Consider the following 113,967-nt stretch of genomic DNA (forward strand, 5'->3'; position numbering starts at 1 on the left):
ACGGCGCGGGGCGGGCTCGCGGTGAACATCATCGAGTGCTAGACCGCGTCCATGTGTGAATCCCCCCGGCGCGGACAGGCGGACGGTGCCGGGCTCCCCACGGACGCCGACTCGTCCCTTGACTGGCCGGTTGTCCATGTTTGCCTACATTGGTAGAGGGTTACCAGTGCAGGCGCAGGGGACAGACGAAGGGGAACGACGCACATGACCGACACCTCGCACAAGCCGACCACCTCCGACTCGGGCGCCCCGGTGGAGAGCGATGAGCATTCGCTCACCGTCGGCCCGGGCGGGCCGATCCTGCTCCAGGACTCCTACCTGATCGAGCAGATGGCTCAGTTCAACCGTGAACGGATCCCCGAGCGCCAGCCGCACGCCAAGGGCAGCGGCGCGTTCGGGCGGTTCGAAGTGACCGCGGACGTCTCCGCGTACACGAAGGCCGCACTGTTCCAGCCCGGCGCCAAGACCGACCTCGTCATCAGGTTCTCCACCGTCGCCGGGGAGCGGGGCAGCCCGGACACCTGGCGGGACCCCCGCGGCTTCGCGGTGAAGTTCTACACCAGCGAAGGCAACTACGACATGGTGGGCAACAACACCCCCGTGTTCTTCGTGAAGGACCCGATGAAGTTCCAGCACTTCATCCGGTCCCAGAAACGCCGGGCGGACAACAACCTCCGCGACCACGACATGCAGTGGGACTTCTGGACCCTCTCGCCGGAGTCGGCGCACCAGGTCACCTGGCTGATGGGTGACCGCGGCATCCCGCGCACCTGGCGCCACATGAACGGCTACACCTCGCACACGTACATGTGGATCAACGCGCAGGGCCAGCGGTTCTGGGTGAAGTACCACTTCAAGACGGACCAGGGCATCGAGACGTTCACCCAGGACGAGGCCGACCAGATGGCCTCCGCGGACACGGACTACCACACGCGTGATCTCTTCGAGCACATCCGCGACGGGGAGTTCCCGAGCTGGACGCTGAAGGTCCAGATCATGCCGTACGAGGACGCCAAGGACTACCGGTTCAACCCGTTCGACCTGACCAAGGTGTGGCCGCACGGCGACTACCCCCTGATCGAGGTGGGGCGGATGACGCTCGACCGCAATCCCACCGACAACCACGCCGAGATCGAGCAGGCGGCCTTCCAGCCGAACAACTTCGTGCCGGGCATCGGCCCGAGCCCGGACCGCATGCTCCTGGCGCGGCTGTTCTCCTACGCGGACGCGCATCGCTACCGCATCGGCGCCAACTACCAGCAGCTGCCCGTCAACGCCCCGGTCGTCCCGGTGAACACGTACTCCAAGGACGGGGCGATGGCGTACCGGAAGACCACCGACCCGGTCTACGCGCCGAACTCCAAGGGCGGCCCCGCGGCCGACACCGAGCGCTACGGGGCCCCGCCGAGCTGGTACGCGGACGGTGACATCACCCGGGCGGCCTATGTCGACCACGCCGAGGACGACGACTGGGGGCAGCCCGGCACCATGGTGCGGGAGGTCCTCGACGACGCGGCGCGGGACCGGCTGGTGGACAACGTCGTCGGCCACCTGCTCAACGGCGTGACCGAGCCGGTGCTGCAGCGGGCGTTCACCTACTGGTCGAACATCGACAGCGCCATCGGCAAGCGCATCGAGCAGGGTGTGCGCGCGAAGGCCGGTGAGAAGGACCCCAAGGCGGAGAAGCAGGGCAACCCCGCCCGCCGGGACATGCAGCGCAAGGCCTGAGAGCCGGCCGCCACGGGCCTCCACCCCGGATCCACGGGGTGGAGGCCCGTCGCACGGGCTAGGGGCCCGCCGGCGCCTCGGGGCGGACCGCGACGACGTCGATCTCGACCAGGATGTCCATGAGGTCGGAGCCCACGGTGGTGCGGACCGGGTGGGGCGCGGTGAAGAAGGCGCGGTACGCCGCGTCGTAGGCGGCGAAGTCACGGCGCAGGTGCTGGAGGTGCGCCGTCACCTTGACGACGTCCTGCGGCCCGAGCCCCTCGGCCTCCAGCACTGCGCGGACGTTCCGCAGGACCTGGGCGGTCTGTTCCCCGACGGTGTCCGCGACGGCGCCGGTGTCCGGGTCCTGGGGGCCGAAGCCCGAGGTGAACAGGTAGGGGCCCGCGGCCATCCCCTGGCTGTAGGCGCCGGCGGGCGCGGGTGCCCGGTCGGTGACGACCGCGCGGCGGGCGGGGCCGGGGCCATGGGTGGGTCCGGTCATCGGGTCAGGTCTCCTTCACGGGCGTTGACCTCCGCGTAGTGGCGGAGCTTGTCCTCGTCGACGGTGACGCCGAGGCCGGGGCCGGTCGGGACGCGCAGGCTGCCGTTCTCCAGCGGGATCGGCTCGATGATGTCGTCGGCGTGCAGGTAGTACATGGAGTCGATGGCGCGGGACAGCACGGGGGTGCTGCCGACCACCGCGAGATGGGCGGCCGTCGCGATGCCGAGCTCACCGCCGCTGTGCAGGTTCATGCCGAGCCCGAAGGTCTCGCAGTGCGCCGCGAGGGCCTTGGTCGGCGCGATGCCGCCCCACTTGTAGACGTCCCCGTGGATGACGTCCACGGCGCCCAGGCGGACGGCCGGGGCGAAGTCCTCGAAGCGTACGACGCACATGTTGGTGCAGAGCGGTATGCGGACCTTGGCGCGGACCTGGCTCATGCCCTCGATGCCGACGCAGGGGTCCTCCAGGTATTCGAGGTCCAGCTCCTCCAGGGCGATGCCCGCGCGCACCGAGTCGGGCACCGACCAGGCGGCGTTGGGGTCGACGCGCAGGCTGACCTCGGGCAGGGCGGAGCGCAGGGCGCGCAGGATCGCGACGTCGCCCTGGACGTCCTTGGTGCCCTTGAGCTTGACGGCCTGGAAGCCGCCCTCGGCGACGACGCGGCCGGTGTGCTCGGCGAGGGCGGCCGGCAGGTCCGCGGGGCCGGCTCCGGGGGCGTCGGCCCGGGTGATCAGCGCGGTGAGCGGGACCTCCTCGCGTACGGACCCGCCCAGGAGGTCGGTGAGGGACTGGCCGGTGGCCTTGCCCATGGCGTCCCAGCACGCGACGTCGAGGGCGGCGATCGCGGCGTAACCGAGGTAGCCGTAGAAGAAGGGCACCATGTGCTGCTTGCGGTGGAACGCCTCCAGGGCGAAGGGGCTGGTGCCGATGAGGTCCTCGGCGAGGATCTTGACGATCGCGGCGACGGGCCGGCCCCACATGGTCTCGCCCCAGCCCTCGACCCCGGTGTCGGTGCGGATGCGTACGACGGTGCGGGTCTCACCGGTCTTCGTCTCGAAGGAGCTGGTGAACGGGTTGAGCAGGGGCAGGTTCACGACGTGGACGTCGACATCCGTGATCTTCATGGTGTTCCTCGGTCGGTTCGGTGATGCGGTCGGTGCGGGTGGGGCGGTCGCTGCGGGTGGGGCGGTCGGTGCGGTGCGGGGCCGGTCGGGGCGTCGGTGCCGCTCACGGGTCCGTACGGGTCGCGGCGTCGAAGGCCAGGACGGCGCGTGCGAGACCGCGGGCGCGGTCGTCGAGGAGCCGTCGGCCCCGGCCGGCGTCGGCGGTCGAGGCGTCGTCGGTGGACCCGCCGACGCGCTCCCACTCGCCGTGCCGCTCGACGGTCAGCCCCGGGTACGGCGGCCGGTCGAAGAGCGGCGGCGGCTCGACGGGGGCACGCGCGGGCACGGGGGTGCGCACCAGGCCGGGGTGCGCGGCGAGCATCAGGGAGGTCTCGAACCAGCCCGCGTGACCGGGGGTGACATCGGGGCGCCCGCCGTCGTCCTCCCCGCTGGTCACGGTCCAGTACGAGCAGGCGGCGGCGGTTACCTCGGCGCGCAGGGCGAAGCGCTTGACGGCGAGCTTCATGATCTCGTCGTTGCCGCCGTGGCCGTTGACGACGAGGATGCGCCGGTGTCCGCAGGCCGCGAGGGAGTCGAGGATCTCGCCGAGCACGGCGCCGAGGGTGGGGGCGGACAGGGTCAGCGCGGCGGCGAACAGATGGTGCGGGCTGTGGCCGTAGGGCAGCGTGGGCAGCCGGACGAGAGCCGGCACCTCGGCCGTGGCCTCCTCGTCGAGGAGGGCGAGGGCCCGGTCGAGCACGGCCTCCACGAGGAGGGTGTCCGTGCCCATCGGCAGGTGTTCGGCGTGCTGCTCCTGGGATCCGACGGGGAGCACCGCGATGGCGTCGGGCGCCGACTCCCTCGTCTCCCGCCAGGTGGTTTCGGTCAGGTTCCGGTAACTCATGCGGATGTCTCCCCGTGACCTTCACGTGGCAGAGTCGGCGTATGGCGCATGAACGTTCTCCCTTGCGGTTGGTGCCGGACCCCGTGCCGGGTCCGGTGGTGGCGGCCGTCCCCCGCACGCTGGGGGCCGTGGAGCTGCTGCCCGGCCGGATCCGCGCGGCGCTGCTCGACCGGTCGGGCTCGGTGCTCGAACGGGCCGAGACGGAGTTCGACGTGGCGTCCCCGCGCCGCACCGGCGTCGACGAGGCGCTCGCGCGGGTGGCGGCGGTGTTCGAGGGGCGCCGGCCGTCCGGGATCGGTGTCGCGGCGGCCGGTGTGATCGATCCGGCCGGGGGCCGGGTGATCGAGGTCAACGAGGTGCCGGCGCTGCGCGGCTACCGGGTGGCCGAGCGGCTGGAGGAGCTGACCGGGGCGCCCGTACGGGTCGAGCACCGTGCGCGGGTCCAGGTCCTCGGCGACCGGTGGTTCGGTCCGGGCCGGGGGCGCCGCTCCTTCGCCTCGGTGTCCACCGGCGAGGTGCTGGGGGTGGGCATCCTGTACGAGGGTGAGGTGCTGGCCCCGGAGGGCGGCCGCAGCGGCGCGCACATGACCGTGTCCGCCAGTGGTGAGCCGTGCACCTGCGGGCGCCGGGGGTGCTGGAAGACGGTGGCCACCACACGCTGGCTGCGGCAGCGGGCGGAGACGCTCGGCCTCGGCGCTTCGGGTGTCTCGCTCGGTGCGCTGGTGGCCTCGCCGGACGAGGCGGCCCGGACCCTGGTGGCGGAGTACGCGGAGAATCTGGTGCTGGGTCTGGCGACGGTCCAGCAGCTCTTCGCCTGCGGGCTCTTCGTGCTGCACGGTGAGGCCCGCGAGGGCGGGGAGCCGTTCCGCGCCCTGGTCGAGTCCCGGCTGCGCGCCGACGGCCTGGGCGGCGGAGAGCTTCCCCGGGTGGTGGTGAGCGAGGCGGCGGTGGACGATGTCGCCCTGCTCGGCGGGGCGGGGCTGGTCCTGTCCGGCGGGTAGCCGCGGGACGGTGCTCATCGGGCGCCGTCGTGCGCGGGCCGCGGGGCGGTTCCCCCGTCACCGGGCTTCCCGTCTCCGGTCTTCCCGTCACCGGCCTGCGCGGTTTCCTCGTCCCCGGCCAGGGCGGCGCGCCGGGTCCTGCGGGCCTTCACGGGGTCGGGTATCGGTACGGCGTCGAGCAGCTGCCGCGTGTACGGGTGCGCGGGCGCGGTGAACACCTGGTGGGCGGTTCCCACTTCGACCAGAGCGCCCCTGCGCATCACGGCGACCCGGTCGGCCACCTGCCGGACGACGGCGAGGTTGTGGCTCACGAAGACATAGGTGAGGCCGAGGCGCTGCTGGAGTTCGGCGAGCAGGTCGAGGACGCGGGCCTGGACGGACACGTCGAGGGCGCTGGTGGGTTCGTCGAGGACCACGAGGCGGGGTTCGAGGCCGATCGCGCGGGCGATGGAGATGCGCTGGCGCTGGCCGCCGGAGAACTCATGGGGGTAGCGGTCGAGGATCGTGCCGTCGAGACCGACGGCTTCGAGGAGCTCGCCGACGCGCTGCCGGGTCCAGGCCCGGCCGCGCCGGCCCCGGGCCCGCGGGTCGTGGGTGACGAGGGGTTCGGCGACGATGTCCACGATCCGCAGCCGCGGGTTCATGCTGGAGTACGGGTCCTGGAGGACGACCTGCATCTCGCGGCGGACCCCGCGCAGCGCGGCCGCGTCGAGGGCGAAGAGGTCGGTGCCGTCGAAGCGCACGGTGCCCGAGGTCGGTTCCAGCAGACGGAGCAGCAGCCGGGTCAGCGTGGTCTTGCCGCAGCCGGACTCCCCCACCAGCGCGAGCGTCTCGCCCTCGTGGACGGTGAGGCTGACGTCGTCGACGGCGACGCTGCCGGGGCGGCCTCCGAACTCCTTCCGCAGCGCGTCGAGTTCCAGCAGGGGCGGGGCTGTGGCGGTCATCCTGCGGTCTCCAGTCGGGGCGTCGCGTCGAGCAGTCGGCGGGTGTACGGGTCCTCGGGGCGGGCGAACACGTCGTGGACGTCCCCGGTCTCGACGGCCTCGCCGCGGTGCATGACCACCACACGGTCGGCGGTCTCCGCGACGACACCGAGGTCGTGGGTGATGAGGACGACGGCCATGCCGTGGCGTTGCTGGAGCTGGACGAGGAGGTCGAGGATCTGGCGCTGCACGGTGACGTCGAGGGCCGTGGTGGGTTCGTCGGCGATGAGGACGCGGGGGCGGGCGACGAGCGCGGCGGCGATCATGACGCGCTGGCGCAGTCCGCCGGACAGCTCGTGGGGGTACTGGCGGTAGCGGCGCTCGGGGTCCGGGATGCCCACCTCGTCGAGGGCGGACAGCGCCGCCGCCCTGGCTTCGGCCCTGCTGTGGCCGCCGTGGTGGCGGAGGACCTCGGCGACCTGGCTGCCGATGCGCTGCAACGGGTCGAGGCTGGTCATCGGGTCCTGGAAGATCATGGACAGGTCGGCGCCCCGGATACGGCCGAGTTCGCGTTCGCCGCGGGTCAGCAGGTCCTTCCCGTCGAGCAGGATGTGCCCGCCGGCGTAGACGCAGGGCGGCTCGGGGTTCAGCCGGAGCGCGGACAGAGCGGTCGCGGACTTGCCGCTGCCCGACTCGCCGACGACGGCGAGGGTCTCGCCGGGGGCGACGGAGAAGCTGACTCCGCGGACCGCGTGGACGGTGGTGGCGGCGAGGCGGAAGTCGACGCGCAGGTCGTGGATCTCCAGGACGGGTGATGCGGCGGTGGTGGAGGTCATCGGCGGTAGGCCTTCGGGTCCGCGACGTCGCGCAGGGCGTCGCCGGTGATGTTGACGGCGAGGGAGGTGAGCATGAGGGCGACGCCGGGGAAGACGGCGACCCACCAGGAGGTGCCGAGGTAGAGCTGGCCGTCGGCGAGCATCGCGCCCCAGGTGACGGTCTCCTTGGGGACGCCGAGCCCGAGGTAGCTGAGCGAGGCCTCGGCGACGATGGCGGCGGCGACGTGCAGGGTGCCGATGGTGGCGAGCGGGGCCATCACGTTGGGCAGCAGATGACGGCGCATGATCGTGGTGTCGCCGACGCCGATGGCGCGGGCCTCCGTGATGAAGTCCCGGGAGCGCAAGGACAGCACCTCGGAGCGGACGACACGGGCGTACGAGACCCAGCCGGTCACGCCGAGCACGAGGATGACGTACCAGAGGCCGGAGCCGAGGAAGCCGACGACGGCGAGGGCGAGCAGGATCGCGGGGAACGCGAGCTGGACGTCGGCGATGCGCATGAGGACGCGGTCGGGCAGGCCGCCGAAGTAGCCGGAGGCCAGGCCCGCCGCGGTGCCGATGACCCCGGCGAGCAGGGCCGCGCCCGTACCGACGAGGAGCGAGACCCGGGTGCCGTAGATGACGCGGGAGAGCAGGTCGCGGCCGAGCTGGTCGGTGCCGAGGAGGTGGGCGCCGCTGCCGCCGTGCTGCCAGGCGGGCGGCTGGAGCCGCTCCAGCAGGTTCTGCGCGTTGGGGTCGGCGGGCGCGATGAGCGGGGCGAACAGCGCGCAGATCACGACCAGCGCGAGGAAGGCGAGGGCGGCCAGGGCGAGCCGGTTGCGGAGCAGGGTGCGCAGGGCCGCGGTCCGGTGCGAGGGGGCGGCCGGGGCGTGGGCGGCCGCGGGGGCCGGGTTCGGGGAGATCGTGGTCATCGGGCGGTCCTCACCCTCGGGTCGAGGAGGCTGTAGGAGAGGTCGACCAGAAGGTTCACGACGACGAAGGTCGCGGCGAACAGCAGGACGGTGGCCTGGACGAGGGGGAAGTCGCGGTTGGAGATGGCTTCGATGGTGAGCTGTCCGACGCCCGGCCAGGAGAAGACCTGTTCGGTGAGGATGGCGCCCCCGAGGAGGCTGCCGACCTCCAGGCCGACGACGGTGACGACGGGCAGGGAGGCGTTCCGCAGCCCGTGGGTGAGGACGACCTTGACCGGTCCGAAGCCCTTGGCGCGTGCGGTACGGATGTGATCGGCGCTCAGTACGTCGATGAGGGAGGACCGCAGGAGCCGGGCCACCACGGCGACGGAGTACACGGCCAGGGTCACGGCCGGCAGGACGAGGTGGGCGAAGGTCCCGTAGCCCGAGGCGGGCAGGGCGTGCAGGCCGACCGCGAAGACCAGGATGAGCAGGATGCCGATCCAGAACGGCGGGGTGGACTGGCCGAGCAGCACACCGGTCATGACGGTGCGGTCGGTGGCCCGGCCCCGGCGCATCGCGGCGACGGTCCCGGCGGGCAGGGCGACGACGAGGGTGACGACGAGCGCTCCGGCCGCCAGCAGGAGGGTCGCGGGGATGCGGTCGGCGAGGACCGCGCGGACCGGCTGGTTGTAGAAGAGGGAGTCGCCGAAGTCCAGGCGCGGGATGCCCCAGAGGTAGTCGAGGTACTGGGTGAGCAGGGGGCGGTCGAGCCCCAGGCTGTGGCGCAGGACGCCTTCCTGGTCGGCGGTGGCGTCCGGCGGCAGGAGGACCTTCACCGGGTCACCGGAGAGCCGTACGAGGAAGAACGCGACGGTGGCGGTGCACAGCAGGACGAGCAGCGCGGTGCCGAGGCGGGCCGCGGTCATGCGCAGGATGTGAAGCCCTTCGCGGCGGGGCGCGGCGGGCCGTTCGGTGTCCTCGCCGGGGGCTGGGAGGGTCAGGAGCTCGCTCATCGGGAGACCTCCGCGCTCGCCATGTCGAGGACGCCCGCGAAGCCGGGTGTCCAGCGGGGCCTCGTGTTGCGGGCGTAGATGTTGTCGATCTGGAAGAGGGGGACGAAGGGCGCCTCGGTCTTGATGAGCCGCTGGAGGCCGGAGAAGGCCTTCCGCCGGGTCTCCGGGTCGACGGAGAGTTCCTCGAGGTCGACGAGCCGGTCGGCCTCCTTGTCGTGCCAGCGGCTCTGCCGCCGGTCACTGCGTACGTTGGACTGGATCATGCTCTCGCCGTCGAGGGTCCAGACGGTGGAGGCGGCCAGGTACATCGGGCCCAGGGCTCCGTGGTTGTCCGAGGTGAGCCGCTGCGCGTACGTACCGGGGTCGAGGAGGTCGACGCGGGCGTGCACCCCGGCGCGGTCGAGGAGGCCGGCGATGGCCTCCGCGACGTTGGCGTCCACGTTGGAGGCGGTGAGGGTCGTGCTGATGCCGTCCGGGTGCCCGGCCTCGGCGAGCAGGGCGCGGGCCTTGGCGACGGAACGGGTGAACGGCTCGACGCCGGAGTCGAATCCGAAGGCGCCGCGCGGGATCATCGCGGGGACCTCGGTCGCCTGCCCGCCGAGGACGGCCTTGATGAGCAGGGGCACGTCGACCGCGTGGTTGAGCGCCTGGCGCACCCGGCGGTCCTGGAGCGGCCCCGCGGTGAGGGTGTCCAGGGAGAGGTACGAGGTGCGGATACCGGTGTGGTGGTCGAGGCTCACGCCGGTGTAACCGCCCAGCTGCTGGGCCGCGTCGGGGGTGAGTCCGGCAACGAGGTCCACCCCGCCGCTCTGGAGCGCGGCGAGCGCGGAGGACGCGTTGCGGGCGGGTGTGAAGACGAGTTCGTCGACGGCCGGCCTGCGTTCCCAGTGGTGCTCGTAGGCGCGCATCCGCAGTTCGTGGTCGCGCTTCCAGCTCGCGAAGACGAAGGGCCCGGTGCCGACGGGACGGGCGGCGAAGCCCTCGTCACCGACCTCGGCGAGGTAGCGCGGAGGGACGATCACCCCGCCGAAGAGGGACACCTTGTCGGGCAGGATCGGGTCGTGGACGGTGGTGTGGAGGTCCACGGTGAGCCGGTCGACGACGGTGACGCCCTCGACGTAGCGCAGTTCGACGATGGGCGATCGGGTCGCCGGGTCCAGGAGGCGTTCGATGCTGAACTTCACGGCGGCGGCGTCGCACACCTCGCCGTTGTGGAAGGTGACTCCGGGCCGCAGCCGGAAGCGCCAGACGCGGGGCGACACGGCCTTCCAGGACAGCGCCAGGCGGGGCGTCAGGGTGTTGTCGCGGCCCCGCGCCGTGAGGGTGTCGAACATGTTGATCAGGGCGTTCATCGAGATCATGTCGCCCTGCTTCTGCGGGTCCATCGTCTTGGGGTCGCCCGTCTGGGAGACCCGCAGGACGTTGCCGGCACCGACCGCGGGGTCGGTGCCGCAGCCGGTGAGCAGTGCCGGCGCGGCGATCGCGGGGAGCAGCGCACTGCCGTACCGCAGGATCGCGCGGCGGGAGGGGCGGCTGCGGTCCCCGGCCCACCCTCCACGTATTCGTTCCATTGAACAACACATCCGTTCCGGCAGATGGAATGCAGTGGGGGTAAGCTAAGCGACATGGGGAAACCGGTCAATAGCCGTCCGAAGGAGCAGCCGCCTGCGGGCCGGGCTGTCGAACAGTCCGTCATGGGCCCGGTGGACAAGGCGATGGAGGTCCTGTCCGCGCTGGTGGAGACGGGTGCGCCGCACCGTCTGGCCGATCTGGCACGCCGCACGGGGCTCACCAAACCCACCGTGCACCGGCTGCTGCGCGGCCTCGCGGGCTCCGGCTTCGTCGAGCCCGCCGAAGGGGGCAGCTACCGGGCGGGCCCCCGGCTGCTGGGCCTCGCCGCCGCCGCGCTCGACAGCGGTCCGGCACTGCGCCGGATCAGGCCGGTGCTGGCCGAACTCCGCACCAGTACAGGGCTGCTGGCGCACTACGCCGTACGTGACGGGGACGCCGCGGTCTGCCTGGAGGTGTCGGAGCCGGCCCGGGAGTACGCGCTGGAGCTGCGCCCCGGCTCACGGGCGCCCCTGCTGCTGTCCGCACCGGGCCTCGCCGTGCTGGCCGCGCTGCCGTCCGCCGAGGCCGAGGAGGCCTTCTCCGCAGCCGAGGCGGCCGGCCACCCGCTGCCGGTGCCCGCGGCGGATCTGCGGGACGAGATCGCCGCCGCCGCGGAGCGCGGGTACGCGGTCGACGACCAGTACGAGCAGGAGGACCGCCGCGCACTGGCCTCGGCGGTACGGGACGCCGAGGGACGGGTCGTGGGGGCCGTCGCGCTCACCGGACTCGTCTTCACCCTGGACCGGGCGGGAGTCGAGCTGTACGGCCCGATGGTCCGCGCCGCCGCACGCGCGGTCTCCGCCGGGCTCGCGTCCGACGGGCGCCCCGGGCTCACGGTGGCCCGCGAGGCGGTACGCGACCTGGGTGCGGGCCTGTGAGCGCGGGGACCGCCGTCACGGGCGGGAGCGGACGCGCCGCCGTACTGGCCGGGGGCAGGGAGCGGCGCCTCTACTCGGGCGCCGCCTGGTCCGTGGGCTCCGCGCGGGGCCCCGTGGACCGGGGATGGCTGGGCACCAGGGCCTGGGACGGCGCGGAGCTGGACGGCGAGGATCTCTGGGATCTCGCCTCCGTCACCAAACCCGTGGTGGGCCTGGTCGTCATGGCGCTCGCCGAGCGGGGCGCGCTGTCCCTGGCCGGCACGGTGGGCGCACTCCTCCCGCGCTACCGGGACACCGACACGGCGCGGCTGACCGTCACCGAACTCCTCACCCACACCTCGGGCCTGCCCGGGCGGGTCCCGATGTACCGCAGCCACCCCACCCGGGAATCCCTGCTCACCGGCCTCGGCACCCTGCCGCTGCGGGCGGCGCCGGGCGTCCGGGTCGAATACTCCTCCCAGGGCTTCATGCTGCTCGGCCTCATCGCCGAACAGGCGGGCGGGCAGGGGCTGGACGCACTGGTGGACGAGCTGGTGTGCGCCCCGCTGGGCATGGGGGACACCGGTTTCAATCCCGGCCCCGCGGCCCGGGAGCGGGCCGTCGCGACCGAGCGCTGCCCCTGGCGCGGCAGGACGGTCGTGGGAGAGGTGCACGACGAGAACGCGGTCGTCCTCGGCGGGATCGCGGGCCACGCGGGGCTCTTCTCGACCCTCGCCGACACGGAGCGGCTCGCGGTCTGCCTGGCGGGCGGCGCGCGCGAACTGCTGCGCCCGGAGACGTACTCGCTGATGACGGCCCCGCACACCGACGGACTGAACCTCCGCCGCGCGCTCGCCTGGCAGGGCCAGGACCCGTCCGGCTCCCCCGTCGGCCCGTCCTTCGGCCCGTCGTCGTACGGCCACACCGGTTTCACGGGGACGAGCCTGTGGATCGACCCCGGCACGGGCCGTTACGCCGTACTCCTCACCAACCGGGTCCATCCGGCGCGGGACGGCGACGGGATCGTGGACCTCCGCCGGGAGTTCCACTCGGTGGGCACGGCCCACGCGTCGCCGCGGCCGTGACACGGCGACGGGCCCGGCACCGTGCGGTGCCGGGCCCGTCTGGCCTGCTCGTACGCCGGGCACGCTCCCGCGTCGGGCGTGCTCACGCGTCACGGGCGCTCACGCGTCAGGCGTGGGACCCGGCCTTGCGGCGGCGTACGACGAACACCGCGCCCGCGCCGATCGCCAGCGCCGCGCCGCTCGCGAGGGCGAGCTGCGAGGTGGACGAGCCCGTGGCGGCGAGGCTGCCGCCGACGGGGGTGGCCGACGTGCCGGTCTGCGGCTTGACGTCCGGGGTGTTCGGCTTGCTCGTGCCGGGCTTGGCGTCGTCGACCTTGCCCGGGTCGCTGCCCGCGGCGGCGATCATGAACTCGTAGCCCTCGAGGTCGGGGCTCCCGCCGCAGCTGCCGTCGGCGTTCCAGTAGTCACCGGCGACGAAGGTGACGCCATTGCCCGCGGGGGCCTTGGCGTCGACCGTGAGGCGCAGCTTGACGTCGGCGTGGGCGCCGGCCCTCAGCGGGCTGATCTTCTCGATGTAGTTCTCGTTGTCGACGTTCTTCCACGTCGAGGACGAGGCGGACGACCACTGCAGGTGCACCAGGTCGTCGAGGTCGTTGAGCCCGCTCCGGTCGGTCGCGTGGGCGTAGACGAACGGGAAGACCTCGTCCATGGTCTTCTCGGTGCCGTTGGTCACCCGGAGGCGGAAGTCGACCTTCGTGCCGGCGACGACGGTGGACGGCAGACCCGTGACGACCGTGGTGAGCTTGGCCTCGGGGACGCAGGTGTCGTCCTCCTCGCCGCCCTCGGCCTCCTCCTCCTTCGCCTTGGCCAGCGCGGCGTCCGCGGCGGTCTTGTCGGCGAGCGCCTGCTCGGTGGCCTTCTGCGCCGCGTCGAGCACCCGGACCGCGGCGACCCGCGCGTCGTCGCGCGCGTCCACGGCGGCCTTGACCTTGGCGTCGGCGGCGGCCTTGACCTCGGTGGCGGCCTCGGCGGCGGCCTTCGCCTCGGCGAGAGCGGTCGCCGCAGCGGCCTTCTCCTCGTCGGTGGCCGTCTCCGGAAGGGCTGCGACGGCCGCTTCGGCGTCGACGACCGCCTGGTCGGCATCGGTCTTCGCGGTGGCGGCCTCCGCCGCCGCCGTCTCGGCGGCCTTGACGGCCACGGCCAGGTCGAAGCTGTCGGAAAGGGTCTCCTCCAGGGCGGCCTCGGCGGCGCTCTCGGCCGCGACCGCCTCGTCGTACGCCGCCTGAGCCGCCGCGGCGGCCTTCTCCAGCTCCGCGACGGACGGCTTCTCCTGCGTCTGCGCCGCAGGCTTTCCGTCGGCGAACGCGGGGGTGACCGACAGCAGGACGGCAGGTGTGGTCACTGCGGCGGCGACAGCTGTGGCAAGTATCCGGCGAATCTTCACAAGAGCCCTTCGGGGTCCGAAAAAAGAGAGAAGGGGTCGCAGCGGAATGGGGCACGCTGATGCGACTCGGGGGTGATCGTATGGCCGGGACAGCGACCGGCCGTCACATTTTCTTCACCCGTTCCGACCGGCACCTCGGCACCCGGACAGACAGAAAAGACGAAAGGGTGCAGTTGCGTTCACTCCCTGTGCTTTCGCTGTGAGGAACGCCACACACGCTTCGGCGCTCACTCCACCCCCTCCCCCATCGGGCCTCCCTCCCGGGCGAGTTCGGGGTTTGACAGCCATGCCGCACCATGACCATGATTCCATTAATTGACTCATGGAATTGAGGTGGGGCGCGTGGCGGACACGAGCGACACGGGCGGGAGTCCGGGCACCTGGGCCCTGGAGGCCCGCGGACTGGGGAAGCGCTACCGGCGCGGATGGGCCCTGCGTGACTGCTCCTTCCGGCTGCCGGCCGGACGGATCTGCGGCCTCGTCGGGCCGAACGGCGCGGGGAAGAGCACCCTGCTGGGCCTGGCTTCCCGTCAGATCGCGCCGACGGAGGGCGCACTGCGGGTGTTCGGGGTGCCGGTGGACGACCCCGGCGTGATGCCGAGGTTCGCCTTCCTCGGGCAGGACAAGCCGATGTACAAGCGGTTCACCGTGGCGGAGACGCTGCGGCTGGGCAGCGAGCTCAATCCGGGCTGGGACGCGGCGGCGGCGGAGCGGATCGTGCGCTCCGGCGGTGTGCCGATGGACGCCGCCGTCGGGACGCTCTCCGGCGGGCAGCGCACCCGGGTCGCCCTCGCGCTGGCCTTCGGCAAACGGCCGGACCTGCTGCTGCTCGACGAGCCGATGGCGGACCTCGACCCGCTGGCCCGCGACGAGATGGGCACCCTGCTGATGGCCGAGGCCGTCGAGCGCGGGACCACGGTGGTGATGTCCTCCCACATCCTGGCCGAGCTGGAGGACATGTGCGACTACCTGCTGGTTGTCGCCGACGGCCGGATCCGGATGGCGGGTGACGCGGACGCCTTGGTCCCGGCGCACGCCCTGGTGACCGGGCTCGCCGAGGACGGGGGTCTGCCCGCCGCTCTCGCCCGCCACACGGTCATCGAGCAGCGCGTCCAGGGGCGGCAGTTCCAGGCGATGCTGCGGACCGACGGCCCGCTGACCGGGGACTGGCAGGTCGCCGAGCCCAGCCTGGAGGAGGTGCTGCTCGCGCATCTGCGCTCGCCGGACGCTCCCGCGCTGTACACACCGGGCGCACGCATCGAGACCGAGGGGACCAGGACCGCATGAGCACCACCGTCACCGGCACACCTGCCGCGCGCACCGCCCGCCCGAGGATGCTGCGCGGGCTGACCTGGCTGGTCCTGCGCCAGCACCGCACCACCCTGTTCTGCGTCCTCGGCCTCACGCTGCTCGGCTCGCTCTGGATCGTGTACCAGCGCGGCCAGCTCAACGACGTGCTCGCCGCGGCCGGCTGGCCGGAGAAGAGCGTGCCGCTGCCCGTCGTGGGCGAGGGCTACAGCAGGCTCACCTCCCTGCTGGGCCTGCTGCCCGGCATCCTCGCCGTCTTCCTCGGCGCCCCGCTGATCGCCGCCGACCAGGAGCAGGGCACCGCGCAGCTCGTCACCACCCAGTCCGTGGCCCGGCGCCGCTGGCTCGTCGCGAAGCTCGGCTGGTGCCTCCTGATCACCCTGGTGGCCTGCTCGGTGCTCTCCGCCGTCTTCACCTGGTGGTGGCGGCCCCACCGCTCGGTCCTGCCCAGCCACTGGATGGACAGCTCCGCCTTCGACACCACGGGCCCCGTCCTGCCCGCGCTCGCCCTGTTCCTCACCGCGGCCGGCTTCACCATCGGCATCCTGGTGCGCCGGGTCCTGGCCTCCATGGTCGTCACGTTCGTCTTCTGTGTGGCCGCCCAGACGGCGTGGGGGATGTACCGGCCCCTCCTGGGCACGGCGCGCACCCTCACCTATCCCCTGGACGACCCTCTCCCGTCCCGCCTGGAGGACGCGTACGAACTGGACCGCTGGATCGGCAGCGCGGACGGGCAGCTGTACGGCTGGGGTTCGTGCGCCGAGGCGACCGAGAAGGCGACGAACGCGTGCCTCCAGGAGAAGGGCATCGTCAACAACGTCTTCGAGTACCTCGAGTACGACCAGATGGCGGCCATGCAGTGGGCGGGCGCCGGCATCCTGCTGGCGGGCACCGCCGTACTGACCGCGTTCGCCCTCTGGTGGGCCTCCCGCCGCTCCCTGTAGGACCGGCACCCCGTTCTCTCCGTAAAATGTCGTTCATCGAGCGGAAGGTGATGTCCGTGGTCGTGTTCCGCATCGACCGTCGCAGCGGTGTGGCGACGTATCTCCAGATCGTCCGGCAGGTCGAACAGGCCCTGCGGATGGGCGCGCTGGAGGAGGGCGACCGGCTGCCCACCGCCGCGCAGGTCGCCGCCACCACCAAGGTCAACCCGAACACGACGCTCAAGGCCTACCGGGAGCTGGAGCGCGCGGGGCTGGCGGAGGTGCGTCAGGGGGCGGGGACCTTCATCACCCGCACCCTCGCCGATCCGGACTCCGGCCCCGAGTGGCCGCTGCGCACGGCCCTGACCGAATGGCTGCACCAGGCACGCGCCGAGGGCCTGGACGGCGAGGAGGTCCAGGCCCTGTTCGGGGCGGCGTTCGAGGCCGCGTATCCCGGCGCCCCCGGCGGCTGACCCGCGCCCTTCCTGCCCGGCCGTATCCCAAGGCGTACACAGGTGAAATCCTTTTCACCCGCAGGTAGGGTGACCGGGACGGCGGGCAGAGAGGGTACGGGACGCAGGTGGCGACGATCCATGATGTGGCGCGGGCCGCCGGGGTTTCACCGGCGACCGTCTCGCGCGTCTTCAACGGCGGCAACGTCACCCCGGCGCGGGTCCTCTCCGTGCGGCAGGCCGCCGCGGAGCTGGGGTTCGCTCCCAACAGGGTCGCCCGGTCGCTGCGCAAGCAGCAGTCGAGCGTGATCGCGCTGATCATCCCGGACATCGAGAACCCGTTCTTCACCTCGCTGGCCCGTGGCGTCGAGGACGCCGCGCAGCGCACGAGCCTCTCGGTCGTCCTGTGCAATTCCGACCAGGACACCGAGAAGGAGCGCCGGTATCTGGAGGTCGCGCTCGGTGAGCAGATGGCCGGGGTGATCGTCGCGGCGGCCTCCCAGGACCGTACGGACCTGGGGCCGCTGATCGCGCGCGGGGTGCCCGTGGTGGCCGTCGACCGCCGGCCGCACGACGCCGACGTCGACGCCGTCATGGTGGACAACCACCACGGCGGTGAGGTCGCCACCCGCCATCTGGTGAAGGCCGGCTACCGCAGGATCGCCTGCATCACCGGCCCCGAGGGCGCCTCCACCTCGGAGGAGCGCCTCGGCGGGTACCGCGCCGCGCTGGGCGCTGCCGCGCGCGGGGGGACGCCCGGCGCCCCGCCGGCTCCGGAGCTCGCGCAGGCCTGGGTGCGGTACGCGGACTTCCGGGTCGAGGGCGGCCGGCTCGCGATGCGTGAGCTGCTGGCGCTGCCCGAGCCGCCCGACGCGGTGTTCGTCGCCAACAACCTCATGACGATCGGTGTGCTGGAGGCGCTGCGCGAGGCTCGGCAGGAACCGCCGAGCACCGGCGTCCTCTCCTTCGGCGACGTGCCGTGGGCGTCGCTGGTCCGGCCGTCACTGACGACGGTCGAGCTCCCCAGTTACGAACTGGGGCGTACCGCTGCCGAGTTGCTGCTGCAGCGCATGTCGGGCAGTTCGGCGGCCCTGCAGACCGTGGTGCTGCGCACGACGCTCCAGGCACGCGAGAGCACCGCCGGCCCGGGGTGATCCGGCCCGGCGGTGCGTACGTACGCTCCCGCCCGGGGTTACTTGAGACCCGAGGTCTTGATGGACTCCACGATCTGGCGCTGGAAGGTGAAGAACAGCGCCAGCATCGGCAGGGCCGCCACCGTCGCCGCCGCCAGGATGTAGTTCCAGTTCGAGCTGTACTGCGTCTGGAACGAGGCAATCCCCAACTGGACGACGGTCAGAGCCTCGTCGTTGGTGACGACCAGGGGCCAGACGAAGGCGTTCCAGTTGGCTAGGAAGAAGAAGACCGCCAGCGCGGAGAGGATCGGCCGGGACATCGGCAGGACGATGTTCCAGTAGACGCGCCAGTGGCCGCAGCCGTCGATGATCGCGGCCTCCTCCAGTTCCTTCGGCAGCCCCAGGTAGAACTGGCGCAGCAGGAAGATGCCGAAGGCGTTGAAGATCGCCGGGATGATGAGGCCGGCGTAGCTGTTGAGCAGGTGCAGTTCACGGGCGACCAGGAAGAGCGGGATCAGCACCACGGGCGCGGTGACCAGCAGCGTCGCGAAGATCGCCATGAAGATCTTCTCGCGGCCGGGGAAGCGGAGCCTGGCCAGCGCGTACGCGGCCATCGAGTGGAACAGCAGCGCGGCGACGGTGATCACCGCGGAGGTGAAGAAGCTGTTCCAGAGGTAGCGCGCGAAGGGGACCTCGGTGAAGACGTAGACGAAGTTCTGGACGGTGATCTCGGTGGGGATCAGCTTCCCGTCGGTGACCGTGGACCGCGTCTTGAAGGCGGAGACCACCATCCACAGGACGGGGAAGACACTGACGGCCGACAGGACGACGGCCAGTGCGGTCAGTCCGGCGCGTCCGGTGCGCGGCCGCCGTCCCGTGCGCGACCGGCGTTCCGTGTGCGGACGCCGTTCCGTGTGCGGACGCCGCGCGGTCACCGCGTGCGTGTCACTCGCCATCGTCGAACCTCCCGCCCCTCGTGAGCTTGAAGACCACCGCGGAGCAGATGACCATGATCAGCACCAGGAACGAGCCCATGGCGGCGGCATAGCCGTACTCCCCGAACCCGAAGGCCTGTTGGTAGATGTAGAAGATGGCCAGCGCGGTGCCGTTGGCGGGACCGCCGTTGGTGAGGACGAAGACCAGGTCGAGACCGCCGGTGATGGCGGCGACCGTGGCCATCAGCACGACGAAGAAGCTGGTGGGCCTCAGCAGCGGCCAGGTGATGGTGCGGAACGCGGTCCAGGGGCCGGCCCCGTCGAGCCTGGCCGCCTCGTAGTACTCGTTGGGGATCTCCTGGAGCCCGGCCAGGAAGATGATCATGTAGTAGCCCATCATCACCCAGACCATGACGGCGATGACGCAGCCGAGGGCGAGCGAGGGGCTGCCGAGCCACGACCGTCCGTCGAACCCGGCCGCGCGCATGGCCCTGTTCACCACCCCGACCTGGTCGTCGAGCATGAACTTCCACAGCAGGCCGACGACGACCAGGCTGATGACGTAGGGCAGGAAGAGCATGGTCCGGTAGGCGCCCATGCCGGGCAGCTTCTGCTTGACCAGCAGCCCGAGACCGAGACTCACGCAGAACAGGACCGGGACGAGCACCACGACGTAGAGGCCCGTGATCCTCATCGAGCTCCAGAACAGCGGGTCGTTCATCATGCGCTCGTAGTTGCCGAGCCCGACCCACTCGTAGCTGCCGAAACCGCTCACCTGGAAGAAGCTCATGGCGACGGAGAGCACCATCGGGATGCCCACGAACAGCAGCAGCCCGATGACGTCGGGGGCGAGGAAGAGACCCGCGGCGACCCATTCCCGGTGCTTACGGCTCAGTCCCGGCGGCCGGCTCCTCCGTACGGACTCGGAGGCCGGGGTGGCCGTGCGGTCCGGTGCGGCGACGCTGCTCATATCAGGCTCGCCCCCTTGTAGCTCCTGGTGTAGGCCGCGATGGACTCGGCGGCCCGTTCGGTTTCCACGGCCACACTGCGGCCGGCGAGCATGGTGCCCTGGATGGCGTCGGAGATCGCCTTGTAGACGACCGGGGGGTAGCGCGGTTCGGCGACGCCTCCGGGGAAGATGTCGTCCTTGAACGCCTTCATGGTCGCGGAGTCGTACCCGCCCTTGGCGGCGCCTCGTTCCAGGGCGCTGGCCCGGGGTGCCACGTCGGACTTGGCGACGGTGCACCACTCGACCATGCGGTCGACGGACTCGTCCTTGGTCGAACCCAGCGCCCAGGCGCAGAACTCGGCGGCGGCGTCGGGGTCGCGGCCCTTGGCGTTGGCGCAGAACGACCAGCCGCCCAGCGCGGTGCGGTAGGTGCCGCCCGGTGGCAGGGGGTTCTTGAACACCCCGTACGGGAAGTCCGGCGCGTACGCCTTGAAGCTGGACACCTGCCAGATGCCCTGCTGCCACATGGCCACGTTGCCGGCCTTGAAGCCGCTGATGACGTCGCCGGCGGCGGGCAGGGTGCGGGGCGCGATGCCGTGGCGTACGGCGTCCTGCCAGAACTGGAGGGCCTGGCGGGTGGCGGCGGAGTCGAAGGCCACGTCGCCGCGCTCGTCCAGGACGTCGCCGCCGCCCTGCCACATCCACGGGTACCAGGTGAAGTTCTGGTAGTAGCCGGGGTTGGTCTCGAAGACGAGTCCGGCGCGGGTCCCGCTGCGCAGCTTGTCGCCGATGTCGAGCATCTGGTCCCAGGTGGTGGGGATGTCGGCCTCGGACAGTCCGGCCTTCTCCCAGGCGGGGACGCTGTAGAACATGGCCAGCGGCTCGACCTCCATGGGGAGGGCGTAGACCTTGTCACCGACCCTGCGGCTGTCGAGGGCGGATCCGTAGTCGGCGACCGCCTCCTTGTCCATGTGCGGGGTGAGGTCGGCGAGCACCCCGCCGTTGTAGTAGCGCAGGAAGTCACCGGGGCTGAGCAGGAAGATGTCCGGCCCCTCCCCGGTGGCGAAGGCGGAGGGCAGCTTGAAGCCGTTGAGATAGGTGGGCTGCGGGATGTACACGAGGTCGATCTGGGTCCGGTGGGTGGCGTTCCACTGCTTGACCATGTCGACGAACCAGGCGGACTGGGCGTTGACCGCGGGGTCGGGCGACCTCTGGGGGCCGTAGAAGTTCCAGAACTGCAGGCGGCCGCCCTTCGCCTGGGCCGTGCCGCAGCCGGAGAGCAGGGCGGGGGCCGCCGCGGCCGCCCCCGCACCCGCCATCGCGGTGAGGAGACGGCGGCGCGAAGGGGCCGGTCGCCCGGCGTCGTTGCCGTGCTGGAGCATGCGTGCGCTCCTGTCGGAGTGGGAGGGAGAGCTGGGGGACGAAGATCCTGGGGGCGGGCCTGGTTCTTGCGGATCAGGCCGGATCCGGGGGCCGAACGCGCGAGGGCGCGGTCAGCCGACTTCGAGGTCGAGCAGGCCGGGTGTGGCCGGCCGGGACGCGGAGGCCGGTGCGTCCAGGTAGAAGAGCGACGTGCTGGCGATGTCGTCGCTGGTGTGGCGGTAGCGGTGCGGCAGGCCGTTGCCCTGTCCGGGGCCGATACCGAGGCTCTGCACGGTGACCCGCAGGTCCTCCGAGAAGCGGATGGGGTCCAGGATGTGCCAGCGGTACATCCCGAAGCGCTGCTGGCTGCTGTAGAGGCCGTCGGGGCGCAGGATCTGGTTCAGTCCCAGGTAGGGCGTGGTGTAGGCGGTGTATCCCTGGCCGGGTACGTCGAAGTTCCAGGCGCCGCCGAAGTAGTCCTCGGTGCCGGTGCCGCAGATCGTCGGGTACTCCTCGTCCCCGTCCAGGAAGAACTTGAGCTCGCCCTCGCCCCACCAGCCCGGGCTGTTGACCCCCCAGGCCAGGTAGGTGCCGACGTAACTCCCGGCGCCCGTCACGCCGTCGAGCAGGGTGTGCTCCTCGCCGAGCGGCACCGGGTGGCTGCGCCGCCACTGGGCGTGGAAGTAGGAGGCGTCGTCGGGGACCTCGTCGAGCTCGTAGTCCACCTGGTAGTAGAGGGTGACGGTCTCCGCGGACAGGTTCTCCAGGGTGATGCGCGCCGCGCGGCGGAAGGGCATCGGCCAGTACGCGTTGAAGCCGCCGCTCGGGTTCGCCGCCACCGGCACGGAGGAGACCTGGCTGAACGTGTTCCAGCCGTTGCAGAAGAAGTCGCCCAGCGGCACCTCGACGGCCGGTTCCTCCTCACCCTCCCAGTACATGCGCAGCAGCGTGCCCCGCCAGGCCTCGTGCGGTGCGGTGGTGCACCACAGGTGGCGGAGGGTGCCGGGGCCCTCGATGTCGGCGAGCGTCACGGTCGCGCCCGCGGCGATGTCGACGCTGGGCGAGATCTTCCAGCCGGGACCGAGCCTGCTCGCCGCGACCGCGCCGGTGCCCTCGGTGGCCCTCCCGCCGCCCGACTTGGCACCGTCGAAGTTCTCGGCGCTGATGGAACGGCTGACGGCACGCGTCCTGCGCGAGATGCCGTCGAGTCCAAAGGTCGTCATCGTCTGTGTGCCCTCACGGGTGGAGTACGGGAGTGACGCCCGCCGCGCGGCGCGGGGCCGGCGGTGGGGCGCGGAAGGAATGGCGGGGAAACGACGTTTCGATCACCCGTGAAATCCATTTCACCGAAACGTAGAAGGGGGCTCCGGGAGTGTCAAGAGGTGAGACCGGGCGAGGGTGCGGTGTCCGTTATGCAGCTCTTCTGCCCGGAGAAGGGGCGTGTCGCCAACCTCTTGACCTTGAAATCGATTTCTGCCAGCGTCTCCCTCATGCCTCGCAACGCAGTCATCGGTGTGGACATCGGCACGTCGAGCAGCAAGGGCGTACTCGTCGGTCTCGACGGCGCGCTGCTCCGCACGGCCGTACGGGAGCACACACCCTCCCGGCCGGGCCCCGGCCGCTTCGAGATGGACGCCTCCGTGTGGTGGCGCGAGTTCACCGAGCTGGCACGGGAGTTGACCGCCGCGGACGACACCTCGGTGGTGGCGGTCGGGGTGAGCGGCATGGGTCCCTGCGTCCTGCTCACCGACGAGGCCGACGTCCCGCTCCGTCCCGCCGTGCTCTACGGCGTCGACACCCGGTCGGTCCGGCAGATCGAGCGGATCGAGAAGCAGCTCGGGCACGAGGAGATCGTCCGACGGGGCGGGTCCGCCCTGACCACCCAGGCCGCCGGCCCCAAGATCGCCTGGATCGCCGAGGAGGAGCCCACCCTCTACGCCCGCGCCCGGCGTCTCTACATGCCCAGCTCCTGGCTGACCCGCAAGCTGACCGGCGCGTACGTCCTGGACCACCACTCGGCCAGCCAGTGCTCCCCGCTCTACGACACGGACGCCCACGACTGGTACGCCCCCTGGGCCGCCGAGGTGGCGCCCGGCATCGACCTCCCGCCGCTGCGCTGGTCGGGCGAGGCGGCCGGCACGGTCACCGCCGAGGCCGCGCGGGAGACGGGTCTGCCCGCCGGAATCCCCGTCACCACCGGCACGATCGACGCCTGGGCCGAGGCCCTCAGCGTGGGCGCGCAGAACACCGGCGACCTGATGCTGATGTACGGCACGACCATGTTCCTGATCCACACCGTGCCCGCGCCACTGACCAGCCCGTCGCTGTGGGGCACGGTCGGCGCGCTGCCCGGGACCCGCAACCTGGCCGGCGGCATGGCCACCTCGGGGGCGGTGACCAACTGGCTGCGGGACCTGCTGGGCGCCGGTGACCACACCGAACTGCTGCGGCGTGCCGAGCGGTCCGGGCCCGGGGCGAACGGCCTGCTGATGCTTCCGTACTTCTCGGGCGAACGCACCCCCGTGATGGACCCGGACGCCCGCGGTGTGATCGCCGGACTCACCCTGTCCCACACCGCCGGCGACCTCTACCGGGCGGCGCTGGAGGCCGTCGGGTTCGGGGTGCGCCACAACATCGAGGTCATCGAGGCGGCGGGCGGCGACATCGGCCGGGTGGTGGCCGTCGGCGGCGGGACGCAGGGGCCGCTGTGGACGCAGATCGTCTCCGACATCACGGGCCGGGACCAGGAGCTGCGGACCACGACCATCGGGGCGGGCTACGGCGGCGCCCTGCTGGCCGCGCAGCTGGTCGGCGAGGCCTCCATCGACGACTGGAACCCGGTGCGCGGGACGGTGACGCCCCGTCCGGACCACGCCGGGCGCTACGACGAGCTGTACGCGCTCTACCGGCGGCTCTACGAGGACACCGCGCCCACCGTCCACTCACTGGCGGCGCTGCAGAGCCGCTGAAAACGGGCACGGCGCCCCCGGCACGGCACACCCCTGACCCCGTCGCGCGGCACAGCGGCGCGACGCGGACGACGGCACGGCACACCGCACGACCCACGGCACGACACGGCACACAGCACGACATCTGGAGACCGCATGTCCCACACCCCGTACACCCTGCCCGAACTCCACCGTCCGCCCGTCGCCGAGCCCGGCACCGTCTACACCGTCGCCAGCGGTGACCTGCGCCCCAGCGCCAACACCACCTGCTGGCCGGCCCAGGAGAAGCTGGAGAAGGACCTCACCGCGGCCGTCACCGCCCTCGGCCACCGGGTCAGGCGCGGCCACGAGGTCGACGCGGCCAAGGGCCACGGCTTCATCGACAGCCAGCGCCGGGGCATCGAGGTCTTCAGGGACGTACCGCGTGACGCGCCTCTGATCGTCGTCGAGGGCGTCTGGCAGTACAGCCACCACGTACTCGCGGGACTGCGCGACCACCGCGGGCCCCTGCTGATCGTCGCCAACTGGAACGGTGAGTTCCCGGGCCTGGTCGGTCTGCTGAACCTCGCCGGCAGCCTCACCAAGGCGGGCCGGGAGTACTCCCTGTTGTGGAGCGTCGACTTCACCGACGCATGGGCGCGCGAAGGCCTGCGCACCTGGCTGGAGACCGGCGCCCTCACCCACGACACCAGCCATGTCCGCGACCTGCCCGGTCTGCCCCGGGACGCCGAGACCGAGCTGGGTGCGGCGCTGGCCCGTGAGCTGCGTGAGGAGAAGGCGATCATCGGCGTCTTCGACGAGGGCTGCATGGGCATGTACAACGCGATCATCGACGACGAACTGCTCAACCCCCTCGGCATCTACAAGGAGCGCCTGTCACAGAGCGCCCTGGTCGCCGAGATGGCCCGGGTCCCCGACGAGGAGGCTAGCGCCGTACGGGCCTGGCTCGACGCGGCGGGCATGACCTTCCACACCGGCACGGACGAGGCCACCGAGCTCACGGACGCCCAGCTGCACAGCCAGTTCAAGATGTACATAGCGGCGCTGCGGATCTCCGACGACTTCGGCCTGGACGCCGTGGGCATCCAGTACCAGCAGGGCCTCAAGGACACCGTCCCGGCGAGCGACCTGGCTGAGGGCCTGCTCAACAACGTGCAGCGCCCGCCGGTGCGCAGCCGCGACGGCTCCCGTGAGCTGTACGCGGGCGCGCCGCTGCCGCACTTCAACGAGGTGGACGAGGGCGTGGCGGTCGACTCCCTCGTGACCAACCGCATCTGGACGGCGATGGGTCTCGACCCCGCGACCACCCTGCACGACATCCGCTGGGGCGAGGAGTACGACGGCCGCTTCGTCTGGGTCTTCGAGATCTCGGGCGCGGTCCCCGCCTCGTTCCACGGCGGGTACGACAAGTCGTGGAGCATGCGCCAGCCGCCCATGTTCTTCCCGCTCGGCGGCGGCACGCTCAGCGGCGTGTCACGGCCCGGTGAACTGGTCTGGTCCCGCGTCTTCCTGATGGACGGGGTCCTCCACGTCGACCTCGGGCGGGCGACCGCCCTGGAGCTGCCGCAGGAGGAGACGAGGCGCCGGCTCGACGCGACCAACCCGCAGTGGCCCATCATGCACGCGGAGCTGCACGGGGTCAGCCGCGACCAGTTCATGGCCCGGCACCGTGCCAACCACCTGAACGTGGCCTACGCGCCGGACGCGGCCACCGCGGACAAGGCGCTGCGCGCCAAGGCCGCACTGTTCGCGGAACTCGGTGTCGAGGTCCATCTGTGCGGCGACGTCGCCCTGTAGGCGTCCCTCACGGCGGCGGCGCCCACGTGAACACGAGAGCACGTGACCGATCCACAGGCCCCACCACGGAGGAGTTCACATGTCAGCTTCACCGAGTTCATCGAGTCCGTCCGACCCGTCGGGTTCGCCGGGTTCGTCGGGCGCGCCGGGAGTTTCACGCGGGACGAGCCGCCGCACGGTCCTGGCGGCGGGTCTGGGCCTCGCCGCCGCGACGGCCGGGCCGGCCGTCGGCGCGCCGAGGGCCGTCGCCGCGTCCCCGGCTGTCACGGCGGTCACCGGCAGCAAGGTCAGGAACCTCACCGGCCCGGCCGAGACCGGGGGCTTCGCCGCGCCCTGGACCGATCTGGGCATCCCGGTCCGCTGTCCGGACGGCTCCATGCTCTTCGTCTGCGGGGACACGTTCGACGGGGCGGGCGTGGGCGGGCCCGACTGGCGCGCCCCGGTCGCCCTGCGCGCGTCGTCCCCCTCCCTCGACGCCCTGGTCGTCGACGGCAGTGTGGGCGGCTCGCACGCGGTGGGCCTGGTCCCGGAGGGCCACGAGAACAACACCACCGCCATCCCCTCGGACGTGTTCACCGTCGGCGGCACGATGTACATGCACCTGATGCGGGGCGTGCTGTACCGGACGCACCACTCCGACTTCTGGCGCTCGGACGACAACGGTGAGACCTGGCAGTACCTGTGCCAGTGGCCGGGCGATCTGTACGGCGGCCAGTTCCAGCAGAAGACGTACGCCGTCGCCGACGACGGCTACTGCTACGTCCTGTCCTCGGTCTTCAACCGGGAGATCGCCTCCGACCTCCTGCTGCACCGGGTCCGCCAGGGCCGGCTGGGCGACCCGGCGGCGTACGAGCCGTGGGGTTACGCGAACGGCGCCTGGGCCTGGGGCAACTACCCCACCTCGGTCACCGGGCGCCGCAGGTGGGGCGAGATCTGCTTCCGCGCGATGGGCGGCGGGTACGCCCTCACCTGGCTGAACATGGACGTCCTGTCGATGCGCGCCCAGTTCTTCGCCCTGCCGACCAGCGATCTGTTCGCCACCCCGGAACAGACGATGATCGTCCCGACGACACCGGGCCACGAGACGGGCAACGCCGTCGCCAGTCCCTACGGCGGATTCATCGTCCCGGGCTCGACGTCCGACGACTTCCACATCGCCGTCAGCCAGTGGTACGACAACCAGAACTACCGGGTGATGCAGTACCGCATCGACGGCCTGTCCGCGTAGCGCTCCGCCGTCCTCCGGGGCACCTGGTCGCACAGGTGCCCCGCCCGCGCGTGCACGTGTGTCCGTCAGGCCTTGTTCTGCGAAGCCCAGAACTCGTCGAACGTGAGCTCGCCGTCGCCGTTGCCGTCGTGGGCGTTGATGACGGCCTGGGCGACCGTCTCGGTGACGTACGGGTCGCCGAGCTGCGCCATGGCGCTCTTGTACTCGGCGGCCGTGATGCGGCCGTCGCCGTTCTGGTCGAAGCGCTCGAATGCCGTGCGTGCCGACTCGATGTCCGCCACTGTTCCGCCCCTTCGTTAAGCGTCGTTGACGAAGGTCAGATTATCCGGCTGTCCGGACGGCTGATCTGCCGGGCGACCGCGCCCGGCACGCCCCGGGATCCGTCAGCGGAAGACGCCGGTGTGGCCGAGGGAGTAGCGGCCGGGCTGCGGATAGACCGCGAGGCCGTGCGGACCGCTGCCGACCGGGATCCGGGCGAGCTGCTTGCCGCTGCGGGTGTCGATGGCGTAGACCTCGGCGTCGTAACGCCCGGAGAGCCAGAGCACCTTGCCGTCCGCCGAGACGCCGCCCATGTCCGGGCTGCCGCCGTCGGGGAGGTGCCACTTCCCGGTGAGCTTGTCCTTGCCGAAGTCGAAGACCGACACGGAGCCCTCGCCCCGGTTGGTGACGTACATCTGCCGGGAGTCCCGGCTGACGTAGAGCCCGTGGGCGCCCTTGCCGGTCGGCAGGAGCTTCGGTGTGGTGAACGCCTTGCCGTCGAGCACCCACATGCCGTCGGCCATCATGTCGGCGATGTAGAAGGCCGAACCGTCCGGGGAGAGCTTCACGTCCTGGGGCATCGCGCCCTCCTTCGGCAGCTTCTGCTCCCCGATCACCTCCATCTTCTCCGTGTCGACCTTGAGGAGTTCGCCGGAGAACTCGCAGGAGACGATGAAGTACCGCCCGTCCGCCGAGAAGTCCGCGTGGTTGACGCCCGCGCAGTTCACCGGAACGGTCTTGGCGACCTTCATGGTCTGCGGGTCGCGGAAGACCAGTTCGCGGTCCATGGAGGCCATGACCACGGCGTACTTGCCGTTCGGGGTGAAGTAGAGGTTGTACGGATCGGAGACGTCGAGCGTCCGGCCTGCCTTCCCGGTGGCCGGGTCGATCGCGGTGAGGCTGTCGCCGAGGTCGTTGTTGACCCAGAGCGTCTTCAGGTCCCAGGAGGGCACGACGTGCTGCGGCTGGTTGCCGACGGGGATGGTCTCGACGACCTTGTACGTCGCCGGGTCGATCACCGACACGGTGTTGCTGTTGGTGTTGGGGACGTAGATCCGGGAGGGGAAGTCCTTGACCGCCGGGGCGAGCTTCCCCGCGCGGTCCGCCGCGTAGACGTCCTCGGGGTCCAGGACGGGCGGCATCCCGGGCAGCCCCGCCGGGGCCGCCGGCCGGTCGGCGGCGGCCTCCGTGCGGGAGGCGGCGGGGCGGGCGTGGTCCGCGGGGGCGGCGCAGGCGGCGAGCGCGGCGACGAGCAGGGCTGCGGCGGTGAGGGCGCGCGGGGAGGGAGGCATCAGGTCAACAGCTCCGTGGTGGTCACCGCGCGCAGTTGGCGCCGGTCGATTTCGGTGAGGAGGAGGGGCAGCGCGGCGACGGTGTCGCGGTAGCCGAAGTGCAGGCTCACCACGGAGCCGTTGCGGAGTTCGCCGGCGACCTTGCGGGTGACGGCCGCGACCCCGGGTGAGGTGAAGTCGAGGGAGTCCACGTCGTAGGAGAGCACGTGCGGGTATCCGGCCCGGCGTGCGAGGTCCTGGACGAGCGGGGTGGCGTGCTGGGCGCGCGAGGGTCTGAACCAGGTGCCGATCGAGCCGGTGAGCCGGCGCAGCCGCCGGGCGCAGCCGTCGATCTCCTCGTACGCCCGTGTCTCGTCCATCGTGTTGATGTCGAGGTGGCTCTGGGTGTGGTTGCCGAGGTCGTGGCCGCCGTCGAGGATCCGGCGGGCCATGCCGGGGTTCTGGTCGAGCCAGCTGCCGACGGCCAGGACGGTGAGCCGGGCACCGGCCCGTTCGGCCGCGGCGAGGACGGCCCGGGCCAGGACGGGGTCGCCCTGGCCGTGGAAGGTGAGGGCGACCCGGGGGCGGCTGCGGGGGCCGTGCTCGATCTCGGCCGGCTGCCCGGGGAGGCGCCGCGGGGCGGCGGCCGGGCGTACGGCGCCGTGGGCCTTCCGGGCACTCTGCGGTCCGGGGCTGCCGGGGGTGGCGCCCGGGGTGCCGGAGGTGTCCTCGCCGTTCCGCGCCGTACGGGCCGGGGGCCGCGTGGTTCCGTCCGGTGCGCAGCTCACGGCGGAGGCACCCGCCAGGACCGCTCCGGCCGCCGTACGCAGGGCGCCGCGGCGGGCCACCGGTGTCCTGCGACCGCTCATGGGCGTCCACCTCGGGTCGGTTCGGGTGCTGCTTCGACGGGACCCGAGACACAGTAAGGCGACATGTATGGAAATACCGTGGTGGCGGGATGGAGGAACCACCACGCGGTGTTCGATGAATCACCGAGCGAAGTCGGCCGATACGCAGAGAATGCCAGGTGCGTGACCCATCACACCTGCGATTCATTACCCGAATGAGCAGATTTGTGGCGACATGCCCGTTTTAGGGTTTTGGCTCCGGGGTCGCCCGTCTGCCATAGTCGGGAGCACGACCTCCTCCGACCCGAGCCAGGTCCCCCGTGCGGCCGTGGACACACCCCCCATTCCGCGGCCCCCTCAGGAACCCCCGACGCGCCTCACCCAGGCCGACCGGGGGTTTCTGCGTGTCAGCGGTCGGTGGTGCGCATCTCGAACCAGGTGGTCTTCCCGCGCGGTAAGAGATCCACACCCCACCGGTCGGAGAGCTTGTCGACCAGGAAGAGGCCGCGCCCGCTGACATCCATCTCCCGTACGGGCATGAGGCACGGCAGCCCGCGCGAGGGATCGCGCACCTCGATCCGGACCCAGCCGCGCCGGCGCAGCATCCGCAGGCCGAAAACCCGCGCCCCGGTATGCCGTACCGCGTTGCCCACGAGCTCCGAGACCAGTAGCACACCGTGTTCGGCGGTCTGCGGCGGAAGCTGCCACTGACGCAGCATCACGCACGAAGTGATCCGCCGGGCGGTCGCCGCGGACTCCGGACGGGAGGGCAGCCGGACTTCGCCCTCCGTCGGATTTCCGAACAACTCCAGCGCCTTGAACGCCTGTTCGTCTTCGACGGCAGTCGTCCAGCGCGCCGCTGTCGCACCACTGTGCGGTCGCGGCTGTTCCACACCCTCGAGGCCCGCCATGCTCACCATCATGGCCGTACAGAACGCTCTCTGTGACCGTTCCGGTGAATCCCCTTACCGGAACCAGTCATTCCGGGCCGTTTCAACGGCATATGCCAGAGGCAGAAAAGGCCCCCGTGCAGCCACATCCACCTGCGGCGACGACGGGAGCCCAGGTAATTGCACGAGCGGGGCGGACGCCGGGCCTTAAGGTTCTCTTAAGGTCCAGCTAATCCGCCCGCACGGATGAACGTGCGCGCCTCTGTACGCAACTCACGCTCGGTCAGAGGAATCGGGCCTTGCCCGGCCCCTCCTCCACGAAGCTGCGCATGCCGCGCTCGCGGTCCTCGGTGGCGAACAGGCCCGCGAACCAGTTCCGCTCGATCGTGAGCCCGGTGTCGATGTCCGTCTCCAGCCCCGCGTCCACGGACTCCTTGGCGGCCCGCAGCGCCAGGGCGGGCCCCTGCGCCAGCCGGGCGGCCCAGGCGCGCGCCTGCTCGTACACCTCGGCGGCGGGCACCACACGGTCCACGAGGCCGATCGCCAGGGCCTCCTCGGCCTTCACCTGACGGCCCGTGAAGATCAGGTCCTTGGCCTTCGACGGCCCCACCAGCCGGGCCAGGCGCTGGGTGCCGCCGGCGCCGGGGATCAGCCCCAGCAGGATCTCCGGCTGGCCGAGCTTCGCGTTGTCCGCGGCGATCCTGAAGTCGGCGCAGAGCGCGAGCTCGCAGCCGCCGCCCAGGGCGTAACCGGTGACGGCCGCGACCACGGGCTTGGGGATGCGCGCCACGGCGGTGAAGGACTCCTGGAGGGCCCGGGAGCGTACGACCATCGCCGCGTGGTCCATCGCCTGCATCTCCTTGATGTCCGCGCCCGCCGCGAACACCTTCTCGCCGCCGTAGAGGATCACCGCGCGCACGTCCTCGCGCCGCCCGGCCTCCTCGGCGAGCTCGCGCAGCCGGTCCTGGACGGCGACGTCCAGGGCGTTCATGGGCGGCCGGTCCAGCCGGATGGTGCCGACGTTGTCGTGTACTTCGAGGGTTACGGTCATGGGAGGCAGGTTAACCGCCGCTAACGCGGGCGGGCCCGGTGCCGTTGGTCACAGCACCGGGCCCGCCTCGTGGAGCGGATCTACTTGATCCACTCCGACCAGTCCATGTTCCAGCCGTTGAGGCCGTTGTCCGGCTGGATCACCTTGTCCTTGGAGTTCTTGACGATCACGACGTCGCCGATCAGGGAGTTGTCGAAGAGCCAGGCGGCGGGCGTCTTGCTGTCCCAGGCGCCCCGCACGTCCCGCAGGCCGACACAGCCGTGGCTGGTGTTGGTCGTACCGAAGATGCCGGACCCGCCCCAGTAGTTGCCGTGGATGAAGGTGCCCGAGGTCGACAGGCGCATGGCGTGCGGCACGTCCTTGATGTCGTACTCGCCGCCGAAGCCGACGGTGTCGCCGTTCATCCGGGTCACCTTGAGCTTCTCGCTGATGACCATCTGGCCGTTGTACGTGGTCGTGGCCGGGGCGCCCGCGGAGATCGGGATGTCCTTGATCTGCTTGCCGTCACGGACCACCTTCATCCGGTGGGAGCTCGCGTCGACCGTGGAGACCTGGCTGCGGCCGATGGTGAACTTCACGGTCTTGGCCTGCTTGCCGTAGACCCCCGGCCGCCCCTCGACGCCGTCGAGGTCCAGGCGCAGGGTCACCTTCGTGCCCGCCGCCCAGTACTCCTCGGGGCGGAAGTCGAGGCGGTCGTTGCCGAACCAGTGCGGCTCGATCTGCACGGCGGGCTCCGCCGTCACGCTGATCGCCTTCTCCACGGCGTCCGGGTCGGTGATCCCCCGGGTGAAGTGGATCGACACCGGCATGCCCACGCCGACCGTCGAACCGTCCTCGGGCGTGTACTGCCCGATGAAGGTGTTCTGCGGGACCAGCGTGGTGAAGCTGGTGTCCTTCGCCGACTGGCGGCCCTTGTCGTCCTTGGCGACCGCGTGCACCGTGTACTTGGTGGCGGCGGCCAGATGACGGTCGGGCACCCAGCTGAGGCCGTCCGCGGCGATCTTGCCCGCGACCGCCCCGCCCTTGGGGTCGGCGACCTTCACCGTGGTCAGCTTGCCCTGCGCGGCCGTGACCTTCAGCGCCCCGCTGGTCGCCACGTCGTCCGCGCCGTCCTTGGGCGCGATGGTCACCACCGCCTGCGAGGCGCTGGTGTCGTCGACCTTCCCGCCCGGCTTCCCGCCGTTCTTGTCGGCGGCGTTCCCGTCACCGCCGCACGCGGTCACCAGCAACAGCAGCGCGCCCAGTACCAGTGCGAGAAGTCCGCGGGCTCCGCGCCCGCGCCGTTCCCCGCCCGCGCCGGCCCATGCCCCCGATATCGGCTGCCCGTTCAATGTGGTCGTCTCCCCTCGCACGGCCTGGCCCCGCCATGGCCCGCACCCCCGCGCGCTGTACATACGCGCTCGGCGCTAGATAATCACACCGCGCGTGGGGAGAACTCCCCCGGAATGTCACTGTTCCGTCCCAAGTCGGCCCGGGCCGCCCCCGGGTGGTCCCGGAGAGCGCCCCTCCGGGACCTTCCCTGGTCAAAACGGGGTCAGCGCAGGGCGGAGCCCGCCTTCCACTGCGCCCAGCCGATGTTCCAGCCGCCGAGGCCGTTGTCCGGCGCGACGGTCGCGTCGGTGGAGTTGACCACCTCGACGACGTCGCCCACGAGCGTCCGCTCGAAGAACCAGCCGGCCGGGGTGTCCGAGCTGCCGCCCTTCACGTCACGCAGCCCGATGCAGCCGTGGCTGGTGTTCTCGGAGCCGAAGATGTCCGGGGACTCCCAGTAGTTGCCGTGCAGGAAGGTGCCCGACTTCGTCAGCCGGATGGCGTGGGGCACGTCCTTGATGTCGTACTCACCGCCGAAGCCGACGGTGCTGCCGTCCATGCGGGTCACGTCGTGCAGCTCCGAGACGACCATCTTCCCGTTGTACGTGGTCGTCTTCTCGGCGCCCGCGGTGATCGGCACCGTGCTGACGACCTCACCGTCGCGGCGCACCTCCATGGTGTGTGCCTGGGCGTCCACCACGGACGTCTGGGAGCGGCCCACCCGGAAGGACACCTCCTTCTGCTGGCTGCCGTAGACCCCCGGCGCGCCCTCCACGTCGCGCAGGCCCACGTCGACGGTGACCTCGGTCCCCGGCTCCCAGTAGGTGGCGGGGCGGAAGTCGAGCCGTTCCTTGCCGAACCAGTGGCCGACGACCTCGACCTCGGGTTCCGTGGTGATCCGGATGGCCTTCTCCACCGCGGCACGGTTCTTGACGGGCCGGTTGAAGTCGAAGGAGACGATCATGCCGGTGCCCACGGTGGACCGGTTCTCGGGCTTGAAGTAGCCGATGAAGCGGTCCTTGGGGACGAGCGTGGTGAAGGTGGTGCTGCGGGCCGAGCGGTGGCCGTCGCCGTCGACGGCGACGGCCTCCACGCTGTACTTCCCGGCCAGCCCCAGCCGGTACCCGTCGTCCCTGGGGGCCCAGGACCGGCCGTCCTGCGCGATCCGGCCCGGCACCTCCCGGTGTTCCGCGTCCTCCATCCGGGTCACCTTCACCCGCTCCAGCCGTCCGTCGGGGACGGTGACCTGGAGCCGGCTGTCGGCGCCCACGTTCTCGGCGCCGTCCTTGGGGACGATCCGGATGGCGTCCCCGGGTGACCGGTCGTCCCCGAAGAACGACGTTGCCTCGGTGCAGCCCGTCAGTACGGCCAGCACGGTGAACAGTCCTGCCCATGTCAGCACGGCGGCCGAACCCGCCCGTGCTCTCTTCGCTACGTGGTTCACGCCTCCCCCAACGACGTGGCCGCCCCGGGGAAACGTGAGTGCGGGCCGCCCGGTGGGCAGAACAGAGGGGAGGACACCGCTCGGAAGACCGCGGCCGGGACGCCGCGCACTCCTACGGCGGGTGGCCGCTCCTACGAGCCGCAGGAGGCTAGAGGTGTCGAGCACAGCCGAGCAGGAGGAAACGCCGCGTACGACGGGGAGAGTGATGGCGGCCCCGTCGGCCCCGAAGGACCGACCGGACGAACCACCCGTATGGCCGGGTGCCCCGATGCCGCTGGGCGCGCGCTTCCGGGTCGGGCCCGACGGGGTGGCGGGCACCAACTTCGCCCTCTGGGCCGGTGGCGCCGAGGCAGTCGAGCTCTGCCTCTTCGACGAACGGGGCACCGAGACCCGTCTCCCGCTGACCGAGCTGACCCACGAGATCTGGCACGGCTTCGTCCCCGGCGTCGGCGCGGGACAGCGGTACGGCTACCGGGTGCACGGCCGCTGGGACCCCTGGACCGGTGCCCGGTGGAACGCGGCCAAGCTGCTCCTCGACCCGTACGCCCGCGCGGTGGACGGGTCGTTCACCCTGCCGCCCGAGGTCTACGGCCATGTACGGGACTGGCCCGAGCAGCACGTCGCCGACACCGTGCGCGACGACCGGGACTCCGCGCCGTACGTCCCCAAGGCCGTCGTCGTGCATGACGACGACGACTGGGCGGAGGACCGCAGGCCCAAGACGCCGTGGGCGGACACGGTCATCTACGAACTGCACGTACGCGGCTTCACCCGGCTCCACCCGGACATCCCGCCCGAGCTGCGCGGCACGTACGCCGGACTCGCGCACCCCGCGGCCATCGGGCACCTGCGGCGGCTCGGTGTGACGGCCGTCGAGCTCCTTCCCGTCCACCAGTTCGCCCACGAGGACCATCTGCTGCGGCGCGGGCTGCACAACTACTGGGGCTACAACTCGATCGGCTACTTCGCCCCGCACGCGGACTACGCGGCCAGCGGGACGACGGGCGGCCAGGTCGGCGAGTTCAAGCAGATGGTGCGCGCCCTGCACGACGCCGGGATCGAGGTGATCCTCGACGTGGTCTACAACCACACGGCGGAGGCCGGCGAACTCGGCCCGATGCTCTCGCTGCGCGGCATCGACAACCGCGGCTACTACCGCCTCCAGCAGGACGCCCGCCGCTACGCCGACTACACCGGCTGCGGCAACACCCTCCACGTGGTGCAGCCGCAGGTCCTCCGGCTGATCACGGACTCGCTCCGCTACTGGGTGACGGAGATGGGCGTCGACGGCTTCCGCTTCGACCTGGCGGCGGCGCTCGCCCGCTCGATGCACGACGTGGACATGCTCTCCCCCTTCCTCGCGGTGATCGCCCAGGACCCGGTGCTGCGCCGGGTCAAGCTGATCGCCGAACCGTGGGACGTCGGCAACGGCGGCTACCAGGTGGGCGCGTTCCCGCCGCTGTGGACGGAGTGGAACGACCGCTACCGCGACGCCGTACGCGACTTCTGGCGCGGCGCCCTGCCCGACGTACGCGACATCGGCTACCGGCTCACCGGGTCGAGCGACCTGTACGCGTGGGGCGGCAGGCGGCCGTACGCCTCGGTCAACTTCGTCACCGCGCACGACGGTTTCACCCTGCGCGACCTGGTCAGCTACCAGGACAAGCACAACGAGGCCAACGGCGAGGGCAACCGCGACGGCACCAACGACAACCGCTCCTGGAACGGCGGCGCCGAGGGCGAGACCGACGACCCCGACGTCAACGCGCTGCGCCTGCGGCAGCTGCGCAACCTCCTGACCACGCTGCTCCTGTCGACCGGGGTGCCGATGCTGGTCGCGGGCGACGAGATGGGCCGTACACAGGGCGGCAACAACAACGCCTACTGCCAGGACAACGAGGTCAGCTGGCTGGACTGGTCGCTCCTGGAGGAGCCCCGCTGGCGGGGACTGACGGAGCTGACCGCCCGGGTGCTGGCCCTGCGCCACCGTCACCCGGTGCTGCGCCGCCGGGCCTTCTTCGCCGGGACGCCGCAGGCGCCCGACGGGCTGCGGGACCTGGCCTGGTTCACCCCGCAGGGCGAGGAGATGACGGAGGACGACTGGTACGCGCCGGCCGCGACGCTCGCCCTCTACCTGTCCGGGCGCGACATCCCCGGCCGGGACGCCCGGGGCGGGCAGATCACCGACGACAGCTTCCTGGCGGTCCTGCACGCCGACCACCGGCCCTGCGCGTTCCGGCTCCCCGGACCGCCCTGGGCCCAGGCCTACGAACTGGTCCTGGACACCTCGCGGGAGGACCAGTCCACGGCTCCGGGCACGCTCCACCGGGGCCGTTCGGAGCTCACGGTGGAGGGCAGGTCGGTGCTGCTGCTGCGGGTGGCGGAGTAGGCGGGCGGGGCCGGCTCAGCCGAGGATGCCGCGTTCGTAGGCGAGCGCGACGGCCGCCGCGCGGTCCTTCGCGCCCAGTTTGGCGAAGACATGGGTGAGGTGCGTCTTCACGGTCGCCTCGCTGATGAACAGCTCGGCGGCGATCTCCCGGTTCGAGGTGCCCCGGGCGACGAGCCGGAGCACCTCGCACTCGCGCGCGGACAGCGACTCGTGGCCGGGCGCGGCCGGGGCGCGCACCCGTGAGACGAGCCGGGAGGCGACGGCCGGCGACAGCACGGTACGGCCGTCGGCGGCGGCGCGTACGGCGGTGAAGAGCTCGTCGCGGGGCGCGTCCTTGAGCAGATAGCCGGTCGCGCCCGCCTCGATGGCGGGCAGGGTGTCGGAGTCCGTGTCGTACGTGGTGAGGACGAGCACCCTGGAGCGGGCGCCGAGCCGGGTGAGCTCGGCGATGGCGGCCACTCCCCCGCCGCCCGGCATCCGCAGGTCCATCAGGACGACGTCGGGGTCGAGGCGGGTGGTGAGCTCCACGGCGGCCACGCCGTCCGCCGCCTCGCCGAGCACCTCGAAGCCGGGCGCGGAGCTGAACATCCCGCGCAGACCGTCCCGTACGACGGGGTGGTCGTCGACGAGCACGAGGGTGATGACGCGGGTGGTTCCGGTGGCCTCGTTCATATCGGCTCCAGGTTATCGGCCGCGGCGCGGCGTACGAGCGGTACCCGGGCGGAGACGGCCGTGCCCAGACCGGGTTCCGACTCCACCTCGACGGTGCCGGCGATCCGCTCGGCGCGGGCCCGCATCCCGCCGAGGCCGAAGCCGCCCGCGCCGCTGCGCGGGGGCAGGGCGGCGGGGTCGAAGCCGCAGCCGTCGTCGCGTATGTCCAGGGTGATCTCGTCGCCCATGTAGGAGAGGGTGACGCCCGCCCGTGCCGCCCCCGCATGGCGGGCGGCGTTGGCGAGGGCCTCCTCGGCGATGCGGAGCAGGGTGGCGCCGACCTCGTCGTGGAGCGGTTCGACGGTGCCGGTGACGGTGAGGTCGGCGCGTGCGCCCGTGCGGCCCGCCCAGTCGTCGACGGTCCTGCGGAGCGCGCCCGGCAGGTCGTCGCGCTCCAGCGCGGAGGGCACCAGGTTGTGCACGGAGCGGCGGGCCTCGCCGAGGCTGTGGCGGGCGAGCGCCGAGGCACGGTCGAGGTGTTCACGGGAGCGCGCGGGGTCGTCGGTCGAGGTGACGGCCTGGAGCTGGGCGATGATCCCGGTCAGGCCCTGCGCGAGGGTGTCGTGGATCTCGGCGGCCAGCCGGCGCCGCTCGTCGGCCACCCCGGCCTCCCGTGCCTGGAGCAGCAGTTGGGCGTGCAGGGTGGCGTTCTCGGCGAGGGCCTGTTCCAGCCGGGTGTTGGCGAGTTCCAGCTCGGAGATGGTCTCGGTCTGGCGCCTGGTCCGCTCCGCCTCGCGGGCGCCGATGTTGCCGAAGAACAGGGCGAGGGAGGCGTGCAGGACGAAGAGGGCGCCGAAGGCCGCCCAGTTGGTGAGGGAGGCCGGGGGCATCCCGCTTCCGGACTGGGAGCCCGCCATGGTGACGGCGGTGCACAGCATCCCGGCGCGTGCGTACCGCTTCGGCAGCAGGTCGCCGACGTCGAAGTAGCCGATGATCGCGTAGATGGAGAAGAACGGGTTGCACCAGCAGAGCGCGAACGCCAGCACGGTCCGCAGGACGTAGTACACGACGGCGGCCCGGGGGTGCGGGGCCGCGTCCCGCCGGGTGCGGCCCCACCACAGCTGGAGGGCGCAGGCCGCCGCCGTCAGGGCACCCGCCGCGTACACGTCCCTCCCGGACATCCCGACGAGGCCGGAGGAGAGCGCGGCCATCAGGACGGCGATGCCCAGGAGGGTGTACGGGCCGTACCGGTGGAAGCGCCGCTCCATCGTCGTACCGTCCCGTGCCGTCCCCACGACGACCGTCCTCATCTGTGTCACTCCCAGCGGAAGAGCCTGGTCGACGCCGTGCCCAGCGCCGCGGTCCACACCATCATGACGCCGAGGTGCGCCCAGCCCGGCCAGTGGCCGAGACCCGCCTGGTCCAGTGCCTGGGAGGCGGCGCCGAAGGGTGTGAACTCGACGATCCGGCGGAGCAGGTCGGGCATGGTCTGGACGGGCACCCAGACCCCGGCCGTGAACATCATGACCAGGTACGCCACCGAGCCGACGGCGGCCGAGACCTTGGTCGTCCTGGACAGCGCGCAGATGGTGGCGCCGAGCGCGAGGACGCAGGCGACGGCCAGCAGGAGCGCCAGGGCGTAACCGTCGGTCCGGCGTGGCAGGGGCACCCCGAAGGCGATCCGGCCGACGGCCATGACGAGGACGGCGGAGCCCAGCGAGGCCGCCCCGTGCAGCACGATCTGCGCGGCGAGCAGCGCCGAGGGGCGTACCGGGGTGGCAGACATACGGCGCAGGATGCCGCGTTCGCGGTAGCCGGCGAGGACGGGCGGCATGGCCTGCAGTCCGGCCATGATCAGGGCGAGCAGCACGGCCACGGGGACGTACAGCTCGATGACGCTGCGCCCGCCGAGGTCGTCGGTCTCCTCCCGGAAGGACGGGATGAGGCCGAGGATCGTGAGGAGGGCGGCGGGGAAGACCAGGATCCAGAAGAGGCTGCCGGGTTCCCGGAGGAAGAGCCGGGTCTCCGCCCTCAGTACGGCGGTGAGCGGACGGGGCGCCGGGGTGGCCGGCACCGGGGCGGTGGTGGTCGTGGGCATCAGGCGTCCTGCTCCGTGAGGTCGAGGAAGGCGTCGTCCAGGCTGGTCTCCAGGACACGGAGCCGGCTGGCGGTGATGCGGAGTCCGGCCAGCAGCGAGATCACCGCGTCGGCGGTCGCGTCGGTGCCGTGGACGGTGATCCGGCCGTCGTGGCCGTCGGTGGAGACCGACACCGCGCCGGGGAGCCGGGCGAGTTCGCCGGGGTCGGGGAGCGGCTTCGAGGGGGTGAAGGAGATGACGGTGGAGCCGGCGGAGCGGTCGATCAGTCCGGAGGGGGTGTCGAGGGCGGCGAGGCGGCCCTTGTCGATGACGGCGATCCGGTCGCAGAGCCGCTGGGCCTCCTCCATGAAGTGGGTGACCAGGACGACCGTCACCCCGCCGTCCCGTACCTCCTCGATGAGCTGCCAGGTGTCGCGCCGGGCGCGGGGGTCGAGGCCGGTGGTCAGCTCGTCGAGGACGACCACGCGCGGGTTCCCGATGAGGGCGAGCGCGATGAACAGCCGTTGCTTCTGGCCGCCGGAGAGGGTGGCGAAGCGGCGGTCGAGGTGGCTGTCGAGGCCGAGCCGTTCGGCGAGCGCGTGCCGGTCGGCGGGGCGCGGGTAGAAGGCGCTGTAGAGCTCCAGCGCCTCACGCACGGTCAGCTTGGGCTGGAGTTCGCTCTCCTGGAGCTGGGCGCCCAGCAGCTGGGTGACCTCGTGCCGGTCGGTGGCGGGGTCGAGTCCGGCGACCCGGACGGTTCCCGCGTCGGGGATCCGGAGGCCTTCGACGCATTCGACGGTGGTGGTCTTGCCGGCTCCGTTGGGGCCGAGGATCCCGAAGATCTCCCCCTCGTCGACGGTGAAGTCCACCCCGTCGACCACCGGGCGCCCGCCGTAGGCCTTGTGGAGCCCGTGTACTTCGATGATTGCCATGCCCGCAAGGATTCCGGCGGGCGGGCGGCCCCGGTATCCGCCGTCACGCTCGAACCGGCATCATCCGATCGGTTGACCGGGCACTGCGACCCACGGCGTGTGACCGGAAAACCACGTGAGCGATGTCAGTGGTGAACCATAGGCTCGCTCCTGATGCCCGAAAAACCTGCAGAGCCCACGGACCGGTCCGCCGTGCGCTCCCTCCTGCGACTGTGGCCCTATGTCAGACCGGTGCGCCTGCGCTGGATCAGTGCCGCCCTGGTGGCGGTTCTCGCGTCCTGTCTCGCCCTGGTGATCCCACTGATCCTGAAGTGGATGGTGGACGGCCCCGTCGCGGACCGTGATCCGGGCGGGGTCTGGCTGGGGGCGCTCTACCTGTTGCTGCTGGGGATCGTCGAGGCCGGGCTGTTCGGGCTCCGGCGGTGGCTCGTGGCCCGGCCGCTGGCGGGGGTGGAGGCGGCGATGCGCGCCGATCTCTACCGCCATCTCCAGCGGCTGCCGGTGGCGTTCCACGACCGCTGGCCCTCGGGGCAGTTGCTCTCCCGCGGGACCACTGACCTGATGCTGCTGCGGATGTTCCTGGCGTTCCCGCTGACGTTCCTGCTGGTCAACGGCACGACGATTCTCGTCGGTTTCGTCATCCTGTTCGTCCAGGAGTGGTCGCTGGGGCTGGTGCTGCTCGCGCCGGCCGTTCCTCTGATGGTCCTGTGCTCGCTCTTCGAGACGAAGTACGCGCTGGTGGCACGGAAGGCCCAGGACCAGGTCGGCGATCTGACGACGGTCGTCGAGGAGAGCGTGCTGGGCATCCGGATCGTCAAGGGCTTCGGCCGCAACCGCAGCCAGGCGCTCGCCTTCCGCGCGCTGGCGCAGCGGCTGCGCGCCACGGAGCTGGGCAAGGCCCGGCTGCTCGCGGGCATCTGGGCGCTCATCACCGCCATCCCGGAGCTCGCGATCGGCGCCGCGCTGGTCCTCGGCACGATCGAGGTCGCGAACGGCGGGCTGTCGGCGGGCACGCTCGTCGCGTTCCTCTCGACGGCGCTGGCGCTGCGCTGGCCGGTCGAGTCGATCGGCTTCCTGCTGGCCATGAGCCAGGAGTCGGCGACGGCCGCCGACCGCTACTTCGAGGTCATGGACGTCGCGGAGGAGCCGGAGCCCGAGGCACCGGGAGAAGCGGCCGGAGCGGGCCGGGGCATCGTCTTCGAGGGGGTGGAGTTCCGCTATCCCGACGCGGGTCCCGGCTCACCGCCCGCCCTCGCCAGGATCGATCTGCACATCCGTCCCGGCGAGACGATGGCCCTGGTGGGAGCCACGGGTTCCGGGAAGACGACGCTGACGGCGCTCGTCCCCCGGCTGCACGAGGTCACCGGCGGCCGGATCCTGCTGGACGGCGAGGACATCGCCACCATGCGGCGGTCCCGGCTGCGCGAGCTGGTGTCGGTGGCCTTCGAGGAGCCCACGCTGTTCTCGGCGACCGTCGGGGAGAACGTGCTGATGGGCGCGGAGGGCGCGAGCGAGAAGGAGCTGCGCCGGGCGCTGTCGGTGGCGCAGGCCGGTTTCGTGCACGACCTTCCGCAGGGCGTCGGCACCCAGGTCGGCGAGCAGGGGCTCAGCCTCTCCGGCGGCCAGCGGCAGCGGCTCGCCCTGGCCCGTGCCGTCGTCGGGGCACCGCGCTTCCTGGTGCTGGACGACCCGCTCTCCGCCCTGGACGTGCACACGGAGGCGCTGGTGGAGGCGGCGCTGCGGCGCGTGCTGGAGGGCACGACGGCCCTGGTCGTCGCCCACCGGCCGTCCACGGTGATGCTCGCGGACCGGGTGGCCCTGCTGTCCGGGGGCCGGATCACCGCCGTGGGAACCCATCAGGAACTCCTGCGCACCCACGCCGAGTACGCCTGGCTGATGTCCGGGGCCGGGGACACCGGCGCCCGCGACACCGGAGTTCTCGTTTCCGAGGAGGGCAGCACCCGATGACCAGTACGACTGCCGACGGAGCCGCCCTCGCCGACGAGGACCTGCCGGACGGAGACGCCGGGCCCCGCGAGCCGGGCGGCGCGGACGCGTTCGACGCCGACGCCCTGCCCGCCCCCCGGGGTGCCACCCTGGCGCTGCTCACCTCTCTGCTCGCGCCGCTGCGGGCCCGGGTGGTCGTGGCGTCCCTGCTGCTGCTCGTCCAGCAGGCCGCCGTGCAGGCGGGGCCGCTGCTCGTGGCGTACGCCATCGACAGCGGTGTGCCCGCGTTCCGGGACCACGACTACGGCCCGCTGGCGGCCGTGGGCATCGGGTACGCCGTGTGCTCGGTCGGCGCGGGGCTCCTCCAGTACGCCTTCATCCGGGCGGCCGCGCGGATCAACCAGGACGTGCTGCTCGATCTGCGCGGCCGGATCTTCCGTCACGCGCAGGCGCTGAGCGTCGACTTCCACGAGCGCTACACCTCCGGCCGGCTGATCTCCCGCTCGACCACGGACGTGGAGTCCCTGCGTGAGCTGCTGAGCGAGGGCCTCCAGGAACTCATCGGGGTGGTCCTGTCGTTCGTGTCGATCTCCGTGATGCTGCTCTGGCTCGACCTCGGCATCGGTGCGATCGCCGTGGCCTCCTTCGGCCCCCTGTATCTGCTGGTGCGGGCGTACCAGCGGCGGGCCGCCAAGGCGTACTCGGCGCGTTCCTCGGCGATCGCCGCGGTCATCGTGAAGTTCGCCGAGACGATGAACGGGATCCGTCCGGTGCAGGCCTTCCGCAGGGAGCGCGCCAACGACCAGGACTTCGCGGTGCTCAACCGCGGCCATGAGCTGAGGAACGGCGACGCGCTGCTGGAGATGGCCCGCTATGTCGTCGGCTCCCGGCTCGTCGCCAACACCGCGGTGGCGGCGATGGTGCTGTGGGGCGCCTACCGGGTCGCTTCGGACACGCTGGCGCTCGGTGTCCTGGCCGCCGCGGTGCTGTATCTGCGGCGGCTCTACGACCCGATCGACCGGCTCGCGATGTTCCTCAACTCCTACCAGTCGGCGGCGGCTTCGCTGGAGAAGATCGCGGGCCTGCTGGCACAGACGCCCACCGTGCCCGAGCCCGTGGCACCGAAGGTGCTGCCCGCGCTCGCCGGTGAACACCCGGGCCGCGAGGTGGTGTTCGACGGGGTGCGGTTCGCCTACCGTACGGGCGGCGAGGTCCTGCCGCGCTTCGACCTGACGATCCCGGCGGGCCGGACCGTGGCCGTGGTCGGCTCGACGGGGGCCGGCAAGTCGACGCTGGCCAAGCTGCTGGCCCGCTTCTACGACCCGACGGAGGGCCGGGTGCTGCTCGACGGCACCGATCTGCGCGATCTGGCGACGGCCGAGCTGCGGCGCGGTGTGGTGATGGTGACCCAGGAGGCGTTCCTGTTCTCCGGGACGATCGCCGAGAACATCGCGATCGGCCGTCCGGAGGCGACACCCGAGGAGATCGAGCGCGCGGCGAAGGCCATCGGGGCGCACGACTTCATCAGCTCGCTGCCCGACGGGTACGACACGGACGTCCGCAAGCGGGGCGGCCGGATCTCCGCCGGGCAGCGCCAGCTGGTGGCCTTCGCGCGGGCGCTGCTCGCGGACCCGGCGGTACTGATCCTCGACGAGGCCACGAGTTCGCTGGACATCCCGGGCGAGCGTGCGGTGCAGCGGGCGATGGACACGGTGCTGCACGGGCGCACGGCGGTGGTGATCGCGCACCGTCTGTCGACCGTGGAGATCGCGGACCGGGTCCTGGTGATGGAGCACGGCCGGATCGTGGAGGACGGCACCCCGGCCGAACTCATCGGCGGTACGGGGCGGTTCGCGGGCCTGCACCGCGCGTGGAAGGAGAGCCTGGCCTGAGGCGCCCCGGGCCGGGGCGGCCCGGAGCCCCCGGCCCGGTCAGGCGGCCGGTCCGTAGGCCCGCAGGAAGGTGTCGACGGCGGCCCGGGCCACCGCCCGGGTCTCGGCGGCCGGGACCGTGCGGGTGCCCAGCCGGGTGCGCGCCTCCATGGGCCCGGTGAGCAGGGAGAGGAGCTGCTCCGCCGCCAGGGCCGGGTCGCAGGGGCGCAGCCGGCCGGCCAGCGAGAGCCGGGCCAGCCGGTCCGCCAGCGCCTCGCCGAGCCGCCCCTGGGTGCGGTCCTGGACGGCCGCGATCAGGTCGGGGAAGCCTCCGACCTGGGCGTACGTCAGCCATCGCAGCGCACGGGCGCGTTCGCCGCAGCAGACCTGGAGCATGCGGTACGCCGTGTCCTCCAGGGCGGCGCGAAGATCGTCACCGGGCGCCCGCAGCTGTTCGGCCACGGCGAGGTTCTCCGCCATCGCCGTGTCGGCGGCCGCCTCGATCGCCTGCCGGAACAGATTCTCCTTGTCCCTGAGGTGGTGGTAGACCGTCGGCTTGGCGACGCCCGCCTCCTCCGCGATCTCCCGTACGCAGGCGTTCTCGTAGCCCCGGCGCGCGAAGACGGTGAACGCGGCGTCGAGGATCGCCTGCCGCTTGTCGATACGTCCCCTCGAAGGCGACTTCACCATCCTCCCCCGGCCGGCCAGGCTCTCGGCCGTACGGCTGTCCGACGACCTGGACCCGGGCCTCGGCGAGCGGATCATGGCGATGCACCTGAAGAAGGTGGCGACGTACCCGGAGTGGGGCCGGCTCCTCGACGCCATCCCCGACGTACGCGTCTCCACCGAGGCCTGACGGAGGCCCGACGGGGACGACCGGAGAACGGGACGGCGCGGAACTGGCCACAGTTGCGCGCCGTCTCAGCCCGTGGTCCCCGTCCGCTTCCGCATGCCCGCCCCGCGTGCCGAGGCTACCGACGGAAACCCCTCTCTGCCCTGCGGTGTACGGAGGATGACCGTCCCATCAACCCCGCACGCCACACGGATGACACACGGCGAAACGTCCGCTTAACGAACATGACCATTCCGGCAACGGACGAGATCCGGCCAATGTGTTGACGCGGTCCTGACACACCCCTGTTCCGGCTGACACTCTTCCTCCGTTCCACGCACCGCCTGCTCTGCCGGCCCGCTCACCCAGCGGGTCGTGGCCCCCCTCGCAGAAGGAGTCCGCGTGAGACCCACGCCCAGCCGTCGTGCCACCGCGACCGGCGCTCTGATAGCCGCAACCGCCCTCCTCGCCGTCGGAATGCAGGGCGGTGCCGCAACGGCCGCCCCGGAGGGCGCGAGTGCCGCCCCCGCCGCCGCCGTGAAGGGTGCCGACCCCGGCGCGCTCCCCGCGAAGCTCAGCCCCTCCCAGCGTGCCGAACTGCTGAAGGAGGCCAACTCCACGAAGGCGGCGACCGCCAAGGAGCTCGGCCTCGGGTCCACGGAGAAGCTCGTCGTCCGCGATGTCGTCAAGGATGTCGACGGCACCACGCACACCCGCTACGAGCGCACCCTCGACGGCCTCCCGGTCCTCGGCGGCGACCTGGTCGTGGCCGAGTCGAAGTCCGGGACGACCGAGGGCGTCACCAAGGCGTCCAAGGCGACCGGCGCCCAGCTGAAGGCGGTCGGCACCACCGCGGACGTCGCGCCGGCCACCGCCGAGAAGCAGGCGCTCACCGCGGCCCGCGCCGACGGCTCGAAGAGCACCGAGGCCTCCTCGGCCCCGCGCAAGGTCGTCTGGGCGGCGAGCGGCACCCCGCAGCTCGCCTACGAGACCGTGGTCGGCGGCCTCCAGCACGACGGCACCCCGAACGAGCTGCACGTCATCACGGACGCCTCCTCGGGCGCCAAGCTCTTCGAGTGGCAGGCGATCGAGAACGGCACGGGCAACACGCAGTACAGCGGCACGGTCACGCTGGGCACCTCGGGCTCCGGCAGCTCGTACAACCTCACCGACACCGCCCGCGGCGGCCACAAGACGTACAACCTGAACCGCGGTACGTCCGGCACCGGAACCCTGTTCTCCGGCACCGACGACGTCTGGGGCAACGGCAGCGCCTCCAACACCGAGACGGCCGCCGCCGACGCGCACTACGGTGCCGCCGAGACGTGGGACTTCTACAAGAACGTCATGGGCCGCACCGGCATCAAGGGCGACGGCGTCGGCGCGTACTCCCGCGTCCACTACGGCAACAACTACGTCAACGCCTTCTGGTCGGACAGCTGCTTCTGCATGACGTACGGCGACGGAAGCGGCAACCTCGCGCCGCTGACCTCCCTGGACGTCGCGGCCCACGAGATGACGCACGGCGTCACCTCGAACACCGCAGGCCTCAACTACAGCGGTGAGTCCGGCGGTCTCAACGAGGCCACCTCGGACATCTTCGCGGCGGGCGTGGAGTTCTACTCCAACACCGCCACGGATCCGGGCGACTACCTCGTCGGCGAGAAGATCGACATCAACGGCGACGGCACGCCGCTGCGTTACATGGACAAGCCGAGCAAGGACGGCGCGTCCAAGGACTCCTGGTACTCGGGCCTCGGCTCGGTCGACGTCCACTACTCCTCGGGCCCGGCGAACCACTTCTTCTACCTGCTCTCCGAGGGCAGCGGCGCCAAGACCGTCAACGGCGTCTCGTACAACTCCCCGACGTCCGACGGGCTTCCGGTGACCGGCATCGGCAGGGACAAGGCGCTGCAGATCTGGTTCAAGGCGCTCACCACGAAGTTCACCTCCACCACGAACTACGCCGCGGCCCGCACCGGCACGCTCGCCGTCGCAGGTGAGCTGTACGGCACCACGAGCGCCGAGTACACCGCGGTCGCCAACGCCTGGGCCGCCATCGCCGTGGGCTCCCGGCCCGGCGGCGGCACCGACCCGGGCGGCAAGGTCTTCCAGAACACGACCGTCAAGGCCATCGCCGACCGCAGCACCACCAACTTCCCGGTCGTCGTCAGCGGCGTCTCCGGCAACGCGCCCAGCAACCTGTCGGTCGCGGTGAACATCAGCCACACCTACCGTGGTGACCTCGTCCTCGACCTGGTCGCCCCGGACGGCACGGCGTACCGCCTGAAGAACTCCTCGTCGAGCGACTCCGCGGACAACGTGGTGGCGACCTACACGGTCAACGCCTCCTCCGAGGTGGCCAACGGCACGTGGAACCTGAAGGTCCAGGACGTCTACTCGGGCGACACCGGCACCTTCAACAGCGTCAAGCTCACCTTCTGAGCACCGCCCGACGACGCTGAACGGGCATCACAGGACGATCGGGAAGGCCCCGGGGAGCACGCTCCCCGGGGCCTTCCCCCGTGTCAGTGGGCGGAGTTCGCGCCCCGGCCGGGTATGTTCTGCTCCGCCCAGACGATCTTGCCGGCCGCCGTACGGCACGAACCCCAGCTGCGGCACAGCAGGTTGATGAGCTGGAGCCCCCGGCCGCCCTTGTCGCTGAGGTCGGCGTGCTGGATCTGCGGCAGGTCCGGCCCGGTGTCGGCCAGCTCCACCTGGAGCCGTTCGTCGCACAGCAGCCGGAGCCGGCCGGGGCCGCCGCCGTAGCGCAGGGCGTTGCCGACCAGTTCGCTGACCACCAGCTCGGTCACATCGGCGAGTTCGGTCAGGTCCCACCGCGCCAGCTGCTCGGTGACCAGCTTGCGGGCCACGGAGGCCGGGTTGCCGTCCGTGGGCAGGTCCCACTCCCGCAACCGCACGTCGGGGCCGAGCTCGTGGCCGCCCGCGACGAGCAGCACCGCCTCGTCGAACCGGCCGTCGTCCTGCCGCGGCGAGGTGAGCGGTCCCCCTGCGTCGAGCTGCTCGGGCGTCATCGCGGCCACGGACGCGCGCAGCCCCTCCAGCTGTACGTCGACGTCGTCGGTGCGCGTCTTGATCAGGCCGTCGGTGTAGAAGACGAGCCGGCCGCCGACCGGTCCGCGCAGCCTCAGCGGGTCGTACGGGATGACCCCGGCGCCCAGCGGCGCTCCGACCGGCACGTCCGGGTAGGCGGCGGTCCCGTCCGCCTCCACCAGCAGCGGCGGCGGATGGCCCGCGCTGGCGATCGTGTAGCTGGAGTCCGCCGGGTCGTAGACCGCGCACAGACAGGTGGCGACCTGGTCGTCCTCAAGGTCGCGGGTGGCCAGGTCGAGCCGGGCGAGCAGCCGGTCGGGGGCGATGTCCAGCATCATCAGCGTACGGGCGACGGCCCGCAGCCTGCCCATCGTGGCGGCGGCGGGCAGACCGTGCCCGGTGACGTCGCCGACGACCAGCGCCGTACGCCCGCTGGGCAGCGCCACCACGTCGTACCAGTCGCCGCCCACCCCCTGCGCGTCGACGGCCGGGGCGTAGTGGGCGTGGACCCGCAGGCCCGGGGTGTGCGGTGTGGCGCGCGGGAGCAGGGAGCGCTGGAGCGAGACGACATGCTCGCGCTCACGTCCGTAGAGCCGGGCGTTGTCCATGAACACAGCGGCCATGGACGCGAGTTGGCTCGCCAGGTCCAGGTCGGCACGGCTGAAGGGCGGGCTGTCGCCGGCGCGTACGAAGTCGGCGGAGCCCAGCAGGACCCCGCGGGCGGTCAGGGGCACGGCCATGTAGCTGTGGACGCCCTGCCGGCGCATCGCCTCCGCCGCGCTCGGGGTCGGCGCGACGCGGTCGTAGTCCTCCGGGGTCATCCGGCTGACCAGGACGGGCCGGCCGTTGCGGAGGCACTCGGTGGTCAGCAGGGTCTCGCGGCGCTCCCGGCGGTCCACCACCTCGCCGACCGGGGCGGGTTCGAGTTCGTCCAGCGCGTCGATGGCCCGCACCGCCATGGCCCGGGTGACGGGCACCGCGGCGCCGGTGACCCGCTCCCCCTCCTCGCCGCGCAGCACGGACTCCAGCAGATCCACGGCGGCGGCGTCGGCCAGCCGCGGGACGCTGAACGCGGCCAGCTCCTCGGCCGTCCGCTCCAGATCGAGCGTCGTGCCGATCCGGGTGCTCGCCGCGTTGAGCCAGCGCATCCGGGCCGCGGTGGTGAAGCGGTCGCCGCGCGGCGGTCCGGCGGGTTCCGGCCGGCGGATGTGCAGCTGCCGGGAGGTGCCGGCCTGCGCGGCCAGCCGACGGGTCAGGCGTCTCGCTCGGCCTCGGCCGCCGTTCACCGTGCTGACCTCCACTCGCGCCCGGGGGGACGCCTCGCTGTCATACCGGCGGGCGCGGGGCCGCACCGGCAGGGCTGTCATGTTAGCGAGATCACGGCGAAATCACCCCTGCCGGTACCCGGCGGACCCGGGCGGGCACGGAGGCGGACCCCGGCGGGCGGGAGAGGCGGACCCGGGCGGGCACGGGGAAGGGCCCGGCGCGAAGTGCGCGCCGGGCCCTCCGGGAGCGTGCGGGGTCAGCGCAGGAGCACCCCGCCGCCGTCCCCCGTGGCCGCGTTCGGCACGGCCACCAGGCCCAGCTCCGCGCCCGAGGCGAGCAGCCGGTGCGCGGGCAGGACCCGCACGGTGTAGCCGTAGGGGCCCGTACGGTCGAGGGCGAGCGGGCCCTCGTACAGCCAGCGGTCCTCCAGGTCGTGACCGCCCGCCGGCTTCAGCGGGAAGGTCTGGGCCTCCGCGATCGCGTCGCCCGAGTCGACGCGCCCGGCGACCACCTGCACCTCCACGTCCTCCGGGTCGAGACCGCCCAGCGCGATCCGGACCCGCAGCGCCAGGGTGGACCCCAGCTCGGCGGAGCCGCCGACCACCGTGTCGGCGGAGGCCTCCACATGGTCGACCGCCACCTGCGGCCAGGCCGCGCGGACCTTGGCCTTCCAGGCGGCCAGCTCACCGGCGGCCTTCGGCTCCAGTGCCCGGCGGGACCGCGCCGCGGGGGCGTAGAGCCTCTCGACGTACTCCCGCACCATGCGGCCCGCGAGCACCTTGGGCCCCAGGGTGATCAGGGTGCGGCGGACCATCTCGATCCACCGCTCGGGCAGGTCCTCCGCGTTGCGGTCGTAGAAGCGGGGGGCGACCCGGTCCTCGATCAGCTCGTAGAGGGCGTTGGCCTCCAGCTCGTCGCGCCGCTCCTCGTCGGTGGCGGAGCCGTCGGCGGTGGGGATCGCCCAGCCGAAGTCGGGCTCGTACCACTCGTCCCACCAGCCGTCGCGCACCGAGAGGTTGAGGCAGCCGTTGAGCGCCGCCTTCATCCCGCTGGTGCCGCAGGCCTCCAGGGGGCGCAGCGGGTTGTTGAGCCAGACGTCGCAGCCCGGGTAGAGCTTCTGCGCCATCCCCATGCCGTAGTCGGGCAGGAAGACGATGCGGTGGCGCACCAGCGGGTCGTCCGAGAACCGCACCAGCTCCTGGACCAGCCGCTTGCCGCCGTCGTCGGCGGGGTGGGCCTTGCCGGCGACGACGATCTGGATCGGGTGGGTCGGGTGGAGCAGCAGCTCACGGAGCCGGTCACGGTCGTGCAGCATCAGCGTGAGGCGCTTGTACGAGGGCACCCGGCGGGCGAAGCCGATGGTGAGCACGTCCGGGTCGAGGACGCCGTCGATCCAGCCCAGTTCGGCGGTGCCGGCGCCGCGCCTGCGCCAGGAGGCGTAGAGCCGCTTGCGCACCTCGGTGACGAGCTGCTCGCGCAGCCCGCGGCGCAGGTCCCAGATCTCCCGGTCGGCGACGGCGGTCACGGCGTCCCAGCGTCTGGGGGTGCCGGCCGCGCCGTCGGCGCCGGTCTGCCGGCCGACCTCGGCCCCGGCGAGGGCGTTCTCCGTGCGTTCGGAGCCGAACGTGCCGGCGCCGAGCCGCAGGACCTCGGGTGCGACCCAGGTCGGGGCGTGCACCCCGTTGGTCACCGAGGTGATCGGCACCTCGGAAGGGTCGAATCCCGGCCACAGCCCGGAGAACATCTCCCGGCTGACGGCGCCGTGCAGCGTGGAGACCCCGTTGGCGCGCTGGGCGAGCCGCAGCCCCATGACCGCCATGTTGAAGAGGTCGGGCTCACCGCCCGGGTACGTCTCCATCCCGAGCCGCAGGATCCGCTCCACGCCGACGCCGGGCAGCTCGCCGTCGTCACCGAAATGGCGGGCGACGAGCTGGCGTTCGAAGCGGTCTATCCCGGCGGGCACCGGGGTGTGCGTGGTGAAGACCGTGCCGGCCCGCACGACCTCCAGGGCCGCGTCGAAGTCCAGGCCGGTCTCGGAGAGCTCCCTGATCCGCTCCAGGCCGAGGAACCCGGCGTGCCCCTCGTTGGTGTGGAACACCTCGGGTGCCGCGTGTCCGGTCAGCCGGCAGTAGGTGCGAACGGCACGTACGCCGCCGATGCCGAGCAGCATCTCCTGGAGCAGCCGGTGGTCGCTGCCGCCGCCGTAGAGCCGGTCGGTGACGTCGCGTTCGCCCGGCGCGTTCTCCTCGACGTCGGAGTCGAGGAGCAGCAGGGGGACGCGCCCGACCTGGGCCTGCCAGACGGAGGCGTACAGCGAGCGGCCGCCGGGCAGCGCGAGCACCACCCGGCTGGGGGTGCCGTCGGCCTCCCGCAGGAGGGTGAGCGGCAGCTCGTTGGGGTCGAGGACGGGGTAGTGCTCCTGCTGCCAGCCGTCCCGGGACAGGCTCTGGCGGAAGTAGCCGTGGCGATAGAGCAGGCCGACCCCGATGAGCGGTACGCCGAGGTCGCTGGCGGCCTTCAGATGGTCGCCGGCCAGGATACCGAGCCCGCCCGAGTACTGGGGCAGGGCGGCGGTGACCCCGAATTCCGGGGAGAAGTAGGCGATGGCCGCGGGGAGCTCCGCGCCCTGGGAGAGCTGGTTCTGATACCACCTCGGGCCGCCGAGGTACTCCCGGAGATCCTCGGACACCTCGGTGAGCCGGCGCAGGAACGGCTGGTCCCCGGCCAGCTCGGCGAGGCGCGTCGCGGAGACGGCGCCGAGCAGCCGCACGGGGTCGGCGTCCGCGGGCCGCCAGCCCTCCGGGTCGGCCGCCTGGAAGAGCTCTCGGGTCTCGGTGTGCCAGGACCAGCGCAGGTTGCGGGCGAGGTCGCTGAGCGGTCGCAGGGGTTCGGGGAGGACGGGACGCACGGTGAATCGACGAATGGCCTTCACGTATCCCACCTTTACAGGGGACGTACGGATCCGAGGGGACGCACGACGGTGGGCGCCCTCTCCGTCACCCTCGACGGTAGCGGTGCGCGGTGTCGCGCAACCACGGCGCGCGACCGGCTCAGTGGGTCCGCTCCGGCGCCCTCCGGCCGCCCCTGTCCCGGGCGCTGCACCGTGCGCGCCCTCCCTCCACCGGCTCCTGGGCCACCCCTGTCACCGGGGTCCCGCGGGCATCGGAGACCCCTCACGCCCCATGGGCCAGATGCGCCAGTTACGTACCCTTCTGTCACGGGCGATATGGCTGATTTCCCCTCCTCACGCGGACTTGTGGCACCCCGCACCTCAGGGAAGGCTGCGGAGGTGCCCACTCGTCGGCCGGGGGACCGGCGTGCGGCCCACAGCGCGTGCTCCGGTTGCACCCAGGAGTTAACACACCACCGGGTTGGCCGCCCGAAAACGGTGGGAAGGCTCCCCCGGTAAGCCCGGCGACACCCCCGCGCTGCACATCCCAGGTGCCCCCGGTCGGAGCAGGATTCCCCCGCGCACCTGCCATTCGAGTGCCATTCGAGTGAACGCGGACAGGAGCGGCCATGCCCACAGCCCGCCAGCCGACAACCGAGCAGCTACAAAGGACGCAACCCCACCATCGCGGCGCGCGCGGTCAGCCCTTCACGCCCACGTCGCGCGCCGTGCATGCCGAGCTCCGACCCCCAGGTGATTCCATGATCGGTCGCATTCCCGTCCTGGACGTCCGTCCGCTCGTCGACTGCGGCAGACGGCCCGCCAAAGCCGTCGCGGGCGAGACCTTCGAGGTCAGCGCCACCGTGTTCCGCGAGGGCCATGACGCCGTGGCCGCCAACGTCGTCCTGTGTGACCCGAGCGGACGGCCCGGCCCCTGGACGCCGATGCGCGAGCTCGCCCCGGGCACGGACCGGTGGGGCGCCCACGTCACCCCCGGGTCGGAGGGGCACTGGACGTACACCGTCGAGGCGTGGAGCGACCCGGTCACCACCTGGCGCCACAACGCGGGCATCAAGATCCCGGCAGGCATCGACATCGCACTGGTCTTCGAGGAGGGCGCCGAGCTGTACGCCCGCGCCGCCGAGGGCGTACCCAAGAAGGACGGGCGCGAGGCGGTGCTGGCAGCCGTCGACGCGCTGCGCGACACGAGCCGCCCCGCCGGGTCCCGGCTCGCTGCGGCGCTGACCGCCGAGGTGGACGAGGCGCTCGGCCGCCACCCCCTGCGCGAACTGGTCACCGCGTCCCGTCCGCTGCCGCTGACCGTCGAGCGCCCGCGCGCCCTCTACGGCTCCTGGTACGAGATGTTCCCGCGCTCCGAGGGCGCGCGCCTGGAGCAGGTGGAGCCCCCGAAGCCCGCCCGGAAGCGGGCGGCGAAGACCGCGAAGACCGCCGCCCCCAAGCCCGACAAGGTCACGGCCGCCCGGAAGAAGGCCCCGGCGGCGGTCACCGCTGAGCTCCCGTCGCCCGCGCCCCGGATGATCAGCGGCACCTTCCGGACCGCCGCCGAGCGGCTTCCCGCCGTCGCGGCGATGGGGTTCGACGTCGTCTACCTCCCGCCGGTCCACCCCATCGGCACCACCCACCGCAAGGGCCCGAACAACAGCCTCACCCCCGGTGCCGACGACCCGGGTGTGCCCTGGGCGATCGGTTCGGCCGAGGGCGGCCACGACGCCGTCCACCCCGACCTCGGCACCATCGAGGACTTCGACCACTTCGTCGCGACGGCCCGCACCCTGCGGATGGAGATCGCGCTGGACTTCGCGCTCCAGTGCTCCCCGGACCACCCGTGGGTGACGGAGCATCCGGAGTGGTTCCACCACCGTCCCGACGGGTCCATCGCGTACGCCGAGAACCCGCCCAAGAAGTACCAGGACATCTATCCGATCGCGTTCGACGCGGACCTGCCCGGGATCGTCAGGGAGACGGTGCGCATCCTGCGGTTCTGGATGGAGCACGGCGTACGGATCTTCCGCGTCGACAACCCGCACACCAAGCCGGTGGTCTTCTGGGAGAAGGTGATCGCCGACATCAACCGCACCGACCCGGACGTGATCTTCCTGGCGGAGGCCTTCACCCGGCCCGCGATGATGCGCACGCTGGCCTCGGTCGGCTTCCAGCAGTCCTACACGTACTTCACCTGGCGTAACACGAAGCAGGAACTCACCGAGTACGTCACGGAGCTTTCGGGCGAGAGTTCCTCGTACATGCGGCCCAACTTCTTCGTGAACACGCCCGACATTCTTCCCGGTTACCTCCAGGAGGGCGGCCGCCCCGCCTTCGAGACCCGGGCCGTGCTGGCCGCGACGCTGTCCCCCTCCTGGGGCGTGTACGCGGGCTTCGAGCTGTACGAGAACACCCCGGTGCGTCCCGGGAGCGAGGAGTACCAGAACTCCGAGAAGTACCAACTCAGGCCCAGGGACTGGGAGTCGGCGGAACGTGAGGGCCGCTCGCTCGCACCCCTGATCACCTCCCTCAACCGGATCAGGCGTCGCCATCCGGCGCTCCAGCAACTGCGCGACGTCCACTTCCACTCGGTCGACAACGAAGCGCTGATCGCCTACAGCAAGCGCTCGGGTTCGGACATCGTTCTGGTGGTCGTCAACCTCGACCCTCACCACACCCAGGAGGCCACGGTCTCGTTGGACATGCCGCGTCTCGGCCTCGACTGGCACGAGAGCGTGCCGGTGCGCGACGAGCTCACCGGCGACACCTATCACTGGGGCAGGGCCTTCTATGTGCGTCTGGAGCCGGGTGTGACACCCGCGCACATCACGGTCCTGCGACCGTCCCCGCCGACCGGAGGGTCACCCACACCATGATCGTCAATGAGCCTGTCCACGACCTGTTCGAGGACACTCCCGCCAAGGACCGCGATCCCGACTGGTTCAAGCGCGCCGTCTTCTACGAGGTACTCGTCCGGTCCTTCCAGGACTCGAACGGGGACGGCGTCGGTGACCTCAAAGGCCTCACCGCCAAGCTGGACTACCTGCAGTGGCTGGGCGTCGACTGCCTCTGGCTGCCGCCGTTCTTCAAGTCACCGCTGCGCGACGGTGGTTACGACGTATCCGACTACACGGCCGTGCTGCCGGAGTTCGGCGACCTCGCCGACTTCGTGGAGTTCGTCGATGCCGCGCACCAGCGCGGCATGCGCGTGATCATCGACTTCGTCATGAACCACACGAGCGACCAGCACGACTGGTTCCAGCAGTCCCGCACCGACCCCGACGGGCCGTACGGCGACTACTACGTCTGGGCCGACGACGACAAGCAGTTCCCGGACGCGCGCATCATCTTCGTCGACACGGAGACGTCCAACTGGACCTTCGACCCGGTCCGCAAGCAGTACTACTGGCACCGGTTCTTCTCGCACCAGCCGGATCTCAACTACGAGAACCCGGCGGTGCAGGAGGAGATCATCTCGGCCCTGCGCTTCTGGCTGGACCTCGGCATCGACGGCTTCCGGGTCGACGCCGTGCCGTACCTCTACCAGCGCGAGGGCACCAACTGCGAGAACCTCCCCGAGACCCACGGCTTCCTCAAGCGGGTCCGCAAGGAGATCGACGCCAACTACCCCGACACGGTGCTGCTCGCCGAGGCGAACCAGTGGCCGGAGGACGTCGTCGACTACTTCGGCGACTACCCGGCCGGCGGCGACGAGTGCCACATGGCGTTCCACTTCCCGGTGATGCCCCGGATCTTCATGGCCGTACGGCGCGAGAGCCGCTACCCGGTCTCCGAGATCCTGGCGAAGACCCCGGAGATCCCGTCGGGCTGCCAGTGGGGCATCTTCCTCCGCAACCACGACGAGCTCACGCTCGAGATGGTGACGGACGAGGAACGCGACTACATGTACGCGGAGTACGCCAAGGATCCGCGGATGCGGGCCAACATCGGCATCCGCAGGCGTCTCGCCCCGCTCCTGGACAACGACCGCAACCAGATCGAGCTGTTCACCGCGCTGCTGCTGTCGCTCCCCGGCTCCCCGATCCTCTACTACGGGGACGAGATCGGGATGGGCGACAACATCTGGCTGGGCGACCGCGACGCCGTGCGCACCCCGATGCAGTGGACGCCCGACCGCAACGCCGGTTTCTCCTCCAGCGATCCGGGCCGGCTCTACCTCCCCACGATCATGGACCCGGTCTACGGCTACCAGGTCACCAACGTCGAGGCGTCCATGGCCTCGCCGTCGTCGCTGCTGCACTGGACGCGGCGGATGATCGAGATCCGTAAGCAGAATCCGGCGTTCGGCCTCGGCTCGTACAACGAACTGCCGTCGTCGAACCCGGCGGTGATCGCGTTCACCCGCGAGTACAAGGACGATCTCGTGCTGTGCGTCCACAACTTCTCGCGGTTCGCGCAGCCGACGGAGCTCGATCTGCGGGCGTTCGACGGGCGTCATCCGGTGGAGCTGATCGGCGGGGTGCGCTTCCCCGCCGTCGGTCAGTGGCCCTACCTGCTGACACTCGCCGGGCACGGTTTCTACTGGTTCCGGCTGCGGAAGGATGCTCCGGTCGGCTGACCGCCGGCGACGGTCCGCTGACGGCGCCTCACCTCGTGGGGCGCCACCCGCGGGGCGGTTTCCACCGCCCCGCACGGGGCACTCTCCCCCATATCGAGCTCTTCCGGGCTCCTTCGGGCGCTCCACGGCCCATCGATCGAGTCCGTACGGACCATCCTCACCCGACACGTCCCGCACAGCCGGACAGCCATTGCCGCAATCCGGGACACTCTTCGCATCCTGTGGTGTGCCCGGGGAAAGGACGCGATGCCATGTCGGAGGCTGCATCCACTCGAGTCGCCCTGGCGAAGAGCACAACATCCAGAAAGACGACAAGAAGACATACGCCGAGCGCCACGGGCACCACCGCCCTGCTGCCGTCGCTCGCCCCGCTGCTCCACGAGTGGGTGCCCCGGCAGCGCTGGTTCGCGGGCAAGGGCCAGCCCGTCACCGGGTTCTCCCTCGTCGCGGCCACCGAGATACTGCCTCTGGACGCCGCGGGCACCGGCCCCGGACTGCTGCACCTGCTCGTCCGGGTGCACCAGCCCGACGACCGCCCCGCGCCCGCCCAGGGGGACTGCTACCAGCTGCTGCTCGGCGTGCGCACCACGCTGCCCCCGCGGCTGTCCGACGCACGCATCGGGCAGGTCACGGAGGGTCCGCTGGCGGGCCGCACCCTGTACGAGGGACTGCACGACCCACGCGTCGCCGACCTTCTGCTGGAACGATTCCGTAACCCCGGGTCACTCGGCCCCCTCCGCTTCGACCGGGCCGGGCCCATCCCGCCGGGGCTCACCCCGCGCGTCCTGGACACCGAGCAGTCCAACTCCTCGCTCGTCTTTGGGGACGCCTTCATCCTGAAGATCTTCCGCAGGGTCTTCCCGGGCACCAACCCCGATCTCGAACTGCCGCTCGCGCTCGGCCGCGAGGGCTGCCGCAGGGTGCCCGCCCCGGTGGCCTGGTTCGAGGCGACGACGAGCACGGAGCCGCTCACGCTCGGCGTGCTGCAGCCGTTCCTGCGCGGTGCCGAGGACGGCTGGCAGCTGGCGCTCTCGGCGCTGGCCGCCGGGCGGGACTTCGTACCCGAGGCGCACGCGCTCGGCCGGGCGACCGCCGAGGTCCACACGGCCCTCGCCGCCGCGCTGCCCACCCCGCCCCTGGCGCACGACCGGACCAGGGACCTGGTGGCGGGGATGGTGGAGCGCCTGGAGGCCGCCGCCCGGGCGGTCCCGGCGCTCGTCCCGTACGTACCCGGGCTGCGCACCGCCTTCGACGCGGTCGCGGCGCTCGGGGACACGCAGTGCGGCTGGGCGGCACAGCGGGTCCACGGGGATCTGCACCTCGGCCAGACCCTGCGGGGCGCCGACGGCTTCTGGTCGCTGATCGACTTCGAGGGCGAGCCGGCCAGGCCGCTGCCCGAACGGCGCGCCCCGCAGCCGACGGTGCGCGATGTCGCGGGGATGCTCCGGTCCTTCGACTACGCGGCCCGCTCGCACCACCCGTGGAACGCCGAATGGGCGGCCCGCTGCCGTGCCGCGTACTGCGAGGGCTACGCCCGCGCGGCCGGTGCCGATCCACGCGCCGATCCGGAGCTGCTGCGCGCCCACGAGACCGACAAGGCGGTGTACGAGGTGCTGTACGAGGCCCGGAACCGTCCCGACTGGCTGCCGGTCCCGATGGCCGCCATCCAGCGCCTGGCCGCCGCACCGGCGTGACCTCCCCTTCCCCCACTCATCCGCCGAGCCTTTCGAGCCTTTCGAGGAGGCAGTCTCTGTGACCGCCCGCAAGCCGTCCCGCAAGCCGTCCGATCCCATCGAGGTCCCGCCCACGGCCAAGCCGGTGACCACCGAGGTCACCGCCCCCGCGGCGGCACCGGTCCCCGCCGAGGCGCCCGTGGAAGCACCCGCCGACACGCCCGCGCCGCCGCCGGCCAAGCGCGCCCGGGCCAGGAAGACGGCCGCCGCGGCCACCGGCACCCCGCCCCGTCCACGGCGCGGTGGGGGCAGCAGGAACGTGCTGCCCGCCGTCGTCCTGGACGACGCGGACCGGGGCCGGCTGCTCGCCGGTGAGCACCACGACCCGCACGGCGTCCTGGGCGCGCACCCGACCTCGGGCGGTGTGCTCTTCCGGGCGCTGCGCCCCTTCGCGCAGTCGGTGACCGTGCTGGCCGAGGGCAAGGAGGCCGAGCTGCAGAGCGACGGCGACGGCTTCTTCTCGGGGGTCCTGCCGCTGCCCGCCCTGCCGGACGGGTACCGCCTCCGGATCGTCTACGACGACAACACGATCGAGGTGGAGGACCCGTACCGGTTCCTGCCCGCCATCGGCGAACTCGACCTGCACCTGATCGGCGAGGGCCGGCACGAGGAGCTCTGGAAGGCGCTCGGCGCGCAGCCCATGGAGCACCAGGGCGTGGCGGGCACCCGCTTCACGGTCTGGGCGCCGAACGCGCGCGGGGTCCGGGTCACGGGCGACTTCAACTACTGGGACGGCACGGCCTTCCCCATGCGCTCGCTCGGCGCCACCGGTGTCTGGGAGCTCTTCCTCCCGGGTGTCGGCGAGGGTGCCGTCTACAAGTACGACATCTGCCGGCCCGACGGGTCGCACACCCAGCGGGCCGACCCGATGGCCCGCCACACGGAGGTGCCGCCCGCCACGGCCTCGGTGGTCACGGCCTCGCGCCACGAGTGGCAGGACGCGGACTGGATGGCCCACCGGGGCGACCGCCCGGTCCACGAGGCGCCGTTCTCCGTCTACGAGGTCCACCTGCCGTCCTGGCGGCCGGGCCTCAGCTACCGCCAGCTCGCCTCCCAGCTGCCCGCCTACGTACGGGAACTCGGCTTCACGCACGTGGAGTTGATGCCGGTCTCGGAGCACCCCTTCGGCGGCTCCTGGGGCTACCAGGTCACCGGTTTCTACGCGCCGACGTCCCGCATGGGCAGCCCGGACGACTTCCGCTTCCTGGTCGACGCGTTGCACGCCGCGGGCATCGGCGTCCTCATGGACTGGGTGCCGGCGCACTTCCCCCGGGACGACTGGGCCCTCGCCGAGTTCGACGGCCGGCCGCTGTACGAGCACTCCGACCCGAACCGGGCCGCGCACCCGGACTGGGGCACCCTGGAGTTCGACTACGGCCGCAAGGAGGTCCGTAACTTCCTGGTCTCCAACGCCACTTACTGGTGCGAGGAGTTCCACATCGACGGGCTGCGGGTCGACGCCGTCGCCTCGATGCTCTACCTCGACTACTCGCGCGAGGACGGCCAGTGGTCCCCGAACGAGTTCGGGGGCCGGGAGAACCTGGACGCGGTCGCCTTCCTCCAGGAGATGAACGCGACGGTCTACCGCCGTAACCCCGGTGTCGTCACCATGGCCGAGGAGTCCACCGCCTGGGACGGCGTCACCCGCGCCACGGACCACGGCGGGCTGGGCTTCGGCCTGAAGTGGAACATGGGCTGGATGCACGACTCGCTGGTGTACATCTCCAAGGAGCCCATCCACCGCAAGTACCACCACAACGAGATGACCTTCTCGATGGTGTACGCGTACAGCGAGAACTACGTGCTGCCGATCTCGCACGACGAGGTGGTGCACGGCAAGCAGGCCCTGGTCACCAAGATGCCCGGCGACTGGTGGCAGCGGCGCGCGAACCACCGCGCCTACCTCGGCTTCATGTGGGCCCACCCGGGCAAGCAACTCCTCTTCATGGGACAGGAGTTCGCCCAGGGCGCCGAGTGGTCCGAGGGCCACGGCCCGGACTGGTGGCTGCTCGACGAGACGTACGAGGCCTCCGGCGACCACCGGGGCGTGCGCTCCCTGGTCACGGACCTCAACGCGGTCTACAACGCACTGCCGGCGCTCTGGCAGCGGGACACCTCGCCGGAGGGCTTCAGCTGGATCGACGGCGGCGCGGCCGAGGACAACGCGTTCTCGTTCGTCCGCTACGACGCGGACGGCTCGCCGCTGATCGCGGTCTCGCACTTCTCCCCGGTGGTGCGGCACGACTACCGCATCGGCGTACCGGACGGCCCGGAGGCCTGGGTCGAGGTCCTCAACACGGACGCGGCCCGCTACGGCGGCAGCGACGTCCGCAACGAGGAGCCGCTGAAGCCGGAGGCGGTGCAGGCGCACGGCAGGGACACCAGCATCACGCTGACGCTCCCGCCCCTGGCGACGGTGTGGCTGCGGCCGGCCTGAGCTGACGGGGCACGGAAGAGGGGCGGCGCACCTGGAGGTCCAGGTGCGCCGCCCCTCCTCGGTCCCGGCTGCCGCCCGCCCTGCCTGAGCTCGTACGAGCAGGGCTCGGCGGCCGGACGGCGAGCGGGGTCAGTACACCGTGTCCTGCTGGTCCGGCACGACACTGCCGTCGTCACGCCGCACGGGGCCGAAGCCGCCTCCGGGCCGGGTCCAGGCGGCGGTCGCGCAGGGGTACGCCGTCGTCCTGCGGGGCAGGGGCTCGATGAACATGGGGTTCACGACCCAGCGGCCGTCGGCGTTGTCGTAGGCGCGGCACATCACCTCGTTCTTGTTGCGGTTGAGCACGAGGTGCGCGCCGGTGGCGTCGCCGACGAACGTCACGTCGGTGTCGGCGTCACCGCCGCCGAGCGCGATCCGCCGATGGGGGGCCTGCTTGTTCCAGGCGGCCCGGCCCTTGATCCCGTAGATCTCCTGGTTGATCCAGCACCGCTTGCCGTCGATGTACGGGATGGCCTCCCCCTGGGTGCGGCCGATCCCGCCGCAGCCCTCGTTGCGGGTCGTGATGCGGCCCTCGTCGTCGAGTACGGAGCGGATGGCGACGGTGTGCGCGCGGTCGATGCCGACGCCGCGCGACCAGACCTCGGTGACCGGCTCGGAGCCCGCCGAGACGATCCAGACGTCGAACCCGGCCCTGTGGAGCGTACGGATGAGGTCGCGTTGCTGTTCGTAGTAACGGACGTACGCGGGAAGGACGTGGGTGCCGACGGTGCGGGTCGCGCCGACGGGCGCGGCGAGGGCCTCCGTGCGGGCGGCCTCGGTGTACGCGCGCAGTTCGGGGACGGTGTGCCCGGCGAACAGCTGGGGCACCCACGCGTACTGCGGGACGGTGCGACGGTGGTTCCACTCCCCCGCGAAGGCGGCTTCGCCGCTCATCGTGGTGCCGTCCTCACGGATCTGGAGGATCTCGTCGGCGCAGGGGGCGTTCGTGGAGGTGGGGAGGGGCGCTCCCACCTCGACGTCGGTGCCGCAGGCCTCGGTGAGGGCCTTCTCCGCGGTGTCGGTCAGCCACTTGCTGGTGTCCTTCCAGCGGGCGGGCCGAAGGATCTTGTCGTGCCGCAGGGACCAGCTGATGGTGGCGTCGGTGACGTCGTTCTTGGTGACGGTGTTGTCCCAGTCGAACGCGGCGACCGGACGTGGTCCGCCCTTGCCGTGGCAGGTGCCTCGCTCGTCGATCACGCGCTGCAACTGGGCGCGGTTGTCGCCGTACCAGGTGAGTTCGTCGGAAAGTCGGGGGCAGTGGGCCGTCGGTGTCACGGCCGCGCGGGCGGCCGGGGCGGCGGCCACGGGGCCGGCTGCGGCCGTGAGCGCGAGCGCTGCGGCCAGGGTCGAGGTCCACGCGAGAACAGGTCGGCTACGCATGCGAGTGGACCGTACATCAATGTTTCCGCAATGTTGAGGAGGCGGACGCGTCCGTCTCCGCGGACCCCTCCGGACGCGGACCCCTCCGGCGGGCCGCGCGCCCGCGAGGTCAGACCGCCGCCGGGAGCACGTCCTCCAGCTCCTGGAGGAGGCGGCGCTTCGGGCGGGCGCCCACCATCGACTTCACCGGTTCGCCGTCCTGGAAGACCATCAGGGTCGGCATGGACAGCACCGCGTAACGGCTGGTGACCTCCGGATTGTGGTCCACGTCGATCTGGACGACCTTCAGGCGGCCGGCCTCCTCCCTGGCGATCGCGCCGAGCACCGGGGCGAGCTGGCGGCAGGGTCCGCACCAGTCGGCGGTGAACTCGACGAGGACCGGGAGGCCCGTCCCCCGTACCTCCTCGTCGAATGTGGCGTCGGTGACCTCGGCTACACCCTCTGCGTGGATCATCGGTCCTCGTCCTCCCGGTTGAGTTCGCATCGTGGTTCGGGGCCGCCCGGCACCTCGGCCGACGCCTCCAGTTCGGCGCGGGCCAGCTGGGCGCCCACCTCCGTACGGACCGACTGCAACTGGCCGATGAGCGTGTCCAGTTCGCCGAGCTTGCGCCGGTAGACGGCCAGCGAGGCAGGGCAGGAGTCGCCCGCCGGGTGGCCCGCGCGCAGGCAGTCGACGAAGGGACGGGTCTCCTCCAGGTCGAACCCGAAGTCCTGGAGGGTCCGGATCTGCCGGACCATCCGCAGATCGCCCTCGTCGTACGTGCGGTAGCCGTTCTCCGCGCGGCGCGCCTGCAGCAGGCCCCGTGACTCGTAGTACCGCAGCGTCCGTGTCGTCGTCCCGGCGCGTTCGGCAAGCTCCCCGATTCGCATACCGCGACGGTAGTCCTTGACGTCGGCGTCAAGGCAAGGACCGTACGGCCGGGGGCTGGTCAGGCGGTGCGGAGGTAACAGGTGTAGTCGCCCGTCACGGTCGTCTCCGCGCCGCCTCCGCCCATGCCGAAGCTGCTGCCCACCCGGGACGAGCCGACCAGGCTGTAGCCGTCGGCGTAGGCACCGCCGCGCCGCCAGGCCTCCGGCGCGTCGGCCAGGGCCCGCTCGCACGCCACCCTCGCGTACACGTCACCGTTCGCGATGTCCTGCTTGCCGGGGAGGGTCCGGTCCACCGTCACCTGGGCCAGTACCCGCAGGTCGTGCCTGTCCGCGCAGTCCACGGGCCGTACGACCGCCGTGCCGCCCAGCCCCGTGCCTCCGGTGCCGGCGCACCGGCCTTCCTTGACCGAGCCGAGGGGCGCCAGCACCTTCCGGGCGTCCTCGACGGGGCGGCCTCCCTGGTCCGGGCCCCCGGACTTCACCGGCTTGCCGAAGTCCCCGAGCCGGTAGGAGGCGCGCAGCTGCTTCACCTCGACGAGGACCTTCTGTTCATGGAGCCTGGCCAGGACGGGGCCGAGGTCGGCGGTCGCCGCGGCCAGCCTCCCGTCGGCGTCCAGGCGCACCGTGAGCGGGACGGGGTCCGTCCCCCAGTCGTGCTGGAGGCTCTGCAGGTCCCTGGGGAGCAGTTCCGCCGCGACCTCGGGGAGCGCGGTGAGCCGGTAGACCCGGCTGCCGTCCTCCCGGCGCTCGGGCTTCTCCCGGGGGATCACCCTCGGTACGAGATCGGCGAGGGTCCCGCTGTACGGCGCCACGTCCCCGGCGGCGTGCGCGGCGATCACACCGGTGGCCTCGCCGAGTTCGTTGACGGCCTCGGGGGTGTACTTCAGCCAGGCGGAGTCGCCCTGCCGGACGTAGACGTCGTCCTCGGCGGTGGCCACGGTCTGCTTGCCGTCGGGACCCGAGGCCCGGAGGAACTCCAGCGCCTTTGCCGGGAAGTGGCGTCCGGCGACGAGGCCGAGCTCCGCGAGGGCCGTCCCCCGCCCGTAGTCCTGGCTCCCCTTCGCCTCCTGCACGGCGTCGCCGCCCGCCGCCCCGTAGGTCAGCGTCGACACGAACGCGGCGGTCCCGGCGTCACGGGTGGCGTCCGTCGCCGCCTGGAACTGCTCGGCGAGCGGCTGTCCGTAGACCGCCTTCCCCGTCCCGGTCCTCCCCGCCCCGGTCTTGTCCTGCGCGCCGCATCCGGCCATGCCGATGATGACGGGCAGCAGCAGTGCGACCGCGGCTCCCCGGTGTCGTGCGGTCCTCAGTGTCCCCACCCCTTGTGCCTGGTCAGGACACCTTCTGCGCCTGGTCAGGACAGCGATGATCCCCGGACCGGCCACACCGCACCAGCACGGGATGATCACACTGCCTGCACAACGCGCGGCCGGGCATGCGTGAGCGGCCGGTACGGGGGTCCCGTACCGGCCGCTCGGTCGCTCGTTACGCCTGCTCGTTACGCCTTGACCAGCGAGGGCTGCTCCTCGCCGCCGTCCCTGGCGTCCGGGACGTGCGGCTCGCCGCCGTGGGCGTCGTCCGTCATCGTCTGCTCGTCGAACGGGAGCGCGCCGGAGAGGACCTCGTCCACCCTGGCCCGGTCGATCTCCTTGGTCCAGGTGCCGACGAGGACGGTGGCCACCGCGTTGCCCGCGAAGTTCGTCAGGGCGCGGGCCTCGCTCATGAAGCGGTCGATGCCGACGATCAGGCCGACGCCGTCGACCAGCTCGGGGCGGTGCGACTGGAGGCCGCCCGCGAGGGTGGCGAGGCCGGCGCCGGTGACGCCCGCCGCGCCCTTCGAGGCGATCACCATGAAGACCAGCAGCGAGATCTGCTCGCCGATGCTCAGCGGGTCGCCGGTGGCGTTGGCGATGAAGAGCGAGGCCATCGTGAGGTAGATCGCGGTGCCGTCGAGGTTGAAGGAGTAGCCGGTCGGCACGGTGATGCCGACGACGGGCTTGCTGACGCCCATGTGCTCCATCTTCGCGATCAGCCGCGGCAGGGCCGACTCGGAGGAGGAGGTGGAGAGGATCAGCAGGAACTCACGGCCGAGGTACTTCAGCAGGGAGAAGATGTTGACGCCGGCCACCAGGCGCAGGATGGCGCCCAGGATCAGGAAGACGAAGAGCGCGCAGGTGACGTAGAAGCCGACCATGATGATCGCGAGGGACTTCAGCGCGTCCAGGCCGGTCTCGCCGACCACCGCCGCCATCGCGCCGAACGCGCCGACAGGGGCGGCCCACATGATCATGGCGAGGATGCGGAAGACGAGGCGCTGGATGTGCCCGATGCCCCGCAGGACCGGTTCGCCGGCCGAGCCCATGGCCTGGAGCGCGAAGCCCGCGAGCAGGGCGATGAGCAGGGTCTGCAGGACCTCGCCCTCGGTGAAGGCCGACACCATGGTCGTGGGGATGATGCCGAGCAGGAAGTCCACGGTGGACTCGCTGTCGCCCGCCTGCGCCTCACCCGCGGCGCGGGCCGCCTCGGTGAGGTGGAGGCTGGAGCCCGGCTCCAGGATGTTGCCGACGACCAGGCCGATGGCCAGGGCGACGGTCGACATCACCAGGAAGTAGCCGAGGGCCAGACCGCCGACGGCGCCGACCTTGGCGGCCTTCCGTACGGAGCCGACGCCCAGCACGATCGTGCAGAAGATGATCGGCGAGATCATCATCTTGATGAGGTTGACGAAGCCTGTGCCGATCGGCTTCAGCTCCACGGCGAAGTCCGGAGCGACGAATCCCACCGTGATGCCCAGCACCACGGCGGCGATCACGGCCAGGTAGAGATAGTGGGTGCGGTCCCGTCGTGCGGCTTTCTCTGCCACGGGGGTCTCCTCGGGTGTGCGGCGGCTCCCCGTCCCTGGGGGCCCCGGTGACTATTCACTTCCCTGTGACGGCCGTCACCCTTGCGTTCATATCGTTCACGGACGCTTTCGAGCCACCTTGGGCCCCCGCTCCCCGCCAGGCAGACTGAGAGGCATGCGCCTGTCCCGTACCCTCCCCCGCAGCCTGGCCGGCCAGCTGTTCGCGATGCAGGCCCTGCTCGTGGCGGCGGTCGTGGCCGGGTGCGCCTTCTTCGCTTACGCGTCCGGCCGCTCGCAGGCCGAGGACACCGCGGCCCGCCAGGTGCGGGCCGCCGCCCTCGCCATGGCCGAATCGCCGTCGGTCCGGGAGGCGATCCGTACCCCGGACCCCTCCGCCGTACTCCAGCCGTACGCGGAGCGGGTCCGCGAGGAGACCGGGATCGCGTTCGTCACGATCATGAATCCGGCCGGCGTCCGCTGGACCCACCCCGATCCCACGCAGATCGGCAGGAGCTTCATCGGGCACACCGACCGCGCGCTGCTCGGCGAGACCTTCGAGGAGACGTACGCCGGCACGCTGGGGCCCTCGATACGGGTCGTCACGCCCGTCCGCGACGGCGACCGGATCGTCGGCCTGGTCAGCGCGGGCATCACCGTGGAGCGGGTCTCCACCCAGGTGCGTGAGCAGCTCGGCGCCCTGGGGACGGCGGCCGGCGCCGCCCTGGCGCTGGGAGCGCTCGGGACGTACGTGATCAACGCCAGGCTGCGGCGGCACACGCACGGGATGAACGCCCGGGAGCTGAGCCGGATGCACACCTACCACGAGGCCACGCTGCACGCGGTGCGCGAGGGCCTGCTCATGCTGGACGGGCAGCGCCGGGTCGCCCTGATCAACGACGCGGGCCGGGAGCTGCTGGGGCTGGCACCGGGCTCGGTCGGGCGCCGGGTCGACGAGCTGGCGCTGCCGGCGCCGCTGACCGGCGCGCTGCTGGCGTCCGAGCCGCGGGTGGACGAGGTCCACCTGACGGCGGACCGGGTGATCGTCGTCAACACGAGCCCGGTGGTCGGCGGCGAGCGGCGCGGCACGGTCGTGACGCTGCGGGACCACACGGAGCTCCAGGCGCTCTCGGGCGAGCTCGACTCGGAGCGCGGTTTCACCCAGGCGCTGCGCTCGCAGGCTCACGAGGCGGCGAACCGGCTGCACACCGTGGTGTCGCTGATCGAGCTGGGCCGGGTCGAGGAGGCGGTGGACTTCGCGACGGCGGAGCTGGAGCTGGCGCAGGTCCTCACCGACCGGGTGGTGGGGGCGGTCGCCGAGCCGGTGCTCGCGGCCCTGCTGCTCGGCAAGGCGGCGCAGGCCAACGAGCGGGGTGTGGAGCTGGTGCTCGGCGAGGACAGCCTGATCGACGACGGGGCCCTGCCGCCCTCGACGGCGCCGCGGGACCTGGTGACGATCCTCGGCAATCTCATCGACAACGCGGTGGACGCCGCGTCGGAGGCCGCGACCGGCACGAACACCGCCTCGGTGACGGGCGAAGGCGCCGCCGTCCCCGCGCAGCGCACCGCCACCCGGGCCCTGGTCACCGTGACCGCGCGGACGGAGGACGGTGAGCTGCTGCTGCGGGTGGCGGACACCGGCGCCGGGATCGGCCCCGACGACGCGGACGAGGTGTTCCGGCGCGGCTGGACGACCCATGGCACGGGCCGCGGCCTGGGCCTGGCGCTGGTGCGGCAGGCGGTCCACCGCAACGGCGGGACGGTGACACTGGGCCGGGCGCCGGGCGGCGGCGCGGAGTTCACGGTACGGCTGCCGCTCACCGGCCGTACGGCGGGGACGGAGGTGGCCGCGCCGTGATCAGGGTGCTGGTCGTGGAGGACGATCCGGTGGCCGCGGACGCCCATCAGCTGTACGTGGGCCGGGTGCCGGGCTTCGAGGTCGCCGCGGTCGCCCACTCCCGGGCGGAGGCCGTGCGGGCGCTGGAGCGGACGGAGGTGGACCTGCTGCTGCTCGATCTGTACCTGCCGGACGGGCACGGCCTCCAGCTGCTGCGTTCGCTGCGGGCGGCGGGGCACGGCGCGGACGTCATCGCGGTGACCTCGGCGCGCGATCTGGCGGTGGTGCGCGAAGGCGTGTCGCTGGGTGTCGTGCAGTACGTGCTGAAGCCGTTCACCTATCCGACGCTCCGGGACCGGCTCGTGCGGTACGCGGAGTTCCGGGCGGCGGCGGGCGAGGCGAGCGGCCAGGAGGAGGTGGACCGTGCGCTGGGCGCGCTGCGGGTCTCGGACCCGGCGACGCTGCCCAAGGGGCTGAGCGGTCCGACGCTGGAGGCGGTCACCCGGGCCCTGCGGGAGGCGCCGGACGGGGTGACGGCGGCGGCCGCCGGCGAGGAGCTGGGGATCTCCCGGATCACCGCCCGCCGCTATCTGGAGCATCTGGTGACGGTGGGCCGGGCCGTGCGGCGGCCGAGTTACGGACAGGTGGGCCGGCCCGAGCTGCACTACCACTGGGTGGCTGAAACCCGCTGATGCCTCCGGGCCCCACGGAGGGGGCGGCCTAGGAGGATCATACGAAGGGTGAACTGATAGGAACAGCCTGTAGCCAGGCCGTTCCCGGCCTTCTACGGTGGGGCCGTGCACCCATCCCCGCCCTTCAACGCCCCCGCCGCGCGCCGCCTCCGCGAGGCGCTGGGAATGGCTCCCGGACATGTTGCGTACGGGCTCGGCGCCCAGTACGGACTTCGGATCACCGCCGAGACGGTGATGGCCTGGGAGCGTGGAACGGCCCTGCCGGGCGAACGCGAACTGATGGCGCTGGCCGGTGTCCTGTGGTGCGCGCCGGGTGAACTCCTGGCCGCCGCGAGCACCTTGCGCGAACACCGGCTGGCCCGGGAACTCTCGGTGGACGACCTGGCGCGGACGCTCGGGATGACGGCCTCCGCGTACCAGCGCGTCGAGGAGTCGGGCCGCTGGCGCGGCAACGAGCGTCAGGCCGCGGCGCTCTGCGAGGCGCTGGACATGTCCGCCGCGCAGTTCATGACGGCGACCGGCCGGAACGAGGAGCTGGCGGATCTGCTGACCCGGGCGGTGACGACCCGCTGGCAGGCGTACGTACGCCCGGTGGACAAGCTCGTACCGCTGGACCGGGTCCTGGTCCAGGACGTGCTGGAGCAGCTGCACGCCGACTACCAGTCCCTGATGGTGTCCACGCTGAGCTGGAACACCACCGGCCGGGACCGGGCCGGGACCGCGGGCGAGGAGGGGCGGGAGTTCCTGGACCGCGTGGTCGAGGAGTTCTGGCGTACGGCGGGCATCTGAGCGGGCGTGCACGGCGGACGGCCCCGGCCGCGCCGAGGCGTGGCCGGGGCCGTCCGGAAAGCGCCGGTGCGGGCCGGCTCTAGAAGACCGACTCGGCCTCGTACATCCGGTCGCTGGGGACCGTCTTCAGCCGGGTCACGGCGTCCGCCAGCGGAGCCATCACGATCTCGGTCCCACGCAGGGCCGTCATCCGGCCGAAGTCACCGCGGTGCACGGCCTCCACGGCGTTCCACCCGAAGCGGGTCGCGAGCACCCGGTCGTACGCGGTGGGCGTGCCGCCGCGCTGGACATGGCCGAGAATGACCGGCCGCGCCTCCTTGCCGAGGCGCAGCTCCAGCTCGGCGGCGAGACGGTTGCCGATGCCCTTGAAGCGCTCGTGGCCGAACTGGTCGATCTCACCCTTGGCGTACGGCATGGAGCCCTCGGCGGGGTGAGCGCCCTCGGCGACGCAGATGACGGCGAACTTCTTGCCGCGCGCGAAGCGTTCCTCGACCATCTTGACCAGGTCGTCGACCTGGAAGGGGCGCTCCGGCAGGCAGATGCCGTGGGCACCGCCGGCCATGCCGGACTCCAGCGCGATCCAGCCCGCGTGGCGGCCCATGACCTCGACGACCATGACCCGCTGGTGCGACTCGGCGGTGGTCTTGAGACGGTCTATGGCCTCGGTCGCGACGCCCACGGCGGTGTCGAAGCCGAAGGTCCGGTCGGTGGCGGAGATGTCGTTGTCGATGGTCTTCGGTACGCCGACGACGGGCATCCCGGCGTCGGACAGCATGCGGGCGGCGGTGAGCGTGCCCTCGCCGCCGATCGGGATCAGCGCGTCGATGCCGTAACGCAGGGACAGTTCCGCGCAGTTCTCGGCGGCTTCGCGCAGCCGGTCGCGCTCCAGCCGGGCCGAGCCGAGGATGGTGCCGCCGCGCGCCAGGATGCCGCTGACCGCGTTCAGGTCGAGGGGCCGGAAGTGGCCGTCGAGCAGCCCCTTGAAACCGTCCTCGAAGCCGATGACCTCGTCGCCGTGCCCCACCACGGCGCGGTGCACGACCGACCGGATCACAGCGTTCAGGCCTGGGCAGTCGCCGCCTGCGGTGAGAATTCCGATGCGCATCCTGCTCTGTCTCCTGCTCGCTAGTGCCATGCATTCCGGGGACCCGTCGTGAAACCCCCGTACCGTGAGCCACGACGATTGTCCCACGCCGAGCCGGGCACTCGCGCTTCCGGCCGTGCCGTGGACCCCGCGCGGAGTCCGGGAGCGGCCCGCCCCCGGCGCCCTGCCCGGCGGGCGGCGTACCTGCCCCGGTAGGTATCGTCAAGGGGACAATGCCAGCCAAACAGGACGGGAGACCACGCGTGGCGCGCAGTGTGTACGTGACCGGGATCGACCGGGGAGACGGCCGTCAGGTCGTCGATCTGGGAGTCATGGAGCTACTGACGCGTCAGGTCGACCGGGTCGGTGTCTTCCGGCCGCTGGTACACGACGGCCCCGACCGGCTGTTCGAGCTGCTGCGGGCCCGCTACCGGCTCTCGCAGAGCGCGGAGACCGTCTTCGGCCTGGACTACCAGGAGGCGTCCGCGGTCCAGGCCGAGAAGGGCACGGACGAGCTGGTCTCGCTGCTCGTCGAGCGCTTCCACCTGGTGGCCCGCGACTACGAGGTGGTGCTGGTCCTCGGCAGCGACTTCGCCGCCACCCAGCTCCCCGACGAGCTGGCCCTGAACGCGAGGCTCGCCAACGAGTTCGGCGCCTCGGTGATCGCGGTGGTCGGCGGCAAGGACCAGGACGCCGGGTCCGTACGGGCGGAGACGCGCAACGCCTACCGCGCGTACGCCGGTCTCGGCTGCGACGTCCTGGCGATGATCGTGAACCGGGTGGCGTCCGAGGACCGCCAGGAGATCGCCGAGCGTCTGAGGGCGCAGCTCCCGGTCCCCTGTTCCGTGCTGCCGGACGACCCCGCGCTCTCCGCGCCCACCGTCGCCCAGATCACCACCGCACTGGGCGGAACGGTTCTGCTCGGCGACGACTCGGGCCTGGCCAGGGACGCGCTGGACTTCGTGTTCGGCGGGGCCATGCTGCCGAACCTGCTGAAGGCCCTGACCCCGGGCTGCATGGTCGTCACCCCCGGCGACCGCGCGGACCTGGTCATCGGCTCGCTCGCCGCGCACAGCGCCGGCACCCCGCCCATCGCGGGCGTGCTGCTGACCCTGAACGAGCGTCCGGGCGAGGAGATACTCCGGCTGGCCGCCCGCCTCGCACCGGGTACCCCGGTCGTCGCGGTGGCCGGCGGATCCTTCCCCACGGCCGGTGAACTCTTCGCGCTGGAAGGCAAGTTGAACGCGGCGACGCCCCGCAAGGCGGAGACCGCCCTCGGCCTCTTCGAACGCCATGTGGACACCGGCGCGCTGCTGGAGCGCATCTCGGTGGCCCGCAGCGGCCGGGTCACCCCGATGATGTTCGAGCACGAGCTGCTGGAGCAGGCCCGCTCGGACCGGCGCAGGGTCGTCCTGCCCGAGGGCACCGAGGAGCGCGTCCTGCGCGCCGCCGACGTACTGCTGCGCCGCGACGTCTGCGACCTGACCCTCCTCGGGGACACCGACGTCATCCGCAAGAAGGCCGCCGACCTGGGCATCGACCTCGCGGAGACCCAGATCGTCGATCCGGCGACCTCCGAGCTGCGCCAGAGCTTCGCCGAGCGGTACGCCGCGCTCCGCGCGCACCGCGGGGTGACGGTGGAGCTGGCGTACGACGTCGTCTCGGACGTCAACTACTTCGGCACCCTGATGGTCCAGGAGGGCCTGGCCGACGGCATGGTCTCCGGGTCTGTGCACTCCACGGCGGCCACGATCCGCCCGGCGTTCGAGATCATCAAGACGAAGCCGGACGCTTCGATCGTCTCGTCGGTCTTCTTCATGTGCCTCGCCGACAAGGTGCTGGTCTACGGCGACTGCGCCGTCAACCCGGACCCGGACGCGGCGCAGCTCGCGGACATCGCCGTGCAGTCGGCGGTCACCGCGTCCCGCTTCGGTGTGGACCCCCGGATCGCGATGCTCTCGTACTCGACGGGCACCTCGGGCTCCGGTGCCGACGTCGACAAGGTGCGGGAGGCGACGGAGCGGGTACGCGCCTCACGGCCGGACCTGAGGATCGAGGGCCCGATCCAGTACGACGCGGCGGTCGAGCCGTCCGTCGCCGCGACCAAGCTGCCGGCGTCGGAGGTGGCGGGCCGGGCGACCGTACTGATCTTCCCGGACCTCAACACCGGCAACAACACCTACAAGGCGGTCCAGCGTTCGGCGAACGCGGTCGCGGTCGGCCCCGTCCTCCAGGGGCTGCGCAAGCCGGTCAACGACCTGTCCCGGGGCGCGCTGGTCCAGGACATCGTCAACACGGTGGCCATCACCGCGATCCAGGCGCAGGGCGAGGAGTGACCGCGATGACCACCGACCCGAGCAGCGGAGGTTCCCGCTCCATGAACGACGCCCACCGTGTACTCGTGCTGAATTCCGGCTCCTCGTCGGTGAAGTACCAGCTGCTGGACATGCGCGACCGCTCGCGGCTGGCCACCGGCCTCGTCGAGCGGATCGGCGAGTCCACCTCCCGGCTGGTGCACACCCCGCCGAAGGGCGGGGAGCCCCGCGAGCGCACCGGCAGGATCGCCGACCACGAGCAGGCGCTGAAGGCCGCGGCCGAGGAGCTGGCGGCCGACGGGCTGGGGCTGGACTCCCCCGAACTGGCGGCGATCGGCCACCGGGTGGTGCACGGCGGGCTGAAGTTCAGCGAGCCCACCGTGATCACCGACGAGGTGCTGAAGGAGATCGATCGGCTCGTCCCGGTGGCCCCGCTGCACAACCCGGCGAACATCACCGGGATCCGTACGGCGCGGGCGCTGCGCCCGGACCTGCCGCAGGTCGCGGTCTTCGACACGGCGTTCCACACGACGATGCCGGAGGCCGCGGCCCGGTACGCCATCGACGTGGAGACCGCCGACGCCCACCGCATCCGCCGCTACGGCTTCCACGGCACCTCGCACGCGTACGTGTCGCGCAGGACGGCCGAGCTGCTGGGCCGGCCGGTGGCCGAGGTGAACGTGATCGTGCTGCACCTGGGGAACGGGGCCTCGGCCTCCGCCGTGGCGGGCGGCCGGTGCGTGGAGACGTCGATGGGACTGACCCCCCTGGAGGGTCTGGTCATGGGGACGCGTTCCGGGGACATCGACCCGGCCGTCACCTTCCACCTGAAGCGGGTGGCGGGGATGTCGGCGGACGAGATCGACGTCCTGCTGAACAAGCGGAGCGGCCTGGTCGGTCTCTGCGGCGACAACGACATGCGGGAGATCCGGCGCCGGGTGGACGAGGGCGACGAGCGGGCCGCGCTCGCCTTCGACATCTACATCCACCGGCTGAAGAAGTACATCGGCGCCTATTCGGCGGTCCTCGGCCGGGTGGACGCCGTGGTGTTCACGGCGGGGGTCGGGGAGAACTCGGCCCCGGTGCGGGAGGCTGCGCTCGCGGGACTGGAGGGTTTCGGCCTGGCCGTGGACGCCGGCCGCAACGCCGTACGGTCCGGCGAACCGCGGCTGATCTCGCCCGACGACGCGCGGGTGGCGGTCGCCGTCGTGCCTACGGACGAGGAGCTGGAGATCGCCGGCCAGACCTTCGACCTGGTCCACAACTGAGCGGGCCCGCGCCCCTTTGTATCTTCCACCAGACGGAATATTCCGCAGTGAAACAAACCGATAGGATCCGCCTCATGCGCCGTTCCAAAATCGTCTGCACCCTCGGTCCCGCCGTCGACTCCCATGAGCAGCTCGTCGCTCTGATCGAGGCCGGCATGAGCGTGGCCCGTTTCAACTTCAGTCACGGTACCCACGAGGAGCACCAAGGCCGTTACGACCGCGTCCGCAAGGCCGCGACCGAGACCGGCCGCGCCGTCGCCGTGCTCGCCGACCTCCAGGGCCCCAAGATCCGCCTCGGGAAGTTCGCCGAGGGCCCTGTCGAGCTGGTCCGCGGGGACGAGTTCGTCATCACCTCCGAGGACGTCCCCGGTGACAAGTCGATCTGCGGCACCACCTACAAGGGGCTGCCCGGTGACGTCGCCAAGGGCGACCCGATCCTGATCAACGACGGCAACGTCGAGCTGAAGGTCGTCTCGGTCGACGGCCCCCGGGTCACGAGCATCGTCATCGAGGGCGGTGTCATCTCCGACCACAAGGGGATCAACCTCCCCGGCGCGGCGGTCAACGTCCCCGCGCTGTCCGAGAAGGACGTCGAGGACCTGCGGTTCGCCCTGCGGATGGGCTGCGACCTGGTCGCGCTGTCCTTCGTACGGGACGCCGAGGACGTCAAGGACGTGCACAAGGTGATGGACGAGGAGGGCCGCCGGGTCCCCGTCATCGCCAAGGTCGAGAAGCCGCAGGCCGTCGAGCACATGGAGGGCGTCGTCGCCGCCTTCGACGGTGTGATGGTCGCCCGTGGTGACCTCGCCGTCGAGTATCCGCTCGAGAAGGTCCCGATGGTGCAGAAGCGCCTCATCGAGCTGTGCCGCCGCAACGCCAAGCCGGTGATCGTGGCGACCCAGATGATGGAGTCGATGATCACCAACTCGCGGCCGACCCGCGCCGAGGCGTCCGACGTCGCCAACGCGATCCTGGACGGCGCGGACGCGGTCATGCTGTCGGCGGAGTCCTCCGTCGGCGCGTACCCGATCGAGACGGTCAAGACGATGGCGAAGATCGTCGTCGCCGCCGAGGAGGAGCTCCTCTCCAAGGGCCTCCAGCCGCTCGTGCCGGGCAAGAAGCCCCGTACGCAGGGCGGTTCGGTGGCCCGCGCGGCCTGCGAGATCGCGGACTTCCTGGACGGCAAGGCGCTGGTCGCCTTCACCAAGTCCGGTGACACCGCCCGCCGTCTCTCCCGCTACCGCACGGCCCAGCCGATCCTGGCCTTCACCACCGAGGAGTCCACCCGCAACCAGCTCGCGCTGAGCTGGGGCGTCGAGTCCTACGTCGTGCCGCACGTGGACAACACGGACGCCATGGTCGACCTGGTCGACGCCGAGTTGCTGAAGCTGAACCGCTACAGCGACGGCGACACGATGGTCATCACGGCCGGCTCGCCCCCCGGCGTCCCCGGCACCACCAACATGGTCCGGGTGCACCACCTGAGCGGCGAGCGCGCCTGACGCCGTACGCCGCACGACGACCGTGGCCCGCACCCCCCGTCGGGGGTGCGGGCCACGGTCGTCGTGCGGCTCCCGGACGGGTCTTCGGTCAGCTGTTGCCGCCGGTGAAGTAGTTCTGCAGGCCGGGGACCTTGAGCGATCCGCCGAACTGCCCTGCCTGCTTCACCGTGGCGTTGGTGAAGAAGGCGAACGGCACGTTCAGCGGCGGCGGGGTCTCCGGGCTGAAGGTGACGGGGATGATGCCGAAGAGGTTGCCCTTCAGCTCCTCCGTGTACATCGTCACGGTGCCGTTGCGGATGGTGGAGGTGGAACCCGCCTCCGCCTTGACGTGACCGGTGGTGCCGGCCGGACCCTTCGTCAGCTGGTGCAGGTCCTTGATGTCGATGGTGTCGGCGGTGAACTTCAGCACCTTCTTGACGCTGCCGTTGTACGTCTTCACCTCGACGATGCCCGCGTAGTCGAGCCCCGTGAGCGTGAGCTTCGAGGTCTCCAGCGTCCACGGGTCGTCCGGGAGCAGCGGGACGCCCTGCTCCAGATCGGCCGCGGCGAGCGCCTCGGGGTCGGCGGTCGGGCAGGGGAAGCGCTCCTTGGCGCCGTCCGGGATGTCCTCGTCCTTGACCGGGTCGAGGCCCTTGACGTCGTCGTCGAGCTCCTCGACGCCCTTGCCGGCCTTCTCCGCCGCGTCACGGATGGCGTCGGTGGTCTTGTCGACCGTGTCCTTCGCCGCGCCCGTGGCCTTCTCGACGGGCTTCGTGGTGGCGCTCGCGGACGGCTTCGGGGCCTCGGTGGTGGCACTGGGGGACGGCTCGGCAGTCTCCTTGTCCGGTCCGTCGAAGAGGTCCTTCAGCGCGTCTCCGACACCCAGCGGGTCGAGGGGGTTCTTCGACTCGGTGGGCGTGGGGGTGGCCGACGTGGCGGCCTTGTCCCCGGCGCTCTCCTCGGCCTTGCCGTCCTCGGAGGCGCTCGCGCTCGCCGAGGGCTTCGGAGCCGTCGTCGCGTCGTCCTTGCCCGCGTCGTCCTTGCCGGCGTCGTCCTTGCCGGCGTCGTCGGACGGCGTGGCGCTCGGGGTCGGCTCCGCCTCGGGCTCCTGCGATTCGGACGGCTCGTCGGAGCGGGTGACGCACGGTCCGGGCGCGAAGGGGATGTCCGAGCTGTCGTCGGCCATGGCCAGCTTGGGGGTGAGGCCCATGCCCACGAAGACGGCCGTCGGCATCGCGGCGAGCGCGAACGCCTTCTTGCCCGCGGGCATGTGGAGCTTCGTCAGGAGCGACTTCCTGGGCGCCGCGTGGCGGGGCCCTCTTCGGTCCGGAAGATCCTCCGGACCGATGTCGTTCAACTGCCTGTCATCACCCCGCACGATGCCTCCCGCCGTCGGCCTCCACCGCCGCCTTGAACAGCGTCGGCCTCCGCGGGGCCTCGGCGGTGTCGTGGGACTCCTGACGCTGCTCCGGCACCTCGGAGGTGCTGTCCGCGGACCGCTGTGCCTCCGCGCCGCCGGCCTCCGGGGCCTTCGCCTCGCCCGGTACCCAGGCGATCGAGAGGGCTCCGCCGAGAAGGGAGAACAGGAAGCCGACGATGAAGCCGCCGATGTTGGCGACGGGGATGGAGATCAGCGCGAGCAGGATCGCGGCGACACCCGCGAACACCCGCACGATGTGGTGGAACCACATCGTGAGGCCCAGCGTGATGAGCAGGACCCCGATGATCAGCGATCCCGCCCCCGCGGTGGTGGACATCGCGATCGTCATGTTGCCGAGGTGCATGTTGGCGTACGGGAAGTACGCGATGGGTAGACCACCCAGAATGGTGAACAGGCCCGCCCAGAACGGCCGGTTACCCCGCCAGGTGCGGAATCCCCGCCGGTAGACGGTGAGGTAGTGCTCGTTCTGCCCTGTGGACTCGGGGCTCATGGAAAACAGCTCCCTGGAACCGGTACTGCTGTGAGAAGAGAAGGGGTGGGCAGCCGGAGGCCCTCACGGGACTCCGGCCGCCCGGGCGAGTGCTAGAAGCACTCCTTGACGCCCTTGTGCAGCTTCAGGCTCAGGTTGCTGAGCTTGAAGGTGCCGGCCGTGGTTGCCCACGCCGTCTGCTCCACGTTGGACAGCGTGGCCTTCTTGGCGCGCTGCGCGAAGCCGTTCGGGTTGACGGCCTTCTCGGTGCCGGACTGGATACCGGGCTTGCCCACCGAACCGGCGGCGACGCCGATGTCGATGTTCTCGAAGTACGCGTCCGCGTCGAGCTGGGCCACGTCGAGGTAGAGGTTCGTCGCCTCGACGGGCTTCTTCGGGTCGGTGCCCGCCTTCAGCTGAAGGCTGACGCTGCCGAGGCCGAAGGGCAGGTCGGGCGTGACGACCGACTGGCACATGTTGGTGATCGTGGCCTTGCTGAAGCCCGACACCGCCACCGGGTGCGCCGCGTCGTTGCCCTTGAGGTCCTTGCCGACCGCGACGCTGCCGTACTGGACGAAGTCCTCACCGACGAGCTTGTCGGTGGAGACCTTGAAGCTCTGGCCGGAGACGCTGAACGACGCGGCGAGCGCGCCCTGCGCCAGGCCGACGCCGACTGCGGCGGTCGCGACGACGCTCGGCACCATGACCAGAGCAAAACGCTTCCATCTGGTACCACCGCGAACCTGAGAACTCATAAATTTCCTCCTTCTCGGACGTACATCTCCGGTACGGGCATGGTGCCCGCCCTGGGATGGGAGAAGTGCTACGTCCTCGGGAAGGAGAGCGCCCGGACCGGAGGCGCGTACCGCATCCGAATCACCGGCGATCACCCCCGAGCGACAACCACTGGCCGCGCGTCTGCGCGGCCGGTTCGGACAGGCCCTGCCCAGGGGCAGGAACCCCCCTGTCCGCGATCGGCGCCACTGCCGCCGACCACCCGGTGGGGACCCAACAGACCCACCTGCGCCGACTGGCCGTCGTGCCGGCGGGTATTGGACCGAGCGTGGCCGATCGTGGTGCATTCGCGGCCGTGACACAAGGGGGGTCGTTACTGACTAGTAACGACCCGATAACCAGGATGCGACAGGGGGGTACCGCCCGGCCACACAGGGTGGCACCAAAGGGACGCGCGAACAGCAGGATTACAGCCCGAAACCGGACAGACCACTGAGGGCGATTTACTGCGAGTAACAGCGCGTACTTTTATCAAGTTTTGGTAAAGCACACGTGTTGATTGTCGTTCACCCGCGAAAACGGCCGTGGCGCCCCAAGGGCTCCACGGCCGTGTTGTCACATCAGAACAAGACGCGCGCCAGGGCGGTCCGGGCCGCGACCACCCGCGGATCGTCGGGGCCGATCACCTCGAAGAGCTCCAGGAGCCGCACCCGTACGGCGTCGCGGTCGTCGCCGAAATTCCGGCGGACCGTCTCGACGAGCCGTCCGAAGGCGTCCTCGACATGACCGCCCACGAGGTCCAGGTCCGCGGCGGCCATCTGCGCGGCCGGCTCGGCCGGGTTCTCCGCGGCGTCCTTGCGGACCTGCTGCGGGTCCAGGCCGGCGACGCGGCCCAGCAGTTCGGCCTGGGCGAGGCCCAGCTTGGCCTCGGTGTTGGCCGGGTCGTCGGCCAGGACGCTCCGGTACGCCTGGACCGCGCCGTCGAAGTCGTTGGCGTCGAGCGCCTGCGCGGCGGCTTCCAGCTGCGCGTCGTACGGTCCGGCGGGCACCTCGGCGGGGGCACTGTCCTCGCCGCCGGCTCCGGCGTCCGGGTCGACGGCGATCCCGGTGAGGCCGAACCGCTCCTCGCCGACCTGGATCAGCTGGTCCAGCGTCTGGCGGATCTGGCTCTCGGGGGCCGCGCCCTGGAAGAGCGGGAGGGCCTGTCCGGCCACCACGGCGAAGACCGCCGGGATGCCCTGGATCCCGAACTGCTGCATCAGCATCTGGTTGGCGTCGACATCGACCTTGGCCAGCACGAAGCGGCCGTTGTACTCGACGGCGAGGCGCTCCAGGAGCGGGCCGAGCTGCTTGCACGGCTCGCACCACTCGGCCCAGAAGTCGATGACGACGGGCACTTCGGTGGAGCGCTGGAGGACGTCGGTCTCGAAGCCCGCCTCGTCGACGTCGATCACCAGGGAGGCGGGTGCGACGGCACCGCTGCCCCCCTGCCGGGCGGACTCCGCGCGGGCCTGCTCCGCCTTCGCCTTGGCGTCGCCGGCCGCCTTCACAGCGGCGAGGTCGACGACGCCGCTCATGGACATGTTCCTAGGCTGCATACGTACATCCTCCCCCCTGTGCGCACTGTTCCGGAAAGCGATCCGCGAACCGGTCCCGTCCACAGCCACGCCGGTGTGCGCGGCGCGCGGACGGAAACGGTCCCGGGGCCCTGAAAAACCCCGTGTTCGGCGCCGGGTCCCCACCCGCCGCCTGTGGCTGTCGATCAGTCGTGGCGCAACGACGGCGGACCGTCGCTCCTTACGCTACGACCCGTAGCGTAACTGGCAGGACCCCCTCCGGGGCAAGAGCGAGCGGTGATCTGTCTCACGGATCCCCGGACCGGTCAGCAGTACTTACCGGCCGGTATGGTCGCCGCATGCTGAGCCGCAGCCCCACCGGACCCGCCCGGTCCGGACGACCCCGCAGTGCCGAAGCCGATGCCGCGATCCTCGAGGCGACCCGCGCGTCGCTGGTCGACCTCGGCTGGTCGAAGCTGACGATGGGCGATGTGGCGACGCGGGCGGGGGTCGCCAAGACGACGCTCTACCGCCGCTGGGCCGGCAAGAACGAGCTGGTGGTGGACGCGGTCGCCGTGCTCTTCGACGAGCTGGAACTGCCCGACCTCGGCAGCCTCGCGGCCGACGTGGAGGCCGTGGTCCTCCAGTTCGCGGCGCTGCTGGAGCGGCCGGAGACCAAGACGGCGCTGATGGCGGTGGTCGCCGAGTCGACGCGGGACGAGGCGCTCCGGGACCGTATACGCGATTCCATAGTGAACCGGCAGAAGCGCCTCGTGCTCCAGGGGCGGGAGCGCGCGCAGGAGCGCGGCGAACTGCCCGCCGAGCCGGACGAGGTGGTGGCGGCCCGCACCGCCGACCTGATCTTCGACGTGATCGCCGGTGCCGTCGTGCACCGGGCGCTGGTGAGCGCCGAGCCCGTCGACGCCGACTGGGCCCAGCGCTTCACCCTGCTGCTGCTCTCCGGCCTGGGGGCCGCGGCCTCGCAGGCGGACTGACCGCGGCTCAGAAGCCGGGCGGCTCCGTGTAGACGCCCCACTCGTCGCGCAGCACCCCGCAGATCTCCCCGAGGGTCGCCTCGGCCCGTACGGCCTCCAGCATCGGCACGATCATGTTCGATCCGTCGCGTGCCGCGGCCAGCATCGCGTCCAGCGCACCCCGGACCTTCCCCTCCTCACGGCCTTCCTTGCGCCCGGCGAGCTCGCGCACCTGCTCGCGCTCCACCTCGTGGCTGACCCGCAGGATCTCCAGGTCGCCGGTGACGGACCCGTGGTGGACGTTGACGCCGACGACGCGCTTCTCGCCCTTCTCCAGCGACTGCTGGTACCGGAAGGCGGATTCGGCGGTCTCGCCGGTGAACCAGCCGTCCTCGATGCCCCGCAGGATCCCGGACGTCATCGGCCCGATGGGGTGCTTGCCGTCCGGGTGCGCCCGGGTGCCGCGCTCCCTGATCTGCTCGAAGATCTTCTCGGCGTCGGCCTCGATGCGGTCGGTGAGCTGCTCGACGTACCAGGAACCGCCCAGCGGGTCGGCGACGTTGGCGACGCCGGTCTCCTCCATGAGGACCTGCTGGGTGCGCAGCGCGATCTCGGCGGCCTGCTCGGAGGGGAGCGCGAGCGTCTCGTCCAGGGCGTTGGTGTGCAGGGAGTTGGTGCCGCCGAGGACGGCGGAGAGCGCCTCGACCGCGGTGCGTACGACGTTGTTGTACGGCTGCTGGGCGGTGAGCGAGACGCCGGCGGTCTGGGTGTGGAAGCGGAGCCACTGCGCCTTGTCGGTCTTCGCGCCGTACGTCTCCTTCATCCAGCGGGCCCAGATCCGGCGGGCGGCGCGGAACTTGGCGATCTCCTCGAAGAAGTCGAGGTGCGCGTCGAAGAAGAAGGAGAGCCCGGGGGCGAAGGTGTCGACGTCGAGCCCGCGGGAGAGGCCGAGCTCCACGTACCCGAAACCGTCGGCGAGGGTGTACGCGAGCTCCTGCGCGGCCGTGGCCCCGGCCTCGCGGATGTGGTAGCCGGAGACCGAGAGCGGCTTGTAGGCGGGGATGTCGCGGGCGCAGTGCTCCATCAGGTCGCCGATGAGGCGCAGATGGGGCTCGGGCTGGAAGAGCCACTCCTTCTGCGCGATGTACTCCTTGAAGATGTCCGTCTGGAGCGTGCCGTTGAGCACGCCGGGGTCGATGCCCTGGCGCTCGGCGGCGACCAGGTACATGCAGAAGACGGGGACGGCGGGCCCGCTGATCGTCATCGAGGTGGTGACGTCGCCGAGCGGGATGTCCTGGAAGAGGACCTCCATGTCGGCGGCGGAGTCGATGGCGACGCCGCAGTGGCCGACCTCGCCGAGCGAGCGGGGGTCGTCGGAGTCGCGGCCCATCAGGGTCGGCATGTCGAAGGCGACGCTGAGTCCGCCGCCGCCGTTGGCCAGGATGGTCTTGTAGCGCTCGTTGGTCTGCTGGGCGTTGCCGAAGCCGGCGAACTGGCGGATGGTCCAGGTGCGGCCCCGGTAGCCGGTGGCGTGCAGCCCCCGGGTGAAGGGGTACTCGCCGGGCCAGCCGATCCGTTCGAAACCCTCGTACGTGTCGCCGGGGCGGGGCCCGTAGACGGGCTCCACCGGGTCACCGGAGAGCGTGGTGAAGTCCGCGTCGCGCTTGCGGGCCTTGTCGTAACGGGCCTGCCAGCGGCGGCGGCCTTCCTCGATCGCGTGAGCGTCCATGGTTCAAATTTACTAGGACGTCCTAGTAAATGTCGACGGCAAACCGCCCGGCGCTTTCGCGCGGGGCGGTTCGTGGTCTCCGGTCAGGCCTTGACGGCCTGCGGGGAGCCGTCGGCGATCAGCGGCTCGACCTCGCGGACCACCTTGCGCTCGACGAAGAACGCGGCGGTCGGGATCGTGCCGGAGATCAGCACCCAGAGCAGCTTGCCGACCGGCCACTTCGCCTTGGAACCGAGGTCGAAGGCGAAGATCAGGTAGATGATGTAGAGGACACCGTGGATCTGCGAGACGACGAGCGTCAGACCCTCACCGGTGTCGAAGCCGTACTTGAAGATCATGCAGACGCACAGGATCAACAGCATGACGGCGGTGACGTAGGCCATCACCCGGTAGCGGGTCAGCACACTGCGTTTCATGACATCGAGCGTAACCGGGCGGCCGGGGCGATCTTGCGGCACCCTGCCCCTCACGACGAGGGCCTTTACTTGTCCTCGAAGTCCTGGGCGGCCACCCGCAGCGGGCGCAGCATCGCGAAGATCTCGGCGCACTCCTCGTCGTCGTACGCCCCGAGGCCGAAGTCCATCGCCATCAGGTCCTGACTGGCCGCCTCGGTGACCTCGCGGCCCTTGTCCGTGATGGAGGCGAGCGTTCCGCGCCCGTCGTTGGGGTTGGGCCGCTTGGCGACCAGGCCGGAGCGCACCAGCCGGTCGACGGTGTTCGTCACGGAGGTGGGGTGCACCATCAGACGCTCACCGATCTTGGACATCGGCAGCTCACCGGCCTGCGAGAAGGTGAGCAGGACCAGCGCCTCGTAGCGGGCGAACGTCAGCCCGTACGGTTTGACCACCGCGTCCACCTCGGCGAGCAGGATCTGCTGCGCACGCATGATCGAGGTGATCGCGCCCATGGAGGGCACCGGCCCCCAGCGCCGGTGCCAGAGTTCCTCGGCGCGGGCGATGGGATCGAAGGGGAGGCTGAGCGGCTTCGGCACGGCACCGACCTTACCCACTGGTCACATGGCGGTCAGCACCGTCTCGTACTTCGGTACCGGACACGCGTTCTACGGACCTCCAGGATCAGCAGGAGCGTGCAGACCGTGCCGATCACACCCGAGTAGGCGACCACCCGGTGCACGGGGACGAACTCGGCGGCCAGCCCCGCGAGGGCCATGCCGATCCCCTGGAACGTCATCAGCCCGGCGGTGAGCAGCGTCATGGCCCGGCCCCGCAGGTGCTCGGGGACCGCGTCGACGAACCACTGGTCGAGCCCGATGACGTACGCCGCACCCGCCCCGGCCAGGACGAGAGCCGCCACGGCGAGGGCCGTCCCCGGGCGGAACGCGAACAGCACGAGGGGCAGCAGCCCCAGGGCCGCGACCGGCAGTGTGATCCGGGAGCGGGCGCGGGGGGAGAGCGCGGTCCCCACGTACAGCTCGGCACCGATGTGGCCGACGGCCATCGCGCACATCAGCAGTCCGACGGCCGCGGGGCCGGCGCCGATCGCGTCCGCGTACGGCGCCGCGAGGGCCTCCGGCGCGACCATGAAGACGGCCGGCACCCAGAAGAGCAGGAGCAGCCCCAGGATCCGGCGGTCGCCGAGGACGGCGCGGGCCCCGGCGAGCGACTCCCTGAGCAGGGCGCCGCCGGCCTCCCCCGCGCGGGCGGGCCGGTCCAGGGTGCCGAGCCGGAGCAGCGCCGCCGAGCAGAGGAACGTCACCACGGTGACCGTGATCGCGCCGCGCGGGGACAGCACGGTGAGCAGCAGCCCGCCCGCGCCGAAGCCGATGAGCATCGCGCCCTGCGAGACCAGGCGGAGCAGCGAGCGCCCCAGGACGTAGAGGTCGCCCTCCCCGAGGATGTCGGTGAGGGCCGCCGTGCGCGTCCCGGTGAAGACGGGGGCCACCGCGGCCACCGCGCAGCGCAGGGCGAGGAGCCCGCCGACCGGGGTGCCGGGGAGGACCATCACGGCGACGCAGCCGGCGCAGATCAGGTCGCAGGTGACGAGGGTGCGGCGGGCGGGGTACCGGTCGGCGACCCCGGCGAGGAGCGTGCCGCCGACGACGTACGGGAGGAAGCCCAGCGCGAAGGTGAGGGCGGAGAGCAGGGGCGAGCCGGTGAGGTCGTAGACGAGCACGGTGAGCGCCAGTTCGCTGACGACCACGCCGAGGAGGGAGAGCAGGTGGGCGGCGAAGACCGCCCGGAACTCCCGTACGGCGAAGACGGCCCGGTAGCCCCCGCTCCCGGGGGTGGAGCCTGCCTCCGGGGCGGGGCCCGGGCCGGGTGAGGAGGTGCGCTCCGGAGGCAGGGCCGGGGACAGCGCCTGCGCGGCGGGCTCGTCGCGGGGTGTACCCGCCGGGGTGGTGTCGCTCGGCATGCACGCAGCCTGGCCGAGCGCTCCCGCCCTTCCGTAGACTTTCGGCTCACGCCGAAAGTTGAGCCATGCCGTTCCATCTGTACTTCGACGAGAGCGACCTGCTCCGCTGCCGCTTCGCGCTCTCCCCGCTCTGGGAGACGCAGGAGGCCGTCCGCACGCTCCACCGCCCCGCGCGGCACGGCTACCACCTGCCCTGGCTGCGGCGGATCCGGGAGGGCGCCGCGGGGCTGGACCTCGCGCCGCTGTGGCTGCTGATGCCGGAGCGCGGCCACAACCCGGACTTCATCTGCCCGCCGCCGCTCGGGCCGCTCGCCACCTTCACCGAGGAGATCGGGGCCGTACGCGCGACGGATCCGGCCACCGCCCGCGACGACATGGCGCTCGCGCTGGCCGACACCCCGGGCGCCCTGCGCTCCCCCGCCGGACGGCGGATGCTGGCCGAGCCGGCGCGGGCGGTCCAGGAGCTGGCGGACCTGCTGGAGCGCGCCTGGGAGGTGATGGTCGAGCCGCACTGGCCCCGGCTGCGCGCCCTGCTGGAGGCGGACATCGCCTACCACTCGCGCCGCCTCGCCGAAGTGGGTTTCGAGCGGCTGCTCGGCGAGATCAGCCCCCGCCTGCGCTGGACGGACTCCACCCTGACGGTGGCCGGCACCAGCGGGAACCACAGCCGGGTCCTGGGCGGCCAGGGCCTCGTCCTGATGCCCAGCGTCTTCGTCTGGCCGGATGTGGTCGGGGGGTACGAACCTCCCTGGCAGCCCGCCGTGATCTACCCCGCGCGCGGCATCGGCGGACTGTGGACGGAGGCCGCCGACCGTACGCCCGACGCGCTCGCCCGGCTGCTGGGGCGGGCCCGCGCGGACGTGCTCTGCGCGCTCGGCGAACCGGCGGGGACGAGCGCGCTGGCCCACCGGCTCTCACTCGCCCCGTCCTCCGTGTCCGCGCACCTCTCGGCCCTGCGCGCCGCGGGTCTGCTCACCTCACGGCGCTACGGGCACCAGGTCCTGTACGAGCGCACCCCGCTGGGCATCGCGCTGGCGGCCCAGGAGCACTGAGCGCGCCCGGATCAGCTCCCGCCCGCGGGGGAACCCGCCGGGGAGGCGGCGGCCAGGGCGGGCTCCGCCTCCTGGGCGGGGCGTCCCGCCGCCCGCGACCGGTCGCGGGCGGCTCGCGCCTCGCGCTCCCGCAGCGTCGCGAAGGACCACACCACCACCGGGGCGAGCGCGGTCACCAGGGCCGCCAGCGCCCAGCCGCGCAGCGCGGGGTGGGTGACGGCCAGCAGCCCGCTCAGCACGGCGAACAGGCAGGTGACGGCCGCCAGGGGGCGGCGGACCAGCGTGAGCGTGTAGCCGAGGAGCCGTCCGGGCTCCACCCGGAACAGCGCCTTCGCGTACTGCCTGACGAGCCTCCCGTACGCCTCCCGGGAGCTGCGCGGCCGCCGGGTGAAGACGTCCGCCCGCGCGACGGGGCCCTCCGCGACGGCCGGGACGTCCGGGGTGTGGACGGAGCGCCAGTAGCGCCCGCTCAGCGGGTTGCGCAGGCGGTGGATCGCGAAGCCGGTGGCGATGTCCTCGGTGACGGACTCGTGGAAGCCGCCGGCCTGGCGCAGGGCACCCACGCGTACGACGTGGCCCGTACCGGTGAACGCGGGGGCGCCGTAGCGGTTGCCGGCCCGCTGGCTCAGCGCGTGGAAGACGTCCCGCAGGGAACCGGCGGCCCGGGGGCCGGCCGGCGCGGCGCCCGTCCGGAGCCGGGGCCCGACGACGAACGCGATGTCGGGGTCACGGAAGTAGCCCGTCGTCCGCTCCAGGAACCCCTGCCCCGGGACGTGTCCGGTGTCCACGCGGGCGAACAGGTCGTAGGCGTCCCCGTGCTTGGCGAGCCAGGCGTTGTAGTTGCCGTGCTCCGTACCCGCCTCGTGCGGGCCCTCCGCGCGGTTCCACTCGGGCACCCCGAGGCGGGTGAAGTGGTGCACGCCCAGCTCGGCGCAGAGCATCCGGGCCTCCGGGTCGTCGCCCTCGTCGAGCAGCCAGACGTCCAGCGGGCCGGGGTGCCGCATCCGTACGGCGCCCTCCAGGCTGGCCCGCACCGTGGAGAGCGGCTCCCTGCCCGGCACGTGCGTGAGGAGGAAGGCGAGCACGGTGCCGGGCTCGGGCGTCACCGGGACCGGGTCCCTGGCCACCGACACGGCGTGGGCCACGGCGGCGGCGCCGGCGAGCGCGAAGAGCTCGATCACGCCGACGGAGACCAGCGCCACGGAGTCGGCGAGCACCAGCCACCTCCGGCCTTCCCCGCGCGCGGTCCAGTGCGTGGGCCACAGGACGTGGAGCAGCAGCAGTCCGGTGACCGCCGGGGCGAGCGCCATCAGGAGGACCGCTCGTATTCGGTACCTCTCGGTGCGCCGGGGGCGGCGGAACCGCACCCGGTACCTCGCCCCGGTCGGCTCTGCGAGCGGACCCGCGGGACAGCCGCGGCTGTCGTGGTCGTGACCCTCGGACGGCATCACGCCTCCCATGGTCGGATATGCCGGTATCCCCACAGAAGGGGACATCTGACACGGTGTCGACCCGGCGGGGTCCGACCGAGGGGCTCCTTCGCCCGAACGGGAACACCCCCGCACCGGGAGCTCCGGAGGCGGGGGTGCGGACAGGTGTGCGGCGGGGTCAGCCCGCGAGGTGGCGCTCCACCGTCTCGACCTTGGAGGTGAGCCCGTCGGTGACGCCCGGCCTGATGTCGGCCTTCAGCACCAGGGAGACGCGGCCCGCGCGTGCCTCGACGGCGGCGACGGCACGCTTCACGACGTCCATGACCTCGTCCCACTCGCCCTCGATGGAGGTGAACATCGCGTCGGTGCGGTTGGGCAGCCCGGATTCACGGACGACCCGGACGGCGTCGGCGACGTACTCGCCGACGTCCTCGCCGACACCCAGCGGGCTGACGGAGAAGGCGACGATCATGCGCTGACCGTCCCCTCGGCGCGGGCGCGGGCGGCGATGACGCCGTCGGCCTCGTACTTCTTGAGCAGCTTCTCGCCGTAGAGCCCGCCGAACGGCAGGACCGCGAGGAGGAAGAACAGGGCGACACGCTTGAACGGCCACTTGGCCTTGGCCCACACGTCCAGCAGGAACACCAGGTAGATCGTGAAGAGGATGCCGTGCAGCATGCCGAGCGGCATCATCAGGAAGTCGATGTCCGAGACCCGGCTGAGCACCGAGCCGAAGAGGATCAGCGCCGGGAAGGACAGCGCCTCGGGAAGCGAGATGAGGCGCAGCCGGTGCAGGGCGGAAGCGGTCTTGATGTCCACGAGGGCACCTTCGGTGGGAGGGGCGTGTCGGCTTGTGAACGCAGGCACAAGCACAAGCCATTGTGGCATCGCTCCCGGCCCTCCCGGGCGGGGGGTCCGCACAGGCCCCTGGAGCACGTATCGGCGCATATCAGGGTCACCTCGGGGTCGGGATCGCTCCCCGGGCCCTGTCCGCGCGCCTTTCCTGCGGCTAACGTCGCACCGTGGCGATGTTCCGACTCCAAGGCAGCAAGACGCTCGCCGTCGACCTCACGGGCGATGCCGTCAAGGCGAAGAACGGCTCGATGGTCGCGTACGACGGCCGGATGGCGTTCAAGAAGATGTCGGGCGGCGGTGAGGGCCTGCGCGGCATGGTGACCCGCCGGCTGACCGGCGAGCAGATGGAGATGATGGAGGTGAAGGGGCAGGGGACCTGCTATTTCGCCGACCGGGCGAGCGAGATCAACCTCGTCTCGCTGCACGGCGAGAAGCTGCACGTCGAGGCGAGCAACCTGCTGGCCACCGACGCCGGGCTGCGCACCGGGACCACCTTCACGGGGCTCCGCGGCGGGGCGAGCGGCAACGGCCTGTTCACCACGACCGTCGAGGGCACCGGCCAGGCGGCGATCATGTCGGACGGCTCCGCCGTGGTGCTGCGGGTCACCCCCCAGTACCCGCTGAACGTCGACCCCGGCGCCTACATCGCCCATCAGGGCAGGCTCCAGCAGCACCTCCAGTCCGGGGTGAACTTCCGCACGCTCATGGGCGAGGGTTCCGGCGAGTCCTTCCAGATCCGCTTCGAGGGCGACGGACTCGTCTATGTGCAGCCCAGCGAGCGGAACACCGTCGGGGGCGATGTCTGATGCCGTTCCGTGAGATCAACTCGAAGATGGTCGAGGCCGTGGTGGAGCCCGGCCGGACGATGTACAGCCAGCGGGGCGCGATGCTCGCCTACCGGGGCGACGTCTCCTTCACCCCGAACATCCAGGGCGGGCAGGGCGGCCTCGGGTCGATGATCGGCCGGCGGGTGGCGAACGAGGCCGCCCCGCTGATGACCGTCGAGGGCAGCGGCACGGTGATGTTCGGCCACGGGGGCCACCACATCCAGGTGATCAACCTGGCCGGCGACACCCTCTACGTGGAGGCCGACCGGCTGCTCGCCTTCGACGGGACGCTCCAGCAGGGCACGATGTTCATGGGCTCGCAGGGCGGGGTGATGGGCATGGTGCGCGGCCAGGTGACCGGGCAGGGCCTGTTCACGACGACGCTCAAGGGCCACGGCGCGGTCGCGGTGATGGCGCACGGCGGCGTGATCGAGCTGCCGATCACGCAGGGCAGGCCGGTCCATGTGGACCCCCAGGCGTACGTCGCCCACCACGGGGCCGTGACCAACAAGCTGTCCACCGCCCTCGGCTGGCGCGACATGGTGGGGCGCGGCTCCGGCGAGGCGTTCCAGCTGGAGCTCAGCGGCAACGGAGCGGTGTACGTCCAGGCGTCGGAGGAGAAGCTGTGAGCACGCCCGTGATCTTCGACCCGATGACGCTGCCGTCCGACGACAACGTCAACTCCTACACCTTCTGCGTGGAGCTCAAGGGGAGCCAGTGGTTCCTGCAGAAGGGCAAGATGATCGCCTACTACGGGCAGATCGACTTCAACGGCATCGGGCACGGGCGCTTCGAGCGGCTGGTCCGTACGAGCTTCCACTCCCCGCTGCACGCGAGCGACTGGGTGGTGGCGGAGGGCAGCGGCAAGATGCTGCTCGCCGACCGGGCCTTCGACGTGAACTCCTTCGACCTGGAGGACGGCAATCTGACGATCCGGTCCGGCAACCTGCTGGCCTACCAGCCGACGCTGGCCCTGAAGCAGTCGATCGTGCCGGGCTTCCTCACCCTGATCGGGACGGGGAAGTTCGTCGCCGCGTCCAACGGCCCGGTGGTCTTCATGGAGCCGCCGCTGCGGGTGGACCCGCAGGCGCTGGTCGGGTGGGCGGACTGCCCCTCCCCGTGCCATCACTACGACCACGGATACATGAGGGGCGTGATGGGCGGGCTGCGCTCGCTGACCGGGATCGGCGGCACCTCGGGCGAGGAGCACCAGTTCGAGTTCGTCGGGGCGGGCACGGTCCTGCTCCAGTCGACCGAGGTACTGATGCCCGAGCAGGCGACCGGCGCCGTGCCGCACGAGCCGGGTGTGCCGGGCGGCGGCGGTCAACACGGCTCCACCCCGCGCATGCCGGGCCAGCTGGGGGACCTCCAGCGTCGCTTCGGGCTGTGAACGGTAGTCTGCGGAGTGTGACGCCCGGCAGGCGCGTGCGCGGAGTCACACTCCCCGACTTCGTCCAGCTTTCAACATCTTAGGTAGAATCCATACATGGAGACCGAGACGGCCACCCGCTGGCTGACCGACGCGGAGCAGTGCGCCTGGCGCACCCACCTGGACGTCAGCAGGCTGCTGACGCATCAGCTGGAGAAGGACCTCCAGCCGTTCGGGCTGACCATGAACGACTACGAGATCCTGGTCAACCTCTCGGAGTCGGACGACCAGCGCATGCGGATGAGCGATCTCGCCGCCGCCACCCTGCAGTCCAAGAGCAGGCTCTCGCACCAGATCACCCGCATGGAGAACGCCGGCCTGGTCCGGCGCGAGCACTGCGAGTCGGACCGCCGCGGACTGTTCGCGGTCCTGACCGAGCTGGGCGGCGAGACGATGCGCAAGGTCGCACCGCACCATGTCGAGTCGGTACGGCGGCACTTCATGGACCTGCTCTCCCCCGAGGAGCTCGCCGGACTGCACGCGGCGCTCACCCCGATCGCGGAGCACCTGCGCGGCCGGCGCGGCAAGCCGTAACGCGGACACCCTCAGGGGCGCTCCCGGCCCGGCAGCCGCAGCGTGAACCGTGCGCCGCCGGACGGCGCCGTACCCACGGTGAGCGTGCCTCCGTGCCGGGCGGCCACATCACGGGCGATGGCCAGGCCCAGCCCGGCCCCGCCGTCGTCGCGGCTGCGGGCGTCGTCCAGCCGTACGAAGCGCTCGAAGATCCGGTCCTGTTCGGCCTCAGGTACGCCCGGGCCGTCGTCGGTGACCTCCACCAGGACCTCGTCCCGCTCCGCCCGCACCGAGACGGCCACCGAACGCTCCGCGTGACGCTCGGCGTTGTCGAGCAGATTGCCGACGACCCGGGCCAACTGCCCGCGTGAACCGGCGACTTCGAGCGGGCCGTCCGCCACGGACACCTGCGGCGCGATCCGGTCCGCCGTGCGCTGGGAGACCTCCTCACGGACCAGGGCGCCCAGGTCGACCGCCGTACGCCCCGGCCGCTCCCCCGCGTCCAGCCGGGCGAGCAGCAGCAGATCGGCGGCCAGCACCTGGAGCCGTACGGTGTCGGTGACCGCGCCGGGCAGGTCCAGCAGCTCCGGGTGGGCCGCCCCCACCTCCAGCTGGGTGCGGAGCGAGGCGATCGGGCTGCGCAGTTCGTGCGAGGCGTCGGCGACGAAGCGCCGCTGCCGGTCGACCGAGGCCTCCAGCACCGTCAAGGTCTCGTTGGTGGTGCGGGCCAGCCGCGCGATCTCGTCCCGTGAGTCGGGTTCGGGCACACGGCGCGCCAGGTCCTCGGACGCCGTGATCGCGGCCAGTTCGCGCCGGATGCCCTCGACCGGGCGCAGCGCGCGCCGGGTGACCAGCCAGGTCACTCCGGCGACGACGAGCAGCATGACGGGCAGCCCGGTCAGCATGGAGGTGCGGACGGTGTTCACGGCCTCCTGCTCGGCCGCGAGCGGGGCGCCCGCGTGGACGGTCAGGGTGACGTCCTCCTTCGTGGTCACCTCCACGGCGGCGAAGCGGTAGTCCGCCTTCTCCCCGTCGACGGTGGCGGTGCCGTTGGTGAAGTCGGGCGAATCGGAGGAGACCTCGCTGCGGGGCGGGTCGCTCCCGTCGTCGTCCTCGTCATCGTCGTCGTCGCCCGGACCGGGGGCGGGCGCCGGGGACACCGGTACGACCCCTGCCGTGCCGGTCCCCGAGACCGCCTCCAGGTCCTTGGAGACGGCCACCACGCGTCCCTCCTCGTCGGTCACCTGGACCGGGTGGTCGTCGTCGTCCAGGTCCAGCTCCGCGTACGTCGCGCCGAGCGCCAGCTCGCCGGCCACCTCGCGCGCGGTGACCTCGGCCTCCAGCCCCGCCCGGTCCGTGAGGTTGCCGCGCAGCACCAGCAGGACGGCCAGCCCCGCGGCGGCCAGCGCGACGGCGACGACGAGGGTGGCGCCCAGGGCGGCCCTCGCCCGTACGGACCTCACAGCGCCTCCAGCCGGTAGCCCGCGCCGCGTACGGTGCGGATCGCCGTGGCGCCGAGCTTGCGGCGCAGGGTGCTGATGTAGACCTCGACGATGTTGGGGTCGCCGTCGTAGGCGAAGTCCCAGACGTGCTCCAGGATGTCCGCCTTGCTGACCACCTCGCCGGCCCGCAGCACCAGCTGCTCCAGGACGGCGAACTCCTTGGCGGTGAGGGCGACTTCCTCCTCACCCCGGTGGACCCGGCGGGCGGCGGTGTCCATCCGCAGGGTGCCCGCGGTCAGCACCGGCGAGGCGGAGCCGGCGCGGCGGCGCAGCAGCGCCCGGACCCGGGCGACGAGCACGACGTACGAGAACGGCTTGGTCAGATAGTCGTCGGCGCCCGTGTCGAGCCCCTCCGCCTCGTCGTACTCCCCGTCCTTCGCGGTCAGCATCAGGATCGGCGTCTCGTGCCCCGCGGCGCGCAGGGCGGCGCAGATCCGGTAGCCGTTCATCCCGGGCAGCATGATGTCGAGGATCACGAGGTCGTGGAGGCCCTGGCCGGCCAGGTGCAGGCCCTCCAGGCCGTCGTGCACGACGTCGACGGCGAAGCCCTCGGCGGTGAGTCCCCTCGCGAGGGACGTCGCGAGGCGCTTCTCGTCCTCCACGATCAACAGGCGCATGGGGACAGCCTCCCAAACCGGACCTGAAGACAGCTTCAGGTGGCTTCAGGCTGCGTTCAGCATCGCCGGAGCAGTGTGGTTCCCGTCGCTCAGCAAGCCCATCCCATCGGGGAGGAACCCACCATGAAGCGCAACACCGCCATCGCCGCCCTCACCGCGGCCGTACTCGTCGGCGGCGGACTCGCCACGACCGCCGCGTTCGCGGACTCCGACGGCACGGGGACGGACGACAGCACGGCATCGGCCGGCACGGCCGCCGGGCGGACCGGGGCGGGGCAGGCCGTGACGGAGAAGACCGGGAAGGCCGGACGCACCACCGTCGACGAGGCCGTGGGCGCCGCGCTGAAGGCCGTACCCGGCACGGTCACCGAGGCCGAGCTGGACGACGACGATGACGACGGCGGCCGTACGGTCTGGGAGCTCGACGTGTACGGCGCCGACAAGGTCTGGCACGACGTGACCGTGGACGCCGGCAGCGGCAAGGTGCTGTCGGACCGCGAGGACGACGACAACGGGGACCGCGACCGGCACGCACCCCGCTCGGCCGCCGTGTCCCTGGACGCCGCGCTGAAGGCGGCGCTCGGCGCGCAGCCCGGCACGGTGACGTCGGTGGGCCTGGACGACGATGACGACGACGGCAGGCGCGGTACGCCGCGCTGGGACGTCGACATCACGGGCAAGGACGGCAAGCAGCACGAACTGCGCGTCGACGCGAAGAGCGGCAAGGTCACCGTGGACCACGACGACGACCACGACGACGACAGTGACGACCGCGACGGTGACGACGACTGATCCGTCCTCCGCCGGACAGCGGCTCCCGGGCGGCCCGCACGCCGCCCGGGGGCCGTCAGCTGTCGGCCGGGGTTCCGGTGAGACCCGCGACCAGCTCGTCGGCGGCCGCGTACGGGTCGAGGCCGCCGGCCACGATGCGTTCCGCCAGGGCGCCCAGCCGGCGGTCGCCGTGCAGGTCGGCGATCCGCTCGCGGAGCGCGGTCACGGCGATCGTCTCGACCTCGCGGGCGGCGCGTGCCGTGCGCCGCTCGGCCAGGACGCCGTGCTCCTCCATCCACGCCCGGTGCTTCTCCAGGGCCTCGACCACCTCGTCGAGGCCCTCGCCCCGGGCGGCGACCGTCTTCACGATCGGCGGGCGCCAGTCGCCGGGCCCCCGGGACTCCCCCAGGCCCAGCATGTGGTTGAGCTCGCGGGCGGTGGCGTCGGCGCCGTCCCTGTCGGCCTTGTTGACGACGTACACATCGCCGATCTCCAGGATCCCGGCCTTCGCCGCCTGGATGCCGTCGCCCATGCCCGGGGCGAGCAGGACCACGGAGGTGTCGGCCTGGGAGGCGATCTCCACCTCCGACTGGCCGACCCCCACCGTCTCCACGAGGATCACGTCGCAGCCCGCCGCGTCCAGCACCCGGATCGCCTGGGGCGCCGACCAGGCGAGGCCGCCCAGATGGCCCCGGGTGGCCATCGAGCGGATGTAGACGCCCGGGTCGGAGGCGTGGTCCGACATCCGGACCCGGTCGCCGAGGAGCGCGCCCCCGGAGAACGGCGACGACGGGTCCACGGCCAGCACCCCGACCCGCTTGCCGGCCTTCCGGTAGGCGGTGACCAGCGCCGAGGTCGAGGTGGACTTGCCGACACCCGGCGATCCGGTCAGGCCGACGACGTAGGCGTGGCCCGCCAGCGGTGCCAGGGCGGCCATCACCTCACGCAGCTGCGGCGAGGCACCCTCCACCAGGGAGATGAGCCGGGCCACCGCACGCGGCCTGCCCTCACGTGCCTGCTCGACCAGGGTGGGGATGTCCACCTTCACGCTCGGCCTCCTCGCTCGCTCGTACGGACTACTTGCCCGGTACGCGGATGATCAACGCGTCGCCCTGACCGCCGCCACCGCACAGCGCCGCCGCCCCGGTGCCGCCGCCGCGCCGCTTCAGCTCCAGCGCCAGGTGCAGCACCACCCGGGCGCCGGACATCCCGATGGGGTGGCCGAGCGCGATCGCGCCGCCGTTCACGTTCACCTTGTCGGACGAGACGCCGAGGTCCTTCATCGACTGGACCGCGACGGCCGCGAAGGCCTCGTTGATCTCGATGAGGTCGAGGTCCTCGACGCCGATGCCCTGCTTCTTCAGGGCGTGCCGGATGGCGTTGGACGGCTGGGACTGGAGCGAGTTGTCCGGGCCCGCCACATTGCCGTGGGCGCCGATCTCGGCGATCCAGTCCAGGCCCAGTTCCTCGGCCTTGGCCTTGCTCATGACGACGACGGCCGCGGCGCCGTCGGAAATCTGCGAGGAGGTGCCCGCCGTGATCGTGCCGTCCTTGGTGAAGGCGGGGCGCAGCTTGCCCAGGGACTCGGCGGTCGTCTCGGCGCGGATGCCCTCGTCCTTGGAGAAGAGGACCGGGTCGCCCTTGCGCTGCGGGATCTCGACCGGGGTGATCTCGGCCTCGAAGATGCCGTTCTTCTGAGCGGCGGCGGCGCGCTGGTGGGACAGGGCCCCGACCGCGTCCTGGTCGGCGCGGGACAGGCCCAGGCGGGTGTTGTGCTTCTCGGTGGACTCGCCCATCGGGATGTTCTCGTAGGCGTCGGTCAGACCGTCGTACGCCATGGAGTCGAGCATCTCGACAGCGCCGTACTTGTATCCCTCGCGGGACTTCGGAAGCAGGTGCGGGGCGTTGGTCATGGACTCCTGGCCGCCGGCCACCACGACGTCGAACTCGCCGGCGCGGATCAGCTGGTCCGCGAGGGCGATCGCGTCGAGCCCCGAGAGGCACACCTTGTTGACGGTGAGCGCGGGGACGTTCAGCGGGATGCCGGCCTTGACGGCCGCCTGGCGTGCCGGGATCTGCCCTGCCCCGGCCTGGAGCACCTGGCCCATGATCACATACTCGACCTGGTCGCCTCCGATGCCGGCCCGGTCCAGCGCCGCCTTGATGGCGAAGCCTCCGAGGTCGGCACCGGAGAAGCTCTTCAGCGAGCCGAGGAGACGGCCCATGGGCGTCCGCGCGCCCGCGACGATCACTGAGGTGGTTCCGGTCGTTCCTGACATGAGGCGCAGCCCCTTGGGATCGGTTGTGAACGAGGGTTTACCTGAATGTACTGAGCGGTACGGCGCCCGTCATCCGGCTGTCGGTGTGATCGCGCGCACGTTGCGTAACCAACCCCGGGGCGCTGCACTGGTTCCATGCTGACGCGAATCGACCACATCGGAATCGCTTGTTTCGACCTCGACAAGACAGTGGAGTTCTACCGCGCGACCTACGGCTTCGAGGTGTACCACTCCGAGGTCAACGAGGAGCAGGGCGTCCGGGAGGCCATGCTGAAGATCAACGACACCTCGGACGGCGGGGCTTCGTACCTCCAGCTGCTGGAGCCGACCCGTGAGGACTCCGCCGTCGGGAAGTGGCTGGCTAAGAACGGCGAGGGCGTGCACCACATCGCCTTCGGGACCGCGGACGTCGACGCGGACGCCGCGGACATCCGCGGGAAGGGCGTGCGGGTGCTGTACGACGAGCCCAGGACCGGCTCGATGGGCTCCCGGATCACCTTCCTCCACCCCAAGGACTGCCACGGCGTACTGACCGAACTGGTCACCTCGGCGACAGAGCACTGACCCGACCGAGACCGGCCCGGTAGAGTGGGCGGTTCCGGGCCGGGGCCGGGTCGGGGCCGCGCCGCGTCCCTGCCGTTGATCTGTCACCATTCCCCGGGGGGACCGCTCGCCGGCGAGCGGTTCTCGTACGGAGTTTGCGACCAGGGTTGCCCCTGCTCGAACGAAGTTGAGAGCTCGGGTTGGGGTGTCCCCCTGCTCGAACGTAGTTGAGAGCTCGGGGAAGGATGGGACCGCGCAGTGCGGGGCTACGAAAGCCAGCAGAGCCACCGAGCGGGCGACGACCATCTCTCGCGGTTCGAAGCCGAGATGGACCGGCTGAAGACCGACCGTGAGAAGGCCGTCCAGCACGCCGAGGACCTCGGTTACCAGGTCGAGGTCTTGCGCGCCAAGCTGCACGAGGCACGGCGCAATCTCGCGACCCGTCCCGCACACGACAGCGCGGACATCGGCTACCAGGCCGAGCAGATGCTCCGTAATGCCCAGATCCAGGCCGACCAGCTGCGCACCGACGCCGAGCGCGAGCTGCGCGAGGCCAGGGCGCAGACGCAGCGGATCCTGCAGGAGCACGCGGAGCACCAGGCCCGGCTGCAGGCCGAGTTGCACACCGAGGCGGTGCAGCGGCGGCAGCGGCTCGACCAGGAGCTGGCGGAGCGCCGGCAGACCGTCGAGTCCCACGTCAACGAGAACGTCGCCTGGGCCGAGCAGCTGCGGGCCAGGACCGAGTCCCAGGCCCGCCGGCTCCTGGACGAGTCGCGCACCGAGGCCGAGCAGTCCCTGGCCGCCGCCCGCGCCGAGGCCGCCCGGCTGGCCGACGAGACCCGCCGCCGGGTCAACTCCGAGGCGGAGTCGGCCCGTGCCGAGGCCGAGGCCACGCTGCTGCGGGCCCGCAGGGACGCCGAGCGGCTGCTCGACGCCGCCTCGACGCAGGCCCAGGAGGCGACCAGCCACGCGGAGCAGCTCCGCTCGACGGCCACCGCCGAGACCGAGCAGACCCGGCAGCAGACCGCGGAGCTGAACCGCACCGCCGAGCAGCGCATGCAGGAGGCCGAGACCCGGCTGCGCGAGGCCCGGCTGGAGGCCGAGAAGGTCCTCGCCGAGGCGAAGGAGGCCGCGGTCAAGCGGCTGGCCGGCGCCGAGTCGCAGAACGAGCAGCGCACCCGTACGGCCAAGTCCGAGATCGCCCGGCTGGTCGGCGAGGCCACGAAGCAGGCCGAGGCGCTCAAGGAGGAGGCCGAGCAGGCGCTCGTCGACGCCCGGGCCGAGGCCGAGCGGGTCGTCGCCGAGGCGGCCGAGAAGGCCCGCACCCTGGCAGCCGAGGACGCGGCGGCCCAGCTCGCGAAGGCGGCCCGGAGCGCCGAGGAGGTCCTGACCAGGGCCTCCGACGACGCGAAGTCGACCACCAGGGCCGCCGGCGAGGAGGCCGACCGGATCCGCCGTGAGGCCGAGGCCGAGGCGGACCGGCTGCGCGGCGAGGCCGCCGAGCAGGCCGACCAGCTCAAGGGCGCGGCCAAGGACGACACCAAGGAGTACCGGGCCAAGACGGTCGAGCTGCAGGAGGAGGCCCGCCGGCTCCGCGGCGAGGCCGAGCAGCTGCGCTCCGAGGCCGTGGCCGAGGGCGAGCGGATCCGCGGCGAGGCCCGCCGCGAGGCCGTCCAGCAGCTCGAGGAGGGTGCCCGCACCGCCGAGGAGCTGCTCACCAAGGCCAAGGCCGACGCCGAGGAGCTGCGGACCTCCGCCGGCACCGAGAGCGAGCGCGTCAGGACCGAGGCGGCCGAGCGCGCCGCCACCCTGCGCAAGCAGGCCGAGGAGGCGCTGGAGCGCAGCCGCGCCGAGGCCGAGAAGGTACGCGCCGAGGCCGAGGAGCAGGCCACCGCCCTGACCGCCGCGGCGGAGAAGGCGGCCGAGGCGCTGCGCGAGGAGACCGAGCGCGGGGTCGAGGCACGCAAGACCGAGGCGGCCGAGGAGCTCGCCCGGCTGCACACCGAGGCCGAGGCCCGGGTAACCGCCGCCGAGGAGGCGCTCGGCGAGGCGCGTACGGAGGCGGAGCGGATCCGCCGCGAGACGAGCGAGGAGTCCGAGCGGCTGCGCGCGGAGGCCGCCGAGCGGGTCCGGACGCTCCAGGAGCAGGCCACGAGGGAGGCCGAGAGCCTGCGCACCGAGGCCGCCGCCGACGCCGCGCAGTCCCGCTCCGAGGGCGAGTCCGTGGCCGTACGGCTGCGCAGTGAGGCCGCCGCCGAGGCGGAGCGGCTGAAGACCGAGGCGCAGGAGAGCGCCGACCGGGTCCGCTCCGAGGCGGCAGCCGCCGCCGAGCGGGTGGGCGCCGAGGCCGCCGAGGCCCTGGCCGCCGCGCAGGAGGAGGCCAACCGCCGCCGCCGCGCCGCCGAGGAGGCCCTCGACTCGGCGCGTGCCGAGGCCGAGCAGGAGCGCGAGCGCGCCCGCGAGCAGAGCGAGGAGCTCCTCGCCTCCGCCCGCAAGCGGGTCGAGGAGGCCCAGGCCGAGGCGCAGCGGCTGGTCGAGGAGGCGGAGAGCCGGGCGACCGAGCTGGTCTCCGCGGCCGAGCAGACCGCCCAGCAGGTGCGGGACTCCGTCGCCGGGCTCCAGGAGCAGGCCGAGGAGGAGATCGCCGGTCTCCGCTCCGCAGCGGAGCACTCGGCGGAGCGTACGAAGACCGAGGCGCAGGAGGAGGCGGACCGGGTCAGGTCCGACGCCTACGCCGAGCGCGAGCGGGCCACCGAGGACGCCAACCGGGTCCGCCAGGTCGCCCACGACGAGGCCGAGGCCGCGAAGACGCTCGCCGAGCGGACCGTCTCGGAGGCCATCACCGAGTCGGAGAAGCTGCGTTCGGACACCTCGGAGTACAGCCAGCGGGTGCGTACGGAGGCGTCCGACGCCCTCGCGTCCGCGGAGCAGGACGCCGCGCGTGCCCGTGGCGAGGCCCGGGAGGACGCCAACCGGATCCGCTCCGAGGCGGCGGCGCAGGCCGACCGGCTCATGGCGGAGGCGACGAGCGAGAGCGAGCGGATCCGCACCGAGGCCACCGAGCAGTCGGAGCGCTTCGTCGGGGAGGCGACCGCCGAGGCCGAGCGGCTGCGCGCGGAGGCGGCGCAGACCGTCGGGTCGGCCCAGGAGCACGCGGCCCGCACCCGCGAGGAGGCGGAGCGGCTGCGCGCCGACGCCGAGTCCGCCGCGGAGCAGCTGCGTGCGGAGGCCCGTCAGGAGGCGGACCGGCTGCTGGACGAGGCGCGCGAGGCCGCGGCGAAGCGCCGTGCCGACGCCGCCGAACAGGCCGACCAGCTCGTGGCGAAGGCCCAGGAGGAGGCGCTGCGCGCCGCCACCGAGGCCGAGCAGCAGGCCGACAGCATGGTCGGTGCCGCGCGCAACGAGGCGGTCCGGATCACCTCGGAGGCCACCGTCGAGGGCAACTCCCTGGTGGAGCGGGCCCGTACGGACGCGGACGAGCTGCTGGTCGGCGCCCGCCGGGACGCCACCGCGACGCGGGAGCGGGCCGAGGAGCTCAGGACCCGGATCGAGAGCGAGATCGAGGAGCTGCACGAGCGCGCCAGGCGCGAGACCTCGGAGCAGATGAAGACGGCGGGCGAGCGCGTCGACAAGCTGATGAAGGCGGCGACGGAACAGCGGGCCGAGGCCGAGGCGAAGGCCAAGGAGCTGCTGTCGGACGCGAATTCGGAGGCGAGCAAGGTCCGTATCGCCGCCGTGAAGCGCGCCGAGTCGCTCCTCAAGGAGGCCGAGACCAAGAAGGCCGAGCTGACCCGGGTCGCCGAGAAGCTGCGCGCCGACGCCGAGGCCGAGGCGAAGCAGATCGTCGACGAGGGCCGCCGGGAGCTGGACCTGCTGGTCCGCAGGCGCGAGGACATCAATACGGAGATCTCCCGTGTCCAGGACGTCCTGGAGGCGTTGGAGTCTTTCGAGGCTCCGGGCGGTACGGGTAAGGCCTCGGGCGGCGGTGCCGGTGGCGTCAAGGCCGGTGCGGCGGCGGGCAACCGGTCGGGGGGCAAGGCGTCGGACGGGTAGCCGCACACCTAGGGTCTTTCGTTTGGATCAGGCTGGATCAGGCACCAGACCTCGCGAGCCCGGCATGATCCGAACTAAAGACCCTAATTCGCCATGAACATTCAAACCTTCGGGTCGCAAGCGCTCCGGGGGTCAGCCACTCAAAAGGGGTGTCATTCTCCATACCAAAGCGGCATCTTCACGTTGACACGCCGCTCCGGCCCCTAGGATTCCCTCTAACACCTCACCGGTCTCATTCGACAGGAACCCCATGAGCGACCCTTCCTCCCCCTTCGGCTTCGAGCTCGTGCGACGTGGATACGACCGCGGTCAGGTGGACGACCGCATTACCAAACTCGTCGCCGACCGTGACAGCGCCCTCGCCCGCATCACCTCTCTCGAGAAGCGCATCGAGGAACTCCACCTCGAGACGCAGAACGCCCAGGCCCAGGTCAACGACGCCGAGCCGTCGTACGCCGGGCTCGGTGCCCGCGTCGAGAAGATCCTCCGCCTCGCCGAGGAGGAGGCGAAGGACCTGCGTGAGGAGGCCCGCCGCGCAGCCGAGCAGCACCGCGAGCTGGCCGAGTCGGCCGCCCAGCAGGTGCGCAACGACGCGGAGACCTTCGCCGCGGAGCGCAAGGCGAAGGCCGAGGACGAAGGCGTCCGTATCGTCGAGAAGGCCAAGGGCGAAGCGGGCACGCTGCGCACCGACGCCCAGAAGGACGCCCAGCAGAAGCGCGAGGAGGCGGACGCCCTCTTCGAGGAGACCCGCGCCAAGGCCGCCCAGGCCGCCGCGGACTTCGAGACGAACCTCGCCAAGCGCCGCGAGCAGTCGGAGCGCGACCTCGCGTCCCGTCAGGCCAAGGCCGAGAAGCGTCTGGCCGAGATCGAGCACCGCGCCGAGCAGCTCCGCCTGGAGGCCGAGAAGCTCCGTACGGACGCCGAGCGCCGGGCCCGTCAGACGGTCGAGACGGCACAGCGTCAGGCCGAGGACATCGTGGCCGACGCCAACGCCAAGGCCGACCGGATCCGCAGCGAGTCGGAGCGCGAGCTGGCGGCGCTGACCAACCGCCGCGACTCGATCAACGCCCAGCTGACCAACGTCCGCGAGATGCTGGCGACGCTGACGGGTGCCGCGGTCGCCGCCGCCGGCTCCCCGGCGGAGGACGAGTCCGCCACCCGTGGGGTCCCCGCCCAGCAGACCCGCTGAGCAACACCTGCATCAGCTGTACCCCTTTACGCGCCCGGTTCCGCCTTTGTGGTGGCGCCGGGCGCGCGGGCGTTCTAGCGTGATCGCATGATCGAGCTCGACGGCCTCACCAAACGCTTCGGCAACAAGGTTGCCGTCGACCATCTGTCATGCCGGGTCAGACCGGGAATGGTGACGGGGTTCCTCGGCCCGAACGGGGCGGGCAAGTCCACGACGATGCGCATGATGCTCGACCTCGACAACCCGACCAGCGGCTCGGTGCGGATCGACGGCCGTCACTACCGTGACCTCCAGGAGCCGCTCAAGCACATCGGGGCGCTGCTGGACGCCAAGTCGATGCACGGCGGGCGCAGCGCGTACAACAACCTCCTCTGTCTCGCCCAGAGCAACCGCATCCCGACGAGCCGGGTCTCCCAGGTGCTGGACACGGTCGGTCTGACCGCGGTGGCGAAGAAGAAGTCCAAGGGCTTCTCCCTCGGGATGGGCCAGCGGCTGGGAATCGCGGCGGCGCTGCTGGGCGACCCCGAGATCCTCATGTTCGACGAGCCCGTCAACGGCCTGGACCCCGAGGGCATCCACTGGATCAGGAATCTGATGAAGACGCTCGCCTCGGAAGGCCGGACGATCTTCGTCTCCTCGCACCTGATGAGTGAAATGGCCCTGACCGCAGACCACTTGATCGTCATCGGGCAGGGCAAGCTGCTCGCGGACACGTCGATGGCCGACTTCATCCACGAGAACTCGCGCAGTTACGTGCGGATGCGCTCCCCGGAGCAGGAGCGCCTGCGCGATCTGCTGCACGCCGAGGGCATCGTCGCGGTCGAGTCGGGCAACGGCACGCTGGAGATCGACGGCGAGGCCCCGGAGCGGCTCGGTGAGCTCGCCGGCCGGCACGGGATCGTGCTGCACGAGCTGAGCGCCCAGCGCGCCTCCCTGGAGGAGGCCTTCATGCAGATGACCGCGGGGTCCGTGGAGTACCACGCCCACTCCGACCGCGACGGTGCCGAACCGCCCCCGGTGGGCCCGCACTGGGGCGAGCAGTGGAATCAGCAGCAGTCCGGCGGCGCGGCCGGCGACCGCGCGAAGGAGGTGTGAGGGCGATGGCATCGGTACCCGCGGTCCTGAATTCCGAGTGGACCAAGATCCGTACGGTCTCCTCCACCACCTGGACGCTGATCTGCGCGTTCCTCGTCACCGTCGCCATGGGCGCCGCCCTGAGCGCCCTGCTGAACAGCCAGTTCGACGACCTCTCCTCCGCCGAGCGGGCCACCTTCGACCCGACCTACGTGAGCTTCTCCGGGATGGTCCTGGGGCAGCTGGCGATGGTCGTCTTCGGGGTCCTGGTGGTGGGCACGGAGTACAGCTCCGGCATGATCCGCACCTCGCTCTCCGCGGTGCCGCAGCGCGGCTCGTTCCTCTTCAGCAAGATCGCGGTGGCGGGCGTCCTGGCGCTGCTCGTCGGCCTCGCCACCAGCTTCGTGACCTTCTTCCTCGGCCAGGCCCTGCTCGGCGACCGCGGCACGGACATCGGCGCGGAGAACGTGCTGCGCGCGGTCGTCGGCGGCGGCATCTACATGGGCCTGATCGCGGTCTTCTCCATGGGCGTCGCCACGATGCTGCGCAGCTCGATGCTGTCGCTCGGCATCCTGATGCCGTTCTTCTTCCTCGTCTCGCAGATCCTGACGGCGGTCCCGGGCGCCAAGAGCGTGGCCCGCTACTTCCCCGACCAGGCCGGATCCAAGATCATGCAGGTGGTCCCGGACGCCATGAACAGCGATCCGGCGCCGTACGGGCCGTGGGCCGGGCTGGGGATCATGGCGCTGTGGGTGATCGCGGCGCTGGTCGGCGGCTACCTCGTACTGAAGAAGCGGGACGCCTGACCGGCCCCCGGACGCGGGCGCTCCGCGTGACGGCTTGGCCGGAACCGCCCGCGGCTGGTTATCCTCCTAACTCTTGACGGGGGCGTGCGGCCACAGGCCTGGGCCCCGACGACAGATACGTCGATGGGGCTGGAGAATGATCGAGGCAGTCGGCCTGACCAAGCGCTACGGCGCGAAGACGGCCGTGCACAACCTTTCCTTCCAGGTGCGCCCGGGCGCCGTCACGGGTTTCCTCGGTCCCAACGGGTCGGGCAAGTCCACCACCATGCGCATGATGCTCGGCCTGGACCGTCCGACGTCCGGGCACGTCACGATCGGCGGCCACGCCTTCCGCAGCCTTCCGAACGCCCCCCGCCAGGTCGGGGCGCTGCTCGACGCCAAGGCCGTGCACGGCGGGCGCAGCGCCCGTAACCACCTGCTGTGCCTGGCCCAGCTGGCGGGGATCCCGGTGGCCCGGGTGGACGAGGTCCTCGGCGTCGTCGGGTTGCAGGACGTCGCGAAGAAGCGGTCCAAGGGGTTCTCCCTGGGCATGGGCCAGCGGCTCGGGATCGCGGCGGCGCTCCTCGGCGACCCGCAGGTGCTGCTCTTCGACGAGCCGGTGAACGGGCTCGACCCCGAGGGCATCCTCTGGGTCCGCAATCTGATGAAGCAGCTGGCGTCCGAGGGCCGTACGGTCTTCGTCTCCAGCCACCTGATGAGCGAGATGGCGGTCACCGCCGACCATCTGATCGTGATCGGGCGCGGGCAGCTGCTCTCCGACATGAGCATCAAGGAGTTCATCTCCGCCAACTCCGCGGACTTCGCCCGGGTGCGGGTCGCGGCCGGCCCGCCGGAGGAGCGGGAGAAGCTGACGGCCTCGCTGACGGAGGCCGGGGGCGGGGTCATGACGGAGCCGGACGGAGCCCTGCGCGTCACCGGGCTGCCGCTCCCCCGCATCAGCGATCTGGCCCACGCGTCGGACGTACGGCTGTGGGAGCTCTCGCCGCACCAGGCCTCGCTGGAGGAGGCGTACATGCGGATGACGCAGTCCGCCGTGGACTACCGCTCGACGGCGGACGCCAAGGAGGGCCTCCAGCCGCCTCCGCCGGGCTACGGGCAGCCCGGACACCAGCCGTTCGGCCCCGAGGGGTACGGGCAGCACCCGGCCCCGCCGGAGGTCCCGCAGCAGAGCTGGTACGCCCCGCCGCCCCCGGGACAGAACCCGTACGCCGGCGCGCCCGCGCCCCACGCCGCGCCCGCCCCCGCACCTGCCGCGGACCCGGCCGGACGCAAGAGCAGCGAGGACCCCCGATGACGATGCCGCCGCAGGCGCACCCGGCCGCCCAGCCGCCGCAGCAGCAGGGCTGGAACGGCGCACCCGGTCCGTACGCCTCCCCGATCCCCGTCCGCACTCCCGGGCTCGGTGACGCGATCGCCTCCGAGTGGACGAAGATCCGCTCCGTGCGCTCCACGATGTGGACGCTCGGCGTGATGATCGTGCTCCTGATCGGCGTCGGGCTGCTCACCGCGTTCGCCGTGAGCGTGTCGGACGCCCCGATGGACGAGACCCCCGTGCTCAGCCTCGGGTTCTTCGGCGTCCTGCTCGGGTCGATCTGCGTGATCACCCTCGGCGTGCTGACCATCGCGTCCGAGTACGGCACCGGGATGATCCGTACGACGCTGACCGCCTGCCCGAGCCGCGCCCGGATCCTCTTCGCGAAGTCGATCGTCTTCTTCCTGCTCGCCTTCACGATCACCACGGTGACCACCGGGATCGTCGGCGTCCTGCAGACGGCCATGCTGGACGGCGCGACGCCCGACACCGGTTTCTGGGTGCGCTCCACGGTCGGGATCGGCCTCTACGTCGCGACGCTCGGGCTGCTCTCTCTCGCGCTCGGGGCGATCATCCGGCACTCGGCCGGCGCCATCACGATCATGATCGCGCTGGTGCTGCTCCCGCTCGTGCTGGCGATGTTCATGTTCTCGCCGACGCTGGCCCGGGTGCAGCAGGCGCTGTTCGAGTACTCGATCCCCAACCAGCTCGGGGCGATGTACGACGTGTCGGTGACGGCGTCGGGGCCGACCGGCTGGGAGCCGCTGTTCATCATCCTCGGCGTGACGGCGGTGGCCATGGGCGGAGCCCTGCTGTCGCTGGACCGGCGGGACGTCTGAGCCGCTGCGGCCCCGCTCAGTAGCGGGGGGCGTTCCTGGACCGCTGCACCCGTGTGGTGCGGCGGTCCTTCGCGTTCCAGCAGGCCTTGTGCCAGTGCCTGCGGTCGTCGATCCCGCCGAACTCGGGCCACGCGACGAGGTGCGGGACCCCGGAGGGGATCTCCTGGTCGCAGCCGGGGCAGCGGTAGCGCTTGCCCGCCGCGCTCGCGCCGCTCACCGGGCGCACCGACCACTCCTCGCCCTGCCAGCTCTCCGTGGCGCCGCCCCCGCCGTACCGCTCCCCCGCGCCTCGTGCGTTGCCGGTAGGACTCTCGCCGCCTCGGGGGCGGTTGCGGCGCGGGGACACGGGACACCTCACGGGGCGGGCACGAGCGGATCGGTCCCGTCCAGCCTAGAGCCACCGGCGTCCGACCTGTGTCGGGAGTGGCGGGTGAGCATCCGCGGGGCGGGTGGGTTACCGGAAAATCGCAACAACTTCGCCGTGGACCGTGCCTTTGGCACGTGTCAGACGTTGTTGCCAGTGGGGGGACAGCCGCGTCGGCCGTAAGGAGGCAGAAGGCGATGCGCGTAGGAACGTTCGTACTGGCGGCTCAGTTTCCGGGCCAGGGGCAGGGTGAGGCCCTGCACCGGGCCGTCCGCTCCGCGGAGGTCGCGGAGGAGTCCGGGCTCGATTCCGTCTGGCTGGCGGAGCACCACTTCGTGCCGTACGGGGTGTGCCCGTCCGCCACGACCCTGGCCGCGCTGCTGCTCGGCCGCACCCGCAGGATCCGCGTGGGCACGGCGGTGAGCGTGCTGCCCAACCAGCACCCGGTGATGCTCGGCGAGCAGGCCGCGCTGCTGCACCTGACCAGCGGCGGACGCTTCTCCCTCGGGGTGGGGCGTGGCGGCCCCTGGGTCGACCTGGAGGTGTTCGGAGGCGGTCTCGGGGCGTACGAGAAGGGCTTCCCCGAGGCGCTGGAGCTGCTGCTCGACTGGCTGGGCAAGCCCCGGGTGGCGGGGAGCGGGGAGCGCTACGGCTTCCGCGAGGTGGCCGTGGTGCCCCGTGCCGACGAGCTCCTCGGGGGCGGTCCGCCGGGCCCCGAGGTGATCGTCGCCTGCACGTCGCCGAAAAGCGTGAAACTCGCCGCTGAAAAGGGTTTGCCGATGCTCCTCGGGATGCATTGCGGCGACGAGGAGAAGGCCGACATGGTCGCTCTGTGGCGATCGGCGGCCCGGGAGGCCGGTCAGCCGGCGGAGGTCGCCGAGCGGGTAGCACATGTGTCCGCAGGGGTGGCTCAGATCGCCGACGGCCCGGCGGACGCCGTGGAGACGCTCGTGAAGGCGATGCCGGGCTGGCTGCGGCAGGGGCTCGGCGCCCATGTGACGGTCGACAACCGGCACCGGGTGATGCGGGACCCCGTGGCGTACACGGAGTTCCTCTGCGGTCTGCATCCGGTGGGACCGCCCCGGTTCGCCGCCGACCGTCTCGCGGCCACGGCGGAGCGCACGGGCATCACCCGCTTCGCCCTCATGGTCGAGGGGTCGGGCGATCTCGCCGCGACGGAGACCAATGTGGAGCGGCTGGGCACGGAAGTGCTGCCGTTGCTGAAGTGACCTGTTCACGCTGGTAGTCCTGGTGGTGCGGTGGTGCGGGAGCTGCCGCCCCGGAGCCAGTTGCACCTCCCGCGGCCCGAAGCGGCAGCAGAAGCGTTCAGCAGTCCCGTAGTTCGGGCGACTGGTTGAGCAACTGGCCCCTCACCGAGGTGAATCGGGCCAGCCGCTCGTCGACCGAGGCGTCCAGCGGGAACACCGCGACGCGGTGGCAGTTCTGGAATGCCAGGCGCACTCCGAAGTGCCGCTGCAGTGCGCCGCGTATCGCATCACTCGCGAGCGCACGCAGCAGCTGACCACGTGCCTGCTCGTCCGGCGGAGGCGTCTGGTTGTCGGCGAATTCTCCGCCGTCGACCTTCAGCTGGGCCACCAGGGAGCTGATCATCTCCCATGCGTAGGGCAGGGAGGTCCGGACGCAGTCGACGAAGTCGGCTTCGTCGACCTCGCCTCGCTCGGCCTGTTCCAACAGCGCCGGTGAGACGTCGAGCGACATGGGTTCTCCTCTCGCGACCCCGACAGGTGGCCGGGGCCTTACGGGCAGGGCAGGGTGGCGACGCTGCGTACACAGACGGCGACCTCCTGCTTCCACGGTAAGGGCGCAGTCCGGGCCGCACCAGGAGATTGGGAACACAACCGGCCAATAACGAACGGTCGCAAAGAGGGGCAAGCCAGATCGGTCCCGATCGGGAGTGGCACCCGAGGCGTACGGGAATCGCGTGGACCAGGGGTCGTCGAGTAGCGTTGCCGACCATGCGTCTCGTCATCGCCCGTTGCTCCGTCGACTATGCGGGCCGGCTCACTGCCCACCTGCCCTCCGCCCCCCGTCTGATCCTGGTGAAGGCGGACGGCAGCGTCTCGATCCACGCCGACGACCGGGCGTACAAACCTCTCAACTGGATGTCCCCGCCGTGCACCCTGAAGGAGGGCGCCGACGACAACGAGGGCGTCTGGACCGTGGTGAACAAAGCGGGCGAGAAACTGATCATCACGATGGAGGAGATCCTCCACGATTCGTCCCATGAGCTGGGTGTCGACCCGGGGCTGATCAAGGACGGTGTGGAGGCGCACCTCCAGGAGCTGCTCGCCGACCGCATCGAGACGATCGGGGAGGGCTACACCCTGATCCGCCGGGAGTACCCGACCGCGATCGGCCCGGTCGACATCCTGTGCCGGGACGCGGACGGCGCGACGGTGGCAGTGGAGCTGAAGCGGCGGGGCGACATCGACGGTGTGGAGCAGCTGACCCGCTATCTGGAGCTGCTCAACCGGGATCCGCATCTGGCCCCGGTCCGGGGCGTGTTCGCGGCGCAGGAGATCAAGCCGCAGGCGCGGGTGCTGGCGACGGACCGTGGGATCGGGTGCCTGGTCCTGGACTACGACGCGATGCGCGGCATCGAGGACGACAAGCTGCGGCTCTTCTGACCCGGAGAGCGCGAGAACGCCGTACGGGCCCGGATTCCGGGCCCGTACGGCGTTCTCGTGTTCTCAGGCCGTCGTCGGGGAGGCGGAGTCCTCCTCGGTCGCCGACGCGGTGACGGTCTCCGCCGGGCCGCTCGCGGAGTCGGACATGGAGGGTTCCGTGGTCGTCTCCGACTCCGAGGGGGTGGGGTCCGGGGACTCGGGATCGGTCGGCGTCTCGCTCGGGGTCTCGGTGTCGGGCGGAGTGGTCGGCGGCTTCGTGGGCTTCTTCGTCGGTGAGGGGCTGCCGTGGGTCGGCCGGTCGCTGGGGCTGCCGCTCGACGAGGCGCTCGTCTCCGGGTCGGTGCCGGGGCTCGACGTGCCCGGGGACGGGCTGCCGCTCGTGGACGGGGAGGCGGTGCCGGACGGCCCGGGGGACTCGGGGCCGTCGCCGGCCGTGTCCTCGTCGGCAGCCGTCTCGTCGGCGGGCTCGTCCGCGGGGAGGCCGTTCTCGCCGTCGTCCTCGCTCGCCGACTGTTCGGTCGTGACGTTCTGCCCGTCGGGGTCCTCGCTCCCCGAGGTGGCCCCGAGGGTGACCACGGTGCCGAGTACGGCCGCCAGCAGCGCGCCCGCGCCGACCGCGACGAGATTGCGCCGGGCGCCCCTGATCACGCCCATGCGCCCGGCGGGCGGGCCGGGGAGCGGCGGCTCCTGACGGGCAATCAGGGTCGCGGAGGTGTCGGTCAGCCGGGGGAAGAGGGGCTTGGCCTCCGGGATACCGGCGGGGGGCGAGGCCGACTCGTCGTGACGCGGGGCCGGCACCTCCTCGCCCGCCGGGGTGCTGTGGAGCGGTTCGCCGGAGCGGTCCGCGACGAGGGCGAGCGCCCGGCGTCCGGCCACCGCTCCGGGCTTGTCGGCGAGCGCCCCGCGCATGCCGATGGACGCCTCCAGTTCGGCCCTGGCCCGGTCGAGCTGGCCGGCGCAGAGCGCGAGGACGCCCAACTCGTGGTGGAAGTAGGCCTCCTCGGCCACCTCGCCGGCGATCCGTGCGGCCTCCAGGCCGGCCCTGAGGGCCTTCTCCCAGGCGCCCCACTGCATCCCCGCCGCGAAGGCGGGAGCGGCGCTGCGGGCCAGCAGGACGGCCACGCTGGCCTGTCCCGGGGCCTCACCGGGCACCAGTCGGCTCATCGAGGCCAGGAGCGCGTCCGCCTCGGCCACGGCGCGCTCCGGGGTGACGGAGGGGTGCCCCGCCCACCAGGCGTAGTGCTGGGCGGCGCTGCGGGCGTGCGCGTCCGCGCTCTCGTCGTATCCGCTCGCCTCCAGCTGCGCCAGGACGCCGGCGGCCAGCCGGTAGCGGGGGCCGGCCGGGGAGAGGAGTCCGCTGAGCGCCAGTTCGCCGAGGGCGGCGTCGGCGTGGGTGTCCCCCACGAGGGCCGGCAGGTGCGCCTGGTGGGGCACCTCACCGCCCAGCGCGACGGCGAAGCGCAGGGTCTCGCGGGCGGCCTCGCTGAGCCGGGAGGCGAGCAGGGCGGCGGGCGCGGCGCCCTCGCCGAGGCTGGGCAGCGGGAGACCGGCGGGCTCGACCCGGCCGAAGGGGGCGTCGGCCGGATCGTCCTCGTAGCCGTCGAAGGCGTCCTGGCCGGCGCGCAGGTCGTCGCGCTGGCGCAGCAGGGCGCCGGCCTGGACGAAGCGCAGCGGGAGGCCTTCGGACTCGAACCAGAGGTCTCCCGCCCAGTTCGCCTCCTCGTCGGTGAGCGCGCGCTCCACGACGTGTTCCATCAGCGCGATCGAGGCGCCGCGGTCGAGGCCGGTGAGGAAGACCTCTTCGAGGTTGGCGTCGGCCGCCGGGGCGGAGACGTCGGGGGTCGCGGCGAAGAGGAACGCGCACTCCGGGGTGGCGTCGAGCAGCTCCTGGAGCGCGGCGCCGCCGAGCTCCAGGTCGTCGACGACCACGACGGCGCCGATGCCGTGGACGAGCGAGAGGAGCTGTTCGCGGTCGGGGCGGTGCAGCGGGGCGCTGTAGACGGCCTCGAAGAGCGCGTGGAGCAGCTCGGCGGCGCTCCGCTTGTAGCCGGAGAGCCGTACGACGCCGTCGGGCGCCAGGTCCGCGCAGTCGGCGGCGACGGCGTCCAGGAGTGCCGTACGTCCCGAACCGGCGGGCCCGGTGAGGCAGACCGAGCGGCCACGGGCGAGCAGCCGGACCAGCCGCTCGCGCTCCTCCTGGCGCTCCAGGAGGGGCATCTGCGGTGCGGGCGGCCCCGGGGGAACGGGCGGCGCGGCGGCGCGCTCACGCTCCACGCGCCGGGCGGCGGTGTGCCGTACGGGCGCGTCGGGCCGCTCACCCGGCCGGCAGGGCTCGATCTCGCTGCCGTCGACCGGATTGACGGTGAGCAGGAAGTCGCCCGATATCAGCTGCACCGTGCGCGACGGCTGGGGTGTCTGGTGCCCGAGGTCGGGCGTCAGCGGGTCGCGGGACTGCCGCCGCCGCCCGGCGTCGTCGCCGGGCCGGTCGGTGCCGTGGCCGTACTCTTCCGGTCCCCGGTTGATCGGGTCCATCGTCAAAGTCCCCCAGACGCGCAGTGCGCGGTAGCCCCCTCCGGCCTCGCACGCCCCGCTGTCGCTGTCGCTCCCGGTCCGGTGTCCGCCAGTGGGTCTCGTCGATCGGCTGACGGCCGAACCCTAAACCTTCGCACAGTATCTACGAACCGGCGGGGGGCCGCGCGGCCCGCGACATCACATTCTCGTGAGGATTGTGCGTGTATCGCCGCCCGCGGGGGCTCCGCCCGGATCGCGGCCCGGGCGGGGGGTCTCAGACGCGTGGCAGGGAGTCCGCGGCGATCCCGCCCTCGATGGCCAGGATCCGGTGCAGTCTCGTCGCCACCAGCAGGCGCTGCATCTGCGGCGGTACGCCGCGCAGCACCAGCCGCCGGCCGGCCCGGCCGGCTCTGCGGTGCGCGCCCATGATGACGCCGAGTCCGGTGGCGTCCCATGAGTCGAGCTCGGTCAGGTTCAGCACGAGGTCGCCGGCTCCGTCGTCGACGGCCGAGTGCAGAACCGTACGGGCGTCCGCCGCGCTTCGGACGTCGAGGCGGCCCCCGACGACCAGCTCGGCGTGGTCGCCCCTGATGTGCATATGCGCTCCCCGGAAGTACTCCGCAGCAAGGTCGGTCTGTCTTTTTCTCTTTCTTCCTCTGCCACAACTGACTGCCGCAGCGACAGGGAAGTTGCCGTCTGTAAGCGAACCGATACCGAATTCACCCCGAGGGGTGAACAAGGTCCGCCGGTACCCGCCGGATCCGCGTGCCGGACGGCACCGGATCCCGGATCCCCGGCTCTGACTGACGGCGCATCAGGCAGCCGGGGACCCGGTTCGTGATCAGTAGGTGTAGAAGCCCTGCCCGCTCTTGCGGCCGATGTCACCTGCGTCGACCATCCGGCGCATCAGCTCGGGGGCGGCGAACTTCTCGTCCTGGGACTCGGTGTAGATGTTGCCCGTGGCGTGCAGGAGGATGTCGACACCGGTCATGTCGGCCGTGGCGAGCGGGCCCATCGCGTGGCCGAAGCCCAGCTTGCACGCGGTGTCGATGTCCTCGGCCGAGGCGACGCCCGACTCGTACAGCTTGGCCGCCTCGACGACCAGCGCCGAGATCAGCCGGGTGGTGACGAAGCCCGCCACGTCACGGTTGACGACGATGCAGGTCTTGCCCACGGACTCGGCGAACTCCCGCGCGGTGGCGAGCGTTTCGTCGCTGGTCTTGTAGCCGCGCACCAGCTCGCAGAGCTGCATCATCGGCACCGGCGAGAAGAAGTGCACGCCGACGACCCGCTCCGGGCGCTCCGTCACGGCCGCGATCTTGGTGATCGGGATGGCGGAGGTGTTGGAGGCGAGGACGGCGTCCTCCCGTACGACCTTGTCGAGCGTACGGAAGATCTCGTGCTTGACCTCGAGCTTCTCGAAGACGGCCTCGACGACCACGTCGGCGTCGGCCACCGCGTCGAGATCGGTGGTCGTGGTGATCCGGGCGAGCGCGGCCTCCGCGTCGGCTGCCTCCAGCTTGCCCTTGGCGACGAACTTGCCGTAACTGGCCTCGATGCCGCCGCGGCCGCGGGCCAGGGCCTCGTCGGTGACATCACGCAGCACGACGTCCCAGCCCGCCTGGGCGGAGACCTGCGCGATACCGGACCCCATGAGTCCGGCGCCGATGACGGCGAGCTTCCTGGCCACGTTTCGCACCCCAATGCTTCTCGGTCGTTCGCATGCTCTCCGGCGGAGATTAGTACCCGTGAGGGTCGTTACGGCCCCGAAGAGATGCGCGTCACGTCTCACATGACGGACATCACACCGGCCGGTGTCACCCGGCGGCGCGCCGCGCGTAGTTGAGCACCTTCTCGCCGAGGAGGTCCTCCATGTCGTCGAGCAGGACGAGCGCGTCGCGCGAGACCTCGTCCGTGCGGCGGCCTGCGACCATCTCGCCGCCGATGTACGCCATGAGCGTGCTGTGCAGCCAGGAGAGCTGACCGGCCACCAGGACCGGACCCTGGTCGCCCGGATCCGCCCCCGACTCCTCGCGCAGGGTCCCCTCCAGGTGGAGCTGGGCCTCCTGCCCGATGTGCCAGAGGCGGGCCTTGAGGGTGTCGGCGCCCTCGATGACCCGCATGAAGTGCGCGTAGCCGTCGATGAGACCGACCGTCGGGGAGACGCCCTCCACCTGGATCCGCAGTTCGCGCAGGACGGCCTCCGCGGCGGACTCCCCCGTGTCGCGGCCCCGGACGTAGCGCGAGAGCCGGTCGACGATGCCCCGGCTGCGGTCCAGGAAGAGGTCCTCCTTGGCCGGGAAGTAGTTGTACACCGTGTTCACCGAGACGTCGGCGGCCTCGGCGATCTCCGCGATCGTGACCGCGTCGAAGCCCCGCTCGACGAAGAGCCCGGTGGCCACGTCCGAGAGGTGCTGCCTCGTCCGGCGCTTCTTCCGCTCCCTCAGTCCCTCAGCCATGGCCCCATCGTACGGATCCCATGGTGCCTGAAATTTTGGAGGCATTGCAATTTTTCAGTGACTCTGTTTTTATGGTCACCATGCCAATCATCAGCACGTCCGGGCTCGCCCGGACCTTCACCACCAAGGCGGGGCCGGTCCACGCCGTGCGCTCGGTCGACCTGGCCGTCATGCCCGGCGAGATCGTCGGCCTCCTGGGGCCCAACGGCGCGGGCAAGACCACCACCCTGCGGATGCTCACCACGCTGCTCGCCCCCACCGGCGGCGCGGCCACCGTGGCCGGCTGCGACCTGACGGCGGACCCGGCGGGCGTCCGTGAGAAGTGCGGTTACGTCGCCCAGTCGGGCGGGGTGGACCCGCACATCAGCGTGCGGGAGGAGCTGGTCACCCAGGGGCGGCTGTACCGGCTGAGCAAGGTGGACGCGATCGCGCGGGCGG

General features: G+C 71.7%; 97 protein-coding genes (1 of these 97 only partly in view). 43 read left to right on the plus strand and 54 right to left on the minus strand.

Annotated features, from left to right (window positions below):
• Positions 1-204: 204 nt before the first annotated feature.
• Positions 205-1,728: a catalase gene (locus tag JKV81_RS04435; RefSeq protein ID WP_202074956.1), complete on the plus strand. Its 1,524-nt coding sequence runs from the start codon at positions 205-207 to the stop codon at positions 1,726-1,728.
• Positions 1,729-1,786: 58 nt separating this feature from the next.
• On the opposite strand, the gene JKV81_RS04440 is transcribed toward JKV81_RS04435, so the two are convergent.
• The 3 genes from JKV81_RS04440 to JKV81_RS04450 all read right to left on the minus strand — a co-directional run bounded on the left by JKV81_RS04440 (position 1,787) and on the right by JKV81_RS04450 (position 4,216).
• Entirely contained in the window at positions 1,787-2,209 is a 423-nt protein-coding gene (locus JKV81_RS04440) for a RidA family protein (protein ID WP_202074957.1), read from the minus strand.
• Positions 2,206-3,333: a mandelate racemase/muconate lactonizing enzyme family protein gene (locus tag JKV81_RS04445; RefSeq protein ID WP_129265523.1), complete on the minus strand. Its 1,128-nt coding sequence runs from the start codon at positions 3,331-3,333 to the stop codon at positions 2,206-2,208. Before JKV81_RS04445 ends, JKV81_RS04440 begins: the two co-directional genes overlap by 4 nt.
• A 103-nt stretch (positions 3,334-3,436) precedes the next feature.
• Positions 3,437-4,216, minus strand: a complete 780-nt coding sequence (locus JKV81_RS04450) for a creatininase family protein (protein ID WP_202074958.1) — start codon at positions 4,214-4,216, stop codon at positions 3,437-3,439.
• 41 nt (positions 4,217-4,257) lie between these two features.
• On the opposite strand from JKV81_RS04450, the gene JKV81_RS04455 reads away from it, so the two are divergent.
• The gene (locus JKV81_RS04455) at positions 4,258-5,217 is read left to right on the plus strand and encodes an ROK family protein (protein WP_202074959.1); all 960 of its coding nucleotides are present in this window, start codon (positions 4,258-4,260) and stop codon (positions 5,215-5,217) included.
• A 14-nt stretch (positions 5,218-5,231) separates the two neighbouring features.
• Here JKV81_RS04455 and JKV81_RS04460 read toward each other — a convergent pair whose 3' ends face one another.
• From JKV81_RS04460 to JKV81_RS04480, 5 genes are read right to left on the minus strand one after another with little or no spacing between them, the layout of a single operon-like run.
• A complete protein-coding gene (locus tag JKV81_RS04460) occupies positions 5,232-6,161 on the minus strand; it encodes an ATP-binding cassette domain-containing protein (protein WP_129265521.1) in 930 nt (309 codons plus the stop codon).
• Positions 6,158-6,976, minus strand: coding sequence for an ATP-binding cassette domain-containing protein (locus JKV81_RS04465; protein WP_202074960.1), 819 nt, complete (start codon positions 6,974-6,976; stop codon positions 6,158-6,160). Before JKV81_RS04465 ends, JKV81_RS04460 begins: the two co-directional genes overlap by 4 nt.
• Positions 6,973-7,887, minus strand: a complete 915-nt coding sequence (locus tag JKV81_RS04470) for an ABC transporter permease (protein WP_129265519.1) — start codon at positions 7,885-7,887, stop codon at positions 6,973-6,975. The genes JKV81_RS04465 and JKV81_RS04470 overlap by 4 nt, the downstream gene beginning before the upstream one ends.
• Positions 7,884-8,882 (minus strand): ABC transporter permease, encoded by a 999-nt coding sequence (locus JKV81_RS04475; RefSeq protein WP_129265518.1) that lies wholly within the window; start codon positions 8,880-8,882, stop codon positions 7,884-7,886. Before JKV81_RS04475 ends, JKV81_RS04470 begins: the two co-directional genes overlap by 4 nt.
• A complete protein-coding gene (locus JKV81_RS04480; protein WP_129265517.1) occupies positions 8,879-10,453 on the minus strand; it encodes an ABC transporter substrate-binding protein in 1,575 nt (524 codons plus the stop codon). Before JKV81_RS04480 ends, JKV81_RS04475 begins: the two co-directional genes overlap by 4 nt.
• 54 nt (positions 10,454-10,507) lie before the next feature.
• On the opposite strand from JKV81_RS04480, the gene JKV81_RS04485 reads away from it, so the two are divergent.
• Together JKV81_RS04485 and JKV81_RS04490 are read left to right on the plus strand one after the other, a co-directional pair.
• Complete coding sequence (locus JKV81_RS04485) at positions 10,508-11,371, plus strand: IclR family transcriptional regulator (RefSeq protein WP_129265516.1); 864 nt, start codon at positions 10,508-10,510, stop codon at positions 11,369-11,371.
• Positions 11,368-12,435, plus strand: coding sequence for a serine hydrolase domain-containing protein (locus tag JKV81_RS04490; protein ID WP_129265515.1), 1,068 nt, complete (start codon positions 11,368-11,370; stop codon positions 12,433-12,435). The genes JKV81_RS04485 and JKV81_RS04490 overlap by 4 nt, the downstream gene beginning before the upstream one ends.
• Before the next feature lie 106 nt (positions 12,436-12,541).
• On the opposite strand, the gene JKV81_RS04495 is transcribed toward JKV81_RS04490, so the two are convergent.
• Entirely contained in the window at positions 12,542-13,819 is a 1,278-nt protein-coding gene (locus tag JKV81_RS04495) for an LPXTG cell wall anchor domain-containing protein (protein WP_202074961.1), read from the minus strand.
• Positions 13,820-14,161: 342 nt separating this feature from the next.
• Here JKV81_RS04495 and JKV81_RS04500 point away from each other — a divergent pair, with 342 nt between their 5' ends.
• From JKV81_RS04500 to JKV81_RS04515, 4 genes are all read left to right on the plus strand, one after another.
• Positions 14,162-15,106, plus strand: coding sequence for an ABC transporter ATP-binding protein (locus JKV81_RS04500; protein WP_202074962.1), 945 nt, complete (start codon positions 14,162-14,164; stop codon positions 15,104-15,106).
• Entirely contained in the window at positions 15,103-16,071 is a 969-nt protein-coding gene (locus JKV81_RS04505) for an ABC-2 membrane transporter-related protein (RefSeq protein WP_202074963.1), read from the plus strand. Before JKV81_RS04500 ends, JKV81_RS04505 begins: the two co-directional genes overlap by 4 nt.
• A 26-nt stretch (positions 16,072-16,097) precedes the next feature.
• Positions 16,098-16,523 carry a GntR family transcriptional regulator gene (locus JKV81_RS04510; protein WP_129265511.1) on the plus strand — a complete coding sequence of 142 codons (426 nt, stop codon included), beginning with the start codon at positions 16,098-16,100 and terminating at the stop codon, positions 16,521-16,523.
• A 107-nt stretch (positions 16,524-16,630) separates the two neighbouring features.
• Positions 16,631-17,656, plus strand: a complete 1,026-nt coding sequence (locus JKV81_RS04515) for a LacI family DNA-binding transcriptional regulator (RefSeq protein WP_129265510.1) — start codon at positions 16,631-16,633, stop codon at positions 17,654-17,656.
• Between the two features lie 38 nt (positions 17,657-17,694).
• On the opposite strand, the gene JKV81_RS04520 is transcribed toward JKV81_RS04515, so the two are convergent.
• The 4 genes from JKV81_RS04520 to JKV81_RS04535 form a co-directional block, all read right to left on the minus strand.
• Positions 17,695-18,591 carry a carbohydrate ABC transporter permease gene (locus tag JKV81_RS04520; RefSeq protein ID WP_129265509.1) on the minus strand — a complete coding sequence of 299 codons (897 nt, stop codon included), beginning with the start codon at positions 18,589-18,591 and terminating at the stop codon, positions 17,695-17,697.
• Complete coding sequence (locus tag JKV81_RS04525) at positions 18,581-19,540, minus strand: carbohydrate ABC transporter permease (RefSeq protein ID WP_129265508.1); 960 nt, start codon at positions 19,538-19,540, stop codon at positions 18,581-18,583. The genes JKV81_RS04520 and JKV81_RS04525 overlap by 11 nt, the downstream gene beginning before the upstream one ends.
• Positions 19,537-20,901 carry an ABC transporter substrate-binding protein gene (locus JKV81_RS04530; protein WP_129265507.1) on the minus strand — a complete coding sequence of 455 codons (1,365 nt, stop codon included), beginning with the start codon at positions 20,899-20,901 and terminating at the stop codon, positions 19,537-19,539. The genes JKV81_RS04525 and JKV81_RS04530 overlap by 4 nt, the downstream gene beginning before the upstream one ends.
• Positions 20,902-21,012: 111 nt before the next feature.
• On the minus strand, positions 21,013-22,104 hold the full coding sequence (locus tag JKV81_RS04535; protein ID WP_129265506.1) for a glycoside hydrolase family 172 protein: 1,092 nt from the start codon (positions 22,102-22,104) through the stop codon (positions 21,013-21,015).
• Between the two features lie 267 nt (positions 22,105-22,371).
• Here JKV81_RS04535 and JKV81_RS04540 point away from each other — a divergent pair, with 267 nt between their 5' ends.
• The 3 genes from JKV81_RS04540 to JKV81_RS04550 all read left to right on the plus strand — a co-directional run bounded on the left by JKV81_RS04540 (position 22,372) and on the right by JKV81_RS04550 (position 26,854).
• Positions 22,372-23,850 carry an FGGY-family carbohydrate kinase gene (locus JKV81_RS04540; protein WP_129265505.1) on the plus strand — a complete coding sequence of 493 codons (1,479 nt, stop codon included), beginning with the start codon at positions 22,372-22,374 and terminating at the stop codon, positions 23,848-23,850.
• Between the two features lie 135 nt (positions 23,851-23,985).
• On the plus strand, positions 23,986-25,626 hold the full coding sequence (locus JKV81_RS04545; RefSeq protein WP_129265504.1) for a fucose isomerase: 1,641 nt from the start codon (positions 23,986-23,988) through the stop codon (positions 25,624-25,626).
• 79 nt (positions 25,627-25,705) lie between these two features.
• The gene (locus JKV81_RS04550) at positions 25,706-26,854 is read left to right on the plus strand and encodes a DUF4185 domain-containing protein (RefSeq protein ID WP_202074964.1); all 1,149 of its coding nucleotides are present in this window, start codon (positions 25,706-25,708) and stop codon (positions 26,852-26,854) included.
• A gap of 65 nt (positions 26,855-26,919) precedes the next feature.
• Here JKV81_RS04550 and JKV81_RS04555 read toward each other — a convergent pair whose 3' ends face one another.
• The 7 genes from JKV81_RS04555 to JKV81_RS04585 form a co-directional block, all read right to left on the minus strand.
• Positions 26,920-27,135 (minus strand): EF-hand domain-containing protein, encoded by a 216-nt coding sequence (locus JKV81_RS04555; RefSeq protein ID WP_014153971.1) that lies wholly within the window; start codon positions 27,133-27,135, stop codon positions 26,920-26,922.
• A 102-nt stretch (positions 27,136-27,237) separates the two neighbouring features.
• The gene (locus JKV81_RS04560) at positions 27,238-28,404 is read right to left on the minus strand and encodes a YncE family protein (protein ID WP_202074965.1); all 1,167 of its coding nucleotides are present in this window, start codon (positions 28,402-28,404) and stop codon (positions 27,238-27,240) included.
• The gene (locus JKV81_RS04565) at positions 28,404-29,252 is read right to left on the minus strand and encodes a polysaccharide deacetylase family protein (protein ID WP_202074966.1); all 849 of its coding nucleotides are present in this window, start codon (positions 29,250-29,252) and stop codon (positions 28,404-28,406) included. Before JKV81_RS04565 ends, JKV81_RS04560 begins: the two co-directional genes overlap by 1 nt.
• 386 nt (positions 29,253-29,638) lie before the next feature.
• Positions 29,639-30,154, minus strand: a complete 516-nt coding sequence (locus JKV81_RS04570) for an ATP-binding protein (protein ID WP_124274774.1) — start codon at positions 30,152-30,154, stop codon at positions 29,639-29,641.
• 250 nt (positions 30,155-30,404) lie between these two features.
• A complete protein-coding gene (locus JKV81_RS04575; RefSeq protein WP_124274773.1) occupies positions 30,405-31,172 on the minus strand; it encodes an enoyl-CoA hydratase/isomerase family protein in 768 nt (255 codons plus the stop codon).
• An 80-nt stretch (positions 31,173-31,252) separates the two neighbouring features.
• On the minus strand, positions 31,253-32,503 hold the full coding sequence (locus JKV81_RS04580; protein ID WP_202074967.1) for a L,D-transpeptidase: 1,251 nt from the start codon (positions 32,501-32,503) through the stop codon (positions 31,253-31,255).
• A 203-nt stretch (positions 32,504-32,706) separates the two neighbouring features.
• A complete protein-coding gene (locus tag JKV81_RS04585) occupies positions 32,707-33,927 on the minus strand; it encodes a L,D-transpeptidase (protein ID WP_202074968.1) in 1,221 nt (406 codons plus the stop codon).
• Positions 33,928-34,132: 205 nt separating this feature from the next.
• Here JKV81_RS04585 and glgX point away from each other — a divergent pair, with 205 nt between their 5' ends.
• Positions 34,133-36,316 (plus strand): glycogen debranching protein GlgX, encoded by a 2,184-nt coding sequence (gene glgX / locus JKV81_RS04590; protein ID WP_372444068.1) that lies wholly within the window; start codon positions 34,133-34,135, stop codon positions 36,314-36,316.
• 15 nt (positions 36,317-36,331) lie between these two features.
• Here glgX and JKV81_RS04595 read toward each other — a convergent pair whose 3' ends face one another.
• Genes JKV81_RS04595 through JKV81_RS04610 form a run of 4 tightly spaced genes read right to left on the minus strand, consistent with a single transcriptional unit; the run spans position 36,332 to position 39,976 of the window.
• Positions 36,332-36,988, minus strand: coding sequence for a response regulator (locus JKV81_RS04595; RefSeq protein WP_099174390.1), 657 nt, complete (start codon positions 36,986-36,988; stop codon positions 36,332-36,334).
• Complete coding sequence (locus JKV81_RS04600; RefSeq protein ID WP_202074970.1) at positions 36,985-38,277, minus strand: sensor histidine kinase; 1,293 nt, start codon at positions 38,275-38,277, stop codon at positions 36,985-36,987. Before JKV81_RS04600 ends, JKV81_RS04595 begins: the two co-directional genes overlap by 4 nt.
• 5 nt (positions 38,278-38,282) lie before the next feature.
• Positions 38,283-39,065, minus strand: a complete 783-nt coding sequence (locus tag JKV81_RS04605; protein WP_202074971.1) for an ABC transporter permease — start codon at positions 39,063-39,065, stop codon at positions 38,283-38,285.
• Positions 39,065-39,976 (minus strand): ABC transporter ATP-binding protein, encoded by a 912-nt coding sequence (locus JKV81_RS04610; protein ID WP_202074972.1) that lies wholly within the window; start codon positions 39,974-39,976, stop codon positions 39,065-39,067. The genes JKV81_RS04605 and JKV81_RS04610 overlap by 1 nt, the downstream gene beginning before the upstream one ends.
• A 153-nt stretch (positions 39,977-40,129) precedes the next feature.
• Here JKV81_RS04610 and JKV81_RS04615 point away from each other — a divergent pair, with 153 nt between their 5' ends.
• Positions 40,130-41,944 (plus strand): ABC transporter ATP-binding protein, encoded by a 1,815-nt coding sequence (locus JKV81_RS04615; RefSeq protein WP_202074973.1) that lies wholly within the window; start codon positions 40,130-40,132, stop codon positions 41,942-41,944.
• Positions 41,941-43,815, plus strand: a complete 1,875-nt coding sequence (locus JKV81_RS04620; protein WP_129265494.1) for an ABC transporter ATP-binding protein — start codon at positions 41,941-41,943, stop codon at positions 43,813-43,815. Before JKV81_RS04615 ends, JKV81_RS04620 begins: the two co-directional genes overlap by 4 nt.
• 39 nt (positions 43,816-43,854) lie before the next feature.
• On the opposite strand, the gene JKV81_RS04625 is transcribed toward JKV81_RS04620, so the two are convergent.
• Positions 43,855-44,484 (minus strand): TetR/AcrR family transcriptional regulator, encoded by a 630-nt coding sequence (locus tag JKV81_RS04625; protein WP_202074974.1) that lies wholly within the window; start codon positions 44,482-44,484, stop codon positions 43,855-43,857.
• Between JKV81_RS04625 and JKV81_RS04630 the strand changes: the two genes are divergently transcribed.
• Both JKV81_RS04630 and JKV81_RS04635 read left to right on the plus strand, forming a co-directional pair.
• The gene (locus tag JKV81_RS04630; protein WP_236055267.1) at positions 44,450-44,650 is read left to right on the plus strand and encodes a hypothetical protein; all 201 of its coding nucleotides are present in this window, start codon (positions 44,450-44,452) and stop codon (positions 44,648-44,650) included. The genes JKV81_RS04625 and JKV81_RS04630 overlap by 35 nt on opposite strands.
• 378 nt (positions 44,651-45,028) lie before the next feature.
• On the plus strand, positions 45,029-47,071 hold the full coding sequence (locus tag JKV81_RS04635) for a M4 family metallopeptidase (protein ID WP_129265491.1): 2,043 nt from the start codon (positions 45,029-45,031) through the stop codon (positions 47,069-47,071).
• Between the two features lie 83 nt (positions 47,072-47,154).
• Here JKV81_RS04635 and JKV81_RS04640 read toward each other — a convergent pair whose 3' ends face one another.
• Together JKV81_RS04640 and glgP are read right to left on the minus strand one after the other, a co-directional pair.
• Positions 47,155-48,966 (minus strand): ATP-binding SpoIIE family protein phosphatase, encoded by a 1,812-nt coding sequence (locus JKV81_RS04640; RefSeq protein ID WP_202074991.1) that lies wholly within the window; start codon positions 48,964-48,966, stop codon positions 47,155-47,157.
• Between the two features lie 236 nt (positions 48,967-49,202).
• Complete coding sequence (gene glgP, locus JKV81_RS04645) at positions 49,203-51,878, minus strand: alpha-glucan family phosphorylase (RefSeq protein ID WP_202074975.1); 2,676 nt, start codon at positions 51,876-51,878, stop codon at positions 49,203-49,205.
• 719 nt (positions 51,879-52,597) lie between these two features.
• Between glgP and JKV81_RS04650 the strand changes: the two genes are divergently transcribed.
• From JKV81_RS04650 to glgB, 4 genes are all read left to right on the plus strand, one after another.
• On the plus strand, positions 52,598-54,715 hold the full coding sequence (locus JKV81_RS04650) for an alpha-1,4-glucan--maltose-1-phosphate maltosyltransferase (protein ID WP_202074976.1): 2,118 nt from the start codon (positions 52,598-52,600) through the stop codon (positions 54,713-54,715).
• Complete coding sequence (gene treS, locus JKV81_RS04655) at positions 54,712-56,418, plus strand: maltose alpha-D-glucosyltransferase (protein ID WP_124274761.1); 1,707 nt, start codon at positions 54,712-54,714, stop codon at positions 56,416-56,418. The genes JKV81_RS04650 and treS overlap by 4 nt, the downstream gene beginning before the upstream one ends.
• A 251-nt stretch (positions 56,419-56,669) precedes the next feature.
• Entirely contained in the window at positions 56,670-58,112 is a 1,443-nt protein-coding gene (locus tag JKV81_RS04660) for a maltokinase N-terminal cap-like domain-containing protein (protein WP_129265487.1), read from the plus strand.
• A 58-nt stretch (positions 58,113-58,170) separates the two neighbouring features.
• A complete protein-coding gene (gene glgB / locus JKV81_RS04665; protein WP_202074977.1) occupies positions 58,171-60,588 on the plus strand; it encodes a 1,4-alpha-glucan branching enzyme in 2,418 nt (805 codons plus the stop codon).
• Between the two features lie 129 nt (positions 60,589-60,717).
• On the opposite strand, the gene JKV81_RS04670 is transcribed toward glgB, so the two are convergent.
• The 5 genes from JKV81_RS04670 to JKV81_RS04690 all read right to left on the minus strand — a co-directional run bounded on the left by JKV81_RS04670 (position 60,718) and on the right by JKV81_RS04690 (position 65,737).
• Positions 60,718-62,007 (minus strand): HAD family hydrolase, encoded by a 1,290-nt coding sequence (locus JKV81_RS04670; RefSeq protein WP_202074978.1) that lies wholly within the window; start codon positions 62,005-62,007, stop codon positions 60,718-60,720.
• A 109-nt stretch (positions 62,008-62,116) separates the two neighbouring features.
• A complete protein-coding gene (gene trxA, locus JKV81_RS04675; RefSeq protein WP_129265486.1) occupies positions 62,117-62,461 on the minus strand; it encodes a thioredoxin in 345 nt (114 codons plus the stop codon).
• A complete protein-coding gene (locus tag JKV81_RS04680) occupies positions 62,458-62,877 on the minus strand; it encodes a MerR family transcriptional regulator (protein ID WP_124274757.1) in 420 nt (139 codons plus the stop codon). Before JKV81_RS04680 ends, trxA begins: the two co-directional genes overlap by 4 nt.
• A 59-nt stretch (positions 62,878-62,936) precedes the next feature.
• Positions 62,937-64,193 (minus strand): hypothetical protein, encoded by a 1,257-nt coding sequence (locus JKV81_RS04685; RefSeq protein ID WP_129265485.1) that lies wholly within the window; start codon positions 64,191-64,193, stop codon positions 62,937-62,939.
• 179 nt (positions 64,194-64,372) lie between these two features.
• Complete coding sequence (locus tag JKV81_RS04690) at positions 64,373-65,737, minus strand: cation:dicarboxylate symporter family transporter (protein WP_124274755.1); 1,365 nt, start codon at positions 65,735-65,737, stop codon at positions 64,373-64,375.
• A gap of 154 nt (positions 65,738-65,891) precedes the next feature.
• On the opposite strand from JKV81_RS04690, the gene JKV81_RS04695 reads away from it, so the two are divergent.
• From JKV81_RS04695 to JKV81_RS04705, 3 genes are all read left to right on the plus strand, one after another.
• Positions 65,892-67,571 carry a sensor histidine kinase gene (locus tag JKV81_RS04695; RefSeq protein WP_129265484.1) on the plus strand — a complete coding sequence of 560 codons (1,680 nt, stop codon included), beginning with the start codon at positions 65,892-65,894 and terminating at the stop codon, positions 67,569-67,571.
• Positions 67,568-68,242: a response regulator gene (locus JKV81_RS04700; protein ID WP_124274753.1), complete on the plus strand. Its 675-nt coding sequence runs from the start codon at positions 67,568-67,570 to the stop codon at positions 68,240-68,242. Before JKV81_RS04695 ends, JKV81_RS04700 begins: the two co-directional genes overlap by 4 nt.
• Before the next feature lie 165 nt (positions 68,243-68,407).
• Entirely contained in the window at positions 68,408-69,031 is a 624-nt protein-coding gene (locus tag JKV81_RS04705; protein ID WP_236055325.1) for a helix-turn-helix domain-containing protein, read from the plus strand.
• A 79-nt stretch (positions 69,032-69,110) separates the two neighbouring features.
• On the opposite strand, the gene JKV81_RS04710 is transcribed toward JKV81_RS04705, so the two are convergent.
• A complete protein-coding gene (locus JKV81_RS04710) occupies positions 69,111-70,136 on the minus strand; it encodes an ATP-dependent 6-phosphofructokinase (RefSeq protein WP_073745343.1) in 1,026 nt (341 codons plus the stop codon).
• A 242-nt stretch (positions 70,137-70,378) separates the two neighbouring features.
• Between JKV81_RS04710 and pta the strand changes: the two genes are divergently transcribed.
• The 3 genes from pta (at position 70,379) to pyk (ending at position 75,200) form a co-directional block, all read left to right on the plus strand.
• The gene (pta, locus tag JKV81_RS04715; protein WP_202074979.1) at positions 70,379-72,451 is read left to right on the plus strand and encodes a phosphate acetyltransferase; all 2,073 of its coding nucleotides are present in this window, start codon (positions 70,379-70,381) and stop codon (positions 72,449-72,451) included.
• Between the two features lie 5 nt (positions 72,452-72,456).
• The gene (locus tag JKV81_RS04720) at positions 72,457-73,698 is read left to right on the plus strand and encodes an acetate kinase (protein WP_202074980.1); all 1,242 of its coding nucleotides are present in this window, start codon (positions 72,457-72,459) and stop codon (positions 73,696-73,698) included.
• A gap of 74 nt (positions 73,699-73,772) precedes the next feature.
• Positions 73,773-75,200: a pyruvate kinase gene (pyk, locus tag JKV81_RS04725; protein ID WP_129265480.1), complete on the plus strand. Its 1,428-nt coding sequence runs from the start codon at positions 73,773-73,775 to the stop codon at positions 75,198-75,200.
• Between the two features lie 88 nt (positions 75,201-75,288).
• Here pyk and JKV81_RS04730 read toward each other — a convergent pair whose 3' ends face one another.
• The 4 genes from JKV81_RS04730 to JKV81_RS04745 form a co-directional block, all read right to left on the minus strand.
• Positions 75,289-76,557: a hypothetical protein gene (locus JKV81_RS04730; RefSeq protein WP_129265479.1), complete on the minus strand. Its 1,269-nt coding sequence runs from the start codon at positions 76,555-76,557 to the stop codon at positions 75,289-75,291.
• Positions 76,547-77,110 (minus strand): DUF6114 domain-containing protein, encoded by a 564-nt coding sequence (locus JKV81_RS04735; protein ID WP_124274747.1) that lies wholly within the window; start codon positions 77,108-77,110, stop codon positions 76,547-76,549. The genes JKV81_RS04730 and JKV81_RS04735 overlap by 11 nt, the downstream gene beginning before the upstream one ends.
• 92 nt (positions 77,111-77,202) lie before the next feature.
• Positions 77,203-77,844, minus strand: a complete 642-nt coding sequence (locus tag JKV81_RS04740) for a DUF6230 family protein (RefSeq protein WP_124274746.1) — start codon at positions 77,842-77,844, stop codon at positions 77,203-77,205.
• A 600-nt stretch (positions 77,845-78,444) separates the two neighbouring features.
• Entirely contained in the window at positions 78,445-79,422 is a 978-nt protein-coding gene (locus JKV81_RS04745) for a tetratricopeptide repeat protein (protein ID WP_202074981.1), read from the minus strand.
• Positions 79,423-79,739: 317 nt separating this feature from the next.
• Between JKV81_RS04745 and JKV81_RS04750 the strand changes: the two genes are divergently transcribed.
• Entirely contained in the window at positions 79,740-80,375 is a 636-nt protein-coding gene (locus JKV81_RS04750) for a TetR/AcrR family transcriptional regulator (RefSeq protein ID WP_129265476.1), read from the plus strand.
• Positions 80,376-80,382: 7 nt separating this feature from the next.
• Here JKV81_RS04750 and icmA read toward each other — a convergent pair whose 3' ends face one another.
• The 4 genes from icmA to JKV81_RS04770 all read right to left on the minus strand — a co-directional run bounded on the left by icmA (position 80,383) and on the right by JKV81_RS04770 (position 84,456).
• Positions 80,383-82,083 carry a coenzyme B12-dependent isobutyryl-CoA mutase large subunit gene (gene icmA, locus JKV81_RS04755; protein WP_129265475.1) on the minus strand — a complete coding sequence of 567 codons (1,701 nt, stop codon included), beginning with the start codon at positions 82,081-82,083 and terminating at the stop codon, positions 80,383-80,385.
• An 83-nt stretch (positions 82,084-82,166) separates the two neighbouring features.
• Complete coding sequence (locus tag JKV81_RS04760; RefSeq protein ID WP_099174422.1) at positions 82,167-82,499, minus strand: DUF3817 domain-containing protein; 333 nt, start codon at positions 82,497-82,499, stop codon at positions 82,167-82,169.
• 65 nt (positions 82,500-82,564) lie between these two features.
• Positions 82,565-83,074 (minus strand): MarR family winged helix-turn-helix transcriptional regulator, encoded by a 510-nt coding sequence (locus tag JKV81_RS04765; protein ID WP_129265474.1) that lies wholly within the window; start codon positions 83,072-83,074, stop codon positions 82,565-82,567.
• A 32-nt stretch (positions 83,075-83,106) separates the two neighbouring features.
• Entirely contained in the window at positions 83,107-84,456 is a 1,350-nt protein-coding gene (locus tag JKV81_RS04770) for an MFS transporter (RefSeq protein ID WP_202074982.1), read from the minus strand.
• A 65-nt stretch (positions 84,457-84,521) separates the two neighbouring features.
• Here JKV81_RS04770 and JKV81_RS04775 point away from each other — a divergent pair, with 65 nt between their 5' ends.
• A complete protein-coding gene (locus JKV81_RS04775; protein ID WP_129265472.1) occupies positions 84,522-85,508 on the plus strand; it encodes an ArsR/SmtB family transcription factor in 987 nt (328 codons plus the stop codon).
• Between the two features lie 11 nt (positions 85,509-85,519).
• On the opposite strand, the gene JKV81_RS04780 is transcribed toward JKV81_RS04775, so the two are convergent.
• The 3 genes from JKV81_RS04780 to JKV81_RS04790 all read right to left on the minus strand — a co-directional run bounded on the left by JKV81_RS04780 (position 85,520) and on the right by JKV81_RS04790 (position 87,757).
• On the minus strand, positions 85,520-86,818 hold the full coding sequence (locus JKV81_RS04780; protein ID WP_307820486.1) for a glycosyltransferase family 2 protein: 1,299 nt from the start codon (positions 86,816-86,818) through the stop codon (positions 85,520-85,522).
• A gap of 298 nt (positions 86,819-87,116) precedes the next feature.
• On the minus strand, positions 87,117-87,410 hold the full coding sequence (locus tag JKV81_RS04785; RefSeq protein WP_015578763.1) for an MTH1187 family thiamine-binding protein: 294 nt from the start codon (positions 87,408-87,410) through the stop codon (positions 87,117-87,119).
• Positions 87,407-87,757 (minus strand): DUF3817 domain-containing protein, encoded by a 351-nt coding sequence (locus tag JKV81_RS04790; protein ID WP_099174426.1) that lies wholly within the window; start codon positions 87,755-87,757, stop codon positions 87,407-87,409. Before JKV81_RS04790 ends, JKV81_RS04785 begins: the two co-directional genes overlap by 4 nt.
• A gap of 209 nt (positions 87,758-87,966) precedes the next feature.
• Here JKV81_RS04790 and JKV81_RS04795 point away from each other — a divergent pair, with 209 nt between their 5' ends.
• The 4 genes from JKV81_RS04795 to JKV81_RS04810 all read left to right on the plus strand — a co-directional run bounded on the left by JKV81_RS04795 (position 87,967) and on the right by JKV81_RS04810 (position 90,583).
• Entirely contained in the window at positions 87,967-88,599 is a 633-nt protein-coding gene (locus JKV81_RS04795) for an AIM24 family protein (protein WP_202074992.1), read from the plus strand.
• Positions 88,599-89,249: an AIM24 family protein gene (locus JKV81_RS04800; RefSeq protein WP_099174428.1), complete on the plus strand. Its 651-nt coding sequence runs from the start codon at positions 88,599-88,601 to the stop codon at positions 89,247-89,249. Before JKV81_RS04795 ends, JKV81_RS04800 begins: the two co-directional genes overlap by 1 nt.
• Positions 89,246-90,010, plus strand: coding sequence for an AIM24 family protein (locus JKV81_RS04805; protein ID WP_124274725.1), 765 nt, complete (start codon positions 89,246-89,248; stop codon positions 90,008-90,010). Before JKV81_RS04800 ends, JKV81_RS04805 begins: the two co-directional genes overlap by 4 nt.
• A gap of 96 nt (positions 90,011-90,106) precedes the next feature.
• Positions 90,107-90,583 (plus strand): MarR family winged helix-turn-helix transcriptional regulator, encoded by a 477-nt coding sequence (locus tag JKV81_RS04810; protein WP_129265471.1) that lies wholly within the window; start codon positions 90,107-90,109, stop codon positions 90,581-90,583.
• A gap of 11 nt (positions 90,584-90,594) precedes the next feature.
• On the opposite strand, the gene JKV81_RS04815 is transcribed toward JKV81_RS04810, so the two are convergent.
• Together JKV81_RS04815 and JKV81_RS04820 are read right to left on the minus strand one after the other, a co-directional pair.
• On the minus strand, positions 90,595-92,025 hold the full coding sequence (locus tag JKV81_RS04815; protein ID WP_202074984.1) for a sensor histidine kinase: 1,431 nt from the start codon (positions 92,023-92,025) through the stop codon (positions 90,595-90,597).
• On the minus strand, positions 92,022-92,681 hold the full coding sequence (locus JKV81_RS04820; protein WP_124274722.1) for a response regulator transcription factor: 660 nt from the start codon (positions 92,679-92,681) through the stop codon (positions 92,022-92,024). Before JKV81_RS04820 ends, JKV81_RS04815 begins: the two co-directional genes overlap by 4 nt.
• 123 nt (positions 92,682-92,804) lie before the next feature.
• On the opposite strand from JKV81_RS04820, the gene JKV81_RS04825 reads away from it, so the two are divergent.
• Positions 92,805-93,473 carry a PepSY domain-containing protein gene (locus JKV81_RS04825; protein WP_202074985.1) on the plus strand — a complete coding sequence of 223 codons (669 nt, stop codon included), beginning with the start codon at positions 92,805-92,807 and terminating at the stop codon, positions 93,471-93,473.
• 55 nt (positions 93,474-93,528) lie between these two features.
• Here JKV81_RS04825 and meaB read toward each other — a convergent pair whose 3' ends face one another.
• Both meaB and JKV81_RS04835 read right to left on the minus strand, forming a co-directional pair.
• On the minus strand, positions 93,529-94,500 hold the full coding sequence (gene meaB, locus JKV81_RS04830; protein WP_124274720.1) for a methylmalonyl Co-A mutase-associated GTPase MeaB: 972 nt from the start codon (positions 94,498-94,500) through the stop codon (positions 93,529-93,531).
• Between the two features lie 28 nt (positions 94,501-94,528).
• Entirely contained in the window at positions 94,529-95,731 is a 1,203-nt protein-coding gene (locus tag JKV81_RS04835) for an acetyl-CoA C-acetyltransferase (protein ID WP_129265468.1), read from the minus strand.
• 135 nt (positions 95,732-95,866) lie between these two features.
• Here JKV81_RS04835 and mce point away from each other — a divergent pair, with 135 nt between their 5' ends.
• The 7 genes from mce to JKV81_RS04870 all read left to right on the plus strand — a co-directional run bounded on the left by mce (position 95,867) and on the right by JKV81_RS04870 (position 105,547).
• The gene (gene mce, locus JKV81_RS04840; RefSeq protein WP_124274718.1) at positions 95,867-96,295 is read left to right on the plus strand and encodes a methylmalonyl-CoA epimerase; all 429 of its coding nucleotides are present in this window, start codon (positions 95,867-95,869) and stop codon (positions 96,293-96,295) included.
• A 237-nt stretch (positions 96,296-96,532) separates the two neighbouring features.
• Positions 96,533-100,327, plus strand: coding sequence for a polarized growth protein Scy (gene scy, locus JKV81_RS04845; protein ID WP_202074986.1), 3,795 nt, complete (start codon positions 96,533-96,535; stop codon positions 100,325-100,327).
• Between the two features lie 250 nt (positions 100,328-100,577).
• Positions 100,578-101,516, plus strand: coding sequence for a coiled-coil domain-containing protein (locus JKV81_RS04850; RefSeq protein WP_124274716.1), 939 nt, complete (start codon positions 100,578-100,580; stop codon positions 101,514-101,516).
• 87 nt (positions 101,517-101,603) lie between these two features.
• Entirely contained in the window at positions 101,604-102,611 is a 1,008-nt protein-coding gene (locus JKV81_RS04855; protein WP_129265466.1) for an ATP-binding cassette domain-containing protein, read from the plus strand.
• Positions 102,612-102,616: 5 nt separating this feature from the next.
• Positions 102,617-103,396 carry an ABC transporter permease gene (locus JKV81_RS04860; RefSeq protein ID WP_129265465.1) on the plus strand — a complete coding sequence of 260 codons (780 nt, stop codon included), beginning with the start codon at positions 102,617-102,619 and terminating at the stop codon, positions 103,394-103,396.
• A gap of 136 nt (positions 103,397-103,532) precedes the next feature.
• Entirely contained in the window at positions 103,533-104,690 is a 1,158-nt protein-coding gene (locus tag JKV81_RS04865) for an ABC transporter ATP-binding protein (protein WP_129265464.1), read from the plus strand.
• On the plus strand, positions 104,687-105,547 hold the full coding sequence (locus tag JKV81_RS04870; RefSeq protein WP_202074987.1) for an ABC transporter permease: 861 nt from the start codon (positions 104,687-104,689) through the stop codon (positions 105,545-105,547). Before JKV81_RS04865 ends, JKV81_RS04870 begins: the two co-directional genes overlap by 4 nt.
• 16 nt (positions 105,548-105,563) lie before the next feature.
• Here JKV81_RS04870 and JKV81_RS04875 read toward each other — a convergent pair whose 3' ends face one another.
• Positions 105,564-105,893, minus strand: coding sequence for an Rv1322 family protein (locus JKV81_RS04875; protein ID WP_124274711.1), 330 nt, complete (start codon positions 105,891-105,893; stop codon positions 105,564-105,566).
• 215 nt (positions 105,894-106,108) lie between these two features.
• Here JKV81_RS04875 and JKV81_RS04880 point away from each other — a divergent pair, with 215 nt between their 5' ends.
• The gene (locus tag JKV81_RS04880; RefSeq protein WP_124274710.1) at positions 106,109-107,140 is read left to right on the plus strand and encodes an LLM class flavin-dependent oxidoreductase; all 1,032 of its coding nucleotides are present in this window, start codon (positions 106,109-106,111) and stop codon (positions 107,138-107,140) included.
• A 97-nt stretch (positions 107,141-107,237) separates the two neighbouring features.
• On the opposite strand, the gene JKV81_RS04885 is transcribed toward JKV81_RS04880, so the two are convergent.
• Positions 107,238-107,630: an SCO5389 family protein gene (locus JKV81_RS04885; protein ID WP_030971516.1), complete on the minus strand. Its 393-nt coding sequence runs from the start codon at positions 107,628-107,630 to the stop codon at positions 107,238-107,240.
• A 257-nt stretch (positions 107,631-107,887) separates the two neighbouring features.
• Here JKV81_RS04885 and nucS point away from each other — a divergent pair, with 257 nt between their 5' ends.
• A complete protein-coding gene (gene nucS / locus JKV81_RS04890; RefSeq protein WP_099174445.1) occupies positions 107,888-108,559 on the plus strand; it encodes an endonuclease NucS in 672 nt (223 codons plus the stop codon).
• 63 nt (positions 108,560-108,622) lie between these two features.
• Here nucS and JKV81_RS04895 read toward each other — a convergent pair whose 3' ends face one another.
• The 4 genes from JKV81_RS04895 to JKV81_RS04910 form a co-directional block, all read right to left on the minus strand.
• Entirely contained in the window at positions 108,623-111,091 is a 2,469-nt protein-coding gene (locus JKV81_RS04895) for an ATP-binding protein (RefSeq protein ID WP_202074988.1), read from the minus strand.
• Between the two features lie 253 nt (positions 111,092-111,344).
• A complete protein-coding gene (locus JKV81_RS04900) occupies positions 111,345-111,668 on the minus strand; it encodes an STAS domain-containing protein (protein ID WP_073745281.1) in 324 nt (107 codons plus the stop codon).
• A 243-nt stretch (positions 111,669-111,911) separates the two neighbouring features.
• On the minus strand, positions 111,912-112,760 hold the full coding sequence (locus tag JKV81_RS04905) for a 3-hydroxyacyl-CoA dehydrogenase family protein (protein ID WP_031091501.1): 849 nt from the start codon (positions 112,758-112,760) through the stop codon (positions 111,912-111,914).
• A 127-nt stretch (positions 112,761-112,887) separates the two neighbouring features.
• Positions 112,888-113,529, minus strand: a complete 642-nt coding sequence (locus JKV81_RS04910; protein WP_124274708.1) for a TetR/AcrR family transcriptional regulator — start codon at positions 113,527-113,529, stop codon at positions 112,888-112,890.
• A gap of 80 nt (positions 113,530-113,609) precedes the next feature.
• On the opposite strand from JKV81_RS04910, the gene JKV81_RS04915 reads away from it, so the two are divergent.
• On the plus strand, positions 113,610-113,967 hold the beginning of the coding sequence (locus tag JKV81_RS04915) for an ABC transporter ATP-binding protein (protein ID WP_129265461.1). Its footprint extends 425 nt past the window's final position; 358 of the gene's 783 nt are visible here — the first part of the coding sequence; it begins with the start codon at positions 113,610-113,612; its stop codon lies off the right edge, out of view.

The organism is Streptomyces silvae, assembly GCF_016745505.1.
In the GTDB taxonomy this organism is placed as follows: Bacteria; Actinomycetota; Actinomycetes; order Streptomycetales; family Streptomycetaceae; genus Streptomyces; species Streptomyces silvae.

Bases quoted from the DNA above. Each gene is read 5' to 3' on its own strand.
- JKV81_RS04435 (WP_202074956.1), top strand. From the start codon at position 205: ATGACCGACACCTCGCACAAGCCGACCACCTCCGACTCGGGCGCCCCG.
- JKV81_RS04440 (WP_202074957.1), bottom strand. From the start codon at position 2,209: ATGACCGGACCCACCCATGGCCCCGGCCCCGCCCGCCGCGCGGTCGTC.
- JKV81_RS04445 (WP_129265523.1), bottom strand. From the start codon at position 3,333: ATGAAGATCACGGATGTCGACGTCCACGTCGTGAACCTGCCCCTGCTC.
- JKV81_RS04450 (WP_202074958.1), bottom strand. From the start codon at position 4,216: ATGAGTTACCGGAACCTGACCGAAACCACCTGGCGGGAGACGAGGGAG.
- JKV81_RS04455 (WP_202074959.1), top strand. From the start codon at position 4,258: ATGGCGCATGAACGTTCTCCCTTGCGGTTGGTGCCGGACCCCGTGCCG.
- JKV81_RS04460 (WP_129265521.1), bottom strand. From the start codon at position 6,161: ATGACCGCCACAGCCCCGCCCCTGCTGGAACTCGACGCGCTGCGGAAG.
- JKV81_RS04465 (WP_202074960.1), bottom strand. From the start codon at position 6,976: ATGACCTCCACCACCGCCGCATCACCCGTCCTGGAGATCCACGACCTG.
- JKV81_RS04470 (WP_129265519.1), bottom strand. From the start codon at position 7,887: ATGACCACGATCTCCCCGAACCCGGCCCCCGCGGCCGCCCACGCCCCG.
- JKV81_RS04475 (WP_129265518.1), bottom strand. From the start codon at position 8,882: ATGAGCGAGCTCCTGACCCTCCCAGCCCCCGGCGAGGACACCGAACGG.
- JKV81_RS04480 (WP_129265517.1), bottom strand. From the start codon at position 10,453: ATGGAACGAATACGTGGAGGGTGGGCCGGGGACCGCAGCCGCCCCTCC.
- JKV81_RS04485 (WP_129265516.1), top strand. From the start codon at position 10,508: ATGGGGAAACCGGTCAATAGCCGTCCGAAGGAGCAGCCGCCTGCGGGC.
- JKV81_RS04505 (WP_202074963.1), top strand. From the start codon at position 15,103: ATGAGCACCACCGTCACCGGCACACCTGCCGCGCGCACCGCCCGCCCG.
- JKV81_RS04510 (WP_129265511.1), top strand. From the start codon at position 16,098: ATGTCGTTCATCGAGCGGAAGGTGATGTCCGTGGTCGTGTTCCGCATC.
- JKV81_RS04520 (WP_129265509.1), bottom strand. From the start codon at position 18,591: ATGGCGAGTGACACGCACGCGGTGACCGCGCGGCGTCCGCACACGGAA.
- JKV81_RS04525 (WP_129265508.1), bottom strand. From the start codon at position 19,540: ATGAGCAGCGTCGCCGCACCGGACCGCACGGCCACCCCGGCCTCCGAG.
- JKV81_RS04530 (WP_129265507.1), bottom strand. From the start codon at position 20,901: ATGCTCCAGCACGGCAACGACGCCGGGCGACCGGCCCCTTCGCGCCGC.
- JKV81_RS04535 (WP_129265506.1), bottom strand. From the start codon at position 22,104: ATGACGACCTTTGGACTCGACGGCATCTCGCGCAGGACGCGTGCCGTC.
- JKV81_RS04540 (WP_129265505.1), top strand. From the start codon at position 22,372: ATGCCTCGCAACGCAGTCATCGGTGTGGACATCGGCACGTCGAGCAGC.
- JKV81_RS04545 (WP_129265504.1), top strand. From the start codon at position 23,986: ATGTCCCACACCCCGTACACCCTGCCCGAACTCCACCGTCCGCCCGTC.
- JKV81_RS04550 (WP_202074964.1), top strand. From the start codon at position 25,706: ATGTCAGCTTCACCGAGTTCATCGAGTCCGTCCGACCCGTCGGGTTCG.
- JKV81_RS04560 (WP_202074965.1), bottom strand. From the start codon at position 28,404: ATGCCTCCCTCCCCGCGCGCCCTCACCGCCGCAGCCCTGCTCGTCGCC.
- JKV81_RS04565 (WP_202074966.1), bottom strand. From the start codon at position 29,252: ATGAGCGGTCGCAGGACACCGGTGGCCCGCCGCGGCGCCCTGCGTACG.
- JKV81_RS04570 (WP_124274774.1), bottom strand. From the start codon at position 30,154: ATGATGGTGAGCATGGCGGGCCTCGAGGGTGTGGAACAGCCGCGACCG.
- JKV81_RS04575 (WP_124274773.1), bottom strand. From the start codon at position 31,172: ATGACCGTAACCCTCGAAGTACACGACAACGTCGGCACCATCCGGCTG.
- glgX (WP_372444068.1), top strand. From the start codon at position 34,133: ATGGCGGCCCCGTCGGCCCCGAAGGACCGACCGGACGAACCACCCGTA.
- JKV81_RS04595 (WP_099174390.1), bottom strand. From the start codon at position 36,988: ATGAACGAGGCCACCGGAACCACCCGCGTCATCACCCTCGTGCTCGTC.
- JKV81_RS04600 (WP_202074970.1), bottom strand. From the start codon at position 38,277: ATGAGGACGGTCGTCGTGGGGACGGCACGGGACGGTACGACGATGGAG.
- JKV81_RS04605 (WP_202074971.1), bottom strand. From the start codon at position 39,065: ATGCCCACGACCACCACCGCCCCGGTGCCGGCCACCCCGGCGCCCCGT.
- JKV81_RS04610 (WP_202074972.1), bottom strand. From the start codon at position 39,976: ATGGCAATCATCGAAGTACACGGGCTCCACAAGGCCTACGGCGGGCGC.
- JKV81_RS04615 (WP_202074973.1), top strand. From the start codon at position 40,130: ATGCCCGAAAAACCTGCAGAGCCCACGGACCGGTCCGCCGTGCGCTCC.
- JKV81_RS04620 (WP_129265494.1), top strand. From the start codon at position 41,941: ATGACCAGTACGACTGCCGACGGAGCCGCCCTCGCCGACGAGGACCTG.
- JKV81_RS04625 (WP_202074974.1), bottom strand. From the start codon at position 44,484: ATGGTGAAGTCGCCTTCGAGGGGACGTATCGACAAGCGGCAGGCGATC.
- JKV81_RS04650 (WP_202074976.1), top strand. From the start codon at position 52,598: ATGATCGGTCGCATTCCCGTCCTGGACGTCCGTCCGCTCGTCGACTGC.
- treS (WP_124274761.1), top strand. From the start codon at position 54,712: ATGATCGTCAATGAGCCTGTCCACGACCTGTTCGAGGACACTCCCGCC.
- JKV81_RS04660 (WP_129265487.1), top strand. From the start codon at position 56,670: ATGTCGGAGGCTGCATCCACTCGAGTCGCCCTGGCGAAGAGCACAACA.
- JKV81_RS04670 (WP_202074978.1), bottom strand. From the start codon at position 62,007: ATGCGTAGCCGACCTGTTCTCGCGTGGACCTCGACCCTGGCCGCAGCG.
- trxA (WP_129265486.1), bottom strand. From the start codon at position 62,461: ATGATCCACGCAGAGGGTGTAGCCGAGGTCACCGACGCCACATTCGAC.
- JKV81_RS04680 (WP_124274757.1), bottom strand. From the start codon at position 62,877: ATGCGAATCGGGGAGCTTGCCGAACGCGCCGGGACGACGACACGGACG.
- JKV81_RS04695 (WP_129265484.1), top strand. From the start codon at position 65,892: ATGCGCCTGTCCCGTACCCTCCCCCGCAGCCTGGCCGGCCAGCTGTTC.
- JKV81_RS04705 (WP_236055325.1), top strand. From the start codon at position 68,408: ATGGCTCCCGGACATGTTGCGTACGGGCTCGGCGCCCAGTACGGACTT.
- JKV81_RS04710 (WP_073745343.1), bottom strand. From the start codon at position 70,136: ATGCGCATCGGAATTCTCACCGCAGGCGGCGACTGCCCAGGCCTGAAC.
- JKV81_RS04720 (WP_202074980.1), top strand. From the start codon at position 72,457: ATGACCACCGACCCGAGCAGCGGAGGTTCCCGCTCCATGAACGACGCC.
- pyk (WP_129265480.1), top strand. From the start codon at position 73,773: ATGCGCCGTTCCAAAATCGTCTGCACCCTCGGTCCCGCCGTCGACTCC.
- JKV81_RS04735 (WP_124274747.1), bottom strand. From the start codon at position 77,110: ATGAGCCCCGAGTCCACAGGGCAGAACGAGCACTACCTCACCGTCTAC.
- JKV81_RS04740 (WP_124274746.1), bottom strand. From the start codon at position 77,844: ATGAGTTCTCAGGTTCGCGGTGGTACCAGATGGAAGCGTTTTGCTCTG.
- JKV81_RS04745 (WP_202074981.1), bottom strand. From the start codon at position 79,422: ATGCAGCCTAGGAACATGTCCATGAGCGGCGTCGTCGACCTCGCCGCT.
- JKV81_RS04750 (WP_129265476.1), top strand. From the start codon at position 79,740: ATGCTGAGCCGCAGCCCCACCGGACCCGCCCGGTCCGGACGACCCCGC.
- icmA (WP_129265475.1), bottom strand. From the start codon at position 82,083: ATGGACGCTCACGCGATCGAGGAAGGCCGCCGCCGCTGGCAGGCCCGT.
- JKV81_RS04760 (WP_099174422.1), bottom strand. From the start codon at position 82,499: ATGAAACGCAGTGTGCTGACCCGCTACCGGGTGATGGCCTACGTCACC.
- JKV81_RS04770 (WP_202074982.1), bottom strand. From the start codon at position 84,456: ATGCCGAGCGACACCACCCCGGCGGGTACACCCCGCGACGAGCCCGCC.
- JKV81_RS04775 (WP_129265472.1), top strand. From the start codon at position 84,522: ATGCCGTTCCATCTGTACTTCGACGAGAGCGACCTGCTCCGCTGCCGC.
- JKV81_RS04780 (WP_307820486.1), bottom strand. From the start codon at position 86,818: ATGGCGCTCGCCCCGGCGGTCACCGGACTGCTGCTGCTCCACGTCCTG.
- JKV81_RS04785 (WP_015578763.1), bottom strand. From the start codon at position 87,410: ATGATCGTCGCCTTCTCCGTCAGCCCGCTGGGTGTCGGCGAGGACGTC.
- JKV81_RS04795 (WP_202074992.1), top strand. From the start codon at position 87,967: ATGTTCCGACTCCAAGGCAGCAAGACGCTCGCCGTCGACCTCACGGGC.
- JKV81_RS04800 (WP_099174428.1), top strand. From the start codon at position 88,599: ATGCCGTTCCGTGAGATCAACTCGAAGATGGTCGAGGCCGTGGTGGAG.
- JKV81_RS04810 (WP_129265471.1), top strand. From the start codon at position 90,107: ATGGAGACCGAGACGGCCACCCGCTGGCTGACCGACGCGGAGCAGTGC.
- JKV81_RS04820 (WP_124274722.1), bottom strand. From the start codon at position 92,681: ATGCGCCTGTTGATCGTGGAGGACGAGAAGCGCCTCGCGACGTCCCTC.
- JKV81_RS04825 (WP_202074985.1), top strand. From the start codon at position 92,805: ATGAAGCGCAACACCGCCATCGCCGCCCTCACCGCGGCCGTACTCGTC.
- JKV81_RS04835 (WP_129265468.1), bottom strand. From the start codon at position 95,731: ATGTCAGGAACGACCGGAACCACCTCAGTGATCGTCGCGGGCGCGCGG.
- mce (WP_124274718.1), top strand. From the start codon at position 95,867: ATGCTGACGCGAATCGACCACATCGGAATCGCTTGTTTCGACCTCGAC.
- JKV81_RS04850 (WP_124274716.1), top strand. From the start codon at position 100,578: ATGAGCGACCCTTCCTCCCCCTTCGGCTTCGAGCTCGTGCGACGTGGA.
- JKV81_RS04855 (WP_129265466.1), top strand. From the start codon at position 101,604: ATGATCGAGCTCGACGGCCTCACCAAACGCTTCGGCAACAAGGTTGCC.
- JKV81_RS04860 (WP_129265465.1), top strand. From the start codon at position 102,617: ATGGCATCGGTACCCGCGGTCCTGAATTCCGAGTGGACCAAGATCCGT.
- JKV81_RS04865 (WP_129265464.1), top strand. From the start codon at position 103,533: ATGATCGAGGCAGTCGGCCTGACCAAGCGCTACGGCGCGAAGACGGCC.
- JKV81_RS04870 (WP_202074987.1), top strand. From the start codon at position 104,687: ATGACGATGCCGCCGCAGGCGCACCCGGCCGCCCAGCCGCCGCAGCAG.
- JKV81_RS04880 (WP_124274710.1), top strand. From the start codon at position 106,109: ATGCGCGTAGGAACGTTCGTACTGGCGGCTCAGTTTCCGGGCCAGGGG.
- JKV81_RS04885 (WP_030971516.1), bottom strand. From the start codon at position 107,630: ATGTCGCTCGACGTCTCACCGGCGCTGTTGGAACAGGCCGAGCGAGGC.
- nucS (WP_099174445.1), top strand. From the start codon at position 107,888: ATGCGTCTCGTCATCGCCCGTTGCTCCGTCGACTATGCGGGCCGGCTC.
- JKV81_RS04895 (WP_202074988.1), bottom strand. From the start codon at position 111,091: ATGGACCCGATCAACCGGGGACCGGAAGAGTACGGCCACGGCACCGAC.
- JKV81_RS04900 (WP_073745281.1), bottom strand. From the start codon at position 111,668: ATGCACATCAGGGGCGACCACGCCGAGCTGGTCGTCGGGGGCCGCCTC.
- JKV81_RS04910 (WP_124274708.1), bottom strand. From the start codon at position 113,529: ATGGCTGAGGGACTGAGGGAGCGGAAGAAGCGCCGGACGAGGCAGCAC.